This window comes from Chitinophaga sancti (assembly GCF_034087045.1).
Classification (GTDB): Bacteria; Bacteroidota; Bacteroidia; order Chitinophagales; family Chitinophagaceae; genus Chitinophaga; species Chitinophaga sancti_B.
This window is the reverse complement of the sequence record NZ_CP139247.1, coordinates 3,104,283-3,219,625: the sequence shown is the minus strand read 5'-3', so window position 1 is coordinate 3,219,625 and position 115,343 is coordinate 3,104,283. Positions and strand designations below refer to the sequence as shown.

109 protein-coding genes and 2 pseudogenes (2 of these 111 cut by a window edge) are annotated in these 115,343 nt (G+C 43.6%); 46 read left to right on the top strand and 65 right to left on the bottom strand.

Annotation, left to right across the window (positions count from 1 at the left end; genetic code table 11):
• Positions 1-255: the 3' end of a family 1 glycosylhydrolase gene (locus tag SIO70_RS13485; RefSeq protein ID WP_320581378.1), read on the top strand. It extends 1,509 nt beyond the left edge of the window; the window shows 255 of its 1,764 coding nt (coding positions 1,510-1,764); its start codon lies beyond the left edge, outside the window; its stop codon occupies positions 253-255.
• A 73-nt stretch (positions 256-328) separates the two neighbouring features.
• Here SIO70_RS13485 and SIO70_RS13480 read toward each other — a convergent pair whose 3' ends face one another.
• The 3 genes from SIO70_RS13480 to SIO70_RS13470 all read right to left on the bottom strand — a co-directional run bounded on the left by SIO70_RS13480 (position 329) and on the right by SIO70_RS13470 (position 5,257).
• Entirely contained in the window at positions 329-1,999 is a 1,671-nt protein-coding gene (locus SIO70_RS13480) for a flavin monoamine oxidase family protein (RefSeq protein ID WP_320581377.1), read from the bottom strand.
• Between the two features lie 13 nt (positions 2,000-2,012).
• On the bottom strand, positions 2,013-3,986 hold the full coding sequence (locus tag SIO70_RS13475) for a thiamine pyrophosphate-binding protein (RefSeq protein WP_320581376.1): 1,974 nt from the start codon (positions 3,984-3,986) through the stop codon (positions 2,013-2,015).
• Positions 3,987-4,192: 206 nt separating this feature from the next.
• Positions 4,193-5,257, bottom strand: coding sequence for a fatty acid desaturase (locus tag SIO70_RS13470; RefSeq protein WP_320581375.1), 1,065 nt, complete (start codon positions 5,255-5,257; stop codon positions 4,193-4,195).
• Positions 5,258-5,497: 240 nt separating this feature from the next.
• On the opposite strand from SIO70_RS13470, the gene SIO70_RS13465 reads away from it, so the two are divergent.
• Positions 5,498-6,532, top strand: a complete 1,035-nt coding sequence (locus SIO70_RS13465; protein ID WP_320581374.1) for an MBL fold metallo-hydrolase — start codon at positions 5,498-5,500, stop codon at positions 6,530-6,532.
• A gap of 76 nt (positions 6,533-6,608) precedes the next feature.
• On the opposite strand, the gene SIO70_RS13460 is transcribed toward SIO70_RS13465, so the two are convergent.
• Positions 6,609-6,845: a hypothetical protein gene (locus tag SIO70_RS13460; protein ID WP_320581373.1), complete on the bottom strand. Its 237-nt coding sequence runs from the start codon at positions 6,843-6,845 to the stop codon at positions 6,609-6,611.
• Between the two features lie 230 nt (positions 6,846-7,075).
• Here SIO70_RS13460 and SIO70_RS13455 point away from each other — a divergent pair, with 230 nt between their 5' ends.
• On the top strand, positions 7,076-9,403 hold the full coding sequence (locus SIO70_RS13455) for a carboxypeptidase-like regulatory domain-containing protein (RefSeq protein WP_320581372.1): 2,328 nt from the start codon (positions 7,076-7,078) through the stop codon (positions 9,401-9,403).
• Between the two features lies 1 nt (position 9,404).
• Positions 9,405-10,184, top strand: a complete 780-nt coding sequence (locus tag SIO70_RS13450; RefSeq protein WP_320581371.1) for a DUF4249 family protein — start codon at positions 9,405-9,407, stop codon at positions 10,182-10,184.
• Between the two features lie 40 nt (positions 10,185-10,224).
• Here the strand turns inward: SIO70_RS13450 and SIO70_RS13445 are convergent, their stop codons facing one another.
• On the bottom strand, positions 10,225-10,758 hold the full coding sequence (locus tag SIO70_RS13445) for a carboxymuconolactone decarboxylase family protein (RefSeq protein ID WP_320581370.1): 534 nt from the start codon (positions 10,756-10,758) through the stop codon (positions 10,225-10,227).
• A gap of 305 nt (positions 10,759-11,063) precedes the next feature.
• Here SIO70_RS13445 and SIO70_RS13440 point away from each other — a divergent pair, with 305 nt between their 5' ends.
• Both SIO70_RS13440 and SIO70_RS13435 read left to right on the top strand, forming a co-directional pair.
• Positions 11,064-11,780, top strand: a complete 717-nt coding sequence (locus tag SIO70_RS13440; protein WP_320581369.1) for a DUF7003 family protein — start codon at positions 11,064-11,066, stop codon at positions 11,778-11,780.
• A gap of 136 nt (positions 11,781-11,916) precedes the next feature.
• Complete coding sequence (locus tag SIO70_RS13435; RefSeq protein ID WP_320581368.1) at positions 11,917-12,585, top strand: hypothetical protein; 669 nt, start codon at positions 11,917-11,919, stop codon at positions 12,583-12,585.
• Positions 12,586-12,766: 181 nt separating this feature from the next.
• Here the strand turns inward: SIO70_RS13435 and SIO70_RS13430 are convergent, their stop codons facing one another.
• The 4 genes from SIO70_RS13430 to rluF form a co-directional block, all read right to left on the bottom strand.
• Positions 12,767-12,976: a hypothetical protein gene (locus tag SIO70_RS13430; RefSeq protein WP_320581367.1), complete on the bottom strand. Its 210-nt coding sequence runs from the start codon at positions 12,974-12,976 to the stop codon at positions 12,767-12,769.
• Between the two features lie 51 nt (positions 12,977-13,027).
• A complete protein-coding gene (locus tag SIO70_RS13425; RefSeq protein ID WP_320581366.1) occupies positions 13,028-14,233 on the bottom strand; it encodes a winged helix-turn-helix domain-containing protein in 1,206 nt (401 codons plus the stop codon).
• Positions 14,234-14,408: 175 nt separating this feature from the next.
• Positions 14,409-14,942 carry a DUF1877 family protein gene (locus tag SIO70_RS13420; RefSeq protein ID WP_320581365.1) on the bottom strand — a complete coding sequence of 178 codons (534 nt, stop codon included), beginning with the start codon at positions 14,940-14,942 and terminating at the stop codon, positions 14,409-14,411.
• Between the two features lie 262 nt (positions 14,943-15,204).
• Positions 15,205-16,479: a 23S rRNA pseudouridine(2604) synthase RluF gene (gene rluF / locus SIO70_RS13415; protein ID WP_320581364.1), complete on the bottom strand. Its 1,275-nt coding sequence runs from the start codon at positions 16,477-16,479 to the stop codon at positions 15,205-15,207.
• A gap of 314 nt (positions 16,480-16,793) precedes the next feature.
• On the opposite strand from rluF, the gene SIO70_RS13410 reads away from it, so the two are divergent.
• Complete coding sequence (locus SIO70_RS13410; RefSeq protein WP_320581363.1) at positions 16,794-17,768, top strand: 5,10-methylenetetrahydrofolate reductase; 975 nt, start codon at positions 16,794-16,796, stop codon at positions 17,766-17,768.
• 119 nt (positions 17,769-17,887) lie between these two features.
• Complete coding sequence (locus tag SIO70_RS13405; protein ID WP_320581362.1) at positions 17,888-18,769, top strand: phosphate ABC transporter substrate-binding protein; 882 nt, start codon at positions 17,888-17,890, stop codon at positions 18,767-18,769.
• Positions 18,770-18,895: 126 nt separating this feature from the next.
• Here the strand turns inward: SIO70_RS13405 and SIO70_RS13400 are convergent, their stop codons facing one another.
• Positions 18,896-19,309 (bottom strand): hypothetical protein, encoded by a 414-nt coding sequence (locus tag SIO70_RS13400; RefSeq protein WP_083729466.1) that lies wholly within the window; start codon positions 19,307-19,309, stop codon positions 18,896-18,898.
• A 201-nt stretch (positions 19,310-19,510) separates the two neighbouring features.
• Between SIO70_RS13400 and SIO70_RS13395 the strand changes: the two genes are divergently transcribed.
• Together SIO70_RS13395 and SIO70_RS13390 are read left to right on the top strand one after the other, a co-directional pair.
• A complete protein-coding gene (locus SIO70_RS13395; protein WP_320581361.1) occupies positions 19,511-20,002 on the top strand; it encodes a YcxB family protein in 492 nt (163 codons plus the stop codon).
• Positions 19,999-21,240 (top strand): polymer-forming cytoskeletal protein, encoded by a 1,242-nt coding sequence (locus tag SIO70_RS13390; RefSeq protein ID WP_320581360.1) that lies wholly within the window; start codon positions 19,999-20,001, stop codon positions 21,238-21,240. Before SIO70_RS13395 ends, SIO70_RS13390 begins: the two co-directional genes overlap by 4 nt.
• A gap of 360 nt (positions 21,241-21,600) precedes the next feature.
• Here the strand turns inward: SIO70_RS13390 and SIO70_RS13385 are convergent, their stop codons facing one another.
• The 6 genes and pseudogenes from SIO70_RS13385 to SIO70_RS33400 all read right to left on the bottom strand — a co-directional run.
• Entirely contained in the window at positions 21,601-22,707 is a 1,107-nt protein-coding gene (locus SIO70_RS13385) for a DUF692 family multinuclear iron-containing protein (RefSeq protein WP_320581359.1), read from the bottom strand.
• Between the two features lie 356 nt (positions 22,708-23,063).
• Complete coding sequence (locus SIO70_RS13380) at positions 23,064-23,240, bottom strand: hypothetical protein (protein WP_320581358.1); 177 nt, start codon at positions 23,238-23,240, stop codon at positions 23,064-23,066.
• A 111-nt stretch (positions 23,241-23,351) separates the two neighbouring features.
• Positions 23,352-24,272, bottom strand: coding sequence for an NAD(P)-dependent oxidoreductase (locus SIO70_RS13375; RefSeq protein ID WP_320581357.1), 921 nt, complete (start codon positions 24,270-24,272; stop codon positions 23,352-23,354).
• Complete coding sequence (locus tag SIO70_RS13370) at positions 24,238-25,443, bottom strand: MFS transporter (protein ID WP_320581356.1); 1,206 nt, start codon at positions 25,441-25,443, stop codon at positions 24,238-24,240. Before SIO70_RS13370 ends, SIO70_RS13375 begins: the two co-directional genes overlap by 35 nt.
• 87 nt (positions 25,444-25,530) lie before the next feature.
• Positions 25,531-26,538 (bottom strand): FAD-dependent oxidoreductase, encoded by a 1,008-nt coding sequence (locus SIO70_RS13365; protein ID WP_414017926.1) that lies wholly within the window; start codon positions 26,536-26,538, stop codon positions 25,531-25,533.
• Positions 26,539-26,556: 18 nt separating this feature from the next.
• Positions 26,557-26,949, bottom strand: a pseudogene (locus tag SIO70_RS33400) (FAD-dependent oxidoreductase); the annotation flags it as partial.
• Positions 26,950-27,006: 57 nt separating this feature from the next.
• Here SIO70_RS33400 and SIO70_RS13360 point away from each other — a divergent pair.
• Entirely contained in the window at positions 27,007-27,915 is a 909-nt protein-coding gene (locus SIO70_RS13360) for an AraC family transcriptional regulator (RefSeq protein WP_320581354.1), read from the top strand.
• 160 nt (positions 27,916-28,075) lie between these two features.
• Here the strand turns inward: SIO70_RS13360 and SIO70_RS13355 are convergent, their stop codons facing one another.
• Entirely contained in the window at positions 28,076-29,302 is a 1,227-nt protein-coding gene (locus tag SIO70_RS13355) for an MFS transporter (protein ID WP_320581353.1), read from the bottom strand.
• A gap of 214 nt (positions 29,303-29,516) precedes the next feature.
• Between SIO70_RS13355 and SIO70_RS13350 the strand changes: the two genes are divergently transcribed.
• The 6 genes from SIO70_RS13350 (at position 29,517) to SIO70_RS13325 (ending at position 33,054) form a co-directional block, all read left to right on the top strand.
• Positions 29,517-29,939, top strand: coding sequence for a hypothetical protein (locus tag SIO70_RS13350; RefSeq protein ID WP_320581352.1), 423 nt, complete (start codon positions 29,517-29,519; stop codon positions 29,937-29,939).
• A 15-nt stretch (positions 29,940-29,954) separates the two neighbouring features.
• Positions 29,955-30,296 (top strand): chorismate mutase, encoded by a 342-nt coding sequence (locus SIO70_RS13345; protein WP_320581351.1) that lies wholly within the window; start codon positions 29,955-29,957, stop codon positions 30,294-30,296.
• A 270-nt stretch (positions 30,297-30,566) separates the two neighbouring features.
• Positions 30,567-31,154: a Crp/Fnr family transcriptional regulator gene (locus tag SIO70_RS13340; protein WP_320581350.1), complete on the top strand. Its 588-nt coding sequence runs from the start codon at positions 30,567-30,569 to the stop codon at positions 31,152-31,154.
• 57 nt (positions 31,155-31,211) lie between these two features.
• A complete protein-coding gene (locus SIO70_RS13335; RefSeq protein WP_320581349.1) occupies positions 31,212-32,120 on the top strand; it encodes an NAD-dependent epimerase/dehydratase family protein in 909 nt (302 codons plus the stop codon).
• A gap of 101 nt (positions 32,121-32,221) precedes the next feature.
• On the top strand, positions 32,222-32,665 hold the full coding sequence (locus SIO70_RS13330) for an Lrp/AsnC family transcriptional regulator (protein ID WP_320581348.1): 444 nt from the start codon (positions 32,222-32,224) through the stop codon (positions 32,663-32,665).
• Positions 32,662-33,054, top strand: coding sequence for a hypothetical protein (locus SIO70_RS13325; RefSeq protein ID WP_320581347.1), 393 nt, complete (start codon positions 32,662-32,664; stop codon positions 33,052-33,054). Before SIO70_RS13330 ends, SIO70_RS13325 begins: the two co-directional genes overlap by 4 nt.
• A 166-nt stretch (positions 33,055-33,220) precedes the next feature.
• On the opposite strand, the gene SIO70_RS13320 is transcribed toward SIO70_RS13325, so the two are convergent.
• Positions 33,221-33,760, bottom strand: a complete 540-nt coding sequence (locus SIO70_RS13320; protein WP_320581346.1) for a hypothetical protein — start codon at positions 33,758-33,760, stop codon at positions 33,221-33,223.
• 199 nt (positions 33,761-33,959) lie between these two features.
• On the opposite strand from SIO70_RS13320, the gene SIO70_RS13315 reads away from it, so the two are divergent.
• Complete coding sequence (locus tag SIO70_RS13315) at positions 33,960-34,559, top strand: hypothetical protein (RefSeq protein ID WP_320581345.1); 600 nt, start codon at positions 33,960-33,962, stop codon at positions 34,557-34,559.
• Here the strand turns inward: SIO70_RS13315 and SIO70_RS13310 are convergent.
• Positions 34,473-35,705, bottom strand: a complete 1,233-nt coding sequence (locus SIO70_RS13310) for a sodium:proton antiporter (protein WP_320581344.1) — start codon at positions 35,703-35,705, stop codon at positions 34,473-34,475. The two genes, SIO70_RS13315 and SIO70_RS13310, sit on opposite strands and share 87 nt — an antisense overlap.
• 59 nt (positions 35,706-35,764) lie before the next feature.
• Here SIO70_RS13310 and SIO70_RS13305 point away from each other — a divergent pair, with 59 nt between their 5' ends.
• Both SIO70_RS13305 and SIO70_RS13300 read left to right on the top strand, forming a co-directional pair.
• Entirely contained in the window at positions 35,765-36,340 is a 576-nt protein-coding gene (locus tag SIO70_RS13305; RefSeq protein ID WP_320581343.1) for a hypothetical protein, read from the top strand.
• 87 nt (positions 36,341-36,427) lie between these two features.
• The gene (locus SIO70_RS13300; protein WP_320581342.1) at positions 36,428-37,783 is read left to right on the top strand and encodes a hypothetical protein; all 1,356 of its coding nucleotides are present in this window, start codon (positions 36,428-36,430) and stop codon (positions 37,781-37,783) included.
• 43 nt (positions 37,784-37,826) lie between these two features.
• On the opposite strand, the gene SIO70_RS13295 is transcribed toward SIO70_RS13300, so the two are convergent.
• The 3 genes from SIO70_RS13295 to SIO70_RS13285 all read right to left on the bottom strand — a co-directional run bounded on the left by SIO70_RS13295 (position 37,827) and on the right by SIO70_RS13285 (position 39,880).
• On the bottom strand, positions 37,827-38,252 hold the full coding sequence (locus tag SIO70_RS13295; protein ID WP_320581341.1) for an organic hydroperoxide resistance protein: 426 nt from the start codon (positions 38,250-38,252) through the stop codon (positions 37,827-37,829).
• Between the two features lie 11 nt (positions 38,253-38,263).
• Complete coding sequence (locus SIO70_RS13290) at positions 38,264-38,692, bottom strand: MarR family transcriptional regulator (RefSeq protein WP_320581340.1); 429 nt, start codon at positions 38,690-38,692, stop codon at positions 38,264-38,266.
• A gap of 312 nt (positions 38,693-39,004) precedes the next feature.
• Positions 39,005-39,880: a hypothetical protein gene (locus tag SIO70_RS13285; RefSeq protein ID WP_320581339.1), complete on the bottom strand. Its 876-nt coding sequence runs from the start codon at positions 39,878-39,880 to the stop codon at positions 39,005-39,007.
• 198 nt (positions 39,881-40,078) lie between these two features.
• Here SIO70_RS13285 and SIO70_RS13280 point away from each other — a divergent pair, with 198 nt between their 5' ends.
• Both SIO70_RS13280 and SIO70_RS13275 read left to right on the top strand, forming a co-directional pair.
• The gene (locus SIO70_RS13280; RefSeq protein ID WP_320581338.1) at positions 40,079-40,429 is read left to right on the top strand and encodes a hypothetical protein; all 351 of its coding nucleotides are present in this window, start codon (positions 40,079-40,081) and stop codon (positions 40,427-40,429) included.
• Complete coding sequence (locus SIO70_RS13275; protein WP_320581337.1) at positions 40,426-40,689, top strand: hypothetical protein; 264 nt, start codon at positions 40,426-40,428, stop codon at positions 40,687-40,689. The genes SIO70_RS13280 and SIO70_RS13275 overlap by 4 nt, the downstream gene beginning before the upstream one ends.
• On the opposite strand, the gene SIO70_RS13270 is transcribed toward SIO70_RS13275, so the two are convergent.
• A complete protein-coding gene (locus tag SIO70_RS13270; protein ID WP_320581336.1) occupies positions 40,690-41,148 on the bottom strand; it encodes a hypothetical protein in 459 nt (152 codons plus the stop codon).
• Between the two features lie 44 nt (positions 41,149-41,192).
• Positions 41,193-41,774, bottom strand: a complete 582-nt coding sequence (locus SIO70_RS13265) for a Crp/Fnr family transcriptional regulator (RefSeq protein WP_320581335.1) — start codon at positions 41,772-41,774, stop codon at positions 41,193-41,195.
• 84 nt (positions 41,775-41,858) lie between these two features.
• Here SIO70_RS13265 and SIO70_RS13260 point away from each other — a divergent pair, with 84 nt between their 5' ends.
• The 3 genes from SIO70_RS13260 to SIO70_RS13250 are packed head-to-tail and all read left to right on the top strand — an operon-like array spanning position 41,859 to position 44,861.
• Positions 41,859-42,053 carry a hypothetical protein gene (locus tag SIO70_RS13260; protein ID WP_320581334.1) on the top strand — a complete coding sequence of 65 codons (195 nt, stop codon included), beginning with the start codon at positions 41,859-41,861 and terminating at the stop codon, positions 42,051-42,053.
• Between the two features lie 4 nt (positions 42,054-42,057).
• Positions 42,058-43,515, top strand: coding sequence for a cryptochrome/photolyase family protein (locus tag SIO70_RS13255; protein ID WP_320581333.1), 1,458 nt, complete (start codon positions 42,058-42,060; stop codon positions 43,513-43,515).
• Between the two features lie 26 nt (positions 43,516-43,541).
• Positions 43,542-44,861 carry an APC family permease gene (locus SIO70_RS13250; protein WP_320581332.1) on the top strand — a complete coding sequence of 440 codons (1,320 nt, stop codon included), beginning with the start codon at positions 43,542-43,544 and terminating at the stop codon, positions 44,859-44,861.
• Here SIO70_RS13250 and SIO70_RS13245 read toward each other — a convergent pair.
• On the bottom strand, positions 44,845-45,213 hold the full coding sequence (locus SIO70_RS13245) for a helix-turn-helix domain-containing protein (protein WP_320581331.1): 369 nt from the start codon (positions 45,211-45,213) through the stop codon (positions 44,845-44,847). The two genes, SIO70_RS13250 and SIO70_RS13245, sit on opposite strands and share 17 nt — an antisense overlap.
• Positions 45,214-45,309: 96 nt before the next feature.
• On the opposite strand from SIO70_RS13245, the gene SIO70_RS13240 reads away from it, so the two are divergent.
• Together SIO70_RS13240 and SIO70_RS13235 are read left to right on the top strand one after the other, a co-directional pair.
• Positions 45,310-46,038, top strand: a complete 729-nt coding sequence (locus SIO70_RS13240; protein WP_320581330.1) for an MBL fold metallo-hydrolase — start codon at positions 45,310-45,312, stop codon at positions 46,036-46,038.
• 3 nt (positions 46,039-46,041) lie between these two features.
• Complete coding sequence (locus SIO70_RS13235) at positions 46,042-46,824, top strand: class I SAM-dependent methyltransferase (protein ID WP_320581329.1); 783 nt, start codon at positions 46,042-46,044, stop codon at positions 46,822-46,824.
• On the opposite strand, the gene SIO70_RS13230 is transcribed toward SIO70_RS13235, so the two are convergent.
• From SIO70_RS13230 to SIO70_RS13215, 4 genes are all read right to left on the bottom strand, one after another.
• Complete coding sequence (locus SIO70_RS13230; protein ID WP_320581328.1) at positions 46,821-47,822, bottom strand: aldo/keto reductase; 1,002 nt, start codon at positions 47,820-47,822, stop codon at positions 46,821-46,823. The genes SIO70_RS13235 and SIO70_RS13230 overlap by 4 nt on opposite strands.
• A 74-nt stretch (positions 47,823-47,896) precedes the next feature.
• A complete protein-coding gene (locus SIO70_RS13225; RefSeq protein ID WP_320581327.1) occupies positions 47,897-48,775 on the bottom strand; it encodes a helix-turn-helix domain-containing protein in 879 nt (292 codons plus the stop codon).
• Between the two features lie 99 nt (positions 48,776-48,874).
• Positions 48,875-49,558: a GNAT family N-acetyltransferase gene (locus tag SIO70_RS13220; RefSeq protein ID WP_320581326.1), complete on the bottom strand. Its 684-nt coding sequence runs from the start codon at positions 49,556-49,558 to the stop codon at positions 48,875-48,877.
• Between the two features lie 156 nt (positions 49,559-49,714).
• Positions 49,715-51,448, bottom strand: coding sequence for a hypothetical protein (locus SIO70_RS13215; protein WP_320581325.1), 1,734 nt, complete (start codon positions 51,446-51,448; stop codon positions 49,715-49,717).
• A 163-nt stretch (positions 51,449-51,611) separates the two neighbouring features.
• On the opposite strand from SIO70_RS13215, the gene SIO70_RS13210 reads away from it, so the two are divergent.
• Positions 51,612-52,301 (top strand): DUF92 domain-containing protein, encoded by a 690-nt coding sequence (locus SIO70_RS13210; protein WP_320581324.1) that lies wholly within the window; start codon positions 51,612-51,614, stop codon positions 52,299-52,301.
• 28 nt (positions 52,302-52,329) lie between these two features.
• Here SIO70_RS13210 and SIO70_RS13205 read toward each other — a convergent pair whose 3' ends face one another.
• From SIO70_RS13205 to SIO70_RS13155, 11 genes are all read right to left on the bottom strand, one after another.
• Positions 52,330-52,797 (bottom strand): MAG6450 family protein, encoded by a 468-nt coding sequence (locus SIO70_RS13205; protein WP_320581323.1) that lies wholly within the window; start codon positions 52,795-52,797, stop codon positions 52,330-52,332.
• Positions 52,778-53,257 (bottom strand): Panacea domain-containing protein, encoded by a 480-nt coding sequence (locus tag SIO70_RS13200; protein ID WP_320581322.1) that lies wholly within the window; start codon positions 53,255-53,257, stop codon positions 52,778-52,780. The genes SIO70_RS13205 and SIO70_RS13200 overlap by 20 nt, the downstream gene beginning before the upstream one ends.
• 201 nt (positions 53,258-53,458) lie before the next feature.
• Entirely contained in the window at positions 53,459-55,168 is a 1,710-nt protein-coding gene (locus SIO70_RS13195; protein ID WP_320581321.1) for an arylsulfatase, read from the bottom strand.
• 15 nt (positions 55,169-55,183) lie between these two features.
• Positions 55,184-55,390 carry a RagB/SusD family nutrient uptake outer membrane protein gene (locus tag SIO70_RS13190; protein ID WP_320581320.1) on the bottom strand — a complete coding sequence of 69 codons (207 nt, stop codon included), beginning with the start codon at positions 55,388-55,390 and terminating at the stop codon, positions 55,184-55,186.
• Between the two features lie 319 nt (positions 55,391-55,709).
• On the bottom strand, positions 55,710-56,978 hold the full coding sequence (preA, locus tag SIO70_RS13185; RefSeq protein ID WP_320581319.1) for an NAD-dependent dihydropyrimidine dehydrogenase subunit PreA: 1,269 nt from the start codon (positions 56,976-56,978) through the stop codon (positions 55,710-55,712).
• 250 nt (positions 56,979-57,228) lie between these two features.
• On the bottom strand, positions 57,229-58,551 hold the full coding sequence (locus SIO70_RS13180) for an NAD(P)-dependent oxidoreductase (protein WP_320581318.1): 1,323 nt from the start codon (positions 58,549-58,551) through the stop codon (positions 57,229-57,231).
• Positions 58,552-58,804: 253 nt separating this feature from the next.
• A complete protein-coding gene (locus SIO70_RS13175; RefSeq protein WP_320581317.1) occupies positions 58,805-59,671 on the bottom strand; it encodes a nitrilase-related carbon-nitrogen hydrolase in 867 nt (288 codons plus the stop codon).
• An 18-nt stretch (positions 59,672-59,689) separates the two neighbouring features.
• Positions 59,690-61,072: a dihydropyrimidinase gene (gene hydA / locus SIO70_RS13170; RefSeq protein WP_320581316.1), complete on the bottom strand. Its 1,383-nt coding sequence runs from the start codon at positions 61,070-61,072 to the stop codon at positions 59,690-59,692.
• 136 nt (positions 61,073-61,208) lie between these two features.
• A complete protein-coding gene (locus tag SIO70_RS13165) occupies positions 61,209-62,669 on the bottom strand; it encodes an NCS1 family nucleobase:cation symporter-1 (protein ID WP_320581315.1) in 1,461 nt (486 codons plus the stop codon).
• Positions 62,670-62,888: 219 nt separating this feature from the next.
• Positions 62,889-64,241 carry an aminotransferase class III-fold pyridoxal phosphate-dependent enzyme gene (locus tag SIO70_RS13160; protein WP_320581314.1) on the bottom strand — a complete coding sequence of 451 codons (1,353 nt, stop codon included), beginning with the start codon at positions 64,239-64,241 and terminating at the stop codon, positions 62,889-62,891.
• A gap of 30 nt (positions 64,242-64,271) precedes the next feature.
• On the bottom strand, positions 64,272-65,729 hold the full coding sequence (locus tag SIO70_RS13155) for a CoA-acylating methylmalonate-semialdehyde dehydrogenase (RefSeq protein WP_320581313.1): 1,458 nt from the start codon (positions 65,727-65,729) through the stop codon (positions 64,272-64,274).
• Between the two features lie 147 nt (positions 65,730-65,876).
• Here SIO70_RS13155 and SIO70_RS13150 point away from each other — a divergent pair, with 147 nt between their 5' ends.
• The 3 genes from SIO70_RS13150 to SIO70_RS13140 all read left to right on the top strand — a co-directional run bounded on the left by SIO70_RS13150 (position 65,877) and on the right by SIO70_RS13140 (position 67,774).
• Positions 65,877-66,368 (top strand): Lrp/AsnC family transcriptional regulator, encoded by a 492-nt coding sequence (locus SIO70_RS13150; RefSeq protein ID WP_320581312.1) that lies wholly within the window; start codon positions 65,877-65,879, stop codon positions 66,366-66,368.
• Positions 66,369-66,443: 75 nt separating this feature from the next.
• Positions 66,444-67,082 (top strand): PAQR family membrane homeostasis protein TrhA, encoded by a 639-nt coding sequence (trhA, locus tag SIO70_RS13145; protein WP_320581311.1) that lies wholly within the window; start codon positions 66,444-66,446, stop codon positions 67,080-67,082.
• A 32-nt stretch (positions 67,083-67,114) separates the two neighbouring features.
• Entirely contained in the window at positions 67,115-67,774 is a 660-nt protein-coding gene (locus SIO70_RS13140) for a GDSL-type esterase/lipase family protein (RefSeq protein WP_320581310.1), read from the top strand.
• Positions 67,775-67,861: 87 nt separating this feature from the next.
• On the opposite strand, the gene SIO70_RS13135 is transcribed toward SIO70_RS13140, so the two are convergent.
• From SIO70_RS13135 to SIO70_RS13125, 3 genes are all read right to left on the bottom strand, one after another.
• The gene (locus SIO70_RS13135) at positions 67,862-69,175 is read right to left on the bottom strand and encodes a serine hydrolase domain-containing protein (protein ID WP_320581309.1); all 1,314 of its coding nucleotides are present in this window, start codon (positions 69,173-69,175) and stop codon (positions 67,862-67,864) included.
• A 119-nt stretch (positions 69,176-69,294) separates the two neighbouring features.
• Entirely contained in the window at positions 69,295-71,325 is a 2,031-nt protein-coding gene (locus tag SIO70_RS13130) for a DUF5689 domain-containing protein (protein ID WP_320581308.1), read from the bottom strand.
• A gap of 27 nt (positions 71,326-71,352) precedes the next feature.
• Complete coding sequence (locus SIO70_RS13125; RefSeq protein ID WP_320581307.1) at positions 71,353-73,902, bottom strand: TonB-dependent receptor; 2,550 nt, start codon at positions 73,900-73,902, stop codon at positions 71,353-71,355.
• A gap of 360 nt (positions 73,903-74,262) precedes the next feature.
• Here SIO70_RS13125 and SIO70_RS13120 point away from each other — a divergent pair, with 360 nt between their 5' ends.
• Positions 74,263-75,291 (top strand): endonuclease/exonuclease/phosphatase, encoded by a 1,029-nt coding sequence (locus tag SIO70_RS13120; protein WP_320581306.1) that lies wholly within the window; start codon positions 74,263-74,265, stop codon positions 75,289-75,291.
• Entirely contained in the window at positions 75,291-76,217 is a 927-nt protein-coding gene (locus SIO70_RS13115; RefSeq protein ID WP_320581305.1) for a DNA/RNA non-specific endonuclease, read from the top strand. The genes SIO70_RS13120 and SIO70_RS13115 overlap by 1 nt, the downstream gene beginning before the upstream one ends.
• A gap of 130 nt (positions 76,218-76,347) precedes the next feature.
• Here the strand turns inward: SIO70_RS13115 and SIO70_RS13110 are convergent, their stop codons facing one another.
• Positions 76,348-77,679 carry a SulP family inorganic anion transporter gene (locus SIO70_RS13110; protein ID WP_320581304.1) on the bottom strand — a complete coding sequence of 444 codons (1,332 nt, stop codon included), beginning with the start codon at positions 77,677-77,679 and terminating at the stop codon, positions 76,348-76,350.
• 219 nt (positions 77,680-77,898) lie between these two features.
• Between SIO70_RS13110 and SIO70_RS13105 the strand changes: the two genes are divergently transcribed.
• Positions 77,899-78,060 carry a hypothetical protein gene (locus tag SIO70_RS13105; RefSeq protein WP_320581303.1) on the top strand — a complete coding sequence of 54 codons (162 nt, stop codon included), beginning with the start codon at positions 77,899-77,901 and terminating at the stop codon, positions 78,058-78,060.
• Positions 78,061-78,068: 8 nt separating this feature from the next.
• On the opposite strand, the gene SIO70_RS13100 is transcribed toward SIO70_RS13105, so the two are convergent.
• Together SIO70_RS13100 and SIO70_RS13095 are read right to left on the bottom strand one after the other, a co-directional pair.
• A complete protein-coding gene (locus tag SIO70_RS13100) occupies positions 78,069-78,599 on the bottom strand; it encodes a flavin reductase family protein (protein WP_320581302.1) in 531 nt (176 codons plus the stop codon).
• Position 78,600: 1 nt separating this feature from the next.
• On the bottom strand, positions 78,601-79,626 hold the full coding sequence (locus SIO70_RS13095) for an SDR family oxidoreductase (RefSeq protein WP_320581301.1): 1,026 nt from the start codon (positions 79,624-79,626) through the stop codon (positions 78,601-78,603).
• Between the two features lie 101 nt (positions 79,627-79,727).
• Here SIO70_RS13095 and SIO70_RS13090 point away from each other — a divergent pair.
• Positions 79,728-80,282 (top strand): annotated as a pseudogene (locus SIO70_RS13090) (mechanosensitive ion channel family protein).
• Between the two features lie 57 nt (positions 80,283-80,339).
• On the opposite strand, the gene SIO70_RS13085 reads toward SIO70_RS13090, so the two are convergent.
• From SIO70_RS13085 to SIO70_RS13075, 3 genes are all read right to left on the bottom strand, one after another.
• Positions 80,340-81,320 carry a glycosyltransferase family 4 protein gene (locus SIO70_RS13085; RefSeq protein WP_320581299.1) on the bottom strand — a complete coding sequence of 327 codons (981 nt, stop codon included), beginning with the start codon at positions 81,318-81,320 and terminating at the stop codon, positions 80,340-80,342.
• A gap of 339 nt (positions 81,321-81,659) precedes the next feature.
• On the bottom strand, positions 81,660-81,884 hold the full coding sequence (locus SIO70_RS13080; RefSeq protein WP_320581298.1) for a hypothetical protein: 225 nt from the start codon (positions 81,882-81,884) through the stop codon (positions 81,660-81,662).
• 1 nt (position 81,885) lies between these two features.
• The gene (locus tag SIO70_RS13075; RefSeq protein ID WP_320581297.1) at positions 81,886-82,416 is read right to left on the bottom strand and encodes a hypothetical protein; all 531 of its coding nucleotides are present in this window, start codon (positions 82,414-82,416) and stop codon (positions 81,886-81,888) included.
• Positions 82,417-82,641: 225 nt separating this feature from the next.
• Here SIO70_RS13075 and SIO70_RS13070 point away from each other — a divergent pair, with 225 nt between their 5' ends.
• Positions 82,642-82,821: a hypothetical protein gene (locus SIO70_RS13070; RefSeq protein ID WP_320581296.1), complete on the top strand. Its 180-nt coding sequence runs from the start codon at positions 82,642-82,644 to the stop codon at positions 82,819-82,821.
• A gap of 63 nt (positions 82,822-82,884) precedes the next feature.
• On the opposite strand, the gene SIO70_RS13065 is transcribed toward SIO70_RS13070, so the two are convergent.
• Positions 82,885-83,718 (bottom strand): DUF6348 family protein, encoded by an 834-nt coding sequence (locus SIO70_RS13065; RefSeq protein ID WP_320581295.1) that lies wholly within the window; start codon positions 83,716-83,718, stop codon positions 82,885-82,887.
• Between the two features lie 15 nt (positions 83,719-83,733).
• Here SIO70_RS13065 and SIO70_RS13060 point away from each other — a divergent pair, with 15 nt between their 5' ends.
• From SIO70_RS13060 to SIO70_RS13045, 4 genes are all read left to right on the top strand, one after another.
• Positions 83,734-84,123 (top strand): VOC family protein, encoded by a 390-nt coding sequence (locus SIO70_RS13060; RefSeq protein ID WP_320581294.1) that lies wholly within the window; start codon positions 83,734-83,736, stop codon positions 84,121-84,123.
• Between the two features lie 303 nt (positions 84,124-84,426).
• Positions 84,427-86,322, top strand: coding sequence for an AAA domain-containing protein (locus SIO70_RS13055; RefSeq protein ID WP_320581293.1), 1,896 nt, complete (start codon positions 84,427-84,429; stop codon positions 86,320-86,322).
• Positions 86,323-86,550: 228 nt separating this feature from the next.
• Positions 86,551-88,713 carry a hypothetical protein gene (locus SIO70_RS13050; protein ID WP_320581292.1) on the top strand — a complete coding sequence of 721 codons (2,163 nt, stop codon included), beginning with the start codon at positions 86,551-86,553 and terminating at the stop codon, positions 88,711-88,713.
• A gap of 431 nt (positions 88,714-89,144) precedes the next feature.
• Entirely contained in the window at positions 89,145-89,684 is a 540-nt protein-coding gene (locus SIO70_RS13045; protein WP_320581291.1) for a hypothetical protein, read from the top strand.
• 41 nt (positions 89,685-89,725) lie between these two features.
• On the opposite strand, the gene SIO70_RS13040 is transcribed toward SIO70_RS13045, so the two are convergent.
• From SIO70_RS13040 to SIO70_RS13020, 5 genes are all read right to left on the bottom strand, one after another.
• Positions 89,726-91,003, bottom strand: coding sequence for a histidine-type phosphatase (locus SIO70_RS13040; RefSeq protein ID WP_320581290.1), 1,278 nt, complete (start codon positions 91,001-91,003; stop codon positions 89,726-89,728).
• A gap of 5 nt (positions 91,004-91,008) precedes the next feature.
• Positions 91,009-92,370 carry a hypothetical protein gene (locus SIO70_RS13035; RefSeq protein WP_320581289.1) on the bottom strand — a complete coding sequence of 454 codons (1,362 nt, stop codon included), beginning with the start codon at positions 92,368-92,370 and terminating at the stop codon, positions 91,009-91,011.
• Between the two features lie 21 nt (positions 92,371-92,391).
• Positions 92,392-95,160, bottom strand: a complete 2,769-nt coding sequence (locus SIO70_RS13030) for a TonB-dependent receptor (RefSeq protein ID WP_320581288.1) — start codon at positions 95,158-95,160, stop codon at positions 92,392-92,394.
• A 222-nt stretch (positions 95,161-95,382) separates the two neighbouring features.
• Positions 95,383-96,942, bottom strand: a complete 1,560-nt coding sequence (locus tag SIO70_RS13025; RefSeq protein ID WP_320581287.1) for a tetratricopeptide repeat protein — start codon at positions 96,940-96,942, stop codon at positions 95,383-95,385.
• Positions 96,943-96,980: 38 nt separating this feature from the next.
• Complete coding sequence (locus SIO70_RS13020; RefSeq protein WP_320581286.1) at positions 96,981-98,015, bottom strand: serine hydrolase domain-containing protein; 1,035 nt, start codon at positions 98,013-98,015, stop codon at positions 96,981-96,983.
• Between the two features lie 137 nt (positions 98,016-98,152).
• Between SIO70_RS13020 and SIO70_RS13015 the strand changes: the two genes are divergently transcribed.
• From SIO70_RS13015 to SIO70_RS12990, 6 genes are all read left to right on the top strand, one after another.
• Positions 98,153-98,995: an SDR family oxidoreductase gene (locus SIO70_RS13015; protein WP_320581285.1), complete on the top strand. Its 843-nt coding sequence runs from the start codon at positions 98,153-98,155 to the stop codon at positions 98,993-98,995.
• 72 nt (positions 98,996-99,067) lie between these two features.
• Positions 99,068-99,835 carry a sterol desaturase family protein gene (locus tag SIO70_RS13010; RefSeq protein ID WP_320581284.1) on the top strand — a complete coding sequence of 256 codons (768 nt, stop codon included), beginning with the start codon at positions 99,068-99,070 and terminating at the stop codon, positions 99,833-99,835.
• Positions 99,832-100,137 carry a hypothetical protein gene (locus SIO70_RS13005; RefSeq protein WP_320581283.1) on the top strand — a complete coding sequence of 102 codons (306 nt, stop codon included), beginning with the start codon at positions 99,832-99,834 and terminating at the stop codon, positions 100,135-100,137. The genes SIO70_RS13010 and SIO70_RS13005 overlap by 4 nt, the downstream gene beginning before the upstream one ends.
• Positions 100,138-100,282: 145 nt before the next feature.
• The gene (locus SIO70_RS13000) at positions 100,283-101,641 is read left to right on the top strand and encodes a DNA/RNA non-specific endonuclease (RefSeq protein ID WP_320581282.1); all 1,359 of its coding nucleotides are present in this window, start codon (positions 100,283-100,285) and stop codon (positions 101,639-101,641) included.
• 195 nt (positions 101,642-101,836) lie between these two features.
• Complete coding sequence (locus SIO70_RS12995; protein ID WP_320581281.1) at positions 101,837-104,029, top strand: B12-binding domain-containing radical SAM protein; 2,193 nt, start codon at positions 101,837-101,839, stop codon at positions 104,027-104,029.
• Positions 104,030-104,089: 60 nt separating this feature from the next.
• Positions 104,090-105,286 carry a tetratricopeptide repeat protein gene (locus SIO70_RS12990; protein ID WP_320581280.1) on the top strand — a complete coding sequence of 399 codons (1,197 nt, stop codon included), beginning with the start codon at positions 104,090-104,092 and terminating at the stop codon, positions 105,284-105,286.
• On the opposite strand, the gene SIO70_RS12985 is transcribed toward SIO70_RS12990, so the two are convergent.
• The 10 genes in view from SIO70_RS12985 to spt are tightly spaced (at most 40 nt apart) and all read right to left on the bottom strand, a layout consistent with a single transcriptional unit that may run on beyond the window.
• Complete coding sequence (locus SIO70_RS12985) at positions 105,263-106,198, bottom strand: phosphatase PAP2 family protein (RefSeq protein ID WP_320581279.1); 936 nt, start codon at positions 106,196-106,198, stop codon at positions 105,263-105,265. The genes SIO70_RS12990 and SIO70_RS12985 overlap by 24 nt on opposite strands.
• 5 nt (positions 106,199-106,203) lie before the next feature.
• Positions 106,204-106,836, bottom strand: coding sequence for a sterol desaturase family protein (locus tag SIO70_RS12980; protein WP_320581278.1), 633 nt, complete (start codon positions 106,834-106,836; stop codon positions 106,204-106,206).
• Positions 106,837-106,872: 36 nt separating this feature from the next.
• A complete protein-coding gene (locus SIO70_RS12975) occupies positions 106,873-108,126 on the bottom strand; it encodes a DUF4833 domain-containing protein (protein ID WP_320581277.1) in 1,254 nt (417 codons plus the stop codon).
• 23 nt (positions 108,127-108,149) lie between these two features.
• Positions 108,150-110,705 (bottom strand): DUF5686 and carboxypeptidase-like regulatory domain-containing protein, encoded by a 2,556-nt coding sequence (locus tag SIO70_RS12970; RefSeq protein ID WP_320581276.1) that lies wholly within the window; start codon positions 110,703-110,705, stop codon positions 108,150-108,152.
• A gap of 9 nt (positions 110,706-110,714) precedes the next feature.
• On the bottom strand, positions 110,715-111,083 hold the full coding sequence (locus SIO70_RS12965; protein WP_320581275.1) for a GtrA family protein: 369 nt from the start codon (positions 111,081-111,083) through the stop codon (positions 110,715-110,717).
• A gap of 37 nt (positions 111,084-111,120) precedes the next feature.
• Entirely contained in the window at positions 111,121-111,573 is a 453-nt protein-coding gene (locus SIO70_RS12960) for a phosphatidylglycerophosphatase A (RefSeq protein WP_320581274.1), read from the bottom strand.
• Positions 111,570-112,895 (bottom strand): inositol-3-phosphate synthase, encoded by a 1,326-nt coding sequence (locus tag SIO70_RS12955; protein ID WP_320581273.1) that lies wholly within the window; start codon positions 112,893-112,895, stop codon positions 111,570-111,572. The genes SIO70_RS12960 and SIO70_RS12955 overlap by 4 nt, the downstream gene beginning before the upstream one ends.
• A 40-nt stretch (positions 112,896-112,935) precedes the next feature.
• The gene (locus SIO70_RS12950) at positions 112,936-113,919 is read right to left on the bottom strand and encodes an NAD(P)-dependent oxidoreductase (protein ID WP_320581272.1); all 984 of its coding nucleotides are present in this window, start codon (positions 113,917-113,919) and stop codon (positions 112,936-112,938) included.
• Positions 113,916-115,094, bottom strand: a complete 1,179-nt coding sequence (locus SIO70_RS12945) for a hypothetical protein (RefSeq protein WP_320581271.1) — start codon at positions 115,092-115,094, stop codon at positions 113,916-113,918. The genes SIO70_RS12950 and SIO70_RS12945 overlap by 4 nt, the downstream gene beginning before the upstream one ends.
• A gap of 27 nt (positions 115,095-115,121) precedes the next feature.
• Positions 115,122-115,343 carry the 3' end of a serine palmitoyltransferase gene (gene spt / locus SIO70_RS12940; protein ID WP_083722743.1) on the bottom strand. Its footprint extends 1,005 nt past the window's final position, so only the last 222 of its 1,227 coding nucleotides appear in the window; the start codon falls outside the window, past its right edge — the gene reads right to left on this strand; it ends in the stop codon at positions 115,122-115,124.

Sequence of the window (115,343 nt, the reverse complement as noted above, 5' to 3'; positions counted from 1 at the left end):
ATCAGTACTATTGCACACAATACGAATTTTAGAAAGCACAATTTGGATCTGATGAATCTTGCTGATATTTGTGTGCAGAATAAGAGTCAGTTACTTGTCTTTTTATCTGAAAATGCTGAGCATACTATAGGCTTATTGAAGATAATGCCGGATGCAATGATAGTAGATCATTTACAATGTTCTGGTGAATATAGTCAGGCGCAGGTGAACAGGTGGATAGATCTGTTGATTGATAAAGCTTTTGGGAGCTATTAATACGGCTTAATAAATAAAAAAATAACGGCAAAGCAGATGAACACCTGCTTTGCCGTTACTATATAATCCTTTATCAGCCCGGTTGCAGTTGGCTTACCTGGCTCGTTTGCTTAGTATTTACCACTGGGGCCTGCAAAAATTTCCCTAACATAATCTCTGCTGTCTGCAAAGCTCCTTCCACCCATCCCTGTGCATCAGAATACGCTTCTCCACAAATGTACAATGGTGTGCCAGCTATCGGATTTGTAATCTGGTCTCTTACCTCCCAGCTCTTCACGCCGATATTCCAGCTATTCCATCCACCACCATACGGATCTTCACCCCAATCACGGAAAGCAGCACTCTTTACCAGTGGCGTATAATCCAATCCATGCATCTGTTGCAACTGACGTGCTACTTCATCCACCATACGACGAGGCGCCTGGTATTCATCCCATGTCTGATTCAGCCGCCCTTGTGCGGGTAATGCAGACTTTTCATTTTTATCATCATCCCCGATAAATGGATCTGCCACCTTTGAATGCGAACGGCCAGCCTTCCAGCCTTCAGACCGCTGAGGTCTTAATCCATCCCAGAAGCCAATATTATTACCATCATCATAACTAGCCAGCAACATTGCTCTGCCATTCACGGATGGCGTTCCATCGCTGTTTGGCCAGTAGTATGTTTGTCTTACTGGCAGGTCAGTTACGGAACGACCTGATTGTACCGGAACGAATTTACCACTCGCATCGGTAAATCCAGCTATTCTCCACCATGGATTTGCATAAGTAGTGAAGAGTTTAAACAGTGGTCTTGGTGTCACACTTTTAATCAATGGCTGGATCTGTTGTAACAGTGGACTTTCTGGCTGTAGCAGATCAAGCGCACGGCGCGGCATAGCCAGTATCAGTTTCCCGGCAGTAATAGTTTGTCCATCATTAAAATTCAGTGTAAACTGTCCGTTTGTATATTCAAATCCACGGAGTTGTCGTTCCAGGCGTACTTCTCCTTTATCTTTTTCAAACAGCTCTGCCAGGGCAATTGGCACCTGTTGGAAACCATTGGTAAAGCCTTTGTATTTTGGCGTCATACCAAAGTCTGACAGGTACCACGGAATAGCATCACTTGCATTCCAGTTCACCAGTGTAGAATCATAACCACCAGCATCCATACTGAACTGGTAACCTTCACTGCTGATCACCCTGTACAGCAGGTTCCAGAAACCCCATTGGTATAAAGGTACTCCATCAAAATACGCGTCCTTTGTCATTTCACGACGTTCTTCTTCCTTCAGATCCGGATTAGTAATACCTGGTACTATCTGTTCAATGGCGTTCACTATGATTGTACCCGGGCCATTCCCCTTTTCCAGGAATGACATATTGTAAGGTACTTTATCCGGCCTTGTTACAAAGTCAACCAAACGCAGGTATTCACCGCGCAGGTATGCCAGGTTCTGAGGTTCATCTACAGGAAAATCATAGAGTGTGATCTTTTCCGCAGGTGGTAATTCTCCATTGAGGGTATCAATCAGGTTTACGATCAGGTGCTGGGTATTTTCCAGGATGCGCATACCACCCAGTTCTGCTGTCATGTTAGGTATTTCAGGTGGTTTCACTGACAGTAAACGTCCTCCTATATGATCGCTGCCTTCGAATACAACGATCTTCTGATCCGGGAATTGCTTTTTCAGTTTCCAGGCGCTATATACTCCGGAAACACCGCCACCTACGATAGCGATATCGATTTGTTCGTTTGCCATAAGGTTAATGGTTTTAGAAGATTGAAGGAATGTTGGATGGTAAATGTGCATTACCTGCAGACAACAGTTTTGCTTTTACCGTATCCTGGTGGAAATAATCCAATACCGGTTGATTGCTGTAATATGCGGTGATTGTATCTGATGTAGTGGGAGCTGTTGGTGTATTGCCAGCTATTCTCATATCCAGTATATAAGAAGTGGTTTGCGTGAGCACATGCTCAATGCCTCTTCTGATCGCGTCTTTCACTGCTCCCGGCGTTTTCACGACTTCTCCGTTCTCACCGCCAAATGCTTTGGCCAGTGATACGAAATCAAGTTTGGGCCTTTCGAGACGCAGGTATGGAGGGTCCATCGTTTTGGGTTTCCAGCCATAACCGGGTGCACTGCCATAAGCACCCACTACCTGTTGTAAACCCAGTTGCAGGGTATGATACTCCTGGTTGTTTGTAATGATATACAGAATAGGTAGTTGCTCATGTGCAGCTGTCCAGAAGGTCTGTGGATAGAATAGCGAGGAACCATCTCCCACTGCATTGATCACCAGTTTTGTACCCGTACCCTGTGAGGAGGCATTTTCCAGTTTAATGCCCAGGGATGCCGGCATTGACCAGCCTAATGAACCTCCGGCTACACAGTAATAGCTTACTGGTTTTGCACCATTGGTACTGAATGGCAGATAATATTGAAAAGGAGCACCATCGGATACAGCTTCATGCACATATACGAAGTTATCCACCAGTTTCCTTTCTTCAATTTCCTCTTTCAATGCTTTAGCGATTACTACAGACCATATATCTTCCTGCTCCATCGCTTCCAGCAAATATTTATCCCAGTCTGCCGTTCTTTTTACGGACAACAACCGCATCCGTTCATTTCTGGCTGCAGCACCTGCGGGAGGAGTTGGTTTAATATAACCATTCAGGATAGGCAGTGTTGCTTTAATATCACCGAAAATCGCTGATTCTCCGTAATAGTTCTTCGCTATATCCCACGTATTGTTGGTCAGGTATACCTGTTTCAGTTCAGGAGGGAATAATGGTCCGTCGGAATATTTATATACCGCCAGCTGTGCCTGTGCCCCAAATCCAACCAGGAATGCCACATCATGATCTTTGAACACACCCTGTATACCCGCCTGACTACCGGGCAGTTCTCCCTGCCAGTGATAATCATTATTAGGAAAATTAGCCACACTGCTAAAACATTGCAATACGACAGGTGCTCCCAGCAGTTCAGCCAGTTCCTGCAATTCTGTCCAGGCATCAGCATAACCAACTGCATCGCCTGCTACTATCACAGGATTTTTAGCTGCTGTGAGAATACCTGCAGCCTGTTTGATCGCCGCATCATCTCCAGTAAAATGTGGGGAAATACGGGTCACACCTTTCACCTTATCTTCATCTCCAATAGCCACCATGGTAAAGTCCCATGGAATAGATACGAACACAGGCCCATTAGGCGGTGCCATGGCTTCTTTAAAAGCACGTTGTAATACTAATGGAATTTCATCAGGGGTACGCACTTCATGCGCCCATTTTGTGTACTGCCTGGCAAGGTCTACCAGGTTAGATGCCAGTAAAGGTTCCTGGGTGACCAGTTCATTTTGTTGCTGGCAACAAAGGATCACCAGTGGCACCTGAGAACGGTAAGCATTGAACAGATTGCCTATGCTATGGGCAATACCCGGTGTAACGTGAACAACCAGTACACCTGGTTTACCTGTCATCCGGGCGGATCCCATTGCCGCACCAATGGCAATGTTTTCATGAAGACACTCAATATAGCGCACATCATTCTCCGGGTAAGAAGTACCATCAATAATTGGGATTTCATTGGTGCCCGGTACACCGAAAATGTAATGGATACCCAGATCTTTCAGGATATCGAATACATAATCACGTGTCCAGCGTGTGGTCTGGTCGAACGCTTGTTCGATTACATCTTCACTGGCCTGGCGCGCAGCCTGAGCCATTTGTTGTGTTGTCATATGATGGAATTTTGGAGTTTGGTTCTTTAGGGCTCTTGTTGTGGAATTTTTTTTTGGTATTACAAATAATAGGGTAATGGCATTCTAACTGCTGAAATAACAACTGTTCACTTCCGATTGTTTAGGGCTGGTTGAAAAAATTCGGTAGGTATATAAAAAACAACACCCACTCGATGAGCGGGTGTTGTTTTAAATTAATTATATGACTATACTATGGGTACACTTTCTTTTATTTGTTGTTGTTCCAGGTATGGTTTCCTGTGGTTTTCCAGGAATTGCTTTTTAGCATCCCTGCATGAACTCACTCCACCAATAAACTTTAACGTCCTGATATAATACCAGGCAAAATCTACCTGTCCTGTCAGAAAGCCTGATCTTGCACTGGCAGGATATAGATGGTGATTATTATGCCATTCACCAGCCACAATACCAGGCCACCACTGATTGATAGATTTATCTTTATGATTGAAATCAAACCCGGATACATGCTTCGTTTCACCTTTCGCATGGCCTTCATAATTAAAAGTTCTCACACCCACTCCCCACACAAAAGCACCAGCCATAATGGACACCACCAGGTATACACCACCTATAAAATAAAATATTGTTAACCAGAAAGCCAGGTTACCCAAAGTAGATAATACCGCATTCAAAGGATGCGCAATTGAACCCCACTTCTGATAAGTAACATAATCATTCGCTTTCACACCGGTATGACTCAACATTGCTGCAGCTTTATAATAATCCTCCTCACTGAGATCTTTCGCAATAGGCTGATGATTGGCATCTGCCAGAAAGCAATATAAAAAACCTGCCTCTGCATTATAAGGATCTCCCGGCTCATCAGACAGTGCATGATGCACATGATGAGATACGATATACAGCTCTTCCGGTATCAGTTTAAATACGAGGTTTTGAGTAAAAAACCGCCAGAACTTATTACTAAAAGTATACGCCTGATGTGTGCCATAGCGATGATACCAGATAGTGCCATGCGTGCCCATGAAAATCATTCCATACACAAAAGCAACCAGCAAATACCAAAAATTAAAGTCGTGTATCTCTTTCCAGACAAATAAGAAAAAGAACGGAGCAAGACCTAAAGTGCTGAACCATGAAAAGAATGGTAACCAGTTTTTTCTTGAAGCAAAAATGTTGATCCTGCTAAAAAACTCGGTGAATAGTTGCTTTGACGTAGGTTTTACCAGTGCACCATCGCTGGTTCTCCACCCGTATCCGGGAGGAGCTAATACATTCGAAATAAATGACATTATTTAATAATAATTTCTAAAGTGAAAACAGTTGTAGGTAATGCTCAAGGCTAAATATATCGATTATATATCATTTTACATATTATATTTCTAAATAAAATATTGAATGATATTTTTTTACGCTTTATTAAAATATTTACTCACCTGGTTCGTCAATAAACTGGTATGAAGAAATTTATCACATGCCTGAAAATAGCGCTTTCAGTGCTATTATTATTGATAATCACAGTGTTAATATACATGAGACACCCACTATTCGGAGAAAAACCTTCGGGAAAGAGATTAGAATTGATCAAACAATCGCCGCATTTCAAAGACGGACAGTTCCAGAACATTCACAATACGCCGCAATTGTCAGACGGGTATAGCATGGGAGGTGTTTTATACGATTTTATGTTCAAAAAACGGGTACGCCTGCGCCCTGTAGATTCATTACCTTCTGTTAAAACTGACCTACTGGCCCTTGCCCCCGATCAGGATGTATTGGTTTGGTTTGGTCACTCCTCTTATTTTATACAGGCAGGTGGAAAACGTTTCCTGGTAGATCCTGTGTTTTCCGGCAGCGCTTCACCCTTACCCGGAGGTACCAAAGCATTTAAAGGTGCAGATATTTACACGGTTGATGATTTTCCGGCAATAGACTATCTCTTCATTTCACACGACCATTATGATCACCTGGATTATAAGACCATACTGGCACTAAAAAGCAAGGTGGGCAAAGTGATCTGCGGACTGGGAGTAGGTGGTCACTTCGAAAGATGGGGCTATACACCTGACCAGGTCGTTGAGACTGACTGGTGGCAGGATGTGGATCTGGGAGATGGATTTATCGTACATACCGCTCCTACCCGCCATTTTTCTGGCAGAAGCTTTTCCCGGAATAATACCCTCTGGCAATCTTATATATTGCAAACGCCGGCCATGAAGATCTATATAGGTGGTGATAGTGGTTATGATACTCATTTTGCAGAGATAGGAAAGAAATTCGGTCCGATAGATTTCGCCATTCTTGAAAATGGTCAGTATGACCTTGCATGGAAATACATTCATATGCAGCCGGAAGAAGTCATTCAGGCGGCAAAAGACCTGCAGGCAAAAAGACTACTCCCCGTACATTCTTCTAAGTTTACATTGGGAAATCATCCCTGGGATGAACCTTTACGAAGAATAAAGACCATTGCAGATATTCCACTGGCTACGCCTATGATCGGTCAGCTAGTTGACCTGCGGAATGATAAACAGGAGTTCAGGGAATGGTGGAAAGGAGTGAACTAAAATATAAAAAGCTTCTTTAATCAGGACGCCTGCACAATTCAGGCGTCCTGATTGGAATCACTGCTTAATTATCTTCTCACGGAATATTTTCCCACGATTGTAAATTGCTGATGAACATGGCGGTGTAACTGGTACGTAATTCATTATTACGGTTAAATGTCTGGTACTTATTCTCTTTATACCTGCAGAAGTATTCCATACGCTGGATCTGCTTTTCAGCCTTTAATAACAGGGTATTGTCAATAGACGGCGCACCGGCACTTGCGGTCAACGCTACCAAAGACAACAGAACGGGAAAATAGAAATGTTTCATAGTAGGTAATTTGGGTTATTGCAAAAATGTTGACGATAGAATAAAGAAAATAGAAATAATAAAGTGAATTTTTATGGGTGTTATAACGAGTTATAAGTTTTAAAATAACATCCAGGAACACACGGCTACTCATTAGCATACCTAACCAATTTTAACATTCCATATACAATCTGAATACTAAATTGCACGAAACCCGGAAACGTCCATACCTACAAAACGGAACCCAACATATGCAGAAAAGTTTTGCTGTACTGGCTTTAATATATTCTACCTTTACTGGCATGCAAGCCCAGGCCCAGCATAAGTATACCGTTAGCGGTATCATTCGTGATAAAACTACGGGCGAAACTTTAATTGGCACTTCAATACGCATTCTTCCACAGGCGAAATACAGCAGTACAAGTAATAACTATGGATTTTATGCGATCGTTGTTCCTGAAGGCGATTATACAATGGTGATCAGTTATACAGGGTATAAAGCAGACACCATTTCTATCCCACTTACAAAAGATCTGATACGAAATGTGTCGCTTATTCCCACCAGCGGACAACTTTCGGAAATCGTCATCACCTCTGCAGCCAGCCATGACAGGCTTTCTACTGCACAAATGGGTACGCAGAAAATAAGCACCGCCGAAATTGCAAACGTCCCGGTATTTCTTGGGGAAAAAGATGTCATTAAGACAATACAACTGCTTCCAGGTGTAAAATCAGGAGGTGAGGGCAGTGGTGGATTCTATGTACGAGGTGGCAACATCGACGAAAACCTGCTTTTACTGGACGAAGTACCGGTATACAATGCAACACATCTACTCGGTTTCTTCTCTACCTTCAATTCGGATGCAATCAAAGACCTCACACTTTATAAAGGGGCCAGTCCTGCAGAATATGGCGGTCGTCTTTCTTCCGTCGTAGATATCAGAACCAAAGATGGTAATAACCAGGAATTCCATGGTAGTGGCGGTCTTGGCATCATTGCTTCTCACTTAAACTTCGAAGGCCCTATTGTGAAAGACAAAGGTTCTTTTATGATCAGTGCCCGTCGCACTTATGCAGATGTTTTCCTGAAGCTGTCTAATAATGAAGATGTCAGGAATTCTAATCTTTACTTTTACGATGTGAATGCTAAAGCTAATTATAACCTGGATGATCATAACAGGATCTATCTTTCATTTTATAATGGAAAAGATAACCTAAAACTATCTGATCAGTTAGCACTCTATTATGGAAATACAACAGGAACCTTCAGGTGGAATCACAACTTCAATAGTCACCTGTTTTCCAACACCACACTTGCCTATAGCGATTACAACCATCACATAGAGGTGGCAGATAATTCAAGCAATACAAAGATCATCTCAAAGATCAGGGACTTTTCCTTCAAAGAAGACTTCCAGTATTTCATGGCGGGTGATGATAAAATAAAATTCGGTGTCACAGCCACCCATCATACCCTCGACCCGGGTATGGTAGATGCAAGTAAGAATTCCAGCTATAACTCTGAAACATTAGATAAGAAGTATGCATTGGAAAGTGCAGCCTATATAAACCATGAAAAAGGTTTCGGCAAATGGAAAATCAATTATGGTCTGCGGCTCTCTGTCTTCAATGTATTTGGACCCGGTACTTTTTATAAATTTAATTCCGCAGGCGATGCAACCGATTCTACAAAATATGCAGCCGCAGAACTTGTACAGACTTACATAAATTTAGAGCCACGTGCTGCTGCAAGTTATCAGCTCGACTCTGTGAGTTCACTGAAATTTGCCTATTCAAGGAACACGCAAAACGTACACCTGATAAGTAGTTCCGCCTCTACCAGTCCTACCGACCTTTGGATACTGAGCAGTCCGAATGTGAAACCTGAAATAGCAGACCAGGTATCCCTGGGCTATTATCGTGATCTTAGTCATGGTCGTTATGAGTTCTCTTCTGAAATTTATTATAAACAACTGCAAAACCAGATTGACTTTAAAGACGGTGCATCATTAACTGTCAACAACTATGTAGAGTCCCAGTTATTATACGGAAAAGGCAGGGCTTATGGACTGGAACTCTTTGGAAAGAAAAAAACAGGCCGGCTCACAGGATGGATCAGTTATACACTTTCCCGTACAGAGCGACAAATAACTGAAATCAATAACGGAAGCTGGTATCCGGCCCGCCAGGATCAGACGCATAACCTTGCTATCGTATCCATGTACCAACTGAGCAGGAAAGTGACACTGTCTGCTAACTGGGTATACAATACAGGTAATGCAGTGACTTATCCCAGTGGTAAATATGAAATCAACGAACAGACGGTATTCCTGTATTCTGAACGAAATGGCTACCGTATGCCGGCTTATCATCGGCTGGATGTGGGTGTAACCATATATGGCAAACAAAAGAAACGCTGGAATAGCAACTGGAATTTTTCGGTCTATAATGCTTATGGGAAAGAAAACCCTTACATCATAGAATTCAAAAATGACCCTGCGAATACTACCCGTACCATCGCTCAGCAAACAGCACTTTTCCGCTGGGTACCTTCTATTACTTATAATTTCTCCTTTTAGTATGAAGACACACCTTATTGCAATTCCTATCATCATATTCTTCGCCAGCTGTACCAAAACGATTGATGTCAATCTCAGAACGGCGGCTTCCCAAATTGTGATCCAGGGGAATATTACAAATCTCGGCGGCCCGTATTATGTGAAGATTAATAAATCAGTATCGTTTGATGCAGATAATACTTATCCCGCTGTTTACGGGGCCATAGTCAGCGTTTTGGACAGTAATACCAATGTGAGAGACTATTTTACACAGACGGGTAATGAAGGGTATTATGCATCCAATAAACTCTCAGGACAGATTGGTCATACTTACAAGTTATCAGTGATCATTGACGGGGAAGAATATACATCCAGTTCTACAATGCCGGATTATGTAGGGATCAATGAATTGACCTTCACACATACCAAAATTTTTAATCAGGTAAGGAATTTACCACAGGTGAACTTTAAAGATCCCCAAGGCGTTACCAACTACTACACTTTTACATTGCTGGTAAATAATGTTCCTTACAAAGCATTTTATGCATTGGATGACAGGTTGACAGATGGGAATATGATCAGGCAACAATTGTATATGGATAGTGCATACATACAAATGAATGATCTCGTGACGGTGGTGATGGCTAGTGTGGATAAGAACGTTTATAATTATTACAATGTACTACAATCGAATAGCGGCGCTTCCAGTACCACACCTTCAAATCCACCTTCTAATATATCAAATAATGCTTTGGGGTATTTTGGTGCGGAGTGTGTGGATGTGAAATCTGTGACGTTCTAAAGAAAAGCCGGAGACACAATCTCCGGCTTCTGTGCTACTCTTACAATTCATCTGCCACAGGAAAATCAATTTCCAGATCCGTTAAATTGTGAATATAATTACTGATTATTTTATCCCCGATCACTATTACTACATCGATCATATTAGCTTCTGTATAGCCAGCTGAAAAAAATGCGGCTATACTTTCAGCCGTCGCTTTTCCACGATTAATTACAACTGCTGCGGTAAACTGCGCCAGGGCATCCAGCTTGCTATCAAAAGTGGCCCTACCTCTGCGAATCTCAAGGATCTGTTCATCTGAAAAACCGTTCATTTTACCCAATACAGTATGTGCCGACTGGCAATAACGACAGCCATTGATCTGACTGGTCACCAGATTGATCACTTCTCTTTCTTTTGCTTTCAAACTACTTTTCCTATTTTGTAATGCGAGGTAATCGCCAAGCGCGGTATCATTTTTTGCGAAGTATGCATAGAGGTTAGGAACAAAACCCAAACCTTTTTGCAGGTTATCGAAAATGGCCTGGTTGCCGCTTGTCACCTCTGATCGGGTAGGTATGCTAAAAGTGCTCATGATATATATTTTTGATAATGCAAAAATGGCAACATACGAGCTACTGAAAAATGAAGTAGATTAGGAAAAAAGGTTGAACTAGTTCAAGATGTTGTATATTGCTACGCCAATTATTAACCCTGATATTTGAAATTCAATTACTTGCTAAGGATATCTGACTAATCCGGTTTCAAATATGATCATGCCGGATCTCAAAAACTAAGTGGGTATAGCGCCATTGGTCTGAATGGCAGAAAGGAAGGGGTGATTGAAGCCTAAAGCGCCATGGAAAGAATTATAAATATTCATACTTATTAAACATCCCTATGCAAACCGCAAAATATTCCGCCAGTGACATACTCGATCAATTAGACACCTGCGCAAAAGATTACAACTTCCCCGTACTTGACAATGGATATATCTACCCTGTGGTATCAAGACTCTCTGTATTCGGTAATTCAGAAAGATGGGTAATAGCCGTTGAAGTGGTTGGCTATCACTACCGCTTTAACGGACATAACGGCGTGGAGAACTGTCTGTACATCTATGGTAACAGCCTCCCCTTTTACCCGGGATTAAATAACTCAAACGTACTGCTCACAACAGCTGACAGCGATGAAGGTCCTTCCTTTATCACAGATACATTTGGTACCCTGAATCCCGAAGTACATTCCATGCTGCTCAGAGACGAAAAAATAAGTATACCAAAAGATCCGACCTTCTATGCTTCGCGGGATGTGGAATTAAAAAATCCGCCTGCTGTAAGAGTATATGAATTTATGCGTGCCAGTCTTCCTGAATACAAGGCAGCGTTTCTGGCCACTAAAGAGGAAATATACGATTGCTTTGGGCAGGATATTCCAATGATCATGCAGTTGGATGAATGGTGCCATCCGGATATTATTGAGGAGGAAAAACCTTCTGAGAATGAAACGTTTCAGCAAATTGCGACCTTACTGGAATCAGGAGATATGTCTTATTACAAACCGACAAAACCGGCTAACAATCATTGGCGTAACTGGCCATTTGGAGGCTGCGCATAATATGCCCCCGGGTATTTTTTACAAAGAAATTGGAGTAATGGGCATTGCTTTCCCGTACTCTGTTTGAGAAAATACCGAATTAATTTGCAAACGCCGGAGATTGTATCTTCGGATTTTTTGTTATATCTTTTGCCCCATGAAGACCAATAATATTTCTGTATTTACAAAGATCGCCACCCGTTCCCTACTGGCATGGCTACGCGTTGTTATCCCCGGTTTACTCCTTTCTGTTGTAGGATTAATTGTTTCAATCTATATAATAGGATCCCAGCCGGGACCTGGCTATGCTGGCGCACGTGTTGGTGGAGTGGGTGCAATCCTGGGTATATTTGTGTTGTTTAGTGTTGCATTCTGGTCCTGCTTATTATTTGTGATTTCACTGGCAGGGTTTGTGTTGTTCCCTTCACTGGCTTCGGGATATACCATTAAAACAGCGTTGTTCCTCGTGTGGGATAATAAGCTGGGCGATTTTTTTATTGATAAAATAAGCAATTATCTGGATCGGGTATGGCTACGTGGTGAAAAGCAAATTAATGCGAAGGAATCCATAAAAGCACTGAAACTGGAAGTACAAAAAGATACGAATACCAATAAATTGCAGAAGCGGTTATTGAATTACCTGCTGAAGAGAGTAAGACTGGATGACGTAAATTGGCAGGCGCCGCCAGCAGAAATAAAGCAAGCCATACTTGAAAAATTCAAGGTATACATTGGTGAAAAACTAATGCCTTCGAAATTGGTAATAAGACTGGCAATGATATTGCCAATAGTGCTAATGATACTGGCGTTAATTTATGACAAATAAGAAGCGTCTTTCTTAATTCTTTACGCGTTCCTTTGCAGGGGATGATACGGGGAAATTTTACAATACCGCTACGAAATAATACCGCATCATTCGAACAAAGGCAATCCTTTTTAAAAATAAACTACCCCTGTCCCACTAAAAAACAATGGTGGAATCATAACGTAAGCGATATGTACATCAATTAATGATGCGTCTGCGGGTGCAACAGCTTATATAGCTCCTGTTGCAGATCTGCGTCTTTAAACTTATTCAGTTTCTCAGTTTCTATTTCATAGAATCCTTTTTTGGTACCTAAGGTTCCAATTACGAAAGTGTGACCTGCCTGAGCAGGCTCACCTGTTTCCGGGTGCTTTTTTGAAAGCGCTACTACTACATCTTTTGACTTTGACATACGGTGAATGTACCGATAATAATCAGTATATGTCAAATGATTAACATCAGGCTATTTTATGTGGGTATCAGTTAACCCACTGCGGATAGCTTTCAAATAGGTTTTCTTATTAGATTTCGTAAGAACAATAGTCTTACATCCGTTAAATCGCACAAATGCCTTCAAAGACAGGATCAACTTGTCAATTACACTTTCATCAATATCAACATTCTCAAAATGCAGGTTATGCACAATCAGCACTTTTTGCTTGCGGTCGGCTTTGGCATCCATCCTTGCTATAAAGGTGTCACCCGCCAATATCGGCAATGAGAAGTACCCATACACCCGTTTGGGCGCAGGCACAAAACATTCAACCTGGTAATCAAAATCAAAGAAGTCCTTCAATCGGTGACGGAACACATTGAGAATATCGAATGGGGAAAGAATAAAGACTTCATTGGATATCTTCACCTCCTTTTGCTGGTCAGGCAGCATATAGTAAGGGCCTTTCAACCCTTCGACAGCTACCTTTTTCACCTCCCCGGTCTGCACCATCTTTTCAAGCTCCTTTTTCACCAGATTCCCTTTCACCCTACGGGCTCTCCAGGCCATTTCTTTGACTCCGGAAATTCCTAATGCACCCAATGTACGGCGGATCACATATCGGGCAAATTCGGCCTCCCCAGGCATCGTTTTGTCGGTTTCCAGAGGTACTAAGTTGAGGGGTAGATCATACACCTTATGAAATGATTTCGTACGGCTGATCATCAGCTCTCCGGTGAAATATAACCGCTCCAGCGCCACCTTTGCCGGCCGCCAATCCCACCAGCCGGAACTGGCTTCCTGACGGTCATTTTCAAAATCGCCTACCTTCACAGCGCCATCCCTTTCTACCTGGTCCATTATCTGCTTCATCAACCTCTCTTCTGCCGGTGTAACAACCCTTCCATTCGTCTTAAAAGCTGCTTTTACGGGCAGTGAAAAACGGAAGTCATGCATAGGCATAAAGCCTGCATCTGATGTAAAATATTCAAAGATGCGGCCGTCTTCACACAGGTCAGCCAGCCATTCATTTTGATAGTCAGGTATGCGGGCGGCCATAACGTGGTGATGGGCACGTTCTACTACATAGTTCGTATCCAATTGTACGAAACCTAAATGGTCGATCAATTTGTAAACAGCCTCCGGTCCCTTCCCAAATTGCGCTTTTCGCGCAAGTCCGGCGGCATTCAGGATGATCTTTCTGGCCTGTTTTTTTGTAAGGGTAATGGATTCCATAACACTAAAATAAAGGAATTTTAATGCCACTCCTATAATACTAACTCAGGAGATGCTTTTACATACAGCCATGGAAGATATTAATACAGTTGGGAGGGATTAAAATAAGACAATGCTTACGACAAGCAACGTTTTATCCGCTCCATTTTTTGGGGTGCTATGAGTTTGGTAAATACTACCAGACTAACGACAAAACATAATCATTATCAGCCTTTGCAGCTGCCATAAAATCTTTCAGCCCGGTAAATTCTTTTGCCAGGTGTTTTCTGGTAAAGGCCCTATCAGGTGCACCATCTTCGATCCATACATTGTAAGGATAAATATCATTCTCGTTGAGCTCCTGTGGGTCGTATAATTGATGGAATTGCTCGATAGATATATTGTTTAAAAAAGCGTGCATGTTTGCTACAACTTCCCCATCGTTATAATAAATGGCGGTGCTTTCAAGATCCAGGTCTTCTGACAACATCTCCATGCTGTCAGGATCCACTTCTCTACCTATATAAGTTTCAGGATAAAACAATTGCTCCAGTAAGGATTTGGTTGTTTCATCCTGCTCTTTGGATAAGACAAATTTAAGTCCTTCAAATGTTTGTGGAAAGACGATATTTTCTTTGGAAATTTCTAATATAGTGGTCCCTTCCGGATTTGCTTTCATTACCTCAAAATTCTCCTGAGAGACGCGGTATAATGTGATACTCTGACTCATACCGCAAAATTATGGAGGCAGGGATAAAAGAAAAAAACTTTTTTGGTTATCGTCTGCCTCCTATATTGTTATCGTCTGCATCGATTATTATTATCGCCTCTTTGTTTGCTATTATCGTATCCTTTCTTTATAATCATCGTCTGCCTCGATTGTTATTATCGCCTCTCTTGTTTGCTATCGTATCCTTTCTTTATAGTCATCATTTGCCTCTATTATTATTATCGCCTCTCTTATTTGCTATTATCGTATCCTTTCTTTATAATCATCGTCTGCCTCGATTGCCAGTTCTTTTACCACCGCTGGCAGGTTTGCTTTTCCCGGGCTGGGTAGTTTTCTTTCCTCCACTTGCCGGTTTACTTTTACCAATTCGTTTCCCTTCACCAGCAGGCTTACTCTTACCAAATTGCTTTCCTTCTCCCACAGATTTACCTTTCCCCAATTGCTTCCCTTCTCCTGCAGGCTTACTCTTACCAAACTGCTTTCCTTCACCATCCGCCTTCCCAAACCGTTTCCCCTCACCATCCGCTTTACCCAACAGCTTTCCTCCTCCCACTAACCTACCTTTCCAAAACCGCTTCTCTTCTCCACCTGCCTTCCCCTTCTCCACTGCTTTCCCATCTCCTTCTGACCTGCCTTTCCCAACCGACTTCCCCTCACCATCTGCCTTACCTTTACTCAATCTCTTACTTTCACCATCTGCCTTACCTTTACCCAACCGCTTACCTTCTCCATCTGCCTTCCCCGCCTTCATCTTATGCCTATTCGGTATCAACGCCCCAAATCCCTCCTCTTCCACCGCCTTTTTCTCCTTCTCATTCACCTTACTGGAATCCGCTATACTTTCATTCAAATTCGCCAGCTCTGTTTCCGTCAAATGCCTCCATTTCCCTAACGGCAGCTTATCCAGCTTCACATTCATAATACGCACACGTTGTAACCCAATCACCTCATATCCCAGGTATTCACACATCCTTCTGATCTGCCTGTTCAGCCCCTGCGTCAGGGTAATCCTGAAAGTCTGTCGCCCCATCATCTGCACCTTACAAGGCAATGTTCGCGTATCCAGTATAGGCACCCCCTTAGACATCTGGTCTAAAAATGCAGTATCAATCGCCTTATCCACCTTTACGATATACTCTTTCTCATGATTATTCGCTGCCCGCAGGATCTTATTGATAATATCACCATCATTCGTCAAAAAGATCAGTCCCTCAGAATCCTTGTCCAGCCTCCCAATAGGAAAAATCCGCTTTGGATAATTCACAAAGCTGATAATATTATCCTTGATATGCAATTCAGTCGTCGTCGTTATACCCGGTGGCTTATTCAACGCCAGGTATACACATTTTTCCTTCTTTGCCGCAGTGATCAGGCTCCCATCCACTTCCACCGTATCTCCCGGTTTATAACGGTTACCCAAAGACGCCGGACGATCATTCAGCAATACCCTACCGGAAGTGATGAGTTTGTCCGCCTCACGACGTGAACAATACCCTGTATCACTGATAAACTTGTTTAAACTAATTGATTGGTCCAATGATGTATCAATTTAAATAGCGGTCAGCGCATGCCTTCCGAATGCAAAAGTCGGTAATTACAAGGGATTTTCCTGCTAAACGGAAGGATCTACCTTTGACCCCCCCCCATAATGAACTGCCCCTTCTGTGACTGCACCGCCAGAAAGGTACCTACTCCGGAAACAAAACAGATCTTAGCTGGATTCAAAATTTACCCATCCGGCTCAATAATAAAAATCTAAAAAATAGCATCTTCGCAGTATATTTACATAAATATTCACAATTCCCTGGAAAAATCGGACAAGTTTATACTTTTCCGAAGTATATTAACAACGTGAAAGGAACTTTACAACACAAAATAAACAGCGGAAAGTCAGGCATTGTCTTTTACAGCCTCACCCCGCCCAAAATCACTACTGAAAGTGAGAAGGTGGCAGTTATAGCCGGCGGCCAGATTGATCGTTTAAAAGATCTCGAGATCGATGGTCTGATCATATACGACATTCAGGATGAATCACTTAGAACCGATAAAGAGCGTCCTTTTTCCTTTATCCCTACTATATCGCCCGAAATATATAGCAAAGACCTGCTGACCACCCTGCCAGTACCGAAAATCATATATAAGAGTATTGCCAACCATACCAGAGAGATGTTTGCCGACTGGTTATCCCGCAATACCGACCTGGAAGCCACTGTATTTGTAGGTGCCTCCTCCCAGCAACAGTTACAGGCCACCAACTTCTCCCTCTCCGATGCCTACCAGGTAAAAAGAGAGATGAGACTGGATATCCTTTTGGGTGGCGTAGCCATTCCGGAGCGGCACACTAAAAAAGGAGATGAACACCTCCGGATGTTCAGCAAAATGCAGAACGGTTGTAACTTTTTTGTATCTCAATGTATTTACAATATCAACGAGACCAAAAATGTAATGTCCGACTACCATTACCATGCATTAAGCAATGACACCCGGCCGGCACCGGTCATTTTTACATTGACGCCCTGCGGCTCACTGAAAACACTTCAGTTCATGGAATGGCTGGGCATCGAAGTACCTAAATGGGTATACAACGACCTGAAATATTCAAAAGATATCCTCCAATCATCTATCCACACCGCTACCAATATAGCCGGGGAAATATTGAACTACGCTGCCTCCAAAAACCTGCCTGTCGGGTTCAATATCGAGAGCGTATCCAACAAAAAAGATGAAATAAATGCCGCTCACGAAATCCTTGAAAATGTCCTGCACCTCGTAAAACCCATGCGTAATGAGGTGGCAGGAGCCAAAAAAGCTGTATCTGCATATTAGGCATTCAGACTTAACTTAATATTCATATATATATTTTCTCTGTTTTATCTTTCGTCTTTACCTTGCGCCCTATGTGGTCACAGTCCAACACCAGGACGTAAACGAAAAAGAAAAAATAGATGAAAAGAATCACTGTGCTTATGATGAGCGCCGCCCTGTGGAGCGCTTGTAATGCTAACCATGAAAGTAAAAACCAAACCGTTGGCGATAGCCTCAAAGCAAAACCCGCAGTTTCCAATGCAAACATCATCCACCTCTCTGGTAGTACTACCATTGCGCCTTTGGCACAAAAAGTAGCAGGCTACTTCCGCATGAAGAATGATAACTTTGATATCAATATCACCGAAGGTGGTAGTAGCGTAGGCATTGCTGATCTGGAAAAAGGTGCAACCGATATCGCCATGTCATCCCGCGACATGAACGAAAAAGAAAGGAAGCAGTTTCAGGAAACAAATCACCCCATCACCGAAGTAAAGATCGCTGACGATGCATTGGCTGTAGTCGTACATCCAGGCACCGGTGTGGAAAAAATCACCAGAGAACAACTGGAAAAGATCTTCTCAGGTGAGGCGAAAAACTGGAAAGAACTGGGTGGAAAGGATGTGAAGATTATGATCATCTCCCGCGAGAGCAGCTCCGGTACCTACGAGTTCTTTAAAGAAGCTGTCATGAAGACGAAAGAGTTCACCACATTAGCGGTGTTCCAACATACAAATGGTACTGTGCTCAATAAAGTAAGCACGACTGAAGGTGCAATTGGTTATGTGGGTCTGGCGTTTATCAATGATAAAGTAAAGGCATTGCCTGTATGTTTTGATGGCAAAAACTATGTAGCGCCCGATATTAAACATGTAAAGACAAAGACTTATCCGCTGGCACGTCCGTTGTTCTTCATCTATCAGAACAGCAGTGCAGCAAAAGTGAAGACATTCGTGGATTACCTGCTTTCTGCAGATGGACAGAAAGAAGTAGAAGAAACCGGATACGTTTCAATTAAATAATTAACAAAAAGGTCGGGAGCAATTCCGGCCTTTTTCTATTCCACTCAGTAATAAAAGAGCTTTCACCTGGATGGGTAGGCTATCACCTGCCCAAAGCAATGTTCGGGCAGGTGCACAGCTAATGCTTTAAAAAGCTTCCTGATTCACAGACGTTTCATTCTTTTGTCTGGTGATCTTTTGCAGACTGATGTTCTCGCAAATAGCGTAAACTGCATAGAAGCCCATCAGCATAAAAATTGTTATTCTGCTGGTATGTGCTCTGTTCACAACGGCATAAATTGTTATACCAGCCAGGCAAAGCATCATACGACTAATCATTGCACCGTATACCCGAAGCATAAATACACTGTTACTTTCGGCTTGTACACCTTTACGGCTCATGTTGTAGGTTACTGCAGAAAGTGCAGCTAAAGCAAGGTTGCCAAAAAGTAACACATTGTGGTGAACTCCATTGTCTAACAACCAGGCTTTCCAAAATAACAAAGTGGCATTCAATAAAATAAAAAGTCCTATGACTCTAAAGTAGAATCTGTCACTCATTTCCAGTTGGGATCTTTGATAATTATTCGAAAATTCGGCCGCGAAATTACTACGAAAGCTAAAAAAGACAAAATGTTCAATGACGAAAATCATAAATTCTCCTATTTTCTGACATTCCTTTTACATCCGGAAGTATTATTCACAGTTCCGCCCGCCAGACGGCACTTATTTGGTATTATGTAAAATGAGTATATTCGGAACATGAAGAGCCTCCTTTCTATCAGCTTTAAGATCACCCGACTTGAATATGCGAAATACCTGATCGCCTATATGTACAGAAGACCCACTGTTATTATTCTGGGAATATTGGGACTCTATTCTCTGATTATGCCCGCACTGGTAGATGATGGCTTTCTTTTGAATTTCAATAAAGGCTTGTACCTGTCGATGCCTTATGCACTGGCAATGTTGTTTTATCCGATCATTATCACAGTGATAGCGGTATTGCAGCGATACAGAAATGCGTTTCTGAAACAAGAGATGCTGTATGAGTTTGATGATGAGGGCGTACACATTCAGGGAGAAGATTTTAAAAGTGATCTGGCCTGGTCACATATCCGGGAAGCAAAAGAACTAGCGGGATTCCTGATTTTAAAGCCTTCTAAACGCGAGGGTTACTTAGTGAAGAAAAATGTACTGGGTGCTGACGAGATCACCTATATTAAAGATAAAATAGCTGCGGCTAAGAAATGAAGACGATTTTTGAGATGATCACGCTAAAGGATGCCATTGCATTATACAGCATTGATGAGCACATGTATGAAAGCAGGGAAATGTTTGAAGATCAGGTAGAAACTGATACTCAATTTTATCTGCATAAAGGAGACCTGGTATTGGATGATCATTTTATGATGGAATATGATCAGGAGATACATGGTTATATCATCGATGGCAACCTACGCGTAAATGGCAATATCATCAATGAAGAAGGAGACTACGGCCCCTGCCTTTATGTAAAAGGAAATGTAGAATGCCGGAGTTTGCTGATAGGAGGCTCGCCTACGCATATTGAAAGTAATGTGACTGCCGAAGAAGTGATTATGCTTCACTATAACCATGGCTGGATGAAGTGCCCGGGCGTATTTACTGCACCTGTCATGATCGTAGAGGATTATCATTTCATTCCCGCACATAAAAATATCAGTGGCTATTATTATAACGCCGAAGACCCGGCAAATACAGAAGAATATGATTTCGACAATGATACTTTCTCTTCCGGATTAGAGGCACTACTGGATAATAAACTGACCACAACCTTCGAAGAACTAAGATACGATCTGGCCGCTGGTGAATATGTATTACAACCTTCTCAGAGAGACATTCATTACTGGACCCAAAAGGTCAACCACAACTACCGCGACCTGAAAAGAGTACCTCCCGAAATGCGTACACTTGAGTTTTGCATGCAGGTAGCTGAAAAATCCATCTTCGCATTGGAACACTTTCCACCTGCACTCTTCACCCCTGAACTGGCAGATCAGATAGTGAGCAAAAATGGTATGGCATTACGCTTTATTCCTGAATCATTGATCACCCGGGAACTCTGCTACAAAGCTGCCGCCACCGGGGCTATCATCGATCAGGATATTCCTGAACGCTTTTATGATGCAACACTCTTCCAGGTGCTGATCCGCCGCGATGACTGGCAAATGGCACGTATACCCCCCACTTATATTACAGAAGATCTGCTGGTTTTATATGTACAAAGTGGCAATGGCGGATGGCTGGAAAAATACTGCAAACTAGCTGGTGTATCTAAAGAACACGTATTGCAAAGAGTGATCGATAGCGGTATTGAATATGTAGGAAACATCTTTAGCTGGTTCCTGACTGAAGAAAGATATGCCTATTGCAAATCGAAGTATGGTCATACAAAAGAATGGGCGGAGATCACCGAAAAGTATAGAAAGAAATTAGAAAGAATTCAATAGCACAAGTTTGTAAAGCACTTATTATCAATTTCATGAAACTCCGGCGCCCGGATATCTTTTGAATACATCACACCTGGCGGATCAGTGATCCACGCAGTGTATTGCAGTGCCAATGCCAGCTCCGACATTGCCGTTGCTGCATATAATACCAATTTTCCCAGTCGGAATGAGCCAGGGTTTTATTTCTTCCACTTGCGGGCTATTTTAACAGCGGTTTCTATCATATAGGGGTCCCATTGTTCAATTTCCCAGTCGGAATGAGCCAGGGTTTTATTTCTTCCACTTGCGGGCTATTTTAACAGCAGTTTCTATCATATAGGGGTCCCATTGTTCAATTTCCAGTCAGAATGAGCCAGGGTTTCATTTCTTCCACTTGCGGGCTATTTTAACAGCAGTTTCTATCATATAGGGGTCCCATTGTTCAATTTTCCAGTCAGAATGGGACAGGGAGGAGTGTTGTAATAATTGCATGGCGGCGGCATAGGAAGGGGCTGTTTCCAGGATGGAAGAGAGTTCCATTTGTTGTTGGTAGAGTTGAAGGTCTTCTATAGCAGGGCCTGTAGAGAGTGGGAGTAATGGAAGAAAGGGACTGACCTCAGTTTCATGATTGGATTTATGTACAATCTCCTGCATCTTCAAAAAATCATTATAAAACCCCACCCGGCTAGCCTCCGTAGCGAGTCCATTTCCCAATTGTTCCAACACAACATATTTCAGATATGGACATTTCCGCATTGTCATTTCAAGCAACTGAAATACCTCTGCCGGCACTCCTTCATCATGTGTATCTCTTCTGATAGTCTGGTTGCCTACATCGTCCCAGCTACCGCCAGATATGTGGATTTCCCGGACCTTATTTAATGGATACAAGGTTATCAGATCTTCGAAGGCCAGATCAAAGTTATGAAGCTGGCAATAGAGGTTATGCAAATCAAGGATGATAAAACCGTTCACGGGTTCAAGCAATTGATCCAGAAAGGCGCCATGCCGTTTGACTTCGTCCAGCGAATACGAAAAGGCGAGGTTCTCTAAACCTACAGGGCGTCCGCAGGCGTTGTAGATTCTTTTCAACCTGTCTGTGCCAATGGCGAGCGTCGATGCAGAATAAGGGATATTTAACGGTGCCCCATGGTGAAAATCTTTTCCGGTCATGAAGCCAAAGTGTTCCGTGATGTGATCAAAGTTAAAGGCAGTGGATGTCTGCTTTAAATGAGAGAGCCAGGCTTCCTGTTCTGGTAGCCATTTCCCTGAAAAGAGAGAAAAGAAGACACCATGACCGATCAGGCGATTTTCATCGCTAAAGGCTGTCAGCAGTTCCCTGAACCAGTCAGGTACTTCTTTAATTTTGTATAAGGCATCGAATGACCATTCAATGGCTTCAATACGGGATTCTTGCAGCAGGGGCAAACATGCAGCGAGGATGTTTGCGTCCAGATTACAGGCGACAGCAGATAATACTTTGGGCACCGGTTAAATATCAATGTTCAGTAAATAAACCATTTCAGGGAATGAAGTCATTTTAGGGGATGAGCATATGGCATGTAATGACTCAGTTCATGTAATGGGCCTATTATACTTATTTGACCCATTTTAGGTATTGCCCTCTTTCACGTAATTACCCCATTGCATATAATACCTTATTTTAGGTATTGCCCCCTTTCACACAATTACCCCATTGCATTTAATACCCTATTTTAGGTATTGCCCCCTTTCACACAATTACCCCATTACATATAATACCCCATTTTAGGCATTGTCCCCTTTTACGCAATGAATTCATTTCACGCAATAAACACATGCATGCAATGCCCCATCACACGTAATCAACCCATTCCGCAAGCGGGGCAATTACCCAGATTTTCATCTGGCTTAGACACATTTTGTTTGTTTTCCTGATCGTTTTTGGGTTTAGGCGCTTCGTCTTTCCCACAGGAAACGACAGTAGTTTGAACGGCGATACCAATCATGATGGCGCTAAGAAGCGATTTAGAAAGTTTCATTCCATTAGTAATTTAAGAGATAATTATTGTCCCGGCTACGGCTCAAATCAGAATATATCGTGGGTGTTATCGATTATTAAACGGGCATGATCTCAAAAAAGTTACAATGATTTATATAATATCCAAATCACAGGCTACCTGGTAAGCGGGCACGAGGGGACGGAAACCTGTCTTGCGACGAATTTTGGACGTATCCATGATGTATGCAAATGGGTTTGATAGTGGTTCATTGGTGGGATTTGCCAGCCCCAGTTCATAAAAACTCATAGGTGCATCATCCCCCAGGTTGAAGATTTCACCATTCAGCCCATCTGTATTTAATAATAGCAATAAAGCTTGAGCTACATCAAGATGGTGAACCATGTGTAATCTGGCAGCGGGGTGGGAATTTTCTTCCTTTACCATTAAGCGCAAGTTATCCTGCATTGCTCCTGCTTGCAAGTTTCCCTGCGTTGCCTTTAGGTCCGGGTTTTCTTCCTTTGTCCTTAAGCGCAAGTTATCCTGCATTGTTTTCAAATGAAGATCCCCATCACCATAGACAAAACCTAATCTTAATATCCGCACATCCTTATGCAAAGAAAGCAGTGCCTGCTCTGTCGCAACTTTACCAGCAAAGTAAGCATTGTCTTCATGTACATCCGGCACATCATCTTCTTTAGCAGGACGACCGTAATCCTTTCTGTATACTTTGGCGGTGCTTACGAAAATGAACCTTTCAACATTCGCAGCAATGGCTGCGTTGACCAGTGACATTGTCCCTTTTAGATTCGTATCATGCATAGAATTATAAGCCGCAGCGATGTGAATGACAGCATCTACACCAACTACAGCAGGCGTTATAGTAGCCGGATCATTTAAATCACCGGTCATGACTGATCCTACACCTGCGGCTTCATCACCACCTAATCCACTTGCATTTAAAGTGATGGGCTTACGTACCAACACACGAACATCGTACCCCTTTGCTATCAGTCGCGCTACAAAGCGACTACCTACTTTACCGGTGGCGCCGGTGACTAAAACTTTTTTCATGGATAATCATTGAAAAGATGATAATGATTGTTGCTATGAAGTATAACACAAATGGACGGTAATAATAAATAGTGCCTGCACCCAATGGAATCAATGCCCTCGTGCAGGATTGCAGACTTTGATTGACCCCTTGTAATTTTCCCTGATTGCTTTCATCAACTGATTGTGATAGTAGGCTATTATAAGTAGGATCAAATAATCCTTCGCCAGCAAGGATACAGATGACAGCGGGAAAAATAAGAATTACAGAAGATAAAAACATACTTCCTAAGATGAATATAAATCCCAATCCTAAAATGATTAAACCCATCCTACCAGTAAGCTTCTCATTGAAATGTTTCAAAAACCAGGGCAACAATATTGCCCTCGAAATGATTTCACACACACCAGCCAAAGTAAGTATGCCACCTATATAAGCCGGTCCCCATTTGAAAATATCTTTTAAGAAAATGGTAAAATTGAACTGGAATATTTCAAGACCTGCGTAAAACAATATACCTGCAATCAGGAGCAATTTTATTTTCGTGAAATCCTTCAAATGTGAAAAAACATTGAAACTATCAACATTCAATTTTTTTGTACGCTTTTCTGCTGACAATGATTCTGGTAACCAAAAATACACAGCCACTACTGAAAGGGATATAATACCCGCAGTCATAAAAAATGGTAATGACAAGTCAATAGCTCCCAATAATCCACCTAATGCAGGACCTGTTAACAAACCTATTCCCATCACGGCGCCCATATATCCAAACCATTTTGTACGTTCTTCAGGTGTGGTACTATCTGATATAATGGCAAATAACGTACTGATATTACCTGCTGTCAATCCATCTATTATTCTTCCTACAAAAAGCACCCACAACGAACCACCAATACCAAACAAGACATAGCCGATGACAGAACCCAGTAAGCTTATGATCAGGATATTTCTTCGTCCATACCGGTCGCTCAATGCGCCTAGAATAGGGGCTGCAATAAATGTACATACTGCAAATACTGATAGCAGGGCACTCATGCCTACAACAACTTGTTGTTTAGGTAAATATTGGCCTACTAAAAATGGTAGCAGCGGGATAACGATGGACATACCTACCGCATTCATAAGTACAATTGCCAGTAGAATGATTAATCTGGCTTTCATTGGTGCATCTCCTCCTAACCGAATCATTATCCTGGTTTTTACTTGTAAATCTCTTTATACCTGAATCATTAATCTGGTTTCACCCGTAAATCTTTTAATGATGAAATCATTCCTCTAACCTTCACCCGTAAATCTCTTAAAAAAAGAAAACCCGGTATCCGCCATAGCCCGTTCGTTCCTATCTGTCTCCGCCTGCGCAGCGCCAGCATACACAAACATCTTCCGCTCATAATCTTCAATCGCAGCCGCAACACTTTTAAACTTCCCACCGGTAATATTTTCCGCTAATATCATCGCATCCATCAATCCTGTGTTCACTCCCTGCCCTGCAAAAGGCGGCATTAAATGCGCAGCATCTCCAATCAATGTAATAGGCAATGGGCGATCAGTCTTCCATGGAACATCCAATGATATTTTTCGTGTAGGTAACCCTGCAAAAAATGAAGTAGCACGAAATAATTCCCTATAACATTCATTCCAGTGAGGGAACATATCTGCAAGAAAAATGGCTACACTTTCCGTATCCTTATAATCTAATAAAGGGACATTCCTGCAAATGACATTGTAAGTAAGCGCGCCATTATTACGGGGATTGGCAACGATTTGTTTCCCTTCAGCTGCGGTCATTAATATATCATGATCACACAACTCGTAGAATGCTTTACATTTTATCTCCGGTTGATACACTTCGCCCTGGATAAAATAGGAACCAGTATCTTCAACTACAGCATCCGTTACATATTTTCTGACATTTGACATACCACCATTTGCACCGATTACAACATCGGCAGTGGCAGTATTGCCATTTTCGAAATGCAGGAGCCATTGGTCATTACGCTGATATTGGCCGCTATCTTGTCCGAGATGTTGACCACTATCTGATTCAATCCCCTGGCCGCCACCTGTTTTAATAGATTTGCCACCACCCACCTCAATACCTTGACCACCACCTGCTTTAATAGATTTGCCACCACCCACCTCAATACCTTGACCACCACCTGCTTTAATAGATTTGCCACCACCCACCTCAATACCTTGACCGCCACCTGCTTTAATAGATTTGCCACCACCCACCTCAATACCTTGTCCACCACCTGCTTTAATAGATTTGCCACCACCCACCTCAATACCTTGACCGCCACCTGCTTCGAGGCCAACAAACTTCCGATCCCATATTACAGTCCCACTCCTAAGCCCCTCCAATAACATCTTCCTGAGTTCATTCCTATTTATCTCAGGCGCGTCATAATGCGGTTTCACTTTAAAAAGTAGATTCCCCAGCTCGTCAGTAATACTCCTACCCATAGCATTCGCCCTATCAAAATACCTATCCAGTAAGCCAGCTCTACTCAAAGCCAGCTGCCCTGAACTTTCATGCAGATCAAGCGTACCTCCCCAGATCCTTGCCTCCGGGTCTTTATCTCTTTCGTAAACAGTTACATCTATACCATGTTGCTGAAGCAAGATGGCCATTGTCAGGCCAACGGGACCTGCGCCGAGGATTGCTATTTTCATGGCCCAAAGTTCAGGCATCTATTAGAGACAAAATAGCTACATTTGACTCAAAAATAGTCGTATCAGACTTTTTACATGCATGTACTTCATACACTCGCTCACCTATTTGGAACAACAGTAAAGAATAGAAGACTAGATATTCCGGCACAGTTTGGTAAGGGATATGTGGCCGGATATGTCTTTAATGACCATATCCGGATGATGATTATGAACTATGAACTGAAGGAAAACCTGGTGATTGAAAACCCTGAAATCAATACTTCCAGGAATATGATCCTTTTTAAGTTCCAGCATATTTTCGCTGAAACGGAAAAGCAACCGTCTGTGTTAATAACTACAACAAGTATGAATACAGATACTGTAATCCCCATTCATACAAATACCTCTACCATTAACATCGAAGTTGATTCAAATTATTTAAAGAGCTTGTTTGATTTGTCTGCAAAGTCACCGGTATTAGAAGGACTATTACAGAATACACAACCTTTGCTTTTTGAACAAATGATATATCCATCCTTGCAGGATATTGTCAATGAGATTGTATACGAATCTGTGGCGGAAAGTTTCAAACTATTTTTCCTGCGGATAAAAGCGGAGGAACTGGTGTGCAGGCTATTGATGGAATTGGAGAAGAGAGATGAAAAACAGTTGTATGCCTTGAATAGCCGTGATATAGCTACCATTTACAAAATAAGAGAGGAGATGTTGGAGCAGCTGGATACACCACCGGTGATAAATGATTTAGCACTGGCGGCTAATATGAGTCCGACAAAATTGAAATCATTATTTAAACAAATATTTGGGAATAGTATCTTTAGTTATTACCAGGATTATAGAATGAAAAAAGCGGCGTTGTTATTGAAAGAGGGGAACCTGTCGGTATCGGATGTAGGGTATCAGCTGGGGTTTACAAACCTGAGTCATTTTTCAAGAGTGTTTCAGGAGCATATCGGTATGAAGCCTAAACAGTATAGCCGGTCTTAAATTATGTATAACCCCAAATATAAGGCGCCAATTAAAGCGTGTAGTATTAAAGAATTTCGGAGATATTGAATACCTTTTGGACTTTGAAATAATGCATTAGGATGGCCGTCAATGAATACTGATACCCTATGCAATCTTTCCAATTCTTCTTACAACCATACTATTTAAAAACTTCCAACAAATAAGGAACCACAAAATACAACGGTGTAGTTAACACCCCACCTATTTTCCCAATCACATAATAATAAGCAACTCCCCTACCCAGCTCCTTCCCTTCCAGCTCTGAAAGCGCTAATGTAAGGATTGATATAGATAACATTGCCTCCGCTATACTAAGGATCAGTATTGCCGGAAAGCTCACAATCTTCAGGGATAACCATAAACTAATCATCAACAACAACATCCCTACTGTAATGACAGGCCTGATCATCTTACGGTTCCGCTGTATCAATACAGTAGTAATAAGTATGACCACTATAGGTATCAATGCAATCACCCAAAAGTAATCGTAATTAGATGCTGTCAAAGCATTTAAGGATGAATTGGAAATAACTATCTGAATCCCTGAAATAAAAGAATAAAATAAAAATAATACCAACCCGGCACGTAAATTAATATTCAATAAATGATATTGCCTCCTGGTGAATAAAATGAACCCTGTCAATCCCACCAGCACCAACAATATCATCAATGGCATATTCAACTCACCTACATACTGACATCGCTCCAATCCTGCATACAGACAACAAGCTCCCACAGTCAGTAGAATCCTTGCCTGCCAATCCTCATCCTTTTTATCAGATTCGTTTTTCACAAATACAAATACCAGCAGACAGGCAATTATACCCAGCGGAATATTTGCAAAAAAGATAAAGATCCATGAAAATTCATCTGTTATATACCCGGCTATAGGATCCCCTAATGCTGCTCCCAGCCCTAGTCCCGTCAGTACCAATAGCTGAGACGTAGCACGTTTCTCTATCGGCCAGCTCTCTGTAAGAATAGTATGTGAAGATACCAGCATTGCACCTGCAGCCAACCCCTGTAGGAACCGCCACACTATCAGCAGATTCAGATTCGTGGCATTACCGCAGAAAAAAGAACAGACTGTAAAACAAATCACCGCCCATCCTAAATAATTCCTTCGCCCCAGCTGTGAAGACAGCCAGCTGCTAAATGGAACTATGATAAAAGTACCCAGTACATAGACAGTTGTAATCCTGCTGACCTGATTTAAGGTAGCGCCCAGGTTTCCCCTTATATCATTGTAAGCAACGTCTATACCTGCATAATTAAATCCTGCCAGCGCAAGACAGATCATAGCTGTCAGTGAGACAAACCATCGGCGAAAACTATATTCCATAGATATCGTATTATTAAATTTCATGCACATCTTTTTATTCCCTAATAGTGATGCTGGCTGCTTCCAATTCCAGGTAAAATTCATGCGCCACCTTACCGGTCAGCGTCTCGTCCCTTATAACAATTTTCATGGGTTGGCATTAACATAGTAAATTTAGATAATATTTACAATAATACCACAACTGATTGCAATCATTAAAACCCCTACATTTGTAGCGTTAACCATTTAAAACTTTGTTATGCAACTCAAAAGAACCTTGCCACTACTCACAATGGCTTTGCTGCTGTTTTGCAGCTTCGCTCCGGCTCCGGCCATTAAACACATAAAACCTTTAGGTATCTGTGATTTTGCTTTTGAAAATAATACTGTTTACACGGTTGCTGACGGCATCTTCTACACCAGCAAAGATAAACTGGTATACAGCAATGTACTTCCAGGCACTGGCTCCGGTGGCACGATCATTGAATTTGACGACGCAGGTGATACCTTTACTTATTACATCACATTCGCCACCACTCCTACTACACCGACCGTAGTACATGTGTACTTTGGTATTAATATCATTACAGAAGTAATTCCCGCAGGTGTTACTTCATTCAGAACGACCATACCTGGGCCACTTCCTTATAGTGGTATCGTGGTCACACTCGATCCTAAATAATTACCAATATATAATATGAAAAGACGGATCTTCTCAACAGTATTCCTGACAATGGGCCTGGTGGCCGCAAAGGCACAACAAAAAGACTCATTAACAATTAACAGAGAGAAAATTAACCAGTTAGACAAAGAGATCGTTCACCTGCTGGGCGAAAGAATGGAAGCTGCCAGAGCGATTGGTATTTACAAGCAGGCACATAATATGGAAGTGCTGCAATCCAATCGCTTCAATGAAGTATTGCAAAAGGCGATAGAAACCGGTAAAGCTGAAGGTCTTTCAGAAGAATTTATCAGGGCACTTTATGAAGCGATTCATAAAGAAAGCATCAGGCAACAGGAAGCCCTGAAGAAGAAGTAAAAAAGAATGCGGCTGCTTATGATTACACTGCTGTCGACTCCTATGCATGTACGTGTATTAGCCGCAGGTATACCGGTCGCTTTCCAGTGGATTATTAATGGACTTGTTACATGATTGTTTCCTTCAGTATTGCATACCTTTGGTGGTAATACATGCTTTATTTTTGTTATCTTGAATGCGTGCCCGCTCGTATTTTTGATCAGCTAATTGCCTGAGATCAGGAGCAAATCGCTGGAGGTACTGGAAAAAGAGTGTAGGAAACAGTAAATTATGTCATACGAACTTATTTCGACAATGAGGAAGGATGTAGTGATGGCGGATGATGAAGCTGCCTATATCCTTTCTTATTTTAAAGAACAACAATTCAGGCGGAATACCGTGTTACTCCATGCGGGAGAAGTGGCGCATGAAGTATTCTTTGTGACACAGGGGAGTCTGCACCAGTTTTATAATGATGAAGCTGGTAATGAGCGCACCTGTAATTTTACCTTTGAAAATGAGTTCGCGACAGACCTGGAGAGTTTTTCCAAAAAGACGGTGTCTGCTTCTACGATCAAGACCCTGACGCCTACCACCTGTCTAACAATCACCTGTTCAGATCTGGTTCCCCTCATGAAGGAATCAAGGGCCATGAATGACTTTTTCTTTCTGCTGGTAGAGCGTATTGCCGCTGCCAGTATTCGTCGTACAAAAGCCCTGCTGTCTTCTACCCCGGAAAAACAGTTCCTGGACCTGCTGGAAGAAAAACCGGAAATTATTCAACGCGTTCCGCAGCGCTATATTGCTCAATACCTGGGCATTGCACCTGAGAGCCTGAGCCGGATCAGAAAACGGCTAATTCCGGCTAAAAAACCTTAACCCGGATCATTATTTTTCACCTCCTACAGGCTATACATTTGCATAAAACAAATTGATATGCAAACAATACTAGGATCTGGTGGTGCTATTGGTACCCCACTGGCACGCGAACTGAAAGCCTATACAGATAAGATCCGCCTGGTAGCCCGGAAGCCGGTGCAGGTGAATGGGGATGATGAGCTGATTACAGCTGATCTGACAAATGCTGCGGATGTGGACCGTGCCGTAGCTGGTTCAGAGGTGGTGTACCTTACCGTAGGCCTGGAATACAATATCAAGGTATGGCGCCGCGACTGGCCAATAATCATGAAGAATGTGATCGATGCATGTATAAAGCACAATGCCCGTCTTGTATTTCTGGATAATGTGTACATGTATGGTAAGAATGAGATCCCCCATATGACAGAAAGCTCAACCATTGCACCACCCAGTAAAAAAGGCGAAGTGAGAGCAGCCTTGCACCATATGCTCCTGCAGGCAAAAGGATTGAAGATGGCGATTGCCAGAAGTGCGGATTTTTATGGCCCTGGTGTGAAGAATGGGATGCTCACGATTACCGTACAGGAGGAGTTTAAAAAAGGTAAAAGGGCTTACTGGCAGCTGGACGATACTAAAATTCATACCTTTACTTATACCCAGGATGCGGCTAAAGGCACTGCTATTATAGGAAATACCCCTGATGCCTTTGGTCAGGTGTGGCATTTACCTACTTCTTCCGAGAAAGTGACAGGAAAGGAGTTTATTGAAAGGATAGCAGGGATCATGCAGGTGCAACCTAAGTATTATATCCTTGCCAGGTGGATGATGGGATTAATGGGGCTCTTTGTGCCAATTGTGAAGGAAATAAAGGAAATGTCTTACCAGTACGACCGGGATTATATATTTGATAGCAGTAAATTTGAAAAGCGCTTCAATTTCAAGCCGACCACTTATGCAACAGGACTCACTGCAAGTGTAGCCAGCTAATATTCATTATTTCTTCTCTTTTAACTAATACCTGCTCTAATAATCGGCTAATATCCCAATTATATAAAGCCTTTGTTACCTTTGTTCTATAATTATTCGTTATGGACGTATACGATAGCAACATACTACGGCTGCTTAAACAGAACTCCCGGATTACGGGTGCAGACATCGCCAGAAAAATTAATCTTTCTTTGCCGGCGGTGACAGAAAGACTGCGTAAACTTGACCGTTCAGGTGTTATTGATCGCTATACCATAAAGGTGAACAGGGAGCAATTGGGGTTGCGGCTTATGGCATTCATCCATGTATGGATTGACCATACAAAGAACCACCCTATAAAAGACCAGCTATTGGCTATGGAGGAAGTGATGGAATGCCACCATGTGGCGGGGGATGCTGATTTGTTGTTGAAAGTGCTGGTGCACGATACGGCGGCACTGGAGCAATTGCTGGTGAATAAGATCAAGGGGATAAAGGGAGTAACGCGTACAGCTACTACGATTATCCTGAATACTTACAAAGAAGAAATAAATGCCAAACTATGAACCTGATTGAAAAATTTGAAAACTGTACATTGCCGAAGGCGGAATGGACACATGAGAACCATTTTGTAATGGCGCTTTGGTATTGCATTCATTATCCATTGCCAGAGGCGGTGGATAAGATTTGTAATGGGATAAAGAGGTATAATGAAAGTGTGGGTGGAGAGAATACGGATGAATCGGGGTATCATGAAACGATTACCCTGTTTTATATTGGAAGGGTGGCGGATTATGTGATTACGAACAGGGTGAGTGCTTTTACAGAGAAGGTGGTGGGGGATTTTTTGGAGCAGGATTTTGTGGAGAAGGCGTATATATGGAGGTTTTATAGTCGAAAGTATTTGATGAGTAAGGAGGCAAGGTTACAGTGGAAGGCGCCGGATAAGGGGTAGTGTTTGTTATTCCAGGTCAGGGAACTACAAAATAGGGTTCCATTACCGCGCTGAAAATTCGCAATTCGCGAATTGCGGATTTTAAAAGTTTTCATCATCATTTTCTCATGCTCAGAAAAAGCCATTTACCTATCAAAGCCAATAAATAATGCAGAAAAATTCTTATTTACTCCAACCTCACCTCCCTCACCGTTCCATTCCCTGCCAAATCCACCGCCACCACTACTACCTTTCCCCCGACCGGCAAACCTACCGCCCTATAATACCAATCCACACCATTCCTGCCTAAAACCGCCTTCCCCCTCTCCTGCACCACACCCGCCGCATCGTGTACACATACGTCTACTTCCGCTACCCTGAATTCATCCTTTGCTGTTACTACCACATCTGTCTCTTCGAACCTGATATGCTGAATTTCCGGTGACTTATAAGCATCTTTCACAGCCATATTATAAGCATTCTGGCCAGGTCCGGCCAGTGACTTATAATAGGCCTTCAGCTCAGGATCCTTCAGGATCGCCTGCGCATAAGCCGCCGCTATTGTCATCTTATACCTGGCTTCCAGCTGCTTTTTCGTCGGCTTTTTCTTTGACGGACCACGTTTCTTGGCCATTATAATCTGGCCATTCCGTTCGTAAATCGTGAGTTGATCGCCGAGCGTGCCCCGGACAAGTTGGAGGAGTATGTTGTCTTTTACAAGTGCCATAACAAACAATTTTGAGGTTATAGAAAACAATATAAAACCTTCGCCCGAAATACAGTGCAGCTTTAATACTAATTGAGTACTAATACGTCACTAAATGTGCACCTTAATATCGGATCGATATATAGATGTACTTATAATGATCTTATGGTGTACTTATGGAAATAAGGCTATAGTATAGTTGAATCGAACAAAAATCATCATGTCAACAAAAATTTACTGGATCACCGACACCATCGGTATCATGCCAAGGCCTCGCGGCAACGAATGGCTGGAAGACGAAATCATTGCCTTCAAAAAACAAGGAGTGGATGTAATCGTATCTTTGCTGGAACAATCTGAAATAACTGAATTGGGTTTACGGCAGGAACAACTGCTCTGTGAAAAACACAGCATACAATTCATCAATTTCCCCATTCCGGATAGGTCTTTGCCTCCTAAAGGCAGTCAAACAGAAGCATTCATTCAAACCTTGACAATACCGTCTAAAATCGTCATTCACTGCCGCATGGGTATAGGTCGGTCTTCCATCATTGCAGCCAGTATATTACTTTATCAAAATAATAATCTTCATGAAAAAGGGAATTCCCCAACGTACGTGAAAACCATGTTCAGAAAAAAAGCCACTGAAATCATCTCCCACATCAGCCACATCCGTGGTTTAAAAGTACCTGATACAGAAGAACAATTTCAGTGGCTCAAAGAAAGAGAACAATTACTTTACAAACCTGTTCACCACCTTATTCAACGTCAATCCCTGCACAATGACAGAGAAAACAACAATGATATAACTAGCAGATAAGATCAGCTCCTTATAAGGCGATTCCGGCAGTGACAATGCCAATGCCACCGAAATACCACCTCTCAATCCTGCCCAAACCAATATAGTCGTATTGTTAAAATTTGTCTTCAATGAACGTCTCATGATCATTGAAGGCACTGCTATACTGACACCTCTAGCAATCAATACAAACAACACCGCTACTAAACCTATAAACCAGTAATGCCCGATAAATGGCAACACCACTATCTGCAAACCAATCATCACAAACAAAATAATATTCAGTAATTCATCGATCAGTTCCCAGAAACGATGCAGGTAATCCTGCAATTCCTTATTGCTCTTGGCTCCAATAGAAGAACTACCCAACATCAAACCAGCCGCTACTGCTGCCAACGGTATTGATACGTGCAGATAACTACCCAATATAGAGATCATCATCACCATAGAAATCGATACCAGCACGGATGTCTGGAACTCCTGGATTTTCTTGGTGAGATAACCCGTTACAACCGCCGTAACGGTACCTAACGCCAGCCCTCCAAATACTTCTTTCGCAAATAAATCTAATGCATGGGTCATAGAGAAAGTCGCTTCCTGTGCTGCCACTTCACCAATGGTGACAAAGAGGATCAGACCTACCCCATCATTCAGTAATGACTCTCCGGATATGATGGTTTCCAGCGAAGAAGGGATTCTTGACTTCTTCAATACAGACATCACCGCCACCGGGTCTGTAGGCGATATCAATGCCCCAAAAAGAAAGCAATATACTAGTGGCAGATCAATCCCCAGCAATGTCGTCGTAATATCCAACAGCAACCCAAATATGATGGTAGAGCCGACCACTCCAATCGTACTCAAGACCAATACCGGTCGCTTCTGCTCCTGTAGTTTCTTATATTCAAAGTGAAATGCACTGGCGAATAAGAGGAAGGCTAACATGACATCCAGCAATGTTTTTGTAAAATCAATACTGTGCATCAACTCACGTATAAAATTGAAAGCTGTAGGAAAAGCCTTACCTGTCACCAGTATAAAAATTGAGAGCAGGATAGAGACAAACATCACGCCGATAGCACCAGGCAGTTTGATAAAACGGATATTAAGGTATGAAATCAACGCACTGATAGTGATCAAAGCCGCAATGAGTGTAAATGTATCCATTCAATTGTTCTTTTGTTAAGCGGTCAATATACGAGATTTTTTCCTATCTTTCCCATACTATGCACAACGTGAATTTCGAAGGAGGTGGGACTACATTTATCTTATTTATTTTTCCTTTAATAGGATTGTTTTTAGAACACAACACCGCTCACAGCAGGATATACTGGACCCTTGGTATTTCTGCCTTGCTGCTGATCCCCATCTTCACTCCCTGGCATTACATCATTCCTTATGCTTATCCGATATTATTGTTAATATTACTTGCTGCAGGTTATGCGGTATTTCTACAAATGAGTGACAATCAAAGAGTGAAAACTGTGATGAGTGTAGTGATAACAGTTATGTTGTTTTTAATACTGGGGTTTCAGAATGTTGTCAGTAGTTTTGCTGCGGGAAGTAATAAACGTATCGTAAAAAAATGGACCTTCAAAAATTACAATGTTGAATATACGGTTGACCAGGGATTTGCGGGGCATGCACTGATCGGTTATGAGCTGAGTCAACACAAATTTATCTTCAGCAGATATATAGAATCAGCCATGGGAAAAGATACCACTACCAATTGCATGATTCAATTTCCAGTACATAAAATTCGTTTTGATAAATGTAATGGTTCACTTGAAACCTTCCGCTAAGCACTACATCAACATATTAAATTTAATACATACATTTACCCCTGTACATTCTATTTTACATGAACCTATAACCGCCCCTACCTATCTATGGAACTTACAACCTATTTCTCAGACCGCCAAAGACTTACATTAAAAAGCGTTTGGATACCAGGCATTATTTTAGTCATACTTGGCCTCATTGCCACCTTCCTCCACAACGTAAATGGCGCATTCATGTGGGTGACATCGCAAGGCACCTTTACCGTTGCGGTAGTATTCACCTCCATTAAACTAGCCATTGCCTATGGATGGGAACATATCATCAGCAAGAACTACAAAAAAGCCCTCCTTACTATCGCCGGCTTCATCATTTTAAATATCAGTGTCAACTGGTTGATAGATCGGATGTATGGTTGGCTTCCCGCTTATATTGACGGCACGTTCATTGGAATTATATGGAGTATTCTTCAGGTGATCGGTGTCTGCTTTATATCAGGGAAACGAAATTTCTGGCAAACTGGTCTGGTAGCAGGTCTCATTATCTGCTATACTTCTGATTTCCCTTTCTCACCACTTTCCTACGTTCGCGTATCTCCTTTTAATTTACAGTTTGTATTGGAAGACTTCTTCACACCATTCCTGATTTATGGCTGGATCTTTCTCGCCGAAAATTATTTCAGTGAAAAAGGGTACAGCAATATCCTCACTTCCAAAATACAGGTGGTAAGCGGTAAGGAATATCGCATGCTTTATCCTTTGGTTTCCATTTCCTGCTGGGTAGTCATATACCATTCAGCAGTTTTGTTGAAAGCCTATGCACAAAATGATTATTTCAGAAAAGGATACAGTGGTTTTCAGTCTCCCGCGGTCCTCACCAACGCGGTTACCTTTGTCATGATTGTAAGTATCTTCTATATCACCGCTACTATGACCAGGAATATTGTGATCAGCAGAATGAACACGATTGCTAACAACAATGGCTGGTTGTACCTCTTACATTTCATTCCTTTTGTGAATATTATTGTATGGTACAAACTGTACAAAGCGACACCAAAACACGATAGCAAAAGTGAAAATGGAATATTTTACCTGATAAAACGTGATGCTGCTATCAATAATTATATTATTGGAATAGGTGCATTATTCAGCGTCTGGGGCTTATGGGTTGCATTCAGTGCTACCCGTTATGAAACATCAGCAGTTACCGGCTTTTTATTTCTCGTCATGTTTGTTAAGCTGGTTAATTATTTCCTCCTGGATAAAGGTAAGAATGCAATCATCTCACTGGTTGTTCTGGCTACCGCAGGTTCTCTCATCCAGTTTATTGCTGCAGCAGGTATAGGAAGACCCACATTTGCATTATTCATGGCTTCTGTGCTGTCTTATTTCTTTTTGATAGAAATCTTCCATCCTGAATTAGAAGAAGCAGATGTTGCTGAAATACCTGCATCAATTATCGAATAAATGAAAGAGTATCTCATAAATAAAATGAGATACCCTGTTCCCTTTATTCACCTTCAGCTGTCACATGAAATGCGACATCTATATTACCTCTTGTTGCATTGGAGTATGGACAAACTTCATGCGCCCTTTCTACCAGTTCTTTTGCCTTTTCAATTTCCACACCTGGAATATTCACACTCATTTCCACAAACAGTGCAAAGCCCACGCCTTGTTTCCCAATGCTTACTTTTGCTGTCACAGAAGAAGTACCGGTTTCCACTTTTGCATTCCTGATCATAAGGTTCAGCGCGCTGTCAAAGCAGGCTGCATAGCCAGCTGCAAATAATTGTTCAGGATTAGTAGCTCCACCAGGACCACCCATTTCTTTCGGGATCCTTACATCCAGTTCCAGGATGCCATCTGTAGATTTAACATGACCATTCCTACCACCTGTTACCATTACTGCTGTTGAATACAAAGCTTGTTCCATGATTTAATATTTTAAATGTGTCCTACTTTATTTAATAATTTATGTAATGTAGCACGCAGCTGCTTCAGTTCTTTTTCACTCATATCCATTTCACAGGCCAGCTGTGCGGGTATTTTTTCTGCACTCTTTTCCATCTTTTTGCCGGCTGGTGTGAGGGCGATATTTACTACGCGCTCATCCTGTTCGTCTCTTGACCGCTTTACCATCCCTTTTTCTTCCAGTCGCTTCAGTAATGGAGTCAGGGTACCACTGTCAAGGAATAATTGTTCACCCAGGGCTTTCACTGTTATCACGCTATGCTCCCATAGCACCATCATGACCAGGTACTGAGGGTAGGTGAGGTCCAGCTCTTCCAGCAATGGCCGGTAGAGTGCGGTGATCTGCCGGGAAGCCGCGTAGAGCGGAAAACAAACCTGATTTTCCAGTTTCAGCAAACTCATATCTTCTCATTTGGTTTACCAAAATTAAATTGTGCACAATTAATTTCCAAATAAAATAATAAGATTTCATTTTCAACCGGCCACAGGCTATTGTCCTAAAAAGGAAAGAGGGTGTATTTGTTAGATACACCCTCTTTTAATTCGGATACCTGGTAGAACCAGATTCCATTTATGCGATTTTAAGAAATTTCATTTATTTAGGTTACACCCTCTTTTAATTCGGACCTGATGGAACCACATTCCATTTTATGCGATTCTAAGAAGTTTCACTTATTTAGGTCACACCCTCTTTTCTTTTTGTATATAAATTCTTTATTGTTCTGTCGTAATCCCTTTACTATCCGTCGCCATCTTCATCTCAACCGGTGCCGCCGCCATTGCTGTATGTTCCACAACTTTCTCACTAATCAATTTCCCTTTTTCATCATACTCCTTCACATATTCCTGCCCCTGCCCCATCTCATGCAATGTACTCACGATGCCATTTGGATAAAACTTCTTTGTAATCACTGAATCCTTTCCTTTCACATATTCTTCCTGCAATAACCTCCCGGTTGGATCAAACTCCCTCGTCAACATCACCTTTTGCATCTGGTCTACCTGTTTCCACTGCTGCAATTTTCCATCTGGAAAAAAGCTTCTTCTCAGGTTTGCACCATTCCCCAGTTCCTTGTAAGTATATTCCAGCGTACCCTGCTCATACTCCCTCGTACTATCCAGACTTCCATCCGGTGTGTAAAAGTTCTCACGGATCAGGGCCTTATTCTTAAATACCTTTTCCTTCTGAATATACCCTTCCCTGAAATCCGCTTCTGAAATGAGGATCTTATTATCAAATACCTGACGCTTACCATTCAGTTTGTTATCACGCAACTCCATGGTAATCATCAGAAATGACTGATCATTACTGAATATTTTCCTGGCTGTTCTGTCCAATGTACCATTATTATCCACATAGAAATAAAACCGGCTTTGGTCAGGCCATTCAGTCACATAATATCCCTCTTTCAGGGCAGAACTATCCCTGTTTAATACGGTAATTGTCTTTACACGACTCCTTTCTTTCTCCTTTCTAATTAGAGTAGACCCGTCTAATGACTTATACTGTTGCGCATAACCACTTGATATCGAAGCACATAAAACCAGACCACAAAAAGTCAGCTTTAAATAGGTTAGGGAGTAATTCATTGGGTAAATATATAAATAATTAGTAATAAGGCATACGTTAATTTTATTATTACCCTAATATTCAATTATAAACGAGCCTATAACAGGGATACTAATATGTCATTTTTTTGGGGGGTATTTCTATAAGGGAAAAGCAACATTGAAATAATTTACGTTCCGATTTTGATTAATAAAAATCTCCTATCTTAGAGTGCAATTATGAATGCAACACATTTAACCCTATGGGAAAAAATCGAACAATTCCCAATCGACGACGGGACAGCTACTCTCCCATTCTCAACCCGACTTGCCAAAGAACAACGCTGGACTAAAAAATTCACACTAAGAGCCATCCTTGAATATAAACGTTTTATATTCCTCTGTTGTGTACTGGACAAAGGCGCCTCTCCTTCCAAAATCGTAGACGAAGTATGGCACCTGCACCTTACCTATACACGCTCTTACTGGGAAGCTTTTTGCCGCGATACTTTAGGCAAAGAATTACATCACATCCCCTCTTCCGGTGGCTCATGGCTGATCGAAAACAGCTTATCTTCGACAAGGCTGTGAAGTTTTATAAAACACAGGATATCCCCATGGTCTATGCATTGAAAGGGCCAACCACTATCCGGCATTTCACTGATGCCGCTTTGCTCACCGCCGCATTTGGTACTACGATTACCGAAATATACCGGCATGAAAACAGGGAGATATTTCCCAACAGTAGTAATAGCGGTAGCAGCTGTAGCAGTAGTGTTAGTAGTTGCAGTGGCGGTGGCAGTAGCTGTGGAGGCGGAGGATGCGGGGGTTGCGGAGGTGGTGGTGATTAATCACCTGAACCACCCTGTAGAAAAATACAACACCCATCCAATAAATAACAATTGTAAAGGCACTCTGAAGTACAAATAACTATACCCCGGTCCTTCATGGTTCGCCATTTCTATATTTAGGTTGATGCTGGCTGCATATATATTTGCAGGCAATAAAACAATAAAAAGAATAACCAACAGGTTCCCTGCAATATTCCTTAAAGGAGGAAAAAGCAACATGATCCCCAGTGCAATTTCCACGATCCCACTTATATACACTACCGCTGTTTTGAAAGGGATCACGGGTGGCAACATCATCACCATCCCATTTGTAAATTTAAAATGTCCGAAAGCCGTCAGTAGCAACATACAGCACATGGCTACATTGCCTGCAAATAACAGCGACCATTCCCGTGTTGATAACCGGGCAATGATCAGCGACAAAAAGAAAGTAACTAATAATACGATCAAAGGTTTCATAACACAAATTTGGTTGATTCACATTTGAACGAAAATGATGTATGTTAGTTTCCCAAAACCTGCTTTCTGATCCGGCTTAAACTTTCAGGCTGTATACCCAGGTAAGAAGATAAATGTTTCACGGAGATATTACTTATTAATGCCGGCGCTCTTTTTAGTAAACCCACATAACGCTCTTCTGCAGTGCGGGATAATAAGTCCATCTCCCGCCTCAGCCGTTTTATATACTGATACTCAGCCATCAGGCGTCCAATCCGCTCTCCATGATGAGAATGTGCATAGAAAGACTGTAATTCCAGGTAGTTAATGATGACGGCCGTCGTCTCTTCCAATACTTCTACAAATACGGTACTTGGTTCCCGGGTAATGAGGGAATAAAAAGCGGTCACAAAATCGCCTGCAAACTGAAAATCTACCGTAAATTCTTTGCCATCCCGGATAAAATAATGGCGGGTAGCACCTGAGTTTAAAAAATAGATCTGGCTTTCTACTTCCCCATCCCTGATCAGGAAGTCACCTTTTTTATACGTTTTGAGGTGCAGGGTCTGCGAAAACTCCGCCCATTCTGTATCGTCGAGTGGCTGAAAACTGAATACCGCGGCCTTCATCTGGTTGAAATCACTCATAGTATAAAAATAGCAAATTCAATTCGATGTGCCAGCCGCAGCGGCATATTATTTGTACCCTTTCCACAGTAAAACTCAAACTTTATGGAAAAACGCGTACTGGGCGTTGTATTCACCGTATTAGGCGCCCTTGGATTAATCATGGCTGCTGTGAGCTTTGTGAATGCCGGCGGCGGCACCCGGAGTGTAAAGATGATTGTCATCTACGCACTGCTGGGTATGGTATTCTTTTTCTCTGGTATGGGACTGATCAGAAATACAAAAGACCGTCCTTCCTGATCAAATGGAAATCGGGCTCATATATCCACATCAGTTATATAAGCATTATTGCCACCTGCCCCCGCATGTTTATGTAGTGGAAGACGAACTGTACTTTTCCCAATACAACTTCCACCAGCAAAAAATATTGCTGCACCGGGCATCTATGCAGTACTATGCCAGCCGGCTCAAAGCTGGCGGGCACGTAGTACATTATATAGAGGCGCAGGATAAAAGAGCACAGGCACATCATTTATTCGAATACCTTTCTGCTCATCACGTTACGGCCATTCACTACATCGATACTACAGATTACCTGCTGGAACGCAGAATACAGCGCTATGGAAAACAATACAATATCATCCTGCACCGCTGCGCTTCGCCTAACTTCATTGGCGATCTGTCTTACTTTGATAAGAGTAGTAAATATTTCATGGCCTCCTATTATAAATCTGAGAGGAAGCGATTAAACCTGCTGATGAATGGTAATCGTCCTGCAGGTGGGAAATGGAGCTTTGACACGGAGAACAGGAAGAAGATGCCGGCTAATGTTGCAGTGCCGGCTATGCCCATCTTTCATTATGATAACTATGATGCGGCGAAACATTATGTACAGAAGCAGTTTGGGCACAACAGGGGAAAAATTACCCAATTCAACTACCCGGTTACACACAGGCAGGCAGAACGCATGCTGATCTTTTTCCTGAAAGAAAAATTACCCCATTTTGGGGAATACCAGGATGCTATGGTTAAGGAGGAACATTACCTGTTTCATTCTATTTTATCCTCTTCATTGAATATCGGTTTACTCTCTCCTGAAACGGTTATACAGAAAGCGATTAGTTATGGCAGCAGACATCGTATTCCGCTGAATGCGCTGGAAGGATTTATCAGGCAGGTGATTGGCTGGCGGGAGTTTATGAGAGCAGTGTATACGAAGGAAGGGGTGAAACAACGTACGACTAACTTCTTTGGTTTTACACGAAAAATCCCAAAATGCTTTTATACCGGTGAAACTGGTATTCCCCCTATTGACAATATTATTCACAATTTACAGGAGAGGGCGTATGTACATCATATTGAAAGATTGATGGTGTTAGGGAATTTCATGCTGCTGTGTGAGTTTGATCCGGATGAGGTGTACAGATGGTTTATGGAGCACTTTATTGATGCGTATGATTGGGTGATGGTGCCGAATGTATATGGCATGAGCCAGTTTGCGGATGGAGGATTGGTGAGCACAAAGCCTTATATTTCTTCTTCCAATTACATATTGAAAATGAGTGATTACAAGCGGGGACCCTGGTGTGAAATATGGGATGCGTTGTTTTGGCGGTTTATGCATGTGCATCATGAATTGATTAAGAACAATGCAAGATTGGCGATGTTGAAGATTCCGCCGGCGAAGCAAAAACATTATGTGGAAATTGCGGAGGAGTACCTGCAGAAAATTTGTGAGGTGGTGGTGACGGTAAAAAAGTGAGATAAAATCTTTACTTTTACGTATATATGAGTCAGTCTCAACTCTCCCGTCACCTTACCTTACTGCAAGCCACTGCCATCAATATGACCGACATGGTCGGCATCGGTCCTTTCGTCGTACTCAGCGTAGTCGCAGAGATCATGCACGGTCCCTGGTTCCTTTATGCCTGGATTGCCGGCGCCCTCCTCTCCTTCATCGATGCAATGGTATGGAGTGAACTTGGCACTACCTTCCCGGAAGCCGGCGGCAGTTATAACTTCCTGAAAGAGAGCTTTGGTCCCCGAACCGGTAAACTGATGAGTTTTCTCTTCGTATGGCAAACCATGATCCAGGCGCCACTCGTTATTGCCTCTGCCGCCATTGGTTTTGCACAATATACCATGTACCTCTACCCGCTTGGTTTCTGGGAAACCAAAGCCGTGAGCGGAGCCGTCATCATACTCATTGTATTCCTCCTTTACAGAAATATTGAAACTATCGGCAAGATCAGTGTCACGCTCTGGATAGGCGTATTAGTAACTATGATCTGGATCATCGGTGGTGGTATGGCGCAAGGGCATTTCCTTGAACCTATTAAACATATCAACGATGGTTTTAAGTTCAACATGGCATTTGCCGCAGCATTAGGGGCAGCCAGTGTAAAATCAGTGTACAGTTATCTGGGCTATTACAATGTATGTCATCTGGGTGGTGAAATCATTGCTCCTCAAAAGAACATCCCGCGCAGTATGTTCATCTCTATCGTGGGTATCGCGGTATTGTATCTCTGCATGAATATCAGTGTGGCTGCTGTATTACCACTTTCACAAATAGAACAAAGCAAATTCGTTATCAGTGAATTCATCCAGCAACTCGCAGGCCCTACCGCGGCTATGATTGCAACGGTATTGATACTCTGGATTGCATTTGCCTCTGTGTTTTCTGCAACGCTGGGGTATAGCCGTATTCCATATGCAGCGGCAAAAGATGGGGCGTTCTTTAAGATCTTTGCGAAGTTACATCCTACTAAGAATTTCCCTTATATCTCCCTGTTATTTCTCGGGGGTGTCGCCTTTGTATTCAGTATGTTCTTTAAACTGAAAGAAGTGATTACGGCGATACTGGCTATGCGTATTATGGTCCAGTTTATTGGTCAGGCTATCGGGCTGCTGGTATTGAATAAGCGCAAAGGGAGGAGTTTTGTAAAATGGAGAATGCCACTTTACCCGGTACCGGTAATACTTGCTATCCTCATCTGGATAGCGATCTTCGCATCCACAGGCTATATGATGCTGGCAGGGATGGCTGTCACTTTATTAGGCATCCTCATTTACTTTGTCAAAAACAGGATCAACGCAGGCCATTAGCCACTTTCTTTTGATCTCTTAAGTCCTGCACCTGTACAGCCGCATGTTCATTGGCCCAGTTTTCCAGCGCAGCCAGTGCAGGACCCAATGCCTTGCCCTTTTCAGAAATGCGGTAGTATACTTCTGGTGGAAATACCTGTCTTTCCTCACGAATGATCAATCCATCGGCTTCCATCTGCTTTAAGTGTTCCAGCAAGACCTTCTTGGCTACTTTAGGAATATTGCGCCATAGATCCGTAAACCTGATTTCCTGCTGGTGAAATAAATGAAACAGGATAATCGGTTTCCATTTCCCCGACAGGACCTCCAATGCTACATTCAACCCGCAATGTTTAAACGCTGTATAATTCATGGTTACAAAAAAGTATACTGGTTACCTTTCTGTCAACTTCATTTGTTTTTTGCAAATTCCGCTGACCTTCGTCCTGTCAAAATTAAATGAATTACCATGAAGTTACAATTGCTGCGCAATGCGACACAGGTGCTGACTGTACATGACAAGCAAATTCTGATAGACCCCATGCTGGGCCCAAAAGACGCTTACGATACCATCATGATGACAGATAATGGGCTTCGCAATCCACTGGTAAACCTAGCTGTAGATCCCCGGGAACTCATCAAACAGATCGATGCGGTGCTATTGACACACCTCCATAATGACCACTGGGATCCTGTGGCGAGGGAATTATTACCTACACATATTCCTCTCTTTTGCCAGGCAGGTGATGAAGATAAGATCCGGGAAGCAGGGTTTACAAATGTGACGCCAATAGTGGATTTTGTTAAATGGGAGACTATCACCATCAACAGAACCAGCGGCCAGCATGGCACCAGCGAAATAGGTACGCTGATGGGCAAGGTATCCGGTTATGTGATCAACGATCTTTATATAGCCGGGGATACCATCTGGTGTGAGGATGTAAGAGCCGCTATTGATAAATTTCAGCCCAAACACATCGTACTCAATGGCGGTGCCGCGCAATTTGTAAAAGGCGATCCGATTGTGATGAGCATAGCCGATATCCAGAAAGTACGTGCTTACGCACCTGACACCCAACTCATCATCGTACACCTCGAAGCGGTGAATCATTCAAAAGAAAACCGGGCACAAATAAGATCCGCCTTTCTACATCAAAATGTAAGGGTACCAGATGACGGGGATTTTTTTTATATTTAATAGATGAAAACATCCACCTCTTATGAACGTGCCGCTATGCCCCAGGGCACTGCCGCCGTACTTGATACCCGTACCGTAGAAAATGCCAACGCTAACCTCCTCGCCGTTTTACAACCCGGATTATCTGTCCTCGATGTAGGTTGTGGCAGTGGTACTATCACAAAAGGTATTGCAAAATATGCAGGTAAAGTAACTGGTATAGACAGAAGTGAAGAACTCATTTCACTGGCAAAAGTGAACCCGGGCAATGTCACCTTTGAAGTAGCAGACATCCTGGATTACAAACCAGTTGAGAAATTCGATATTATTACCACAGCACGCACCCTGCAATGGATCGCTAACCCATCCGTTGTCATTAAAAAGATGGTGTCTCTGTTAAAACCCAAAGGACTGCTCTGTGTACTTGATTATAATCATGAAGCCATTCGCTGGGACCCGGCTCCGCCGCAGTCCATGCTGGACTTCTACGCTGCCTTCCTGAAATGGCGTGCAGATGCAGGAATGGACAATGCCATTGCTGATCATGTGATAGACCTGGTACATGTACAGGCATTAAAGATCACCGTCACGCAACAGGATGAATATGCCGAACGTGGGATGGAAAATTGGGATACACATATCTCCCTCTGGAAAAAAGTGGCGGAGACCAGGGGCAACCAGCTCGTAGCAGATGGTTACATCACAGAAGCAGCGCGACTGCAGACCATAGCAGAGTACGATGTATGGGCCAGGGAAGAGGCAAAGAGCATGCGCCTGTACCTGAAGGCGACGCATGCTACTTTTTAGACATTCAGCATATTCATACTATGTGAATCGTACCGGTTGCCTACGGCCACACCGAATGATTCCAATTGTGTGATCTCAGCTGGTGATAATACTATTTCCGCAGCGGCGGCATTCTGTTCAATATACTTAACACGTTTTGTACCCGGAATGGCGGTAACGCCTTTAGAGAATACCCATGCCATTGCCAGCTGTGAAGGCGTAATTCCCTTTGCAGCGGCAAGGGATTGGATGGCTGTTACCAACTCAAGATTTTTATAAAAATTCTCTCCCTGGAAACGTGGGATATATCTTCTGAAATCATCCACAGGAAAATCGTCCGGGCTCTTTAATTCACCTGTAATGAAGCCTCTGCCTAATGGTGAATAAGCGACAAATCCGACTCCTAATTCGCGTATTGTATCCAATACGCCATTGGACTCCGCTTCTCTTTCAAAAAGGGAATATTCGGTCTGTAATGCAGAAATAGGATGTACTGCATGAGCCTTGCGGAGTGATTCAGGAGATACTTCAGAAAGACCGAGGTATTTTACTTTTCCTTCTGTCACCAGTTCACTCATTGCGCCTACGGTATCTTCGATGGGCACAGTAGGATCTGCACGGTGCAGGTAATAAAGGTCTATGTAATCAGTGCCGAGGTTTTTGAGTGAACGTTCTACTGCTTTGCGAACATATTCAGGACGGCCGTTGATCACGCTCCAATCCATCTGGTCATTATCATCGATGTAGAAACCGAATTTAGTGGCGATCGTGTATTTTGCCCTGTTGCCTTTGATGGCTTTTGCCACTAATCTTTCATTCAGGAGAGGGCCATATGCATCAGCAGTATCCAGCCAGTAGATGCCGAGTTCAAGGGCACGGTGAATGGTTGCGATGGCTTCGTTCTCATCCGCTTTACCATAGATGTCGTTGCCACCGATAGTCGTCATTCCCATACATCCCAGTCCTTCCACAGGCACTTCCAGTCCCTGGGTGCCTAATTTTACGCTTTTGATTGCCATAAGCATGCTTTGTTTTATGACATCAAAATTAGGATGAACCTTCAGGGAGAAATTATACTTTTCAAAGGATTAATTTAAAGTTTCACTTCCTTGCGGACGGCTAAGGGAGTTATTCCCGCATGCTTTCTGAAAAAGCTATTAAAATAGGAGGCGTATTCAAATCCCAGCGTATAGGCGATGTCCGCCACACTCATGTCTGTGTGTTTTAATAATGACCGGGCTTCTGCCAGGATACGGTCATTAATGTGCGTGGTGGTAGACTTGCCTGTTACTTCCTGCACGGCAGCGTTCAGGTGGTTGACATGCACGGCCAGCTGGTCGGCATAGTCGCCTGCTTTCTTAAATTGCAGGGTAAATTGGGGAGGGTCTACGGGAAATTGTCTTTCCAGCAGGGTCAGGAATAGCTGGGTGATCCTGCTGGCGGCGTTCTTAGGGGGTGCGTAGGCTACTGCCGGCTCCATTTTGATGGCTTCATGTACAATGAGTTGCACATGGTTGCGGATCAGTTCATGCTTATAGATATATTCGCTGTCTGCCTCTTCGCGCATGCGGAGGAAAATGCCTTTCAGGTATTCTGTTTGTGCAGGATTCAATAGATAGACAGGATCTCCACCCGGTTTAAACAGGCTGGATTCTTTTAAGGACTCCATGCGCCCGCCTTCCAGCAAAAAAGTTTCTGTAAATACACAGAAGTATCCGGTTACTTCTACATCCGGGTTATCTGCCCAGCTATAGGGCACCATGGGATTGGTAAAGATCAGAGCAGGCTGGTCAAATTTGATATTCCTGTTGGCGTAAAACAACTCCCCTCCTCCTGACAGGATCAGTGAGACCTTGTAGAAATCACGCCTGTTGTAGGATGAGAGGGTGCAATTGTTTTCTCCGGTAGCAGCAACGCGGAAGGTACCTCCGATTTGCTCAAATCTCAGTAGTTCATAATTTGACTGTGCCATGGGGTAAAACTACACATTTCAAAGGGAAATGGAGGCTTCAAATTAAAATGGGTAAAAGTTACTTTTCTACCTGTGTAATCAATTTATACTTTGTAAGGATTACTTTTCTGCAGGGGCAATCAATTCAAACTGGGTAAAGGCTATTTTTCTTCTTGTTTTAAATCCTAATTTCTCATACACCTTTACTGCCCTTTCATTAGTAGCCGTTACATGCAGGAATGGTAATATGCCGGCATCCAGGTTCTTTGTCACGACATGAGCCACCAGTTGCTGTGCATAACCCCGGCCGGTGAATTCCGGATGGGTCACTACCGCACTCACTTCTGTATAGCCATTCATGCGCATGCGCTCTCCTGCCATGGCCACCAGTTTACCTGACTGGAAGATGCCAAAGTATGCACCCAGTAATGGAGTTTGTTCATAAAAAAAACCTGGCTGCACAAGATTGACCAATGTCAACATGTCAGCCAGGTCTGTATCCTGTAATTTTACTACGTCAGTTTGTGGCACCCCTGCTTTTGCCTCGCACACCATTTGTAAACAATCTACCTGCTTTACATATTGCCAGTTTTGCGGCAATACAGGAACATCGCCTACTGTATACATCTTCTCTCCCACCGTAAGCCAGTCGTGCAGTTCATTGTATGGCGCGGCTTCCGGGTGTTCGGCACCCATTAGTTGTAATACGCCTGGTTTGTACCGTTGTACGGTAAGTGTGCCTTGTGCCAATGTGCAGTGCACTGTCTGCAATGCATGCCAGACAGGGTTATCTAAAATTGTCATAATAGGACGATGGTAAATACTATGCCATAAAAAATGGGCTGCCCAGGACTGAAGTGCGCCAAAAGTGTCTAACTTTTTGGGGCACTTCAGACTCCAGGACAGCCCATTTTTTATTAGGGCACCTGTTGGCAGGTAGTATTTAAAGAAATTATCAGATTAGTATTTCCACAGTTCAGAACGTGGAGGTAGTTTCACCACTTTCTGATTCTTATCGTCAAACAGTGTGCGGAACACGAAAGAAGATAAATTGAATGGTCTTACGTAGCTATCTTTCGGATTGATGGCTTTACATCTTTCCAGCAGATACAGTGCGCGGGTTACCTGGTCAGACAGCAACGCACATGTTACGGAGTTTCTTGCACACAAGTTCTTTACATTCTGGCTAACACCCAGGCGTTGCAGGATCTCCTGGTATTTCTCTAACATTCTTGCCAGTACAGCTTTGTTTGCAAGAGATGTTTCCTGTGTTTCCAGGTGCTCGATTGCATAGTCAGTACTATCTACCAGTGCTTTGATTTCCTGGAAACCATTCTCAGGATTCTTTACATCATACAGGTAGTAGAAGTTATTCGGAACTTTATAATAACCATACGCATCATTCAGCCACTGTGACATGGCGCCGGTCATTTCACTGAAGCGCTCATTGTACAGGCGATTGATAGTGCTGCTTCTGAATTTATCCAGTGCTTCGTAATACAGTGTATCGTTACGGAATGGAATTACGCCAGTAAAGTTTGGATTAGGGCGCACGTAGTTCTCGTGAAACTCCTGTCTGAATTCCCGGCCTTCATCAATTACGATCAGTGTTTTTTCGATTTCACCAGCTTTGTTCACCACTTCAATTTTGATAGGGCAATAATAGGTGATGGTGGATACATAGCCATACCTGTTATCGCCGACAGGAACTTTGCGTATTCTGCCAAAATCAACGCCGGTTAAGCCCGGAGAAACGATCCTGAAAGTGATGTCAGGGGTTTCGCCTTTCTTCGCACGCATGTATTTACCAAAGATGTAAATGCTGTTGTGCAGATCAGGTCTGTCATTTGGCACCGTCATGATAGCGAATTTCTCTGTTTCAGGCATTTCCCTGATCAGGGCATCCTGCCATATTTTGCTGGAAGCATATTTGGATTTCAGCTGCAGGTCGTCTTTCTGACCTTCGGGAGAAACCAGCAGGGTGTTAGGTCTTTCGTACAGTGCCAGTGTTTGTGCATACAGGTCGCCAGTGTGGGTTTTGTAGTTGTCTATCAGGGTTTTGATAGCGACTCTTGATTCTTCGTTGTTACCATCCTGCAGGGCATAATAGTAAGGCATCAGTTCACCAGGAGCGGTCTTCAGCAAACTATCAGCATAGTGATGGCTGGCAGCAGGGCCATTCTTTGAAACGTCTGCAGCGACTGCAAATTCTGAGAAACGGGTGTAGATCTTAAAGTTTGCTCTTACAACCATGTCTTTGATGAGTACATACAGGATAGCTTTGTGGATGTCGATCCATCTGTCTTCCAGTTTCTCACCTTTTTCAGGTTTGGATTCGTTGCGGTAGTTGGGCGTGTTGAGGGTGTTAAACACCTCATCATTCAACAGAATTTTGTCAGTGAGCTTTACGGTTTCCTTTAGCTTATCTTTTTCGTTCCCTAAAAAGAAGGCCATGTTAGGTTCTAACAATTGTTTGAATTCCAGGTACTGAGACTTGGCGGTGTTCGCAAGATAGGTACGGCTTTCAGCATCAGTATAGGCAAAGATCATTCTGAATCGTGCGTCGTAATCAAGCATTTTGAACACGATGTCGGATTTTGTTTGTTCTCTGTCTTGAGCAATTGTCCCTTTGGAAACTGTTAACAACGACAAAAGAAGGGGCAGCCAGAATACTGCTGGTCTAAACTTAATCATAGGTAAGGTTTATATTGAATTATTGTCCGCTGGGTTATCGATAAAATGGGATTAATCCGGGCGCAAATATAGTATTATTATTTCACATATCATATCATTTCTATCAAAGTGCGGCAGGTGAATACTATATATAGAAAATAAGAATCCCCTACCTTTGTGGACTATGTTATTTCCTTCATTGTTCAATACTATTTTAATACTGACTGTGCTCATTATCGTAGCGGTGTTGAGTATCATTACGAAAAAGCTCACTGTTGCTGCGGGTATAGCGGCGATTGTGGTGGGATGGGTTATTTTTGCGGGGGCTGGGTATGTGGGAGAGTTACAGTTATTTACATTTTTTGTATTATCAGTATTGGCTACGCGTCATGGCCGGTTTTTGAAGGGGAAGGATCATGGGGAGATACGGGATGTGTGGCAGGTATTGGCGAATGGCGGGGTAGCGGCGATATTGGCGGTATTGGCGATGATTGATTATAATCATACAGAGTTGTATACGTTGATGATTGCGGGTTCGCTGGCTGCGGCTACGGCAGATACATTGTCTTCTGAGTTGGGGATGGTGTATGGGAGGAGGACGTTTAATATACTGACATTCAGGAGGGAAGAGAAAGGGTTGGATGGGGTGATTAGTATAGAAGGAACGTTAATAGGGGCGTTTGGTGCTTTTATCATTGCGTTCATTTATATGTGGGACAGGAGTTTGTGGATTATAACGCTGGCGGGTGTAGGTGGGAATGTGATTGATTCGGTATTGGGGGCGACGTTAGAGCGGAGGAAGATGATAGGGAATAGTACGGTTAATTTTTTGAATACGTTGGCGGGAGGGATGATTGCGTGGTGGTTGTTTTAAGAAGGGGCTAAATGTATATCGGAGGGGGTTATGCACAAATCCGGTGGTTCTTATCCAGCCAGCAGATAAAAAAAACAGGTCCATCTCTAAAACCATGAACCCGCTTGGTATTATCCACTCGCAATTCAAACATTTCAACTAAATTTTGTATTGATCTGCGAAATCTGTTATCAGGATATTTATATATCGGAATAACTGTTGGTGCTAAACCTGTTTTTGCCACTTTTCCTCCTGTAGCTAAAAGGTTTTTCCAATTATATTTATGCAATTTGTTAATGAAATTCCAAAATGTCTTCATATCCTGTTTACTCCAATCAGAAAAGCATTGAAAATCATGTTGAATGAATTTGATGGAGGCAATAACATGCGCACGATCCCCTTCCAATTTCCATCCATTAAAATCTTCCATACTCATTTGAGAAAATTCATCGGGCTGCTGTGCAGCTGAGGCTTCTTTTTTTGGAATGATACTTTTATTATGATGCTTTTTTCCCATTGTTCATTCTTTTTTTATAGTAGTCAATCATATCTTTATGGGTAATTGCTTTATCTACTTTTTCGAACATATCCAATCCCTTTCGTGCTTTTTTCCACGGGAGCTCTCTTTTAGTTAATTCTTGTAAATAGCCAGCAGAGTGTTCTCCATAAATAGTATATACCTCTTCCAGCAGCTCCTCTATTTCAGCAGAAAAGTCTGTCTTTGTCCAATCCTTGAACGAATCAATGGCAGCAGCCCGGGGAATATCCTTGAATCTGCGATAAATACTGGCAACTACAGGTCCATTTGGCCATGACTCTATTTTTTCTTTAAACAGTGGCTTGCCATAAATAGCTAAATGCCATGCCTGTGCGTAGTAGATTAATTTCTGCAATTTTAAATGGGATATCGTATCTCCTGCATTTGTATCAATACGTCCCAAAAACCAATTAGCAATTGCATTTGCATCATAAATCATTGTAAACAATTTTTGTTTTAATAAAGTAATTAATTTTCGCAAATCTAACCAACAAAACCCAATCCACAAGCGGGTTCCATTAGATAATCAACTTGATCATAAGCGAATTATTCTGATCAATTAATTAAATAAATAAAGGCAAATCCGTTTCAGATTTGCCTTCATTTATTGCCCTTATTTTAAGTTACAAATACTATTTCATTATTTCTTTTTTGGGGTTGGCTTTGGCAACACACTATGAGTATTAGCCCACTCTCTCCACAATCCTTCCAGCTCCTTCACCCGTAAAGGCTCCTGTGCAGCCAGATCATTTGTCTCGCTCCTATCCTTTTCTAAATTGAACAAATGCCACGTACTATCATTACTGGCACTTACCAACTTCCAGTTACCCACACGCGCATATCTCGCACCAAAATGTTCATTGAACAATTCCTCATGCCCTGTCACCAACTGCCCTTTAAATGAAGGCACCAGGCTCACCCCATTACCGGCCTGGATCGCATGACCATTATAATTAGCAGGATACTTAGCACCTGCCATTTCAATGAATGTATTCATAAAGTCCATTACATGCCCCACCTGTTTGCTAAAACCACCTTTCTTTGCAGTGATGCCCTTTGGCCAGAAAGCAATCATCGGTGTATGAATTCCCCCTTCAAATGACTCTGCTTTCCAGTAACGGTAAGGCGTATTCGCTACATTCGCCCAACGAGGTCCTATGCTGTAATACGTGGTCTCAGGTCCCGGCATCGCTTTCTTATCAGCATACTCAATCTTCCTGCCATCACGTGTTTCATTCGGTCTGTCAAAACCAGGACCATAGTGATTACAGATCTCTGCACTCGCACCATTATCACTCAGGAACACGATCAATGTATTGTCTAATTGATTCGTCTCTTTCAAGGCTTTGATTATCCTGCCAATCCCCTGATCCATTCTGTCAATCATCGCGGCATGCGTAGCCATTGCTGCTGCATCCCATTCTTTGTCAGGATTTGACGCCCAACTCTGCTCATCTTTAAATCGTGGAGACAATTTAGTAGTTGCGGAATCAATCAGCCCCAGTTTTACCATTTTTTTATAACGGGCTTCACGCACTGCTTCCCATCCTCCTTTATAAGTATCCTTATACTTCGCGATATCTTCCGGCAATGCATGTAATGGCCAGTGTGGCGCATTCTCCGCTACGTACAGGAAAAATGGTTTATCATCATCTGCATACCCTTTGATGTAAGCTACCGCTGTATCTGCAATCGCATCTGTATGATAATAATCTTTAGGTACTTCTTTGATGGGTGTAGTACCACTTACCAGGCTAAATGGATCATAGAAATCCACAACTCCCCAGATGGTGCCAAAGAATTTCTCAAACCCTCTGCTGGTAGGATATTGCGCTATGGGTGAAAAAGCAGGATAAGTCGTATGGTGGTTCAGCCAGTTCAGTTGTTCTTTTGGATCAGGCTGACCATCCGTATTGGATACATGCCATTTGCCAGACATGGCAGTGTGATACCCTGCAGCTTTCAATACCTCTGCAAGCGTCACTGCATTCTCCGTAATATGACCGAGATAGCCAGGCTCATCCTCCGCATCTGTCATCTTACCAATGCCTGCCTGATGATTGTACAACCCTGTCAGCAACGATGCCCTGGTAGGACAACAACGTGATGTATTGTAAAACTGTGTGTACCTGATCCCATTCTCTGCGAGGTAATTGATATTCGGTGTATTGATCTCACCACCATAACAACCTACATCCGAGAAACCCATATCATCAGCGAGGATCACCACAATATTCGGTCTTATTTTCTTTTTGGGTGGATCGGCTTTCTTAAAGCCTCCAAGAGAAAACAACAGCACTACACCTGCACAAACAGTCACTGCACTAAAAATTAGCTTTTTTCTATGCATACTCTCATTTTAAAATTACCAGTTGGGATTTTGTGTCAGATTAGGATTCAGGATAATCTCCTGTTGTGAAATCGCCCACAGGTAGTCACGTTCCGGGTTAAACGCACGTACAAAACTATTATTCACAACGGTGGTCAGCACGCCGTCTTTCACATAGGTCATACCCTTAATTGGACCAGGCATCACATTCTCAGCAGTTCTCCATCTTCTGATGTCAAACAAATGAATTCCTTGTCCACGATCACTTCCACATTGTTCTCTGCAGCATAGCTGAAGAGTGTTTTGAATGTAGTTCGGCTTAAAAATAGTAAAATCTATTTTTTAAAGGGAAATCTTATTTTTCAGGGATGGATCTTCCATATTATCAGGTCAGCGCAACAATTTAGGTGCGGATTTATAAAGGGTAATAAACAGGTGGTGTAGGTAAAGGAGTTGCATTAATTGCATCTACCGGATAAGGGCGTAGGCAAAGTTTTCAAACTACTCTCATTTGCCAGATAAAAATGAATCGAGGTGGGTTTGCATCAGGTAGCGTTATTTATCAATGATCATTCAATGGTAGTCCCCGGCGCTGAAACTCTTTCCAATTAAGATACTCATCGCCCCGGCGCTGTTCTTTCATCGTGATACAGTCATCTACCGGGCATACCAACTTACACAGATTACAGCCCACACATTCATCTTCTTTAATAGCGTATGTATTATAGGGATTGCCATATGATAAACTAATTGCCTGATGCGAACCATCTTCACAACTGATATAGCACAATCCACAATGGATACATTTATCCTGATTGATATTCGCAACAATATGATAATTGATATCCAGTTCCTCCCATTGCGTCAAAGTGGGTACTGACTTTCCAATGAAATCATAAATGGTGGCAAATCCTTTTTCATCCATCCAGTTATTTAATCCTTCACAGAGGTCCTCAATAATTCTAAATCCATACCGCATAGCGGCTGTGCACACCTGTAAGCTGGTGGCGCCTAGGAGCATAAACTCCACTGCATCCCGCCAGGTACTGATACCCCCAATACCAGAAATGGGTACTTTTGAAGTAATCGGGTCCTGACTGATCGTCGTTAAAAACTTTAATGCGATTGGTTTCACCGCCGGGCCACAATAACCACCGAAAGTAGATCGGCCGCCTACATTTGGATTGGGAACGAAGGTGTCTAAGTCTACACCTGTTACAGACTGAATGGTATTAATGAGTGACAATGCATTCGTACCGCCGGCTACTGCTGCTTTTCCCGTGGGTACCACTGAATGTACATTGGGGGTTAGTTTTGTAATTACGGGGATATGGGCGGCTTCCATGACCCACTCTACGACCATTTTTGCTATTTCAGGGTCCTGGCCTACGGCAGCTCCCATGCCACGTTCTGTCATACCGTGGGGACAGCCAAAGTTTAATTCTAATCCGTGGGCGCCGGTGTCTTCAACTTTTTTGATTAATTCATGCCAGCTGTCTTTGTTGTTGTCTGCCATGAGAGATACAACCATAGCCCTGTCGGGGAATAAGCGGATGCATTCTTTAATTTCTTTTAGATTGAGGTCCAGCGGGCGGTCACTGATCAGTTCAATGTTATTCATGCCCATTATACGATTGCCATTGTAATCTATGGAGGAATATCGGGAGGAGACGTTTTTTACCTGGCTGCCGAGGGTTTTCCATACGACACCACCCCAACCGGCTTCAAAGGCGCGGAGGACATTTACCTGTTTATCTGTTGGGGGCGCGCTTGCCAGCCAGAAAGGGTTGGGGGATTTGATGCCTAAAAAATTGGTTGAAAGGTCTGCCATAAGTTAATTTTGAAACAGATAAAACAATAAAGAGTTTTGCGTATCGGCGATCATGGTCTGTTTTTTTAGAACAGGTAAACAATAAGGAGTATTGCGTATCCGCAATCATGGTTTATTGTTTAGAACAGGTAAACAATAAGGAGTTTTTCTTTCCTGCGATCATAGTCTGTTTTTTTAGAACAGGTAAACAATAAGGAGTATTGCGTATCGGCAATCATGGTTTATTGTTTAGAACAGGTAAAACAATACGCTATTCACCAATCAGGTATTGCAATATTGCCTTCGCTCCTTCCTTCCCGGCCTGCACCGCATCTACCACCTCCTTCCCCCCATTCACACAATCTCCTCCTGCAAACACCCCAGGCAAACTAGTAGCAGCATGTTCATTGATCAATACTCTACCATGATCATTATCTATCTGCGGAGATGCCATTGTATAGGGCAACTGCCCCGTTGCCTTAATCACCATATCTACATTTAGTGTAATCAACTCTCCTGTACCCACCGGTAATTTCCTTTCATCTAACCGCATCATTTCACATACTAATTGTTTCACCTGCCCATTCTCTCCTGTAATTTCTTTTGGCGCTGCCAACCAGATAATATTACATCCATCCAGTTTTGCGATATTTAATTCTGCTTCGGTACAAGGCATTTCTGCTTCGGTTCTTCTATATACAAGAGTCACTTCTTTTGCACCTAATCTTTTTGCCTGCGTAGCCGCATCAATAGCTGTCATGCCCATACCAATCACAGCTACAGATTCACCTACCGGCACTTCAGGATAGCCCTTTGTACGGATCTCATAGATGAAATGAATTGCATCTACCACACCATCTAATTGCTCACCAGCTATCGATAACTGTCTTGCCAGCCCTACACCATATGCGAGGTATACGGCGTCAAATTGCTGTTGTAATGTTTCTAATAATACATCTTTGCCAAGTTGCATATTGTATAGCACATTGATACCGCCTAATGAAGTGATATAATCTACTTCTTCCTGACAGAACTGTGGTGTTACTTTATAAGCCGCAATCCCGTACGTCATCAACCCTCCACCCTTGCTTTCCTTTTCGTAAATTGTTACATCTACCCCCTCTCTCGACAAGGCATGTGCGCAACTCAATCCCGCAGGACCTGCGCCAATCACTGCCACTTTTTTTCCATTGGAGGGCTGCCGGGTAAACAATGGCCATTTCTCCCGGATAGCCCGTTCTGTGGCATAGCGTTGTAATTTTGCAATCGGGATAGCCTCTTCTTCCAGGAGATTGTATACACAGGCACCTTCGCACAACTTTTCTACAGGACATACTTTTGAGCATCCTCCCCCCATGATATTGGCAGATAGGATGGTATATGCCGCTCCTTTCAGATTTTCTGTTGTAATCTGCTTTATAAATTTGGGTACATCGATACTGGTCGGACAACTTTTCGTACACGGCGCATCATAGCAGAACAGGCAGCGGTTTGCCTCTACCAGCGCAGCACTGTGAATTTCAAATGGAGGGTGGATGTCGCTGAAATGCGCATTGTATTCTTCGGTGGTCAACCTGTTATTACGAAGAGACATAAGAATAATTTATAGTTCAGTAAGCTTGACACATGTCTCAGATGGTATTACGAATAGCCATTACTATGATCTACAACTCTGTAAGCTTGCCATATGCCTCAGCCGGTATTACGAATAGCCATAACAATATTCTACAACTCTGTAAGCTTGCCATATGCCTCAACCGGTATTACGAATAGCCATTACTATGATCTACAACTCTGTAAGCTTGCCATATGCCTCAACCGGTATTACGAATAGCCATAACAATATTCTACAACTCTGTAAGCTTGCCATACGTCTCCGGCCTTCTATCCCTGAAAAACTGCCATACACTCCGCACCTCATCAATCATCCCCAAATCAAACTCTGCCACCAGCAATTCATCCTTATCTTCTGAAGCCTGTGCAAATATCTGCCCACGAGGATCCACGAAATAAGAAGACCCATAAAACCTCCCTAAATTCCACGGCTTCTCTTCACCTACCCTATTGATGCATCCCATAAAATACCCATTGGCCGCTGCATGCGCAGGCTGTTCCAGTTTCCAGAGGTATTGAGAAAGCCCTGCTACCGTTGCAGATGGATTGTATACGATCTCTGCTCCATTCAACCCCAATACCCTTGCCCCATCCGGGAAATGACGATCATAACAAATGTAGATCCCCACCTTCGCATAGCGCGTCTGAAACACAGGATATCCTAAATTTCCGGGCTTGAAAAAGAACTTCTCCCAAAAACCAGATGTATGTGGTATATGATTCTTTCTATATTTCCCTAAATATTTCCCATCTGCATCTATGATCGCTGCGGTGTTGTATAGTACGCCTGCCTGCTCCTTTTCATACACCGGCACAATGATCACCATATTATATTTTGCTGCATAGGCTGCCATTCGCTCTGTAGTCGGCCCAGGTACTGGTTCGGCAGATTGATACCAATCACTGTTCTGACCTGGACAGAAATAAGGTGTATTAAAAATCTCCTGCAAACAAAGGATCTGTACTCCCTGCTCTCCGGCAGCTTCTATAAGTGGCACATGCTTTTGAAACATCGCCTCTTTGATTTCTTCAATCGTACCTTCGCCTTCCGTTTTCGGTAAACTCATCTGGATTAACCCTGATTTAATAATACGTGACATGCGATTCTATGATTTTGGTTAGATAATGCCATTAACTTTATTTCGGTGGATAAACTGCCCGGCGCCTTTGGGTAACAAACAATCGCCATTCTCTATTGCGACCTGGCCACGCAGTAATACAGTCTTTACTTTGCCCGTAACAGGCCAGCCTTCGTAACCGGAGTAATCCACATTCATGTGGTGGGTACTGACTGATAATACGTGTTCTTCAGTCGGGTCAAAGATGACGATATCAGCATCGCTGCCTATACCGATTGTTCCCTTACGGGGAAACATCCCAAAGATCTTAGCAGGGTTTGTACAGGCTACTTCTACAAATTTGTTCAGTGTGATTTTTTTTTCATGCACACCTTCACTATATAATAATTCCATCCTGTTCTCTATCGCCGGATGACCATTGGGGATCTTTGAGAAATCATCTTTTCCCATGAGCTTTTGGCTCCACATAAAAGGGCAATGATCTGTCGCTACTACATTTACCAGGCCCTGGTTGATACCCGCCCAGAGGGTTGCCTGATCCTTGGGTTCTCTCAGTGGAGGACTCATCACCCACTTCGCACTTTCAAATCCTCTTTCATAATATGATCTATCCAATACTAAATATTGAATACAGGTTTCTACAAATACATGCTGGTTACGCCGGGTTGCATTGCGTACTGCATTCAAAGCGCCTTCGCAGGTAAGGTGTACAATATATCCGGGGCAACCGGTATAATTAGCAATATCTGCAAAGCGGCCGGAAGCCTCTGCTTCTGTTACTTCTGGTTGTGAGATGTAATGATATCTTGGAGATAGATTGCCGTTCGCCCTGTTCTGTGCTACAAGGTAATCGATCATGTCTCCATTGGTGGCGTGTACGGTTACCATGCCTCCATGTTTTTTTACTTCCTGCATGAGTGCAACCATCTGCCGGTCGTCTATCATTAAGGCACCTTTGTAGGCCATGAAAGTTTTGAAGGAGGTGATGCCTTCTTCCTCGATCATGGTTCTTATTTCGGCTTTTGTATTTTCATTGAAATCAGTAACTGCCATGTGGAAACTATAATCACCTACAGCGGTGCCGCGTGCGCGGCTGTTCCAGTCATCCAGGGCTTCTTTGAGTGAATGGCCCTGGGTTTGTAATACAAAATCAATGACGGTGGTGGTACCGCCGAATAAAGCTGCCCGGGTACCTGTTTCATGGGTATCGCTGGAAAATGTACCCATGAAAGGCATAGCCAGATGGACATGCGGGTCGATACCACCGGGGAATATAAGTTTGCCGCTGGCGTCTATTTGCCGGGTAGCAGTGATGGGTAGGTTCTTTCCGATTGCAGTGATCACTTCTCCTTCTATAAAAATATCAGCCACGTAATCATCGGCAGCTGTAATGATTCTTCCGTTTTTAATCAGCAGTGACATACTCGATAGATTTTATTGAACGCATCATCAGTGTGTAACCAATGCCTGAAACAAAAAAGCCCACAAACCATACATAGCTATATATGCCAGTTACCCATGCAGGTAATGCATCTGAAGGCATAATATCTCTTCCTTGTTAATCAGCAGTGACATACTCGATAGATTTTATTGAACGCATCATTAGTGTGTAACCAATGCCTGAAACAAAAAAGCCCACAAACCATGCATAGCTATATATGCCTGTTACCCATGCAGGAAATGCATCTGCAGCAATGACATGTATGGTGGCCAGGAAACCAGGAATATTCGGTGCAATACCCAATAATAATGCAAGTAGCGCATACCTGTTGTACCCATTAGCATAACTATACCGGCCATCATGCTGGTACAATTCATCCAGTTCCAGGTGTTGTTTGCGCAGCAGGTAGTAATCAGCAATCATTATACCTCCTACAGGGCCTAACAAACTTGAATAACCCACCAGCCAGGTAAATATATACCCTCCCGGATCAGCTACCAGTTTCCATGGGAAGATGAGAATACCAATGATACCGGTAATAAAACCTCCTGTACGGAAACTGATCTTCGCTGGGTTCAGGTGTGCAAAGTCATTGGCCGGACTTACTATATTTGCAGCAATATTCGTAGCCAATGTGGAGATAGCGACCCCTATCATGGCGATGCTTACCAGTATTTTATTATCAAACTTACCAGCCAGCACTACCGGGTCCCAGATTGTGGTACCATATACTATAGTCGTAGCTGATGTAACCACTACCCCTATAAATGAAAACAACGTCATAGATGTTGGTAATCCTAATGCCTGTCCTTTTACCTGTGCCTGCTGACTAGTTGCATAGCGTGTGAAATCAGGGATATTCAATGAGAGGGTGGCCCAGAACCCTACCATACCCGTGAGTGCAGGTATAAAGAATGCCCAGAAGGCACCTGCATTTTGAAAACGGGAAGGCTGGGTGAGAATAGGTCCTAATCCACCGTTTACTGCGTGGATGGCCCAGTATAATAAAGCCAGTGCTGCAACAGGTAGGAAGATCGCTTTGAATACTAATAGTTTTTTGATGCTGTCAATGCCTAAATACACAACATACATATTCAATATCCAGAAAAGGATAAAACAAATTGCCGGACCTGTGGCCAGTCCCCATGAAGCAGGGAATAAAGCAGGCAATTGTTCCAATGCCGGTATCCACAGTCTTAGCATCTGATAGATAGCAAAGCCGCCAATCCATGTTTGTATGCCAAACCAGCCACAGGCTACAATGGCACGTAGTAATGCAGGGACATTTGCGCCTTTGGTGCCGAAGCTGGCGCGGGCAAATACAGGGAAAGGAATGCCGTATTTGGTGCCGGCATGACCATTTAAGATCATTGGTATCAAGACGACTGTATTGCCTGCGAAAATAGTGAGGATCGCCTGCCACCAGTTCATGCCACCTTCTATCAGCGAACTGGCCAGCATGTAGGTGGGAATGCACAGGCTCATACTGATCCAGAGAGCTGCGTAATTCCAGGTGTTCCAGGTCCTGCTGCCTGCAGGTACGGGTGCCAGGTCTTCACTGTACAAATTGGTAGGCATATGAATAGTAGTTAGTTCTCAGATTACGTATTGGTTAGTGGTGTAATAAGTAGTAGCAAGGGTAAAGAGACTTTTCTTAGAAAATATGAGACTTTTCTTAGAAAATATAAATCCACTGATCAGTCTTTTGCCCTCAGGTTATTAAATTGTCTTAACCGACCTATTGCTAAATTGTCTTAACCGACCTATTGCTAAATTGTCTTAGCCGACCTATTGCGTTCAGCTCACATACTCATCTGCTATTCCCAGTGCATCATCAATTATCGCCAATCCCTTATCCATCTGCTCTTTTGTAATACTCAATGGTGGTGCTATAAACACATAATTCCACCGTACAAATGCATACATCCCCAGTTGTTTTATCCGTGCTGCCACCTTATTCATCACCACCATCTCCTCCGGCTTTGCATTAAATGGTGCCATCGGCTCTTTTGTATCCCTATTCTTCACCAGCTCTATACAACCTAATAACCCAGTCGTTCTGAAATCTCCGATACAAGGATGTTGTGCTTTCATCAGTTCTACCTGTTCTGTCACATATTTCCCCATATAAGCTGCATTTTCCAACAGGTGTTCATCTTCATATATCTTCAGTACCTCCACACCTGCTGCACAGCATACCGGGTGTGCAGAATAAGTCAATCCCAGCCACAAAGTCCTTTCATCAAAATGCGCCGCTATCTGATCACTCACTATCAATGCACCCAATGGCAGATACCCGGCTGTAATCCCTTTGGCTGTCGCGATCATATCAGGCACTACTCCGTGTACATCGCAGGCAAACCATTTACCTGTTCTCCCAAATCCACTCATCACCTCATCAGCTATAAGCAGGATACCATGCTTATCACAAAGTGCTCTTATCTTTTGCAAATAATCAGGCGGATATTTTATACAACCGGAACTTCCACTTTCCCCCTCCATCAATATAGCCGCAACATTTTCGGGTCCTTCAAATTCAATCACCCTTTCCACATGGCTCACACATTCCCTTGAACAGGAATTCATCTCCTTTCCCCATGGGCAACGATAACAATAAGGATCTTCCACATGCACAAAGTTTGGGGCCTGCTGGGCATCTGCTGCCAGTTTACGGGGATCGCCCCCGGCACTCATCGCCACATAAGAAGCGCCATGAAACGCACGGTAGCGGGTTATGATCTTATGTCTGCCCGTATAGAGTCTGGCTAGTTTCACTGCATTTTCAATGGCACTTGCACCACATACTGTAAAGAGCGTTTTAGTGAGATTACCCGGAGAAATAGCGGCTAACTTCTTCCCTAATTCCCCCCTCGCCTCCGTCACACAACCGGGTGTTACATAGCTCACCGCCTGCATCTGCCGTATCACCGCTTCAGTGACCCGCTGGTTACCATGACCAATATTTACATTTATCAATCCGGACGAAAAATCCAGATATCGCTTATCATCATAATCATACAGGTACACTCCCGCTGCATGCTTTACAGCAATAGGTTGCAGGCCTTTCTGCCTGCTCCATGAAAATAGTGTATAGTCGAGATTATCCTGGATAATCCCCTGTGCGGTTGACAGGTCAACAATAGCTGACATACAATAATTTTTATCAGACTTGAAATACTCCTAGCTCATCCAGTTAATCCCTTCTTCCGGGTTCCATTTGGTCGTACTTTTCTTTAGCCTGGTCCAGAATTCAATTGAACTTTTTCCAGTGATATCGCCCACGCCGAATTTACTTTCATTCCAACCTCCAAATGAGAATGGCTCACGGGGTACGGGCACGCCTACATTCACACCGATCATTCCAGCACTTGCCCTCTCCGCTACATAGCGGGCCATGCTACCATTTTGCGTAAACACAGACGCGGCATTGCCATAAGGGCTTGCATTTTCTATATCAAGTGCTTCATCTACGGTGGAAGTGCGAAGTATACTGATCACAGGTCCAAATATTTCCTCCTTCGCTACGGACATGTCAGGGGTTACATAATCAATGATGGTGGGTCCTACATAAGTACCGTTTTCCTTACCCGGTACAGCTGCGCCTCTGCCATCTACTAATATGCGGGCGCCATTCTTTTCTGCTTCTGTAATATACTGCTCTATTCTGTTTTTTGCATCTTTATTAATCACCGCCCCTAAATTTTTTCCGGGAATGATTTTCTTCGCTTCCTCACAAAGAATGGCGATGATGTGATCCACATTTCCTACGCCCACCATGGCAGATGCCGCCATACATCGTTGTCCGGCGCAGCCACTCATAGATGCAGCAATGTTTTGTGCGGTCATATCCGGTTTGGCATCCGGTAGTACCAGCAGGTGATTCTTTGCACCACCCAGTGCCAGGCAGCGCTTCAGACTTTGTGTAGCACGCTGGTACACGATCTTCGCCACTTTGGTAGACCCTACAAAAGAAACAGCTTGAATGTCAGGATGATCACAAATGGCATTCACGATTTCACTATCGCCATTCACGATGTTAAAAACCCCATCCGGCAACCCGGCTTCTTTTAATAATGAAGCGATCAGGCCCACACTCAATGGCACCTTTTCCGATGGTTTAATGATCATGCAATTGCCCAAAGCCAGTGCATTGGGAATCGTCCAATTCGGTACCATGGCCGGGAAATTAAATGGTACGATAGATGCCACTACCCCAATAGGAACATGGGATGTACGGCATTCCACTCCACTGGATACCTCGAGTACCTCGCCTGCTATAAGCTGTGGTAGTGAGGTGGCGAACTCTGTCAACTCTATACATTTTTCTACTTCCTGTACAGCTTCTCCATACGTCTTCCCATTTTCAGCGCTGATCACACTAGCGAGTGTTTCCAGATTCTTCTCCAACAGGAATTTGTACCTGAAAAAGACCTGCACCCGTTCTTTAATAGGTGTGCGGCTCCAGCCCGGAAATGCCTTTTTGGCTGCCTGTACAGCGATGTCCAGATCCGCGGCTGTGGAGCAGGGCAGCTCTGTCAATAATGTACCGTCAATTGGAGAGATGACGGGAATTGTACGGTCGGAAGCGATCCTGGTAAAACTTCCGTTTACAAAATTCTGCAATTGGTCGTATTTCATTTGCCTTGGGGTGTTTGGGTAAAAAGTTGTGAGTGGGTGGTCAGCCACTGACATTTTTAATACGATAAGATCAATTTACTAAAAAAAATGTACATTTAATGCATACTTTCTGAAATTTCTGCATTTTCTTGCATTATAACCCTTACTATGGCGAAGCATAAAATACCCGAGAAGTTACCAACTCAACTGGATGATCTTGATTTTTCGATTTTATCATTCCTCCAACAGGATGGAAGGGTGTCGTTTACCGTGATTGCGGAGAAACTGAATGTATCCATTGGTACCATCAGGACCCGGTTTAACAGATTGATTGAAGAAGGGACCATCAATATTATAGGCAGAGTGGACCCGGATAAGGTAGGATTCAGATCTTATGCACATATCGCAGTGTACATCCGGCCGGCCACCTTCAAAGAACACGTAGCCAGGCAGATTGCACAACTACCGGAGGTGAGTTTCCTGGCTATGACATCAGGCTCATATGACCTGGAAGTCAATGTTATGTGTAGAGATAATGATCATTTAGTACAGTTCGTCAACCAATTATCAGAGATTGAGGGGGTGTACCAGACCAATACGACGATCTATTTTAAAGTCTACAAGTATGCCCAACCCGATCTGATGCTGCTGAAGCAGTAATCTTTTTTTACGCTATTTTAACAATCTCCCCCGGCTATTCTCGTTAATTTTGCATGCAGACGAAAAGATTAACCAATGATTGTTTTAGACACATTCTACAACCGTAAACAGGAGATCGTGCACGGCATTATCCACGCCGTCGGCATCCTCTTTGGGCTCAGCGCCCTCCCGGTGCTGACCGGTATTGCTGCTACTCATGGAAATACCCCGGGTATAGTAGGCGCCGGTATTTACAGCTTTTGTTTTATCCTGCTTTTCACCTGCTCTACCGTATACCACCTGGCCCAGGATCAACAGGTAAAAAAGCTCTTTGTGGTATTGGATCATATCAGTATCTATTTCCTCATTGCCGGTACATACACACCATTTTTACTGGTGTTTATGAACAATGCATTCGGGATTACGCTGCTCTGTATTTTGTGGGGACTGACCGCCGTTGGTGTCGTTTTTAAATCCTTCTTTACAGGGCGGTTCAATATCCTGAGCACTATCATCTATCTCATTATGGGATGGATTATGATTGTAGGAGGTAAAACATTTTTTACTTCCCTGCCTGTGCCTGTGATCACCATGATCGCTATTGGCGGTGTTTTGTATTCTATCGGTGTGTACTTTTACCTTTGCGAGAAAAAGACTTATACCCACGCCGTATGGCATTTCTTTGTGCTCGCAGCTGCTATTTGCCACTACGTAGCTGTACTGTTATCCGTATAGAATTATTACCTTGGCATTTTAAACCGAATGTTATGAAGAAAGCCATGCTTCTGCTGCTGGTAGGCATGACCGTTATACAGGTGAGTAAAGCACAGGATAAACCACGTTTCTGGGATGATGTACAGACGATTAAACACTATGACCAAATGTACGCCCCGCCTGCTAACCCGATCGTTTTTGTAGGAAGCTCTTCTATCCGTAAATGGGAAGATGCTGAACGAACCTTTGCCGCCTACGATGTGATGAACAGAGGTATTGGGGGTGCTGTGGTGAATGATATCACCTTTTACCTCAACGATCTGGTATTTGCATATCATCCACGCGAGATCGTGTTGTATGTAGGAGAAAATGATATTCCGGATGGTGCGGTTGCTGATACAGTACTCGATCGTACGAAAAAGCTGATCACTGCCATCAGGGCAAAACTGCCGGAAACGCCGATCACTTATATATCAATTAAGCCAAGTCCATCCCGTGATAAATACCGGGAAACTGTGAAAGAAGCAAATGCACTGATTCAGGAATACCTGAAAACGCAGCATAAGATTACATGGGTAGATGTGTATACGCCGATGTTGACAAAGGAAGGGAATTCAAGGCCTGAGATTTTCCAGAGTGATATGCTGCATTTGAATAAAGATGGGTATGAGATATGGAAGAAGTTAGTTCAACCTACGCTGGTAAAGAAATAAATAATACGCTCAAAAGAAATCCCCGCATAGTCAGCGGGGATTTCTTTTGAGCGTATTTTTATAAAGAGACCTTTATCTTAAAAAACGCTACTCTCCTATCTTTTCTAATGGTAATTTCAACCCACCCATAATCACATTCGCTTTCACCACCTTTCCTGCTGCATCTGTCACAAACTCTATCTGCCTGTCCGTACCATCACTGTAATAAAATTTCTTCTCTGATTCAGGTATCAGCTCTATATCATCCACCCCATTTACCTTACGGTATAATTTACCTTCTTTCCTGATCAGCTCTATTTTATTTCCAACAAAATAAGTCCCCACATAATTATCTATCACCGCATTATTGATAGCCGCCGCCTTGTGAACATAAGGATTCACAACTGGCATATTCAGCATGATACCTGCCAATCCACCGGCTACATATTGTGCATTGGATTCATTGTTGGATAATACGATCACATTGAAATCGCCATCTTTATACCAGCTGATCACTGACCGGTATCCGGGAATGCCCCCACTGTGCCAGATCCTGGGATGGGTATCCAAACTGTCGATCATCAGACCATAACCATAATGGCCCATATAAGCGGTGGTCATTTTCCTGGTAGTAGCTTCGGACAATACCTTATTGCCAAGCAATGCCTGATCCCAGGCCAGCAAATCCCCTACGGTTGAATACATGCCACCAGCAGCATAAGGACCTGACATGGTATAAAAAGGTATATTATAGTCTTCCCAATAACCATGTGTACGGTAAGGCAAGAGGGTATCAGGACGATCCATGCCGGTATTTTTCAAACCCGCTTTGTCAGTGATCTTTTTAAGGTAATTCGCAAATGGCTCACCCGTTACCTTTTCCACTATATATCCCAACAGGAAATAGTTGGAATTGCTATATGCCCATTGAGAACCGGGTGTGAATAAGTAGGGTTGTGACTGGAAACTTTTAATAAAGTCAGCAGGGGCTACATCCAATACATCAGCATGCAAATCGGTTTCTGGCAGAGAGGTATAATCTGTAATACCCGTTGTCTGGTTCAGCAGCATGTGTATTGTGACCTGGTTGCCCTGTGGATAATCAGGAATGTATTTGCTTAGTTTGTCATCCAGGCTCAGTTTACCCTGTTCCTCCAAATGCAGGATACAGGCCGCCGTGAATTGCTTGGTGATGGAGCCGATACGGTATTTACCGGCTACCGTGTTTTTCACATGCCATTCCTTATCAGCTTCGCCAAAAGCACTGCTGTAAATGACTTTACCTTTCTGCGCTACGAGTACGCTGCCACTGAAATGGGAGATGGTGGCCTGGGCACGCATATAAGCGTCCAGCTTTAATGGATAGTTGGTTTGCGCCTGGGCGGCAAAGGGTAACAGGAGGAATAAAAGTATCTTTTTCATAGATTGAAGATACGATTTCAAATAAATGAAAAAGCTTTTGCCTTCGGCAAAAGCTTTTTCATTTGGAAGATTTCGTTCTAAGAACTTTAGAAAATTCCTTTCTAAAAAGAACCGCTGTTTTATTCTAAAGTTGTAAATACCACTCTACCAATATTCATACGTACACGTGCGCTGGAACCATTGCTGGAAGTATTCAGAATTTTGAATCTCACCGCAGTACCCGCTGCTGCACCAATTGTAAAGGTCTCTGTATTCATTACTGACACTGTGCTGCTGATTGCACTACCTACCTGGGTCCAGGTTGCACCTGCATCATAAGAAGCGAACAGCGTGAAACCATAGGTCACACCATCACCGGTATCATAGCTTGCACCTGCGTGATCGATGGCTATTGTCTGCACACCGGTCAGGTCAAAGTTCATCATGATATAACCATCGTCTGTGCTACTGTTAGTACCTCTCAGACGGGCTGTATTTGTATTACCGCTGGTGAATACGTCCTTCACTGTAGAAGTACCGGTTACCGCTATCAATGACTGGCTAAACTGCCATGAGCCTACGTCCTGTGTGGTTGCTGCATCTGCATACCCTGTTTTACCACCTTTGCTGAAGTTTTCAGTATATACTACTGTGCTGGTACCACCACTGCCGCTACCTGAATCACTACCACCGTCGCTGCCACCGCTACCTGAATCACTACCACCTGAGGAGGATGAAGTAGATCTGATCACGTCTGTAGTATCACGGATATTTACTTCATAACTGGAGCTATTGATGTTCAATACACCTGTGTAAGAAGATGCTGCTGTAGGGAAGGTGGATGATGCGAAAGAAGCACCTGTACGAACAAAGGAATTCACTGTACCTGTTGCATCTGTCACGACTACTGTACCTGAATAAGTACTGCCTGCTGTATTGCTCAGGGTAACTGTTTTAATGGTCACCAAAGTACCGGAGAGCGCCGCTGCCTGCGCCTCGAGTTCTGTAATGGTCAATACCTTTGGCGTGATGCTCATGGTATCGCCGGTTGCTGTAGCACTATCCAAAGGAATGTTGTTCAGTTCCAGCTGACCATAATAGCTGGTCAATGTCTGACCGCCTATTGCAATCTTCAGTTTCTGTCCCTGTGTAAAGCTATGTGCTGCTGTGAAACGTACAAGGATACCTGACATATCGTTACCTTCCTGGAGGTACAGGTTCTGTGTATTCACGTTACCCTTTGCACTATTGGAAATCACATAACCAGTGATATAACGACCTCTTGGTACTGTGATGTCTGCACTGCTATACAGGTTACGCAGACTATCGATGCTGATCTGTTCTACACTGTCGCTGGCAGTTGTACCATCGCAACGAACACCTGTCATATCAGCTACGTCATCCAGTGTACGGATGTAGAACTGTTTGTCAGAGTTATAGAAAGAGTAGATACCTGTGATGGTACCTTTACCCTGTGCCACCGTTTTATTTGCAAAGCTGGCATAACCGCTGGTACGAACAGAGAGCGTATTGGCAGAGCAATCCTGCAGGGTTACGTTTGCAGTTGTTGAATTTACGCTGTCAGCATATGTTGAACTCAGGTAGCTGTCTGCAAACTCCACATCCTTGATGCTTACGAGCATGCTCTGGTAAGTGGAAGACAGTTCGCTGATGGTCACTTCTACCGGCTCCACCACGTTGCCAGTGCTACCCACGGTGATGAAATCATCGATCACAGAGCTGGAAATACGCTGTGGCTGGTTGCTGCTGTTTACACCCAGCCCCAGTTCCAGCAAACCATTGTAAGTACCCAGTGTCAGACCTTTCAGGTTGATAAAGAGTTTACGGCCTACAGGATAGGAAGCATACAAAGAAGATTGATCGATTTCGATTTCGATACCTGCGGTTGCATCCTGCAGGGTGATCTTTTTATACAGGTTATCTTCCTGGTCGTTACCTGTCACCACACCTACTATAATCAGGCTGTCGGTAATTTCTACCGGCGTACCGGTATACATTGCCTGCAATTCTGCAATGGTAGTAGTCGCCTGAATGTCTGGGTCAGTTGCATAAGGAGGTTCATCGTACTGGCGCTTACAAGCTCCAAAAGTAAGGGATAATAAAAGCAGCATCCCCAATAAGGTACGGTAAGAATGCAATAAATTTCTCATTGTTATAGCTGATTATATTTTTAATAATTAAAGTCTGAATGCAAGGCTGGCAAAGAAATTCGTGCCGTATGCATAATAGAATTTCGGAGGAAAAGTGCTCGCGTCTTTATCTGTATAGTTAAAACGCAACTGCTCATAACCACCGCTGATCAGGTTCCTGTTGTTCAGCAGATTGTTCACACCCAGTGTAAATACAATTGATGCAGAACGCCCACCTACATGTGTATACCAGGTCTTTCCACCAAAAAGATCCATGGTTACCTGCGATGGCAGTTGCTCCTGATCCAGGATGGAATGCCACTGTGAAGAGTTGTGCTGAACATCTTCTGTCGCTCTCTCCGTACGTCTTACCGGGTTAATCTCCAGCCACATCTGGTTGAAGTAGTTCGCATTCACATTTACAAACCAGTTTTTCTTACCCTGGTAGTTCAGCCCTACGGTGTAGGCTTCCTGAGGTGTCTGACCTACATGATAGTTCTTGGTGTATACTGTTTCTGATGTGATCACATCAGAGCTGTTATCAGATGTTACTACCGCATGCTGACGGGAGTCGTAGAAATAACGACCGATGTTCGCAGCTGCAGTCGCCTTCAGCCCTTCGTAGACAGGTACTTCGATACCGAACTCCATACCATAGTTTACCTTGTCTATATTAGACAATGCATAGTTTACAAAGCTGGCATAGCTATCATCGTAATAGCTCATGATGTCCATACCATCCTGGAACAGGGAGTAGTAGGCATTCAGGCGAACTTTTACTTTCTCCGCATTCATGACGTAACCAGCTTCTGCGCTATATACCTTCTCTGCTTTCACATCGCTCTGTGTACCATTGTGGTTACGTGGAGAGATGAAGATGTTCTCTACATAAGGAGAGCGGGTGGACGCTGATGCATTCAGGAATACATAGTTACGGCCATCGATCTTGTAGGTAGCACCTGCTTTGAAAGCGTAGTTATTGAAGTTGAAGGTTTCAGATTTACCTTTTGAGTTAGTTGGATACAAACCATTCCTGATATATCCTTCGCGGAACATAGATGTATGGTCATATGCGCCGGATACAAAGAAGTCTACATGGTCGTAGTGGAACATACCCTGTAAGAACACTTTCGCATCGTTTACGTTCATAGAATAGTCGTAACCATATTTATCCTTTCTTTTCAGGATGCGGTTAGGATTATCCAGGTCAAACTGTTCAACATCTTCCGTGCTGGTATTGGTCTGTTGTGCGAACTTATTCACATTCACATAGAAGTCGCCCCCCAGCAGATCGTGTACACGCTGGTAGTTGCGGTCACGCTGGTGGTTGAAGTAGATACCAGCGGTGAGGTCGGCATGTTTGTTCAGGTTCTTATTGTAAATAGTATTGAAGTTAAATTTCCTGGTCTGTACAACTCTGTCCTGCAGGATGTACAGGGAACGGTTGCCCGTTACACTGTTGCCGGTGATACCGTTTGCATTTTCAACAGTCTCTTCATTGATACGGTTGATGTTGTACATCTTTGTCCAGTTGATCTGGCGATAAGATTCATCCGTACGATATTTATTGGCAATGTACTCAGCAGCAGCGGTGCTTTCCTGGTAGCTTGGCAGGTTGCGGTAGTAGTCAGGTCTTGGATCTGGTGCATTGTACCAGTCAAGTCCTGTACGTGCACGCTCACCATAAGAGAAAGCAACGGCAGTATTCAGACGGCTCTTGTCGTCGATCTTCCATTCATGACTCAGGATGGCATATGGCTGATAGGTAGTGGTATAATTTGCACTACGCTTTTTGCCATCCTGCCATCCCCATGAAGAGTTGTAATAATGTGAACCTGCGAGGTCGTACATCTCTTTCGTAGCGGCGGACTGACCACCATCAGCAGTTGGCGAACCGAAGGTCACGAAAGACAGCATGTGCTTTGCATTGATCTTTTTGTCTGCTGCGAAGAAATAAGATGCACCTTCGTAAAATGTACCCTCTACATAACCATCTTTGGAATAACGACCGGAAGCTGCGAGAGAAAAAGCCCACCCTTTCTTGCTCATACCTGAACTCCAGCTGGCCATAAGACGGTGATTGTAGTTACCACGGGTTGCTGCATAGCTGACACTCAGTTGCTGACGCTGACGGAAAGCACGTGTGTCAATGTTGTTCACACCTCCGATATCGCCTAAACCGAAATCAACCGGGCGCAGACCATTGGCACTTTGCCTGTTTCGCATTACATCGTTCAGACCACCCCATAAACTCCATGGTGTGAAGCCATTAGTAATGTTTTTTACAGGAATGCCATTGATATATGTTTCAAAATAATCGGCATTATAACCTCTTACTTTGAACCTTGCAGCATTGAAATTTGCCACGTTTGAAAAATACGGATCCCTTCCTGCATATAGAATGGAGGAGATGTTCTGACCGGCGGCATTGCCATTGTCAGAGTCTGTTTCATCAATAGAAATGATGGGAATGTTGGCCTTTACATCCTCTCTGATCAGAGAATCCCGTACATAGGCTGAATCACGAACCTGTGACCTTGCACTGGAAATGAACATACAAAGGCATCCCACCGCAACTATTCTGTTGTAAATAGACATAAGGATTTACGAATGGTGTTTGTTTAAAAAATAAATGCAATAGAATCCCCTACCCGGAAATGAATCCGTTTATTAAAATGTATTTGCTATGTGCGATTAGTTCACGAAAAATGGATCAACAGCATGTTCACATATGTTGATAGTTACTCTAAGCTCATGACATAATGCTTCCCCTGCTTATTTATGTTTTGTTTTACTAGCGGTCGCAAAAGTATACGATTTTTGAAATTACAAAATATTGTTAAATTCGTTTCATCGCATTTAATAATTTATTAACATTCTTAGGGCTTACTACCTAGAATGCTTGTACTTTCTTTGCACCCGTTTTTATATCGGAATACGTGAACTAAAATAATCCAAATGCCATCGAGAAGAGCTATCAACCAGTTGATTTTCTTATCCTTGTGTCCTCTACTATCCCTATGGGCACAGAAAAAAGAATACAAGGTGATCAACATCGGGTTTTACAATCTTGAAAATTTTTTCGACACAATCCATCAGGAACATGTAAACGACTATGAATTTTTACCAACAGGAAAAAAGGGGTATACGAGTGAAGTATACCAGGACAAAGTAAAGCACATGGCCAGTGTTGTAACTGACATGGGCAAACAATTTTCACCGGATGGCGTGGCTGTTTTAGGTGTGGCAGAGATTGAAAATGAAGGAGTTTTGAAAGACATGATCAATACAGGCAAGCTACCTTACAAGATCGTACACTATGACTCTCCTGATAAACGCGGTATCGATGTGGCATTGTTATACAACCCTGCATATTTTACTGTTATAAGTAGCAAGTCACTCACAGTGCAACTTCCAGATGGCTATCCCACCCGTGATGTATTGTGGGTGACAGGGAACCTGGATGGTGAAGTGTATCACATTTTTGTGAATCACTGGCCATCACGTCGTAATGGAGAAGCTGCTTCTGCACCGGGACGTGCCATTGCAGCAGGTGTGGGCAGACATATTATAGATAGCCTGTTCCGGATAGATCCGAATACAAATGTGGTGTTGATGGGTGACCTGAATGACAATCCTACTAATGAAAGTATGACCAGTGTATTGAAAGCAAAAGGTGATGCGGAGAAATTGAAAGAGAATGAATTGTTTAATCCCTGGATGGCGTTTTTCAAAAAAGGGATTGGTACACTGGCATACCAGGATTCATGGGCATTATTTGATCAGATTGTGATGTCTCAGCATTTATTGAATAAGGATGATGGGCATTATCACTTTTACAAAGCGAATATTTTCAAGAGAGACGATATGATTCAGACTTCTGGCAGATATCAGGGGTATCCTAAGCGCACTTTTGATTTTGACAACTATATGGGGGGTTTTAGTGACCACTTTCCAACTTTCATTACTCTTATAAAAGCTAATTGATGCAAGCGAAAAAATTATTATTGCCAGCTGCGTTCTTATTATTGATCCTTGCTGCCTGTGAGAAACAGGGAGATGTGGCGGTAAAACCGGCTGCGAGTACACCAGACACAATTCGCTATTCAGGTGGAGGGTCTTCTGCTGATACATGCGGGACTTATACTGCTAATACAAGTGACGATAGTCATATCTTATTAGGAAACCCCTCAAGTGCACAACCTTGTATAGAGTTTCCGGCCAACTATTTAATTGACAGGGATTATTGGGTTGGATCTTATAATAGTTTACGTGGCGGACCGAATTGGGTGAGCTGGCATTTGCAGGCGAGTGATGTGGGAAGTTCCGGAAGAACGGATGATTTCAGGGCGGATACAGAGTTGCCTTCAACATTTTACCAGGTGCAGAGTACGAGTTTCACCAGTTCAGGATTTGATAGGGGACATAACTGTCCTTCAGGAGATAGAACGAGTTCTGTTGCTGCGAATGAGGCTACTTTCCTGATGAGTAATATGATTCCGCAGGCGCCGAATAATAACCAGAAGGCGTGGGCTACGTTTGAGGATTATACAAGGAATACGCTGGCGGGGAGTGCGAATGAGTGTTTTATTATCATGGGTAGTTATGGTACAGGTGGTACTGGTTCTGCGGGTGCGGCAACTACGATTGATGGTGGAAATGTGACTGTGCCAAGGAAGGTTTGGAAGGTAGTAGTAGTGATTCCTGTGGGAGATAATGATCTGAGCCGTATCACCAGCAGTGCTACTGTTGTGGCGATTGATACACCGAATGATAATACGACGGTATCTACTAACTGGAAGGAATATATTACTACTGTGAAGGCGATTGAAGATTCTACGGGGTATAGTTTGTTGAGTAACTTACCGACGGATGTGCAAACGGCTTTAAAGGCTAAGGTATACGTGCCATAAATAGCGAAAGCATTGAGAATTTCCCTGCGGGAAATTCTCAATGCTTTCGGAGGGGCGAACGGTATTAAAAATTCAGATTTAGATTTTCTTGAGGAAAATCTAAATCTGAATTTTTAATACCGTTCGTTTTTTATATAATGTTTACATCGATTACGCCTTCTGCATTTGTGAGTTTTGCGATGCAGTCATCGCTTAGATGGCGGAGATGGAGTTTCTTGCCGGCTTGTTTATACCGTTCAGTTAATTTACCTAATGTCTGAATCGCACTCATGTCTGTAACGCGACTATCATTGAAATCTATAATGACTTCTTCCGGATCATTGTCAATATCGAAGCTCGCATTGAAAGTGCTGATGGCACCGAAAAACAGCGGGCCATTTACTTCGTAATGTTTGATCCCTTTTGCATCGATATAGTTTTTTACCTGCAATTTATGCGCACTTTCCCATGCAAAAACAAGCGCTGAGATTACCACGCCTGCAAGTACAGCCAGGGCAAGGTTGTGCAACCATACAGTGATAAGGGCCACGAGAATACCAATGATGACATCGTGACGGGGCATTTTGTTGATGATGCGGATACTGATCCATTCAAAGGTACCGATAGCTACCATCATCATTACACCAACCAGCGCTGCCATGGGAACTTTTTCAATGATGGGCGCACCAAATAAGATCACCATCAATATGGTGATGGCTGCAATAATGCCGGAGAGCCGCGCTCTGGAACCAGCGGAGAGGTTCACAAAGGTTTGCGCGATCATAGCACATCCACCCATGCCGGTGAAGCATCCATTTAAGATATTTGCAGAACCCTGCGCAATGCATTCTTTATTATTCCGGCCTTTGGTGCCGGTAATATCATCTACTACATTTAATGTAAGGAGCGATTCTATTAAGCCTACACCTGCCATTACAAGGGAGTACGGGAAGATGAGTTTTAATGTATCAAAGGTCCAGGAGATAGCTGGGATATGGAATGGAGGAAAACCGCCGCTGAGCGCTGCGATATCTTTTACGGTTTTGGTGTGTATCCCAAAAACGAATACGAGCAGGAATATGATGATGATGGCGACAAGTGATGCAGGTACTGCTTTCGTCAATTTAGGAAAGAAGAAGACAATCGCGATGGTTAATAATACCAAGCCAAGCATGATGTATAAAGGAGAACCTGACAACCATTCTCCACCAGCTAATTTGAATTGTTGTAATTGTGCTGTGAAGATGATGATGGCTAATCCATTTACAAATCCATACATCACCGGCTGAGGTACGAGTTTAATAAACTTCCCTAATCTAAATACTCCGACTAAGATTTGTATAAGTCCTGCCAGCATAACAGCGGCAAATACATATTCGATACCATGGGATTGCATTAATGCAATCAATACGACGACTGTCGCTCCTGCACCACCCGATACCATACCGGGGCGCCCACCCAAAACGGCAGTAACCAGGCCCATGATAAAAGCGGCATATAAGCCAGTTAATGGAGAGATATTGCAAAGGACAGAGATTCAGGAATCATGGTCATGGCTACCGTAAGGCCAGCCAGGATTTCGTTTTTGTAATCGACTTTTTGCTTAAAGTCAAATAAATTCAGGTAGGCCATGTTGATGTATTATGCGTGCGCGGGGCGCAAAGTTACTCGATTTTCCCCGGGATTCAATTAATTTCGCATAATGCCTGCATTAGCAAACATCTTCTTTAACCTCCTTAAGCACCACCGTGGGTATATTCATCAACAGATTGCACTCGCTACAGCAGACTTTTTGCCTGAATTATTGAATAAACCAAGCAACTCCCAGATGAACATTTATCACCGGAAGTATTATTTGAAGTGATCAACCTATTACTTGTCTGAATGAATGCTGATATTCTTACCTGAAAGTACAAACTGGCTATCGCCCCTGTAGGCGATAGTTTCAGGAAATCTAGGCCGGGTAGCTACATGCGCCTTTACCACTTCAAAGATGAAAAAGTTATAAGCATTGATGAGCTTACGATCATGAATTTTACATTCAAAGCTGGCAAAGCATTCTTTTATTAATGGTGCTTTTACGATGCTGGCTGCCTCGGCAGTGAAGCCTATTGCTGCAAACTTATCTGTATCTGCACCCGTACAGTTCCCCACTGCAACTACTTTCTTAGCGATATCAGCAGTAGGGATGTTGATCACACATTCTCCACTTTTATTGATCAGGCCGAAACTATAATTACTCCCTGAGATCATACAACCAATCAGGGATGGTACAAACTCCATTACAGTGTACCATCCCATTGTCATAATATTTTGCTTGCCTTTGTAAGCAGATGTAACGAGGACTGTAGGTGTGGGTTCTAAGAATCTCCTTACATCCTCTACCGGAAAATCTTTTTTCATTTTAGTTTGAATCTTGTCTTTGGCCAGAACCTATTACTCCTGTAGACTCATTTGTCGCATCAGGTAAATTCTCTTTTGTCAACACAGGCTCATTTGGATTGGGCCTGTCTTTGTATTTACGCCCTGTGATCAGATCACCATCTCTCTCCCCATTATGCTGGGTGATATACTCCCGCTCATTCAACGAAGCCTCATGCTGCGGCAGTTTCTCTCCTGCAGTATTATGACTTGGCTCATTGGCTTTACGTGCATTAGCTGCAGAAATCTTTGAGCCAAGCAGATCATTCATCCACACATGTAATTTAGTTTTATTACCGGAAATAATTTTCCGCTCACCTTTCATCAGGGCTTTAAATCCATCCTGTGCCACCATCTCAGGAGAAGCCAGGTTCGTTTCTCTATAAGTGACAGTATCCTCCTGCCCTGCTTTGTGGAAAAAGTCTGTATCTGTAGCTCCAGGTAATAAAGCTGTGATAGTAATATTTGTATCACGCAGCTCATCTGCCAGGGCAGCACTGAATGACAGGACGAATGCTTTGGTAGCAGCATATACTGCCAGCAATGGCATTGGCGTAGTACCCGCCTCTGACCCTACCTGCAGGATCTTCCCTTCGTTGCGACGCACCATGTCACGCAGAAATACCTTGGTGAGTGACACCAGACCGATGATATTCAGATGAATGATATCAATGTCACGCTCCAGGCTGGTATCTACGAATGGTCCCCATTCACCTTGCCCCGCATCATTGACCAATACATCTACAGTAATACCCATTTTCTTTGTTTGTTCGTAGATCTCTTCAGCAGCTTCCGGTGCAAATAAATTCCTGGCTATAGGAGTGACTTCTACCGTGTAACTTTTCATCAACTCATCTGTCACCTCTTTCAATCGTTCTTCATTTCGTGCTATCAGGATCAGGTTGTAACCATCATTTGCAAAGCATTTCGCCAATTCAAAACCAATTCCACTGGTAGCGCCTGTTATAAGCGCATACTTGTTTCTATTCTCTATATTAACAGGTTTCATAAAGTTATATTTTTATCCTTAGTGAAGTACAAAGATGAGGCCACGTGATTGCTTAGACTGGTAGGATATTTTAATACTGAAAATGAAAAACCGGATTGATTATGATGGATAAAATGCTTGAGAACGCTTACCATTGGCTCGTTCTCTATGGACCCAGAATCGCACTTGCATTGTTTATTCTATTAGCTGGACAATGGGTGATACATATCATTAAGAGGTGGTTGTTAAGAACCCTGATGAAGCATCGTGATAACACCACACTACGCCCATTCCTCACAGGATTGATCACAACAGTATTACAGGTATTTTTATTATTGGGTGTCATGCGATTACTGGATATCCGCATGACCATCTTTGCTGCTTTAGTAGGATCTATTGGTGTAGCGGCCGGTCTGGCGCTTTCCGGTACGTTGCAGAACTTCACCAGTGGTATTATTATATTATTACTGAAACCTTATAAAGCAGGTGATACGATCAATGCGCAGGGACAAACAGGTATTGTTAGTTCTATTTAGTTATTCAATACAATCATTATCACTACTGATAACAGGGCCGTGATTATCCCGAATTCCAAGTTATCAAATGAAGTCATCATCAAATTAAACAGGCTGTATCATAAGTTTGATACAGCCTGTTTTTCCCTGGTTATCCAATAGAAACAGCTTGTCTTTTTTAAGCAAATCTCAAGAGCTCATTTTTATGTGAAATAACTCTTACATCATTTTCTCCTTCACATTATTGCAAACAGTATGGAATAGATTATCCCAATCCGCTGTAAAGCGATCTATATTAAACCGCCTGAGCGCCATCTCCCTTGCCGCTTTTCCCATCCGTGCAGCCAGCTCAGGATCATTCATCAGCAATTTCATTTTATCAATGAGAAAATCTATATCTGTATGGATAAAACCATTCACCCCATTTTCAATCACCGTGACCAGTTCTGTAGTAGCAAGCCCTATAACGGGTAATCCCTGCATCATCGCTTCGCATACTGCCAGCCCTAAACTGGTATGCCGTACCGGATGAAAGAGGTAACGATATTTACCCCTGAATGCAGGCAACTGCGCAAACGCTACTTCGCCCCCTCCTATCGCATCGTTGCCCATACCTGCCAGGTCTACTGGCACCTCCTTCGTTACATGCTGAAATACATCCCAACCCAGTGCACGACCTCTTTGTGACAGGTGATTGATAACGGTGACACCTTTACCCAGTTCTCCTGTGTAAGGAATATCTGAATCTGTAACACCATGTTCTATCACGGTAACAGGAGTACGGTTATTATCCCACATCAACCTATTATAGTGTGTTACATGCACGAGACAGATGCGACGATCATTAACCGTATGGCGGGTGCCAAACGGGCTTTTGAGCGGGGTATTGTGTTCCAGGTATACTCTGGGTAGCCTGCGCTGAGCAGGTGTCAGGATCTCGTATTGATCTACAAGATAATTCTTGACTGACTGGTACATGATGACATCAAAGTCATAACTCTTTACCATATCAGCCGGTATCTCTATTACATTGCTTCCATATGGGAATGTCCTCCCACGACCATAATAACCGGGTGTACGCTCATCATTTACCGGGATATATATATCATAGTTCCCCTGTGACAGATAATACAAATAGCTACCATGAATATGCCATGTAAAGATTTTCAATCTGGATTCAGAACCAACCCGGGTTGTCATACAATGAGAAATTTGATTTTATAGTAAGTGAATTTGTCCCAATTTTATTGAGTGGAAATAACCAAGCATACAGGTGGTAAGTTCGTCTGATAGTGTTAATGCCTTTACCAGTAATAACAAGAAGCAAACCAACAGTACGCAATGGGTAAGGAACGCCTGTAATGGGGGTATTTATTCATATGAAAGTACGTCTCAGCAGCAGGGTTTGGAAGTGGCTGAGCAAGTTGTTCCCCAATTATAGGAACCATGGGAACAAATGAAGCAATAGCACAGATCGCCGGGATCCTTTACCTACCTTGAAGAAACAGGTTGGTAAGTGAATGTAGGTACCAGGAAAACCTATTTACCTGATTGCTCATGATAAGCCTTTTCCCAGTCCAATAGGGCTGCTTCTATTGTATTACCTTCCCCAAATACTGACTGGTCTGTACCTGCCCCTAATACGCAATAATACATATCGCCGTCTGTATATACGTCTGGACGAAAATTGAGAACAGGTGCAGGTAGATTCATAGAAGTGAAATCTACCTGTACCTTTTCTTTATCAAGAGATGTGTGCTTCATATTATAATTCATTTCTGTCACCGCCTACGCTGTACGAATTGTTTTCTTCATCTTCTGCACCTGTGCTTTCATTGTCATCATCCAATTCACTACCAGGTACATCCAGGTCTTCACCTGATAGCTGACCGGTTTGTTCTTCCAGTAATTCACCCTCATCATCTACATTATCCAGTTGGGCGCGTTTCAGATCACCAGCGCCTTCATCGCCAGGTGTGACGTTTGCACTTGCATATAGATCCTGTCTTTCCTGACGGGATACATTGCTACGTTCATCAGTGATCAGTTGTTCATCGTCTGTTTCAATCGCATCTTTTGGACTGCCATTCAAATCGTCGAGTACGCCATATCCCTCTTCATCATCGGAGGCGGGGGTAGGCACACGGCCAGCATTTGGCGGCAACGGCTCTACATTTTCCTGACCGGGTATATCATTTACTTCAGGCATGTCTATCATTGTCGTTTCTGATTTCATACGATCCTGATCATGCTTTGAATCCTGTATATCAGTTGTATTTGTTTTCTTGTTTACCATAACATTATTTTCTTTCTAAATAACAATAATGAGGCCATGCCATTTTTTGCATGATTCCAGGTTTGCACTACCCATTTAAAATAAATTCACACTCTAAAAATTTCATTTTATGGATAAGACAAAAGAACAACCCGAACATCCATCTCAAAAATAAAAGCGGATGAAGCCGGCAAATAACTGGCCCTCTATTTGTACTATCCTTACTATTCACTAAAACTTCATTTTATGAAAAAGTCAAATGATCAACATCCTTCCCAGGATCAACAAAACAGGCAAAAGGCCTTTGATGATCAAAGACGCAGAAGAATGCAGGAAGGTGATAAAAATGAAAGGAAGACTGCGGATACAAACAAGACGGACAACAGTAACAACACGTTACAGCCGCAGCACAAACCACTTAAATAGTGTTTTTTTCTAAAAAGCAGACAGGCAGTATCATACGACACTGCCTGTTTTTTTTTGCATTTGTCATTTAGGACATCGGCGGATAAAAATGAATTGCTTCTTTCCCAGAAAACGATCTGTTTCTTTCCATAATTTATAATCGTATTCAATGAGTTCATTGAGTGCATAATCCCATATGTTGTTATCGAAACGACATTCTCCGATAAATGTACCTCCGGGTTGCCTGCTCAGGTAAATTTTAATCCAGTAGAAATCTTTGTAATCATGATCGGGTTCAGTGATCTCTCTTTCAAATACTTCTTTGATAGCGGGATAAAGAATGTCGGGAAAAGTGTTGTCCTGGTGCCCGTCCATATCATCCATGAAGGCACCCTGCACCTGCAGGTGACTGTAGTTGAGATGGAACTCATCGCCGGTGGGACTTTTGAGTTCATAGACAGGCTCATAATAACCAAGCAGACATTGGAAGAAGCCAGTGAGGAAACCCCTGAAAAAGGTGTAGGCTCCCTGTGACATTGATTCTTCGGGATCGGTGCCGATAGCAGCCATTTCTTCATACATGATATTGTCTCCCTTCAGGCGGATCAGAAAGGCCAGGTGATATACTTTTACATCATTGCCGTGGTCCTGTTCCCCTAATACGTTACAAACAATTTCAAGCTCGAGTTCCCGCAAATGAACGGTATCGTTTACAGCTTCGATGGTGAGGGTAACAGGTACTTCAAAATCAAACGATTGAATAGCGTTTGCCAGATGGGTTGCCAGAGTGGGTACAAGTACATTCGTTTCCATGCGGGTTTCCAGGTTAGTTTCGACAAACTTATTAAATTTTTGGCTATTAATTGCCGTGGTTGGTGCATGGCCCCCTGCCAGAATATGCTTAAATTGTTTGTTCAATTAAACCCCATTGTTATGATTAAAACTAGCAAAGCCTTCAGCGGATTTTCTGTCAATGATATTCAAAAAGCGAAAACCTTCTACCAGGAGAAACTGGGGATGGAAGTGACGGATGGACCTATGGGGGTGATGGAACTGCATATAAATAACGATTCAAAAGTACTCGTGTACCCTAAGCCTACGCATACCCCAGCTTCTTATACGGTATTGAATTTCCCGGTAGACAATATTGATCAGGCTGTGGATGAGCTGAGTAGTAAGGGTGTCCGGTTCATAAAGTATGGCGGGGAGTTAAATACAGATGATAAGGGGATTTTCAGGGGTGGCGGGCCATTGATTGCCTGGTTTGAGGATCCTGCAGGGAATATATTGTCGGTGATCGAATCGCCGGAGAAAAGCATGTAGCACCCCTGTTGGTAATTCACTGCCGGTGTTCGAATCGCCGGAGAAAGGCATGTAGCACCCCTGTTGGTAATTCACTGCCGGTGATCGAATCGCCGGAGAAAAGCATGTAGCACCCCTGTTGGAAATTCACTGCCGGTGTTCGAATCGCCGGAGAAAGGCATGTAGCACCCCTGTTGGTAATTCACTGTCGGTGATCGAATCGCCAGAGAAAGACATGTAGCCAACCCTTCCGGTCATTCACTGTCAGCAATCGAATCCCCCCGGGAAAAGCATATAATTCCTGAAAGGCGTACCTTTGCGCCCATGGATTATTTTAAAAAGCTGCTGGATCTGCTGAAGACTGAAAGAGAAGAAGATCGCCAGTCGTATATTTCACTCACGGAAAAAACATCTGTAGCCGAACGCCGCGCCAATGGCCTCTCCTGGTACCCTATTGCTATCAGGGGAACCGAAATGAGCCGCGGTGACTACCTGACCGTCGAAGTAGAACGTACCACCCACCAGGACATCTCACATCAGCTACGCTTTGGCGTATCTGCCGTGCTGTTCTCCAACCACGATCCTAAAAAAGATAATATAGAAGGCACCGTCTCCTACCAAAGCGGTAACCGCCTGAAAATCACCTTACGCACCGATGAGCTCCCGGAATGGGCAAATGACGGAAAATTAGGCATCGACCTGTCTTTTGATGACAACAGCTACGATGAGATGCAAAATGCCTTAAAACAGGCATCAGGAGCTGATAAAAACCAGCTCGTACAAATCCTGACTGGTGAAAAGTCGCCTACCTTTAATAATGAACTGCCCAGGTTCACCCATCCCCGGCTCAATGCCTCCCAGCAGGACGCTGTGAACAGAATTCTGGCCGCCAATGAACTGGCTATCGTTCACGGCCCTCCGGGAACCGGTAAAACCACGACGCTCGTTCAGGCTATTAAAGCCCTGTATGCACAGGATCGTAAACAGATCCTCGTAGTCGCCCCCAGCAATACGGCTGTAGACTTACTGAGTGAAAAACTCTCCGACGAAGGCATGAATGTACTCCGGGTAGGTAACCCTGCAAGGGTGTCTGAAAGACTCATGTCGCTCACCCTCGATAGCAAAATGGCTGAACACAACAGCATGAAAGAAGTGAAGCGCCTGCGCAAACAGGCGGGTGAGTTCAGGGACATGGCGCATAAATACAAACGGAACTTTGGAAAGGCCGAACGTGAACAACGCAAAGCCCTCTTTGATGAAGCACGTAATATTATGAAGGCTGTGGAAAACACAGAATCTTATATTGCTGAAGACCTTATAAATAAAGCTCAGGTGATCACGGCTACTTTAGTCGGTGCCAACCACTATACCGTGAAGCAACTGAAGTACCATACCGTAGTGATTGACGAAGCCGGACAGGCACTGGAACCTGCCTGCTGGATCCCCATCCTGAAAGCAGAGAAAGTGGTACTGGCCGGTGACCATTGCCAGCTCTCTCCAACTATCAAATCGGACGAAGCCGCGCGTAACGGTCTTGCACATACATTATTGGAGAAGTGTACGGAGTTGCATCCTGAAGCAGTCGTATTGCTGGAAGAACAGTATCGTATGCATGCGACTATCATGGGCTATTCTTCTGCTATCTTCTATCAGGATAAACTGAAAGCACACGCTTCTGTAGCAGCACACCTGCTCTTCTCTGCAGATAGTCCTTTGTCTTTTGTAGATACAGCTGGTTGTGGTTTTGAGGAAAAGACAGAAGGTACCAGTACCACAAATCCGGAAGAAGCTGCGTTCCTGTTTAAACACCTCTCCCAGTTTGTAGATACATTGAACACACATTACAAACCTGCGGATTTCCCCAGTATTGCGATTATCTCTCCTTATAAGCAACAGATACAACTGTTAAAAGAGCAACTGGAGCATTCACCGGCATTACAGCCTTTTGGAAACAGGATATCCGTGAATACAATCGATAGCTTCCAGGGCCAGGAAAGGGATATTGTGTATATCAGTATGACGAGAAGTAATAGTGATAACAAGATCGGTTTCCTTTCTGACATCAGGCGTATGAATGTGGCGATGACAAGAGCCAGGAAGAAACTGGTGGTGATTGGAGATAGTGCCACGCTATCCCAGCTGCCGTTCTATGCTGACTTCATTGCATATGCAGAAGGGAAGGATGCTTACCAGAGTGCGTGGGAATTTATGGATAGTTGATTAATGCCCCCCACAGGCATATACAAATAAACGAGGGAATATACATTTGATACCCGAATAAAGCGAGGCCGTATCTGAATTTATGATACCCCCTCGTTTTTTTATTTCAAGTTTATAGAAGTATTACCTACACAAATCACGTATTAATACGCTAGGCGTTTCTTTTGGGGACATCTACCTTTGTTTCACCACAACAAAGCTAAGTTTCGTCACCCCAAAAAAAACGTCATGGAAAATCTGAAGATTCCCGGTCTGTCAGCGGAGCAACTATTTACCCGCCAGACCTTTTTATTGCAGTCATTCATTTCACAGCCTGCTATCACCAACACCAACACTACATGGGAAGAACTTTCCTGCGTAGGCTACAATCCTTCCAAAGGCAAGCTGGAAGCGATTGTAAGCATCAAGCAAGCCACCGGTTACAGCGGAGGACTCTGTACCAATGGCTCTAAAGAATACGTCCGCTTCTTTGTAGACTTCAAAGATGGCAGCGGTTTTCAGGATATGGGATACACCAGCTTCAAGGTAGCTGACATCTCTGAAGCACCTGCGGGTCCGCAACATCCATTGAAGTACATGACATTCCTGTACATCAATGATGAGAAATACCGCCGCTTCCTCGCCTGTAACCAGGCCGTGATACCAACTGTAAGAGCGGTATTATCATGGAACAGCATCCCCTCTGCTAACCCAAACGACAAGCCATACTATGGCAATGTGAAAGATGTGAATATTCAACTGCCCCGCAAAAAGTTCATCATCTGGAATGATATCTTCACCGCCCTGAATGTGAAGGAGAAACCAGACTTTCTGGCGAACATTGACCTGCAGGCAAAAGTTGAATTACCAGCTTTAGCTCCTGTGCCACCTTTAGAGCAATTGTACACGACCTACAAGCGAGCACAGGTACCCGATCACCGTACGTTTTACCCTTCTGTAATAGCGAAGATCAGTAACGGCACCAAGCTGTATAAAGCTGCTTCGGGCTATAACCTGACAGATATTGCGCAGCTGAAAGTAGATATCAGCGCTATCTCCAAAATCATTCTGCAGCCTGTAGGACAAGCGGATGTGACCTTTGAAGAATTGACCTGTGTAGGTCTGAATACCGCACAGGATACACTGGGCGCTGTAATCAAAGTAAAGAAGAACAGCGGTTTTAGTGGCGACATGTGTCATGCAGGTTCGCAGGAGCATGTGGCTTTCTGGGCTGACTGGGACAACAACGGCACCTTCACCCAATACCTGGGTACTGCCAGTGTAACCGTTCATGATATCAGCAATATTCCTGAAGATGGTCTGTATTATAATGTAGACCTGCCCATTAATCTGAAAGGACGTATTAAAAGCTGTACAACACCGAACATTATCAGGGTACGTGCAGTATTGTCATGGTCTTCCCTCCCTTCTACTACCAATCCGAATACACTGAACACCTGGGGTAACAGGATAGATGCAGTGGTACAGATCCGTCCAAGCCAGGCAGCGCATGTAGATGCGGAACTGACACTGGTGGGTGGTGTGGACCGCGATGCCATCGATCCGGCCAGCTTCCTGGTAAATGCAGCATCTGTTTCACCCACAAGAAATAATAACCGTCCTTATGGTGGCTGGGTGAGCTTCCATGGTATCATTGACCGTAATGGTTTCAATGGTGAGATTAAATACAAGATCGAGTACAAGCAATTTGGTGCAGCTGATTCTACTTATGCCCCGGTGTCTACTGCTGAAAGTTTTGCAATGATCGATTTCAATCCTGATCCGAACCTGGAATACAGCGATGCGCAGCACCCTGCCGATGGCTGGTTTATTTACAAAGCAAATCCGGCACTGGGTATTTACAATGAATACAATTACCTCGCAGGCTGGAGCACTGGTGGACAGGCGGACGGTAATTACACGATTCGTTTCTCACACACGGATGCATCGGGCAGTGTTGTTCACAAGGATACCTTCTCTATCGTGATTTGCAACGAGCCAATAACGATTAGTCCTACTGCGAATACCACACTGGATTTCAGCAAAACGCTGGACCTGATCATCATCGGCGGCGATTGCCATTGCTATGATAAGACAGAAGCGAAACACATCATCAATGGTGAGCTGCGTGCTACACATCCATTCTTTGCAAACTGGGATTTCAGTCTGCAGCCGTCATCGCATACAAATGGTGCAGCACCTACACCACTGAATCACTACTACAATAGTATCGGTGATACGGGTGATAGCAGTCTGCCATGGTCACTGGATGTAGCGAATATGGATACCTGCGGATATGCATTGAGTATCTCAGCAAATACAAGGGTGATATTGAACAGTAATACACAGTTCCCATGGTATGGAGTGAAGGCTGTGGGATTCTCTGTATCGCAGAAGTGCCCTAACGCATAGTTGCTATTAGTAGTTGTGAAAGTAACAGGCCACATCTGCCCCACAGTTTGTTCTAATAACTGTGTGTGACGCTTGAAAAATTTTCGCCTTGTGAACGAAAGTTTACAAGGCGATTTATTAACCCTACAGCCGGCTCAAATCGTTCCTCCCAATTGCCACTGATCACTTCGTATTGAATACCATATTTCTCCAGTACGTTTCTGTGTGATACTCCCGAAGGCATATTCACCATCCATCCGGACAACAGGAGAATAAGTTCTCTTTAACGTCATTATAAGGATACTATAAGGACATTAGAAGGACATCTATATATCAATTGGATATTGAAGTGATAATTAAGTGACGTATTAGTACTCATTTGGCGTTATTGTCGCATTATTATTTGAAAGAATTCTTTTAATATTGAACACATAACCTCAAAATTGTTTGTTATGGCTATTGTTAAAGACAACTTACTCCTCTATGCCGTCCGGGGTACCCTTGGAAAGCAATTCACGATTTACGAACGGAATGACCAGATTATCATTGCGAAAAAGCGCGGTCCATCAAAGGGAAAACCGACAAAAAAGCAGTTGGCAGCGAGGTTTAAAATGCGCGTTGCGGCAGCTTATGCGAAGGTGATCATCCAGGATCCGGAGTTGAAAGCTTATTATAAGTCGCTGGCAGGACCCGGACAGAATGCTTATAATATGGCTGTAAAGGATGCTTATAAGTCTCCTGAGGTGCAGCATATCAGGTTCGAAGAAGAGACGGTGGTAGTTACTGCTAAAGATGAATTCCGGGTAGCAGAAATGCAGGTACGGGTGATAGACAATGATGGTGTCATTCTTGAAAGAGGTGCTGCTGTATTAGGCCGGAATGGCGTGGATTGGTATTATAAAGTCAATGTGTTGCCGCCAGGAGGAAAGGTGATTGTAGTGGCGGTGGATTTACCGGGGAATGAAACAGTGAAGGAATTACTAATCACATAAAAAAAGCCGCCTCATTGATGTATGAGACGGCCAGTTATTTATTATTTCACCTGCAATAGATACTTGTGCATATCATCACCGGGCTTCACTCCTATTTTTTTCAATTTAGATAAATAGTAGCTTTTTACATCTTCCCATTTGTAATACGGATAACAAGTAGTCTTTACAGGCAATGCAACTTCTCTCTCATTCAGTAAAACTTTGAGGAGGAATTGCTTTCCATTGCTGTAAATGATCCATTGAATATTCGCACTCAATGGAATAATATTCTCTGCCTTCCAGTTTTTATCAAAATCATAAATACTGGCAGCGGGTACGCTTGCTTCCCTAATTCCCATCAGCGTAGCTAATGGAGAAATCGCTTCTGCATGCGAGAACCTTAACACCGCATCTTTATTCAGCTTCCCTTTTGTCAGCGCATCGGTAGAGGTAACCAGATCCAATAACAAAGGCGCTGCAATTCTTGATTGTATACCTAATGTATCCAACCCTGCACCTTTTTCAAGAAAATCTGCCGCATTGTTTATTTTGTTCAGCCATTGCAACTCTTCCTGTGTAAAAGCTTTTCCGAAATCGAAATGCACCTTTGCCTGCTGCATTTCCATCACCAAAGAAAACTGGATACTGTAGAGGTCATATAACCATTCTGCGACTGCTGTTTGTTCTTTTTCTGGCAGGGCAGTCGTAAAGATTCTTTTACAGATGTCACCCGCTATTTTCCGGGAGAGCGGGTCTTGCTGCAATGAATCCACTCTCTCTGCAATCACCTTTCCATCTTTAAATGCATTATACGCAGGTGAAAGATCATAAAACCGAAGCACATTCTCATTCGTGTCCTGCACCATCTTAAACGCTATCTTTCCTTTGTAATCTGCAAATGCTTTCAGGAATCCATCCGCACTCTGTCTTGTTCTCTTTTTATGCGTTACCGCTATCGTTACTCCACGACCTTTGAAAGCAGGGGCCTCCCTTTTTATTAATCGCTCTGCTATGGCATGCTGCTCCGCATCGCCCAGCAAACTGATATTCTCGTAATTATCCTTCTCTATCTCCAGGAACTGTGCTGTCATCACTTTGAGACTATCACCCAGTGGTGTCAGTGCCGACTTATTAAGTAACGCCAGCAACTTTACATCACTCCCTGCTTTCGTCATAAACCGCGCTCCATGCCTGCCTGTGTAATTCACATACGCTGCCGTATACCCTTTCGGTACCGGTGTATAATTCGCCTGCTTAAACGGATATGGTGTCTTTGTGCCTGTATAACCCTGCCCTACAGCAGTCACACTCAACAATAAAAAGAATACGATCTTATACATACTCATTATTTAGAAGCCAAACTTGTAGTATAGTGTTGGTTGCCGGTTCCATCAGACTGATAAGCACCCATATCCACACCCGGTTGAAGAATAGTAGCACCATAAGTACCCCCTGTCGTTACCTTCGCCTGTGCCTGGAAACTATCTGCATCACCCTTTCTCAGACCAGGAGAACCCGGGAGCAGTGACCAGTTGTAAGACTGTGCCGTAAGGATCGTCAATGGCATTTTTGATATATCCAATGGAGGTGTCACAGTAGAAAAATCAAACTGATCTACATCGTATGAACCAAAGAGAGGATTCTTATCTTTTACTGATGCGCTGCTAATGTCGGCACTACCTGCTCTGGCCACACCATCAGTTGAATTGAACTGTTTGATCATGTACTGTGCATTGGCATAATAATACTGGTTGTTATGCGCAATGTGTGTAGTATCCGCATCTGATGTAACTCTCAGTCCAAAGCGACAGTTTACGATTATGTTGTTATAGATCTTACCCTGCGCACCTTTTTCATAGTTGATAGAACCACCACGACCTGACTTTACCTGGCGCATACCGCCATTCAGTATCGTGTTATTGTAAACATACACATTTGTCTGCACAGTCGCACCACCACTGTTAGAAACTTTGAAGGAATTAGTAGCAGCGCCGATCGATACATTGTATGCCACATCGCCTACAGTACCGGCTTTCATGTTCAGCGACTCACCACCTGCTTTACCACAGGCTTCAAAAGTATTACGCATAAAACTGATGTTACCATGCAGAATGCGGATACCATCGTCCGTACTACCATAGAACCAGGAATCTTCTACAATCACCTGGCCATCGATATTTGTATAACTGAGGAAGTTACGCGGATCGCCGGAAGCAAATACCGCCGGATCAGCTGCATCACCTGCAGGACCACCAGCAAATTCCAGGTGTGTCCATTTAATGATTACATCACCACTGCTTTCGCCACACTGAATACCACCCCAGAAACCAGCACCGATATTCGATGTGGTACGCAGGCTATCCAGTACGGTAATGAAGTTGTTATTATCTTCTGTACCTAAACTGATGAATGTACCATTGCAAGTGATCTGCGGACTGGTAGCGGTGGTTTTACCATCACCCAGTGCGATCAGCCTGGTACCTTCCTGCATGAGTAAAGTATCGCCCGCATTGATCGTAATATCAGAGCTGAAGTAATAGGTGCGACCTGATTGAAGCGTTCCTTTTACAGAACCGGTCAATGTATCGGACGTAATAGTCTGGCCTACTGTTACAGAAGCCGTAGATACCTTTACAGATTCTTCTTTATGACAGGCACTGAAAGCAACTCCCAGTAAGCCTAACAGCAATATATTTTTTGTTTGCATTGTGATCTTATTTTGTTGGTCTTATAATTTGAATTTTACACCCAGCAGGTAGTTTGCACCATAAGTATCTTTACGAACAAATGTGTTCTTGCCCAATGTCTGGTAAGGCACACTGCCTGTAATACCACTTGCAGTATAAGGCTGCCTGATCTCCAGTTCGTAAGGTGTATTCAGGATGTTGTTCACCTTGGCATATACAGCAAAACGCTTGCAGAATCTCTTTTCGATAGAGAAGTCCATCTGTGTAAAACCTTTCTGCCAGATATCGTTATCCAGGAACTGTGATACGGTGTTGATCCTTCTGCTGGTATAACCCAGTGCCAGCTGTGCGTTCAGACCCAGTTTGTTGTCATCTTTGAACAACAGGGAAACGTTTGCCACGTGTGCAGATTGGCCCTGCAATGGTCTTGTCTGATCTACCTGTTTCTGAGAAGTACCGGTAGATGTGCTATAATATAACGTTTTCGCAGTAGTGATCGCAGAGTGTGTATACGTGTAGTTTGCTCTTACACCAAACTTGCGCAGGTATTTGGTTACATCCAGTTCAAAACCGTAGTTGCTGGCTTTACCAAAGTTGTCCGGCATGTAGTATACATTGGTACCCACGTTTTCCAGTGCGTATTCAATCGGGTTGTTCAGTCTCTTGTAGAATACACCTGCCAGTAACTGATCCAGTCCTTTTGGATAGTATTCATAACGGAGGTCAAAGTTATCGGCAGTGGTTCTCTTCAGGTTAGAGTTACCTTTCTCCTGGTAGTCAGCATCCGGATCGCCACCTGTGTGTGGGATCACTTCGTAGAAGTTAGGACGGCTGATAGCGGAGTAGTAAGATAAGCGAACTGCCTGATGCCTGTCGATAGTGTATTTCAGCAAACCACTTGGCAATACGTCGTAGTAGTTGATAGAACCGGTTTTGCCAGATACCGTTTTAGGTACGGCGCTGTTCCAGTTCAGTTCAGTATGCTCGTACCGGGCACCACCTGTCAGTTCTATCCTGCGCCAGGTGATCTTTGCCATGGCATAACCCGCACCTACGTTTTCAGTAGCGTCGTAGTTGAGCGCATTGGTAGAAGTACCTTCGCCATTGAATACAGTGAAGTTGTTATTGTTGATATTGCCGTCGTATGTCTGTGTGCTTGGATCGGTAGGGCGAAGGGTGTAATTATCGTAGGTGCTGGTCCTGGTTTTGTTGCGGTACATACCACCTACAGACCAGTCAACCTTTGCAGCTGCGATATCAGTTTTATAAGTAAAATTCAGGTAACCAGCTTTGTCCTGGTCTGAGTTGCGGGTGAACTCACGGGTAGAAGTACCATCCAGATATAGAGGAGATTGAACCAGTGCGCCAGTGGTTGCATCCTTGCTTACACCGGTGGTGAGGCTCAGGGTAGCTTCGTCAGGTCTGTTGTCAGAAGCTTTGCTATATACAGCGGACCAATCCATGTGCAGGTGTGGCAGGATCTCGTGGTTACCACTCAGGGTTGTGTTGAAGATCTGCTGTACATCGTGGTAAGTTCTGTAGCTGTTGCTGATGCGACCTGTTCCTTCGCCGGTACGGCCCAGTATCAGGTTGGTATCTGACTTGCTTCTGAATTCATTCTTAGCCAGGTTCATGTAGGCTACATATAATTTGATCTGGTTCCTGTCATTCAGTTTCAGGTCAAATTTGGTATGCAGGCCACTACGCTGCTGCTGGATAGAGTAATTCCTGGATTCGATGCTGGTTACTTTTGCATCGCCGTTGTTCATGTCTGTTTCAGTATCGAAGAAAACAGAATTTACATTACGGTAGTTATTCTGATAGCTACCTGCTACGATAATGCCCAGTTTATCTTTCCATACACGACCGCCTGCAGACAGGTTGAAGAGGGTATTGATCGGATTATGTTTGGTATTGTAAGTGAAGGCGCTGTTTGGAAAATCCTTCATGGTAGCCTGATAACCGGCAGCGTTGGTAGCACGTGGAGATGCATCCAGACTAGCGCTGTGATTGAAGGTCGTGAAGTCCTGATGTGCAAATTTATCTGCATAACCCACAGCGGCATTTGCACGGAAGGTGAGTTGATCAGGGGCATCTTTCATCACCATATTGATTGCACCACCAATCGCATCGCCCTCTCTGTCTGGCGTGAGAGATTTGATCACTTCCAGTCTGTCCAGCAGGTCAGCAGGGAAGATATCCAGTGGTACGTAACGGTTTTTATTGTCAGGGCTTGGGATCTTGATACCATTTACGAGGGTGTAAATGTACCTTTTGTCCATACCTCTGATGATCGGGTACTGGCCCTCACCATTGGTGCTTCTTTCCAGAGAAACGCCGGAGATACGCTGAGAAACGTTGGCTACAGAAAGGTCAGGAGAGATTTCGATGGTTCTGGCAGCAACGGAGTTCATGACTACGTTGGCTCTTCTGTCGGCCTGCATGGCGGAGGCGGCAGTCGTTTTATCGTGCCTGCCGGAGATGTCTACGGCATGGAGCGCGCGTTCTTCTTTTTCCAGCGATACTTTCAGCGTTGCGCCGGCAGAGATGGTACCTGAGAAATGTTTATATCCTACATATTTTACATGTACAGGGTAAGTACCTTCAGGAATGTTTCTAAAAATGAAGGACCCATTGAGCCCGGAAACTACAGATTGTTGTTTTCCTCCGGCTTCGATGGTGATGCTGGCACCTGTTAAAGGCTCGCCGGAAAGTTGATCAATAACCTGGCCGGTCAGATTGATCTTTTGAGAAAAGGCTGAAAGTGTCCCAACAATCAGCATAATGAAAAGAAAGAATTGTCGCTTCATTGTAGCAGTTTTAAAAAGCTGCTGCAAGTTGAAAAAAGGTGCGTTTGAAACCGAAAAACAGGCGTGAACAAAATGTAACAGCGTGAACAGGAGCGTATACAAGACGGCAACAAGGTGTTTTAAGTAATTGTAAATCAATAGTTACATTCTACATTAACAAATTGTTACCGTAACAGGAACGTAGCATATTTAGTTGCATTTGTTTACGGCCCGTTTGGTTTGTTAGAGTGAATGGATGAATGCGGAGAGGCTTTCACCCTCCTCCAAACCCAACTTTTTGCGCAACCTATACCGGCTTACTCTCAAACTATCGGGAGAAATAGCCAGCAAAGTGGCCATATCTTTTGAGTTCATATTGAGTTTTATAAGCGCCGCCAACCGTACATCATTATGACTCAGATCTTCCTTCTTCTTCCGGAGACTGGCAAAGAAATCCTGGTGGATCTGTTCAAATACATCCCGGAATTCATTCCAATACTCATCATGATTAAAACTTACATTGATCTGTTGGAGCACCTGTTGAATCTGTTTCTTCTGATCCCGTTTATCATCTTTCGCCATTACCTCCAGTTTTCCCTTCAATTCTTCCAGCAACTGGTTTTTCTGGATCATGTGAAGGGTATTGGAGGCCAGTTCCTTTCCTTTTATCTCCAGTTCCTGTCTTAATTTATCTTCCTGCAGGTCTTTATTTTCCAGTGCCGTTTGCATCAGTTGCTGCTGTGTGGCATGCATTAACCGCTGCCGGCTCAGGACCACGCGGCCTAATACCAATAATAATATAATAACAACGATGGTGGCGATGGTGATAATGATGTGGATATCCCGGGTATGTTCCAGCCCAATGATCTCAGCATCTTTTTTATTAATATCAAATAAGACACTGAGAAAGGCGGTCTGCCGGTTATTTTCCAAAGAGTATATATCTATGGTAGCTTTGCGGGAGAGTTCTGCGTATAAATAAGCGCTGTCCTTTTGCTGCATGAGGGCGTAAGTTTTGCCTAAATCCCTGTAAGCGGCCCCTTTTTCATAGAGGTCATTGGTTTTTTCGGCCAGTAACAGCGCCTGCCTGGTACGAATGAGGGCTTCATTGTATCGGCCTGTCTTGCGGAAAATGTCTCCGAGGTTATTGAGCACTTCTATGCTGGCTACACTTTCGTGGTCCTGTTCATAGAGGTCGTATGCATGACTATAATAATAATATGCGGAGTCGAACTTCGTGAGGTCTTCGTAAATACTACCGATATTCTCATAGATCTTGGCCATCCCCTGCTTCTTGGCAAGGCTGCTATATTGCAACAAAGCCTTGCGCTGGTAAGAAAAAGCACTGTCATATTTAGCGCTTTTCTCATATAAGTGCCCTATTTTTCCATAGGTCACTGCCAGTCCTTCACCATCTCCGGATTGCTTATAGATAGATAAGGCCTCGTCATATTCTTTACGGGCGATGGGGATCTGCCTGTTATAATAATATAAGATACCCATATCATTCAGGTTGGCAGCGAGCAGGTCTTTCCGGTTTTGTTCTCGGAAGATCTTATCCGCCTTGAGATGATATTCCAAAGCTTGTGGATAATTGCCCAGGTAATAACAGATATTACCCATCTTTTGAAGAGAGATGCCTGTGGTGACATGATCTTTTTCTTCAATAGATTTACTATATACTTCCTTCAATTTCAAAAAGGCAGAGTCGGGAAATTCCAGCGTAGTCTGTTTCGATTGATCTACCTCCTGTGCAAATGCACTATTCACTGCCAATAATAAGCACAATAAGAAAATACGCATACTGCTGGCAAAGAAACACCTTTAATATTAAGTAATTGTTAAGACTTACTATTCAGGATATCCCTGATCATTTTGCGGATTTCCAAACTTACCTGGGCACTCTTTTTTAATTCTGTTTTTGTGAAGATAATACCTGCTACATGGTGTACTTCATCCTGCCACGGATGGGTACCAAAAGCACCGGGACTGCTTGTTTCCAGTATTTTTCCATCAGTGCTTACCACATCAATCCAGTTGCCGATACCATAGCGTACTGGTTTTTCCGGCTGGGGAGAAAACGGATTCCGGGGGTAAGGGGTGTTCTCTATTGCTGCACCATTTGTCTGGTCCTGTAGCATGGTAGCGATGGCGGCTTCGCTTAATACCCTTTTATTATTATAGACGCCTTTGTTCACAATCATTTCAAGGAAGTGCATGTAATCAGTAGCCGATGTTCTCACCCCACCTGCAATCATTGGATTACGAAAGCTCATAATAATATAATTCGCATTCATATCGCAGGGGTTCCCTATTTTCTCATTGAAGAGTGCCTGCCATGATTTGCCGGATATCACTTCAGCAATTCTACCAGCCACCTGCATACTTACGCCGCCATAGTTAAAGTAGGTACCTGCAGGATGAATCATATCAACATAAGCGGCAATGGAATCGACCGCTGTTTCGAGGGTCATAAAAGGTTTACCTTCATAGTGCTGATCGCTATTGCCGGGAAAACCGGATGTGTGCGAGAAGAGCTGACGAATAGTAATATTCCCTTTGTGATATTTTGTAAAAATGGGCAGGTATTTGCCAACGGTATCTGTCAGGGATAATTTTCCTTCATCTACCAATGACAGGATCACGGCACCTGATAGCCACTTAGAACAGGAAGCAATGAGTCGTTTATCATCTACATGCAGGCCCAGTTCTTTTTTATAAATGACCTTTCCATTTTGGGATACCATTACGGCTACGCCATTATCATAAGCATCTGTATGCGCTTCGATAAATTTATCGACAGCAGAGAAATCGTATTGTTGCCCACAGACGATCGTACTGTACAGGCAGAGTAGGATAATCATTATTTTGCTCATAGTTCGAAGGTACATGATCAACAAGGTCTGCTATTATTTTTCCCCGTGAAGCTGTTAAATTTCGCCCTGAATTTCGTTTTCTTACAATACAGGCTCCTGTGAAAGTTGGAATTTTGAGATATAAAAATACAAACAATATGATACTGATTACAGGCGCTACCGGCAATATCGGTACTGAACTCGCAAAACAACTGGCTGCACAAGGAATTGCATTTCGTGCATTGGTCAGGTCTCCTAAAACCATTGAAGGGGCAGAGACTGTCATTGGAGATATGAGTGATAAAAATAGCCTGGCAAAGGCATTGCAGGGTGTAGAAAAAGCGTTTTTATTAACCAACTCATCAGAAGAAGCAGAACAGTTACAAAGTAATTTCGTAGAGGCCGCTATTGAAGCGGGTGTGCAACACATCGTAAAACTCTCCCAGTTTGCAGCAGCCAAAAACGCTCCTGTTCGTTTCCTGCGTTACCATGCAGCGATTGAAGAAAAGATCATTCAATCCGGTATGGCCTATACATTTTTAAGACCTAACTTATTTATGCAGGGGTTATTAGGCTTTGCAGACCTGATCAAACATACGCATCAGTTTTATGCAGCCATTGGCGATGCTGCGATTAGCCTGGTAGATATCAGGGACATTGCAGCAGTAGCGGCGATTACACTGACCCAACCCGGGCATGAAAATAAGATCTATGATCTGACAGGACCGGCAGCTATTACCCATGCAGAGATGGCAGCGTATTTATCGGCAGCGACCGGGAAGCAGATTTCGTTTGTAGATGTACCTGCGGCAGCCATGCGCCCTGCATTGATACAGGCAGGGTTTCCGGAGTGGCAGGCAGATGGACTGCTGGAAGATTATGCACACTATGCAAGAGGAGAAGCGGCGGAAATAAGTGCTGCAATTGTTGATGTGACAGGCATCCCTGCCCGCGATTTTGCTTCATTTGCCAACGGGTATGCCACGTTTTTTGCCGCATAATTCACCGCCATTTTTAGCTGTTTCACCCGGATTATTGCCTGTTGTTTTTCCTGTATGCATGACCTTTACAGCATGCATACAGGACATTACAGAGGCGGCATATTGATCTTTCTGGCAATATTGATCATTGCAGAAATCATCTGGAGCTGGAAGAAAGATAAAAAAGCTTACCAGTTGGATGAGACGATCACCAATCTGTTGATACTGGCAGGGTTTCATTTTTCTAAATTGATCTTTGCCGGGTACCAGTTGTGGATCTTAGGATTTGCAACGGATCTTGCTCCTTTTCATTTGCCACATACGTGGTATACTTTCATACTTACTTTTATTGTTGCTGATTTCATCTATTACTGGTTTCACAGGAGTTCTCATCACTGGGCACCGTTATGGGCCTTTCATCTTATTCATCATTCTTCACCGTTGATGAACCTCACAGCAGCTTACAGGCTGAACTGGTTCAGTGCATTGATCAGTCCTTTATTTTTTGTACCTGCGGCATTGATTGGATTACCGCCCGATTTTATTGTTCTTTCCTATGCGTTGAATTTATTGTACCAGTTCTTTTTGCACACGGAAGCTGTAGGTAAACTGGGACCTATTGAAGGGGTGCTGGATACACCTTCTGCACACCGGGTACATCATGGGACCAATCCCCTCTATATTGATAAAAATTTCGGCGGTGTGTTCATGATATGGGATAGGCTCTTTCATACTTACCAACCGGAGACAGAGAAAGTTCGATATGGATTAACGACCGGGTATATCAGTAAGAATCCTTTTGTACTTGTCTTTCACGGCTTCATTGCTTTATTCAGTCATAAAATAAAATTAAAACCATGAAAAAAATCTTCATTGTATTATCTATGTGCATCAGTTCATTGGCCATGGCGCAAACTGTTCCGCAAACGAACAGGGCTAACCGTCAGGCAACGGCTACACAGAATTCGACTAACAGGCAAACTACCCGTACTTCAAATGCTGACAACAGGCAGGCTGCTACTGCGGATGGTGTAGTAACAAAAGAAGAAGCCAAACAAACGGCAACGACCAATAGCGCTAACAGGCAGGCTGACCGTACGACAAATAGAAGTAACCGTGCAGCTACTGTGCAACAAAACAGGAATAACAGAAGAAATCATTGATATCCAAAAGGGGATGCTTACCACATCCCCCCTTTTTTTAGTAATTTTTTTTAGTAACAAAATAATAACCCTCCTTCCAATCCCTCCTCCCCGCTAAATAACGTAAATTTCCAGTTTGGTAAAACCCTTATAAAAACCCAACTTAATGAAAGCCCATCTGTCGTATCGCCTGCTATATATATTAGCAGCAGCACTTATTGTCGCATCCTGTCAGAAAGAGCAAGCACCTACTCCTATCGCTAACAAGGAGAAAACTGTAGCAGCAGTTACTGCAACTGCCACTACAACCTTAAGCGAGTCTTTCGAGTCGGGCACTAAAACCGCCTATGCAGTTGGCAACGTTACGCTCAGCAGTGGTAGCTGGAGCCTCAACGACGCCCTCATTGGCACACTGTCTACCGATGCTAAGAATGGTTCCCAGTCCGTTCGTATCCGCAACACCGGTACCCTCAATATGAACTTCGATGCCACCGGCGGGGCTACAACTATCTCCATTGCACACGCTGCATTCGGCTCTGATGGCAGCAGTACATGGCAACTCTGGATCTCTACCAACAGTGGCAGCTCCTACTCACAGGTAGGCAGTACTGTGACCAGTTCATCCACTACCCTATCTACTGCTACCTTCACCGTGAGTGTTACAGGCAGCTACCGGCTCTCTATCCGCAAAGTATCTGGCGGTACCAACAGGATCAACATCGATGATGTAGTTGTTTCCACAGGTACTTCGACCGGCGGTGGCGGTGGTACAACCGGCGATAACAGTCACCTGCTGTTAGGTAACCCAAGCGGTGCTGTAGCCAGCGCTGTGTACACCACCAATTACCTGTACGATGCTACTTACTACATCGAATCTTACAACAGTGTAAGAGGTACTCCCAACTGGGTTAGCTGGCACCTGAACAGTTCTGACATTGGCAGCACTTCCCGTCAGGATGATTTCCGTGCTAATACTGCATTGCCTTCCGGCTGGTACCAGGTAGGTTCTACCAGCTATTCCGGCAGTGGTTTTGACCGCGGTCACAACTGTCCTTCAGGTGACAGAACTTCTTCTGTTGCTGCAAATTCTTCTACCTTCCTGATGACCAACATGATTCCACAGGCACCGAATAATAACCAGGTTACCTGGGAAGGTTTTGAATCTTACATCAGAACCCTCGTAAGCGCAGGCAATGAATGCTACATCATTATGGGCAGCTATGGTACAGGCGGCACCGGTAGTAGCGGATCTGCCTCTACGATCGATGGTGGCAATGTAACTGTACCAAGCAATATCTGGAAAGTAGTGGTGGTAATTTCTAATGGTAACAGTGACCTGAGTCGCATCACCACTTCTACCAGGGTGATTGCAATCAATACACCGAATAATAACTCTATTGGCAGTGACTGGAAGAGCTATCGTACCAGCGTAGACGCTATTGAATCTGCTACAGGTTATGATCTGCTCTCAGCTGTATCTACTACGATACAGTCAACGATCGAAGCGCAGGTTGATAACCAGTAATTTTATTGATAAGAGAGGAAGGCACGGAGCAATTTATTAATTGAAAATGTCTCCGTTTGAAATAAAAGGAGGTTACAGAAAATGTATATTCTGTTTACATAAATATGCTCTTCAGTGCTTTGCAGTAAGGCCATAAACGCTGCTACCAGCAGGTAGCAGCGTTTATTCCCCCGGTTTCCCTAATTTCGCACTCAAATGAGTGCTGTTTTTCTGATTACACCACCCTTCACACAGCTGAATACGCCTTATCCGGCCACAGCTTATCTGAAAGGTTTCTTAAATACAAAGGGGGTCTCCTCCTTTCAGGCTGACCTTGGCATAGAAGTCATCGTGGCCCTGTTTTCCAAACAAGGTCTGGAAAAGCTTTTTGCCCATATCAACCAGCTGGAGATCCCTCATTCAGAAAATATCAGCCGCATCATTGCCCTGCAGGACGACTATATCGCCACGATCGACGATGTGATCGCATTTTTGCAAGGCAAGAACCCTACCCTCTCCCATCGCGTGTGCAAAAGGGATTTCCTCCCCGAAGCCAGCCGCTTTGCCCAACTCGAAGACCTCGACTGGGCATTTGGCTCCATGGGTAACCAGGACAAAGCCAAACACCTGGCCACCCTGTACCTGGAAGACCTCTCCGACCTCATCATGGAATGTGTGGATGAGCACTTCGGCTTTAGCCGCTATGCCGAAAAACTGGGCCGATCGGCCAATAGCTTCGACGAACTGTACACCGCCCTCCAACAGGAATATACTTATATCGACCATATCCTGATCGACCTCCTCAGCAAACACATGGAAAGGGAACAACCACAATTGGTGGCTATTTCCGTTCCTTTTCCCGGCAACCTGTACACCAGCCTCCGCTGCGGACAGTGGGTCAAGAAACACTATCCACAGGTAAAAGTAGCCATGGGTGGTGGTTTCGCCAATACAGAGCTGCGTTCACTCAGCGATCCAAGGGTATTTGAATTCTACGACTTCGTTTCCCTGGACGATGGTGAAGCGCCGATTGAACAACTCATTGCCCACATCAATGGTACGCCCACTGCTGACCTGAAGCGCACCTTCACCCTGGTAGACGACAAGGTTACCTATATCAACAACGCCAGTTGTAAGGATTATAAACAATCACAGGTAGGTACGCCGGATTACAGCGACTTCCTGTTAGATCAATATATCTCTGCGATTGAAGTAGTGAACCCCATGCACCGTATGTGGAGCGATGGCCGCTGGAACAAGCTGACCATGGCCCATGGCTGCTATTGGGGCAAGTGTACCTTCTGCGATATCTCGCTCGATTACATTCGTGTATACGAACCTATCGCAGCTGCCATGCTTTGTGACCGGATGGAAGAGATCATAGCGCAGACAGGGCAAAACGGTTTTCACTTTGTAGACGAAGCCGCACCTCCTGCCCTGATGCGCGCACTGGCACTGGAAATTATAAAAAGGAAACTGAATGTAAGCTGGTGGACGAATATCCGCTTTGAAAAAAGCTTTACCCGCGACCTTTGTCAATTGTTGAAAGAGAGCGGTTTAATTGCGGTATCCGGTGGCCTGGAAGTAGCATCGGACAGGTTGCTGGCGCTTATCCAGAAAGGTATCACCGTAGCACAGGTAGCGCAGGTGAATAAACACTTTACAGAGGCAGGCGTGATGGTACATGCTTATCTCATGTACGGCTTTCCTACTCAAACTGCACAGGAAACTATCGACTCGCTGGAAATGGTGCGCCAGATGTTCCAGGCAGGCATCTTACAATCTGCTTTCTGGCATCAGTTCACCATGACTGCACATAGCCCTGTAGGTCTGGAACCGGAGAAATTCAGTGTGAAAAAGGAAAGCGATGCCATCGGCTCATTTGCAAATAACGATATCATTCACATTGATGAAACAGGTGCAGAACATGAAACCTTTAGCTTTGGATTGAAGAAATCACTGCTGAACTTTATGCACGGCATCTGTCTGACCGATCCACTGCAAAAGTGGTTTGAGTTCAAAGTGCCAAAGACAAAAGTAGCGCCTGACTATATTGTGAAAGCGCTGGAAGAAAACGAACTGGCCACTGCCAAACCTACTGCTAAAATAGTATGGCTGGGCAAAACGCCATCCGTAGAAACCATGACTAAATCCAAGAAAGGGGCCACCTGGGAAATAGCCCTCCTCACTTTCCAGGGTAAAAAAGATAAACATACCATCAGCGTAGACCCTGACAAAGGCCAATGGCTGGCAGGTATGCTGGAACAGCTGTCTGTGCGGAACAGCAAGACCTATACACTAAAAGAAGTAATGGACCATTATACGGCTGCCGGACTGGAAGACTTTGAATTGTTCTGGGACAATAAGCCAATCAATACCTTATATAAATACGGTTTGCTGCAATTATAAAGCGGTTCCAAATATGCCTCATTTATTTTAAATTTGATATGTACTCAAAGCTTTGAATGAATGCTTGCGCCGTCCTATGAATTATCAGCCGTGTTTGCCTATGCCAGAAAGTTTTCTCTGGAACGGAATCTCTATTATATTGATAGTCAATTACTCCTTTTAGGCATCCTCGAAACCTGCACGACCGATATCGCCATCGATACCCCCGATCGCGAGAAAATGATCTTTTGGCTCAAAACCCTTTCATGGGAAAAAGCCGGGGAGCATCCTCACAAGGATACCCTGCCCCTCACTGCTGAAGCGGAAAGAATGCTGGAAAATGCCGTCTTTTATCAGAAACGATTGGGAGACAAACATTTAAATCCGCAACACATCATTCTCTCCATCTTAACGATAGAAAACCGCTGTCAATATAAACTGCAATCTTTAGGTATTGTGTATGCCTCGTACATAGACATACTGAAGGCAGACAGGAATATCGATGGGGAAATACCGCTGCATACACCCAGCATCAGGTTGCCATTTACCGCCAGGTATTATCCTCTCCTCCACTGGTTGTACAGTGCTAAAAAGAAGAAACACATCATCGAAAAATACTTCAGGGAAGCGCAGTCCTGCCTGCAATATAATGAAGGTAAAAAGTGCCGTACCCTTTGTCAGCATATCCTGCATATAGACCCGAACCATGTGAACACACTCTGGCTCACAGGTGTGTCATACAGGGCGGAGCGCAATTTTGTACAGGCACTCCCCTACTATGAAAAGGTATTGGAAAAACACAGTGCGCATACCGGGGTCATTGCCGAAGTAGCACACTGTTACAGTGAAATGGGGAACCATCATCGCGCGCTGCAATTGTACAACTATGCCCTTTCTCTCAATCCGGGATCTTCTGAACTGCTGAACAGCATTGGATTTACCTGCATTCACATGCAGCTGTTCGTAGAAGCAATCTCTTATTTCGATCAGGCCATTGCTTACGATGAAACCTGTGCTTTTGCTTATAACAATAAGGGCTATGTGCTGATGCGACTCGGGCACCCGGTACAGGCAGAAGAACTAATGTACAGATCCTTACAGTACAACAAAGGTAACGCGTACGCCTACAGGAACCTGGGTATCCTGTACACAAAACAAAAGAACATCGCTGCTGCCAGAGACATGCTCCTCACAGCAAAGCGCTATTATTTCAACCGTAAATATGGGAATGAAGTAGATGAGTTGCTCCGCAAATTACCCGCGTACGAAACTGTATAACCACTGTATACCCCTGTCATAAAAGTCTACCTTCATGAGGTATTTCCTGTAAATGAAAATGCCTGCAATAGCGGTAGAAATGCCCGCCAGTACATCTACTACATAGTGGTGACTGAGGTAGACTGCAGCAAACCATATACCTACCGTTATGATAGCAAATACAACCTGGAAGAAACGGTTTACATGGTGCCTGGAATAATACAATACGATGAGTGGATATGCAGAATGCAGGGAAGGCATGGCTGCAAATACATTCGAGCCTTTGCTATAAATAGAATGGAAAATATTTGATTGAAAGAACGCGTCAAAGCGCGCTAACCCCGCAGTATTGCCCGGTGTATTGGCGATAAACTCAAATCCATGCAGCTGCACATACCATGGTGGCGCTGCCGGAAAGGTATAGTATAACACAAATCCCAACAGGTTTACAAAGAAGAAGGTAGCCGCAAAATGCAGTAACGCCAGTCTGTCGGTAAAAAATAAATACAAGGCAAACAGTAGTGGCACCGGCACCCAGCACAGGTAAAAGATCCCTGTCATTACATCGATCCACGACTGGGAATGTGCCAGCCAGTACTCATTAGGGGTCAGTATTTGCCCGCCCTCATGAATGCCGAATAAGTTCTTCTCAAACTCATATATATCCGCTATATGCACCTTAAAGAACATGTAGTTCGGTGCGGCTTTCATATAGTCGAATATGATCCAGTAAACTAAAAAAATGGAAAATCCTATAATGAACCTACGTGTACCCCAGGATGCGTAATAGCAGCCATTAAAAATGGCAATCAGCCACACCTGGTCGGTTTTGAAGCCAACCAGGAGGGCAGAAAGTAACAGGTAGGCTATACTTGCAAGTGTAGTAAATATGATCTCTTTTCGTCCAAATCGTGTCTTACTGTTAGTCTCCACTTTCCTTATAGCTGTTCTTCTTTTTGAGGAAAATTTGATCCGAACACCCTATCCCATAATGCAGAACTTACGCCATATCCTTTATCTGCATTCTGATAATGGTGTTTCATATGGTGCTTTTTCAGTCTCTTCCAGAAAGCGTTCCTGAAATTCAGGTGATGTAATGCGTAATGGGAAATATCATAAAACAGGTACCCCGTCATAAAACCGGCAAAGAAACCATACAGGTAATTAACAGGTATGAGTGCCCTGAACAGGAAAAAGAATCCTATTGCCAGCGGAACGCTCACCGAAGGAGGCATTACCAGTCGCAGCGCATCATTTGGGTAATCGTGATGCACACCATGAAATATAAAATGCAGCCTCAGACCCCATTTGGATTTAGGCACAAAGTGAAATACAAATCTGTGTAGTACGTATTCAGTCAAAGTCCAGAAAAACAGACCACCCAATGCTGACAGCAGGAACACCGGCACCCCTGCATCTGTATGGGTCAGTCCATAATAACATACATAACTGATCACAGGGATATACAGGATCAGTGGTACACTGAAATGTACCTTGGATAATGCCTCCATAAGCCCATTCTTAAACATGGGTACTGACTCCGTTGAATTGGAAACATATTGCTTTTTCATCACTCTAAATCTATTATATGTGGTGTTTTAACTGACTTAAGGTTTGATCTGTTCCTTAACTTCTTTACCAGTCACCATGTCTTTCCCTTTCAGCTCAATGTATAGTACATTCGGATGCCAGAAGGTACCGCCATCGATCTCTATATAAATACGGTCCAGCACAGCCAGTGAATTTCCGATCTTAGCATACACATGGTAATCGGGTTGGCCGGTAGGTTTCATCAGGTACAGGTCTTTTTTTGCATAAGCTACGGAATGTAATTCATATTTCCCCTGTCCCAGGTCCTTTACTTTAATTCCGTAGGCAAATTTACGTTGTATATAGTTCAGTGGCTTCTTTTCACCTCCATCTGCATAACGGATCCAGTATACATTTACCGGGTCATCAGCATCCAGCTTACCATCTACTATATTCAGGTCGTATACGATCGTATTAGTGTTGGGCGTACGTTGAATATAAAATAACTGTCCTGGTTCATTGGGCGTTGGAAAATTAGGCTCTTTAAATGCCATCGCCGGCAGTAACAGGGCTGCAACCAACAGTACTTTTACAGTAGTGGCCGCACCTCTGATCACCCTGGTTACCTGGTCCTGTTTGTCCAGTGCAATCTTCGCATCGCGCATTCTGCCGATGGCAGTAATGTTCGTCATTACCGCCATGATAAACAGCGGGAATGTAAAGATAGAAATGGTTTCAAAAATATGGAAAGGGATACCTGGTACAAACAGTTTGTAATCGCCACCGATAAAGTGGGCCGTGATACCGCAGGTGATCGCTGACAAAGAGATCACTACGATACGTTCCGGACGCTGCATCAGGCCACCTTTGCATTCAATGCCCAGCCCCTCTGCCCTTGCACGGGTATAGCTCACCATCATAGAACCGATCATGGCTACAAATGCTGCCAGTGAACTCAGGAAATAATGATGTCCTACCAGGTAATAACAAATACCCAGGAACAGCACCATTTCGCTATACCTGTCCAGCACCGAATCGAAGAAGGCTCCAAAGCGGGATCCCATATTGCCCAATCTGGCCACCTGTCCATCCAGCATATCAAACAGACCTGCGAAGAGGGTCAGCGCACCAGCCCAACCTACATACGACAGGTCTCCCCTGTTTCCTTCTTCCACGCCGGTCACAAAGATGATCACCACCCCTATGTTCAGCAGAAACCCTACCAGGGTCACGATATTAGGCGTAAAGCCTATCTTTATCAACCCTTTCACTACAGGATTGATAACCAAATAAATCAATTGTTGTAACTGGTCTCTCAATGACTTTTTCATACTCAGACTTTTTAACCTTGCTGTTAAAAATCGAACCGTACACGTGTTCTGATACCCCAGTTGGCTACTCCAGGATTGTTCAGATAAGTGAACCTTCTTACAAGGTCTACACGGAACAGTTTAAAAATGTTAGAAATGCCCACACTACCCTCTATATAAGGTTCTTTGCCCAACGTATATGTAAAGGATGAACCGTCAGAATATTTTGAAAACTGAATCAGATCCGGATTGTTGGAAGGATTATTTTCAGAACGTAAACCTCCATACAAAATCTTTCCAGCGAGCACTTCACGCCATTTCAATTTCTTGAACAGCGGAATTTTGTTAAAGATAAAACCATTAAAGTTATGGTCGATGTTTAATCCTATATAGTGATCACTCACAAACTCCAGGAAGTTCATGAGGTTGTAACTTTCCAGCTGGTAAGCATACGTCTGGTTCGCTCTGTGAATAGACAGTAATGGATAAGGCAGGTGATTACCAAAGATATTACCACCTTCCAATACCACTTCGCTGAAGCCCAGCTGCCCCAGGTAACACATCTTGTAAATGTTCAGCGTTACGTTCTGGTAATTGTATGCGCTGTTCGCAATTCCTTTCACGCCTGCGATACCTCTCAGGGTGAAGATAGGGTACTTGTTTGGCAGCGGAATACGGAAGCTTTTGCCCTGATAGAACTTTTCATTTGGCGCCCAGCGCAGTTCTGTGCTAAACTCTGCCGTAGTCAGGTCATTAACAGGTGTATTCGGTTCGCTTCCTTTATAGTATGCCAGGCTACCGGCTGGTGATTGTATCCAATGTTTGAATCCAACCTGATAACTGAAGTGGTTAGTAAACTCCTGCAGGAAGGTCAGATTGAAGATCTTGTTATACAGCCACTTGTCGTTGTTACCACGTTTGAATGACAGCAGGAAGTTATCTTCCTGAACAAACTGTAATTCCTGACCGGGGATCTTTGTTTCGTGCTGATAATTAGCTTTCAGTGCTACTACCGGCCAGTCGTAAATAGACTTATGGTTAAAGGCGTATGCACCACCCACGTAATACTTCCATTTCTCATCTTTTAAACCATAGGCGGCATAAGATTCGAAGTACAGGCTTTTGCTCAGCTTAGGAGTGGTTCTGCCACCCAGGCGGGGGCGGAAACCTTCAACCGGGTTGAAGCTATAGAAAGTATTGACCGGACCAATTTCGAAATAAGGACCTGCCTGCTTGTAACCTGCCAGCAACAGTGTGAGGATGTCAGCAGTACGCTTGAAAGATTTCATGTGTTGCAGACTGTCGATATTGGAATACACTTTAGATTCCGCAGTAGACAGGGAATCGTGCCTGTTCTGTACCCAAAAGTCATCTCCATGCTGCACTGTTTTCTCATCTTCTACTACAGCAGGGCCGTTGTAAAATTCTGATGGCTTCGGCTGGTTGATGGCCATATCCCTGATAGATACAGTACGCTCACCGTAGATACCGCTACTCCCTTTGAAGATGCCGAAGTCGGCCATCAGCGTTTGTTTGCTGGTATAATAGCGGCCATCGGTGGTCTTCTGGAAATCAAAGTACAGGTGGAAATCTCTCACCCAGTTCAGGTTAATTTCTTTATTCGCAGTCATATCCGCTTTTTGCACGGCATAGTTACCGTCTAAAGTGATGAACAGTTCCCCTTCCAGCAATAAGTCAGTCTTGTTACGGGGGTAGAACTCCAGTTTAATCAGCTTGGTGCTGTCTGGTGCTACGATGGTATCAGCGATATAGAATTTATAAAAAGTAGGTGCAGAGTTGGCAATCGGGCTCAGGAACTGGTTTGTGAACAGCATCAGCTGGTTATCGTAGATATCTACGTCCTGGTAGATGTGGTTCAGGTATTGGCTCAGGCCCCTGTTATCAATAAAGTTTTCGAAGCTCACTTTCTTATCGCCCGTCACGATAGTCTTCTTTTTCTCCGGATCACGGCGATAGTATACATCGGCCAGTTTTTCTTCCAGGTAGATAGGCAGAATAGATTTGCCTGCGAACTTGGTGGTATCCTGGTTCTCAAAAATGAATTTATACTTACGGGTCAGACGACCGTTGCTAATCTTTTCAGAGAGGTTACTCAGTGCGAATTCCAGTTTTTCGTACTGGTTGTATTGGGCATAGTCAAAATGCGTCATCCGGTTTTTTTCCCTGTTCTCGATTACGAGGCGGATCAGCTCCACAGCTGGGTTATCCTTGTTGCGATAACGCTCTTTTTTCTTTTTAACTACAAACTCATTCAGGTTCTTGGCTGTACTTTCCAGCTGAATATTAATGGTTTGAACAATACCGGGAGTAATTTTCCGGGTTACACTCTTATAACCCATGTAAGCAAAGCGGATACTATCTCTCGTAATAGATACATCCAGCTGATACTTGCCATCTGCGCTGGTACCCGTACCGATGGAAGTGCCAGGAACAAAAACGTTTACAAAAGGCAGCGGAGCCCCCGTGCGGCTATCAGTAATAAGCCCTTTCACGGTGGTGGTCGTTTGTGCGAATACCGAACTAAAGCCAGAGACGAGCAATAAAAGAATTCCGGATACTATATTTTTAAATCCATTCATTAACCAAAATCATTTAAAAACAAACCGCTTTTGCATTCCATAGTTATACCCGACGGCGGTAATAACCGATGCCATAACCACAGCCACGCGCTGATCTATAGCGGTATAATTTGTCAATACCCAAAAGCAGGTAGTATTGACTATCAGGTTTCCGAACCAGACAATGATATATTTAATGGCTTGCCAGTTCCACTTATCGTTTCCCTTTTGGTATACCCACTTCCTATTGATTATAAAGTTGGTAATCCCTCCACAGGCCACTCCTGTCACATTGGCAGCTACACCATATCCTTCCCACATATATAATAGTAAAAAGGATACCGAAAATTGCACTCCGGTCGCTACCAGTGCCGAAGCTTGTGCTTTAATAAATCGCATATGGTCTACAATTGTGCAAAACGCGTACCCAAACCTTCTAAAACAGATGTATGGCCAGTTGCAACAAAATATTGGAATAGATACCTGCTACAATATCGTCCATCATTACCCCTAGTCCTCCCGGAAGAGCCTCTGTGCGCCTGATATATAAAGGTTTTACTATATCAAAAAAACGAAATAATACCAATCCGGCCAACATATATGCCGGAGTGACAGGCACGAACAGGACGGTTACGAACATGCCGGCGACTTCGTCTATTACCACTTTTTTGTCGTCTTTGCCCCAATATGGTTCTACTGCCGTACCAGACCAGATTCCTAACAAGGTGATGGCTACTGTAAACAGCACCGTCCAAAAGTTGCTAGGATGGCCACCAGCCAAAAACAGGTACCAGACCAGAGCGGCGACTGCAGCTGCAACCGTTCCTCCGCCCTTACCAATGTATCCAATGCCAAGGCTGGTGGCGATTAATTTGTGTATTCTTATCATTCAGTATCAAAAATTCCTTCGTAATAGTCCAGTCCCAGATGCGTGATCAGATCTTCACCCATCAGGTAGCGCAAGGTATTTTGCAGCTTGATAAGCTGTTTGAAAATATCATGTTCAGGACGTAAGCCAGGGGCAGTCTGAGGAGATTTCAGGTAGAATGAAAGCCATTCCTGTATGCCGCTCATGCCTGCACGCTTAGCAAAGTCAATAAATAATGCGAGGTCCAGTACGATCGGTGCGGCCAAAATTGAATCACGGCACAGGAAGTTTACTTTAATCTGCATTTTATACCCTAACCAGCCGAAGATGTCGATGTTATCCCAGCTTTCCTTATTATCCTTGCGCGGCGGATAATAGTTAATACGGATTTTGTGGTAAAGGTCACCGTAAAGATCAGGATATTCTTCCGGACTTAAAATATCTTCTAAAACACCGAGCTTGGAAACTTCCTTGGTTTTGAAGTTGTCAGGATCGTCTAACACCCATCCATCGCGGTTTCCGAGGATGTTGGTGCTGAACCAGCCTTCCATACCCAGGGCTCTCGCCTGCAGACCCGGCGCCAGAATTGTCTTCATCAGGGTCTGACCAGTCTTGAAATCTTTACCTGCAATCGGGGTCTTGGTCTGGTGAGCCAGCTCTACCAGGGCCGGAATGTCGCAGGTCAGGTTAGGTGCACCGTTGGCAAAAGGTACGCCCAGTTTTAGTGCCGCATACGCGTAAATCATACTGGGAGCAATTCTTGCATCGTTGTCTTTCAATCCCTGCTCAAATGCTGCCAGGGAGTTGTGCACGTCTGCTGCCTGATGGTAAATTTCAGTAGAACCACACCATACCATTACGACACGGTCACAGTTATTTTTCTGCTGGAAGGTTTTGATGTCTTCCATCACCATCTGTGCCAGGTCATAACGCGTCTTGAAATCCTTTACATGTGTGCCATCCAGGTTTTTAACAAAGTTTTTGTCAAAAGCTGCCTTCATCGGAACGATGGCTTCCAGCTCGGGTTTAATTGCTTCAATCTGAAACCTATCTAATACTTCAGCTTTTACCGCTGCTGTATACACGTTATCTTCATAAACATCCCAGCCGCCGAAGACGATATCTTCCAGCTTGGCTAAGGGAACAAAATCTTTGATCAATGGATTGTTATTGTCTGTTCTCTTACCCAGACGAATGTGTCCCATTTGTGTTACCGATCCAATTGGCTTGGAAAAGCCTTTGTTAACAGCTAACACCCCAGCTATGAAAGTGGTTGCTACTGCGCCAAGGCCTGGCATCAGTACTCCCAGCTTCCCGTTTGCGTCTTTAATTTGATGTTTCATTTTCTTTTTGCCTCTTTGTTTTTCAATTAGTGAACGTTTGTTATAACCAGTGGTTCCCGGTATACCAGTCCAGTGTTTCCCTCATTCCTTCCTCGAGGGAGAAGTAAGGCTGGTACCCAAGTTCTCTTTGTATACGTATTATGCTACAGTTCCAGTTTTGGGCAGTCAGCTCATTTAACCGGTCCCTATTTAACAACGGCATGCCCTTACTTGTTGCCTCAGCCATTACAGCTATCCACCGGATCAATGTTAATGGCATGTGAATACGTAGTGTTTTGATGCCTAACAATCGTTTCGTCACTTTGGCCAATGCATAACGATCATAACTATTCCCGTCAGAAACATCATAACAGGTATGTATAATTTGTCCATTGAGCGCGCAAATGGCAGCCTGTGCCACATCTTTTACATAGACAAAACTCAACTGCTGGGGGCCTTTTCCCATATAGGGTTCCAATCGCCAGCCATACGTTTTAAACAACACAAACAGGTCCTTGTCCCGGGGGCCGTAGATGGCCGTAGGGCGCAATACTACCCAGGGGATCTGTGCATATTGCTTCAGGAGGTTTTCTGCCAGCAGTTTACTCTTACCATACAGCGTCACGGGTGCGGGCGATAATTCATCCTGCTCCGGCCATTTTGCTTCATAAGCTTTTGGCCCTACTGCTGCCAGACTACTGAAATACACAAACCTGTTCAGTTCAATACCTGATTGTACGATTGCTTTCAGGAGGTTTTCTGTATACGTAGCATTGACCTCGTTGAAAGCGGCTTCGTTCTTAGCACGGGTAGCGCCAGCAGCGTGAATGATATCACTATATTGCTGTTCCTGTAGCAAGGCTGCCATGGCAGGTACATTGCGAAAATCCAGGTGCACGAAAGAGATCTCCAGATGTTGTAAATGTGTTACATCACTAGAGGGCCTTACTCCTGCGTGCACTTCCATTCCTGCTGCCAGTGCAGCGTCGATTAAATGGAAACCCAGAAACCCGCTTGCACCTGTAATCAATACCTTTTTACTCATATCGCTTTCTCGTAAATCCTGTATCGCTTGTATGGTACGCCGTTCACAGCCTGTATTGCACTGTTCATCAGGTCATTCTGTTCAAGTATCCAGGAGGCTTCTGCCACATTGATACCCTTACGGCGACATTCTTTGATGATGCGGCCGTAGAAGACTGCTTCCACTCCCAGCTTACGAACAGGTTCCAGCACGCCCAGTGCTATTACCCGTACACTTTTGATCTTACCCTTGCCCAGCAAGAGTTTGAAAAGGCCCGTAGGCAGTAATCGTCCTCTGCGGATCTTGATCAGCACCTTGTTCAGATCGGGAATACAGAGGGAAAAACCTACTATCTGTCCATCCCTTTCTGCCACGATACACAGATCCGGATCCATTATTAATTTCAGGTCCTTAGCCAGATACGCGAATTCATTGTCTGTCATAGGAACGAATCCAAAGTTCTTATCCCATGCTTTATTATACACTTCTTTGATCTTCGCTACCTCATCGTCGAACTTCTTCAGGTTTACTTTGCGTATGACGATATTTCGCTGGGCGAGTCTGTTTTCCAGCATCTGCATCATACGCAGCGGTTTATCTTCTACGGCTTCGGCAGTTACCTGCCATGCGATCAGTGTCACATTTTCTATCATCTCAGCGGCCTGAATCAGGTCTATGTAATAAGGGCGATTGTAAGTCATCATCACGACTGGTGCACTGTCAAATCCTTCGATCAGTAGCCCACAGGTTTCATTGGTAGAGAAATTCACTGGTCCGATGATGGTAGATAATCCCTGTTTCTTTAACCATTCTGCTGCTGCATTGAACAGCGCATTGCTCACAGTCACATCAGGGATACATTCAAAAAATCCGAAGAAACCATCGTTGGTGCCATTGAACGCGTTGTGATTACGATTGTTGATAGCGGCTATACGGCCTACTATTTTTTTGTCACGAAAAGCGAGAAACAGTTGTATTTGTGAATGTTCGTGGAAAGGATGCTTGCCCGGCGTTAAAAGATCGCGTTGTGCAATAAACAACTCGGGCACATATAAGGGATCATTGCTGTATAGGTCATGCGGGAAGTCAATGAATAATTTCATTTGCTGTTTAGTGCTCACCGGTTCGATAACGGGTGCGCTTCCTCTGACTACAGTGGTTGTGGCGGTAACGGAAGGTGTCTGTATGGTGTCCATTATTATTTGCTTTAATTGTTACAGGCGTTATTGCAGCACTATATTCCCGTTATGTTTTTCTCTTAAAGGAATGCCTTCTTCTTTGAATGCTTTCACTAACATTTCCACGGCTTTTTCAATCTGGCTGAAGGTATGTGTCGCCATCAGTGAAAAACGGATCAGTGTAGCATCAGGAGGAACGGCAGGTGGCACGACAGGGTTCACGAAGATCCCCAGTTCCTGTAATCTTTTGGTAATGCTGAATACCCC

Bases quoted from the DNA above. Each gene is read 5' to 3' on its own strand.
- SIO70_RS12975 (WP_320581277.1), bottom strand. From the start codon at position 108,126: ATGAAAAAGTCATTGAGAGACCAGTTACAACAATTGATTTATTTGGTT.
- SIO70_RS13025 (WP_320581287.1), bottom strand. From the start codon at position 96,942: ATGCGTATTTTCTTATTGTGCTTATTATTGGCAGTGAATAGTGCATTT.
- SIO70_RS13110 (WP_320581304.1), bottom strand. From the start codon at position 77,679: ATGGGCCTGGTTACTGCCGTTTTGGGTGGGCGCCCCGGTATGGTATCG.
- SIO70_RS12995 (WP_320581281.1), top strand. From the start codon at position 101,837: ATGAGTGCTGTTTTTCTGATTACACCACCCTTCACACAGCTGAATACG.
- SIO70_RS13470 (WP_320581375.1), bottom strand. From the start codon at position 5,257: ATGTCATTTATTTCGAATGTATTAGCTCCTCCCGGATACGGGTGGAGA.
- SIO70_RS13430 (WP_320581367.1), bottom strand. From the start codon at position 12,976: ATGTCAAAGTCAAAAGATGTAGTAGTAGCGCTTTCAAAAAAGCACCCG.
- SIO70_RS13315 (WP_320581345.1), top strand. From the start codon at position 33,960: ATGTCAACAAAAATTTACTGGATCACCGACACCATCGGTATCATGCCA.
- SIO70_RS13480 (WP_320581377.1), bottom strand. From the start codon at position 1,999: ATGGCAAACGAACAAATCGATATCGCTATCGTAGGTGGCGGTGTTTCC.
- SIO70_RS13040 (WP_320581290.1), bottom strand. From the start codon at position 91,003: ATGTATAAGATCGTATTCTTTTTATTGTTGAGTGTGACTGCTGTAGGG.
- SIO70_RS13465 (WP_320581374.1), top strand. From the start codon at position 5,498: ATGAGACACCCACTATTCGGAGAAAAACCTTCGGGAAAGAGATTAGAA.
- SIO70_RS13160 (WP_320581314.1), bottom strand. From the start codon at position 64,241: ATGTCAGCTATTGTTGACCTGTCAACCGCACAGGGGATTATCCAGGAT.
- SIO70_RS13435 (WP_320581368.1), top strand. From the start codon at position 11,917: ATGAAGACCAATAATATTTCTGTATTTACAAAGATCGCCACCCGTTCC.
- SIO70_RS13260 (WP_320581334.1), top strand. From the start codon at position 41,859: ATGGAAAAACGCGTACTGGGCGTTGTATTCACCGTATTAGGCGCCCTT.
- SIO70_RS13320 (WP_320581346.1), bottom strand. From the start codon at position 33,760: ATGGCACTTGTAAAAGACAACATACTCCTCCAACTTGTCCGGGGCACG.
- SIO70_RS13080 (WP_320581298.1), bottom strand. From the start codon at position 81,884: ATGAAGCACACATCTCTTGATAAAGAAAAGGTACAGGTAGATTTCACT.
- SIO70_RS13155 (WP_320581313.1), bottom strand. From the start codon at position 65,729: ATGAAATACGACCAATTGCAGAATTTTGTAAACGGAAGTTTTACCAGG.
- SIO70_RS13285 (WP_320581339.1), bottom strand. From the start codon at position 39,880: ATGAATTACTCCCTAACCTATTTAAAGCTGACTTTTTGTGGTCTGGTT.
- SIO70_RS13280 (WP_320581338.1), top strand. From the start codon at position 40,079: ATGAATGCAACACATTTAACCCTATGGGAAAAAATCGAACAATTCCCA.
- SIO70_RS13085 (WP_320581299.1), bottom strand. From the start codon at position 81,320: ATGACAACCCGGGTTGGTTCTGAATCCAGATTGAAAATCTTTACATGG.
- SIO70_RS13005 (WP_320581283.1), top strand. From the start codon at position 99,832: ATGAAAAAAATCTTCATTGTATTATCTATGTGCATCAGTTCATTGGCC.
- SIO70_RS13070 (WP_320581296.1), top strand. From the start codon at position 82,642: ATGAAAAAGTCAAATGATCAACATCCTTCCCAGGATCAACAAAACAGG.
- hydA (WP_320581316.1), bottom strand. From the start codon at position 61,072: ATGTCACTGCTGATTAAAAACGGAAGAATCATTACAGCTGCCGATGAT.
- SIO70_RS12980 (WP_320581278.1), bottom strand. From the start codon at position 106,836: ATGAAAAAGCAATATGTTTCCAATTCAACGGAGTCAGTACCCATGTTT.
- SIO70_RS13115 (WP_320581305.1), top strand. From the start codon at position 75,291: ATGCAAGCGAAAAAATTATTATTGCCAGCTGCGTTCTTATTATTGATC.
- SIO70_RS13060 (WP_320581294.1), top strand. From the start codon at position 83,734: ATGATTAAAACTAGCAAAGCCTTCAGCGGATTTTCTGTCAATGATATT.
- SIO70_RS13105 (WP_320581303.1), top strand. From the start codon at position 77,899: ATGCCTGCATTAGCAAACATCTTCTTTAACCTCCTTAAGCACCACCGT.
- SIO70_RS13380 (WP_320581358.1), bottom strand. From the start codon at position 23,240: ATGAAACTTTCTAAATCGCTTCTTAGCGCCATCATGATTGGTATCGCC.
- SIO70_RS13175 (WP_320581317.1), bottom strand. From the start codon at position 59,671: ATGTCACGTATTATTAAATCAGGGTTAATCCAGATGAGTTTACCGAAA.
- SIO70_RS13390 (WP_320581360.1), top strand. From the start codon at position 19,999: ATGAAGACGATTTTTGAGATGATCACGCTAAAGGATGCCATTGCATTA.
- SIO70_RS13330 (WP_320581348.1), top strand. From the start codon at position 32,222: ATGGACGTATACGATAGCAACATACTACGGCTGCTTAAACAGAACTCC.
- SIO70_RS12965 (WP_320581275.1), bottom strand. From the start codon at position 111,083: ATGCGATTTATTAAAGCACAAGCTTCGGCACTGGTAGCGACCGGAGTG.
- SIO70_RS13375 (WP_320581357.1), bottom strand. From the start codon at position 24,272: ATGAAAAAAGTTTTAGTCACCGGCGCCACCGGTAAAGTAGGTAGTCGC.
- SIO70_RS13095 (WP_320581301.1), bottom strand. From the start codon at position 79,626: ATGAAACCTGTTAATATAGAGAATAGAAACAAGTATGCGCTTATAACA.
- SIO70_RS13460 (WP_320581373.1), bottom strand. From the start codon at position 6,845: ATGAAACATTTCTATTTTCCCGTTCTGTTGTCTTTGGTAGCGTTGACC.
- SIO70_RS13350 (WP_320581352.1), top strand. From the start codon at position 29,517: ATGCAACTCAAAAGAACCTTGCCACTACTCACAATGGCTTTGCTGCTG.
- SIO70_RS13225 (WP_320581327.1), bottom strand. From the start codon at position 48,775: ATGGCACAGTCAAATTATGAACTACTGAGATTTGAGCAAATCGGAGGT.
- SIO70_RS13000 (WP_320581282.1), top strand. From the start codon at position 100,283: ATGAAAGCCCATCTGTCGTATCGCCTGCTATATATATTAGCAGCAGCA.
- SIO70_RS13445 (WP_320581370.1), bottom strand. From the start codon at position 10,758: ATGAGCACTTTTAGCATACCTACCCGATCAGAGGTGACAAGCGGCAAC.
- SIO70_RS13240 (WP_320581330.1), top strand. From the start codon at position 45,310: ATGAAGTTACAATTGCTGCGCAATGCGACACAGGTGCTGACTGTACAT.
- SIO70_RS13250 (WP_320581332.1), top strand. From the start codon at position 43,542: ATGAGTCAGTCTCAACTCTCCCGTCACCTTACCTTACTGCAAGCCACT.
- SIO70_RS13450 (WP_320581371.1), top strand. From the start codon at position 9,405: ATGAAGACACACCTTATTGCAATTCCTATCATCATATTCTTCGCCAGC.
- SIO70_RS13245 (WP_320581331.1), bottom strand. From the start codon at position 45,213: ATGAATTATACAGCGTTTAAACATTGCGGGTTGAATGTAGCATTGGAG.
- SIO70_RS13440 (WP_320581369.1), top strand. From the start codon at position 11,064: ATGCAAACCGCAAAATATTCCGCCAGTGACATACTCGATCAATTAGAC.
- SIO70_RS13200 (WP_320581322.1), bottom strand. From the start codon at position 53,257: ATGATTTATGATGCAAATGCAATTGCTAATTGGTTTTTGGGACGTATT.
- SIO70_RS13305 (WP_320581343.1), top strand. From the start codon at position 35,765: ATGCACAACGTGAATTTCGAAGGAGGTGGGACTACATTTATCTTATTT.
- SIO70_RS13290 (WP_320581340.1), bottom strand. From the start codon at position 38,692: ATGAGTTTGCTGAAACTGGAAAATCAGGTTTGTTTTCCGCTCTACGCG.
- SIO70_RS13215 (WP_320581325.1), bottom strand. From the start codon at position 51,448: ATGATTAAGTTTAGACCAGCAGTATTCTGGCTGCCCCTTCTTTTGTCG.
- SIO70_RS13195 (WP_320581321.1), bottom strand. From the start codon at position 55,168: ATGCATAGAAAAAAGCTAATTTTTAGTGCAGTGACTGTTTGTGCAGGT.
- SIO70_RS13345 (WP_320581351.1), top strand. From the start codon at position 29,955: ATGAAAAGACGGATCTTCTCAACAGTATTCCTGACAATGGGCCTGGTG.
- SIO70_RS13050 (WP_320581292.1), top strand. From the start codon at position 86,551: ATGGAAAATCTGAAGATTCCCGGTCTGTCAGCGGAGCAACTATTTACC.
- SIO70_RS13420 (WP_320581365.1), bottom strand. From the start codon at position 14,942: ATGAGTCAGAGTATCACATTATACCGCGTCTCTCAGGAGAATTTTGAG.
- SIO70_RS13165 (WP_320581315.1), bottom strand. From the start codon at position 62,669: ATGCCTACCAATTTGTACAGTGAAGACCTGGCACCCGTACCTGCAGGC.
- SIO70_RS13150 (WP_320581312.1), top strand. From the start codon at position 65,877: ATGGCGAAGCATAAAATACCCGAGAAGTTACCAACTCAACTGGATGAT.
- SIO70_RS13340 (WP_320581350.1), top strand. From the start codon at position 30,567: ATGTCATACGAACTTATTTCGACAATGAGGAAGGATGTAGTGATGGCG.
- SIO70_RS12950 (WP_320581272.1), bottom strand. From the start codon at position 113,919: ATGAGTAAAAAGGTATTGATTACAGGTGCAAGCGGGTTTCTGGGTTTC.
- SIO70_RS13270 (WP_320581336.1), bottom strand. From the start codon at position 41,148: ATGAAACCTTTGATCGTATTATTAGTTACTTTCTTTTTGTCGCTGATC.
- SIO70_RS13400 (WP_083729466.1), bottom strand. From the start codon at position 19,309: ATGAGTGACAGATTCTACTTTAGAGTCATAGGACTTTTTATTTTATTG.
- SIO70_RS13220 (WP_320581326.1), bottom strand. From the start codon at position 49,558: ATGACAATTTTAGATAACCCTGTCTGGCATGCATTGCAGACAGTGCAC.
- SIO70_RS13370 (WP_320581356.1), bottom strand. From the start codon at position 25,443: ATGATTCGGTTAGGAGGAGATGCACCAATGAAAGCCAGATTAATCATT.
- SIO70_RS12945 (WP_320581271.1), bottom strand. From the start codon at position 115,094: ATGGACACCATACAGACACCTTCCGTTACCGCCACAACCACTGTAGTC.
- SIO70_RS13125 (WP_320581307.1), bottom strand. From the start codon at position 73,902: ATGTCTATTTACAACAGAATAGTTGCGGTGGGATGCCTTTGTATGTTC.
- SIO70_RS13100 (WP_320581302.1), bottom strand. From the start codon at position 78,599: ATGAAAAAAGATTTTCCGGTAGAGGATGTAAGGAGATTCTTAGAACCC.
- SIO70_RS13425 (WP_320581366.1), bottom strand. From the start codon at position 14,233: ATGGAATCCATTACCCTTACAAAAAAACAGGCCAGAAAGATCATCCTG.
- SIO70_RS13015 (WP_320581285.1), top strand. From the start codon at position 98,153: ATGATACTGATTACAGGCGCTACCGGCAATATCGGTACTGAACTCGCA.
- SIO70_RS13455 (WP_320581372.1), top strand. From the start codon at position 7,076: ATGCAGAAAAGTTTTGCTGTACTGGCTTTAATATATTCTACCTTTACT.
- SIO70_RS13075 (WP_320581297.1), bottom strand. From the start codon at position 82,416: ATGGTAAACAAGAAAACAAATACAACTGATATACAGGATTCAAAGCAT.
- SIO70_RS13355 (WP_320581353.1), bottom strand. From the start codon at position 29,302: ATGAAATTTAATAATACGATATCTATGGAATATAGTTTTCGCCGATGG.
- SIO70_RS12955 (WP_320581273.1), bottom strand. From the start codon at position 112,895: ATGAAACATCAAATTAAAGACGCAAACGGGAAGCTGGGAGTACTGATG.
- SIO70_RS13475 (WP_320581376.1), bottom strand. From the start codon at position 3,986: ATGACAACACAACAAATGGCTCAGGCTGCGCGCCAGGCCAGTGAAGAT.
- SIO70_RS12960 (WP_320581274.1), bottom strand. From the start codon at position 111,573: ATGATAAGAATACACAAATTAATCGCCACCAGCCTTGGCATTGGATAC.
- SIO70_RS13130 (WP_320581308.1), bottom strand. From the start codon at position 71,325: ATGAGAAATTTATTGCATTCTTACCGTACCTTATTGGGGATGCTGCTT.
- SIO70_RS13405 (WP_320581362.1), top strand. From the start codon at position 17,888: ATGAAAAGAATCACTGTGCTTATGATGAGCGCCGCCCTGTGGAGCGCT.
- SIO70_RS13335 (WP_320581349.1), top strand. From the start codon at position 31,212: ATGCAAACAATACTAGGATCTGGTGGTGCTATTGGTACCCCACTGGCA.
- trhA (WP_320581311.1), top strand. From the start codon at position 66,444: ATGATTGTTTTAGACACATTCTACAACCGTAAACAGGAGATCGTGCAC.
- SIO70_RS13235 (WP_320581329.1), top strand. From the start codon at position 46,042: ATGAAAACATCCACCTCTTATGAACGTGCCGCTATGCCCCAGGGCACT.
- SIO70_RS13310 (WP_320581344.1), bottom strand. From the start codon at position 35,705: ATGGATACATTTACACTCATTGCGGCTTTGATCACTATCAGTGCGTTG.
- SIO70_RS13395 (WP_320581361.1), top strand. From the start codon at position 19,511: ATGAAGAGCCTCCTTTCTATCAGCTTTAAGATCACCCGACTTGAATAT.
- SIO70_RS12990 (WP_320581280.1), top strand. From the start codon at position 104,090: ATGCTTGCGCCGTCCTATGAATTATCAGCCGTGTTTGCCTATGCCAGA.
- SIO70_RS13030 (WP_320581288.1), bottom strand. From the start codon at position 95,160: ATGAAGCGACAATTCTTTCTTTTCATTATGCTGATTGTTGGGACACTT.
- SIO70_RS13205 (WP_320581323.1), bottom strand. From the start codon at position 52,797: ATGGGAAAAAAGCATCATAATAAAAGTATCATTCCAAAAAAAGAAGCC.
- SIO70_RS13020 (WP_320581286.1), bottom strand. From the start codon at position 98,015: ATGAGCAAAATAATGATTATCCTACTCTGCCTGTACAGTACGATCGTC.
- preA (WP_320581319.1), bottom strand. From the start codon at position 56,978: ATGGCAGACCTTTCAACCAATTTTTTAGGCATCAAATCCCCCAACCCT.
- SIO70_RS13295 (WP_320581341.1), bottom strand. From the start codon at position 38,252: ATGGAACAAGCTTTGTATTCAACAGCAGTAATGGTAACAGGTGGTAGG.
- SIO70_RS13045 (WP_320581291.1), top strand. From the start codon at position 89,145: ATGGCTATTGTTAAAGACAACTTACTCCTCTATGCCGTCCGGGGTACC.
- SIO70_RS13135 (WP_320581309.1), bottom strand. From the start codon at position 69,175: ATGAAAAAGATACTTTTATTCCTCCTGTTACCCTTTGCCGCCCAGGCG.
- SIO70_RS13120 (WP_320581306.1), top strand. From the start codon at position 74,263: ATGCCATCGAGAAGAGCTATCAACCAGTTGATTTTCTTATCCTTGTGT.
- SIO70_RS13360 (WP_320581354.1), top strand. From the start codon at position 27,007: ATGCATGTACTTCATACACTCGCTCACCTATTTGGAACAACAGTAAAG.
- SIO70_RS13325 (WP_320581347.1), top strand. From the start codon at position 32,662: ATGAACCTGATTGAAAAATTTGAAAACTGTACATTGCCGAAGGCGGAA.
- SIO70_RS13210 (WP_320581324.1), top strand. From the start codon at position 51,612: ATGTTATTTCCTTCATTGTTCAATACTATTTTAATACTGACTGTGCTC.
- SIO70_RS13255 (WP_320581333.1), top strand. From the start codon at position 42,058: ATGGAAATCGGGCTCATATATCCACATCAGTTATATAAGCATTATTGC.
- SIO70_RS13055 (WP_320581293.1), top strand. From the start codon at position 84,427: ATGGATTATTTTAAAAAGCTGCTGGATCTGCTGAAGACTGAAAGAGAA.
- SIO70_RS13265 (WP_320581335.1), bottom strand. From the start codon at position 41,774: ATGAGTGATTTCAACCAGATGAAGGCCGCGGTATTCAGTTTTCAGCCA.
- SIO70_RS13010 (WP_320581284.1), top strand. From the start codon at position 99,068: ATGCATACAGGACATTACAGAGGCGGCATATTGATCTTTCTGGCAATA.
- SIO70_RS13140 (WP_320581310.1), top strand. From the start codon at position 67,115: ATGAAGAAAGCCATGCTTCTGCTGCTGGTAGGCATGACCGTTATACAG.
- SIO70_RS13230 (WP_320581328.1), bottom strand. From the start codon at position 47,822: ATGGCAATCAAAAGCGTAAAATTAGGCACCCAGGGACTGGAAGTGCCT.
- SIO70_RS13300 (WP_320581342.1), top strand. From the start codon at position 36,428: ATGGAACTTACAACCTATTTCTCAGACCGCCAAAGACTTACATTAAAA.
- SIO70_RS12970 (WP_320581276.1), bottom strand. From the start codon at position 110,705: ATGAATGGATTTAAAAATATAGTATCCGGAATTCTTTTATTGCTCGTC.
- SIO70_RS13035 (WP_320581289.1), bottom strand. From the start codon at position 92,370: ATGCAAACAAAAAATATATTGCTGTTAGGCTTACTGGGAGTTGCTTTC.
- SIO70_RS13180 (WP_320581318.1), bottom strand. From the start codon at position 58,551: ATGTCTCTTCGTAATAACAGGTTGACCACCGAAGAATACAATGCGCAT.